The sequence below is a fragment of the Mesorhizobium sp. USDA 3734 genome, assembly GCF_056279665.1.
On record NZ_JBWCCW010000001.1, the window covers coordinates 2945497 to 3057530 of the forward strand.

General features: G+C 62.2%; 108 protein-coding genes and 2 tRNA genes (2 of these 110 only partly in view). 45 read left to right on the top strand and 65 right to left on the bottom strand.

Features of this window, described 5'->3' with window-relative positions:
* A protein-coding gene (locus ACZ89F_RS14130; protein WP_476092476.1) for a rhodanese-like domain-containing protein crosses the window boundary here: on the bottom strand, positions 1 to 24 show its start. Its footprint begins 372 nt before the window's first position; 24 of the gene's 396 nt are visible here — the first part of the coding sequence; the start codon lies at positions 22 to 24; its stop codon lies beyond the left edge, outside the window.
* Positions 25 to 298: 274 nt separating this feature from the next.
* On the opposite strand from ACZ89F_RS14130, the gene ACZ89F_RS14135 reads away from it, so the two are divergent.
* A complete protein-coding gene (locus ACZ89F_RS14135) occupies positions 299 to 2185 on the top strand; it encodes a L,D-transpeptidase family protein (RefSeq protein WP_476092478.1) in 1887 nt (628 codons plus the stop codon).
* Positions 2186 to 2204: 19 nt separating this feature from the next.
* Here ACZ89F_RS14135 and ACZ89F_RS14140 read toward each other — a convergent pair whose 3' ends face one another.
* The 3 genes from ACZ89F_RS14140 to ACZ89F_RS14150 all read right to left on the bottom strand — a co-directional run bounded on the left by ACZ89F_RS14140 (position 2205) and on the right by ACZ89F_RS14150 (position 3886).
* Positions 2205 to 2687: a hypothetical protein gene (locus tag ACZ89F_RS14140; RefSeq protein WP_476092480.1), complete on the bottom strand. Its 483-nt coding sequence runs from the start codon at positions 2685 to 2687 to the stop codon at positions 2205 to 2207.
* 99 nt (positions 2688 to 2786) lie between these two features.
* Positions 2787 to 3527 (bottom strand): lysozyme inhibitor LprI family protein, encoded by a 741-nt coding sequence (locus ACZ89F_RS14145; protein WP_476092481.1) that lies wholly within the window; start codon positions 3525 to 3527, stop codon positions 2787 to 2789.
* Between the two features lie 101 nt (positions 3528 to 3628).
* Entirely contained in the window at positions 3629 to 3886 is a 258-nt protein-coding gene (locus ACZ89F_RS14150) for a PepSY domain-containing protein (RefSeq protein ID WP_476092482.1), read from the bottom strand.
* Between the two features lie 699 nt (positions 3887 to 4585).
* Here ACZ89F_RS14150 and ACZ89F_RS14155 point away from each other — a divergent pair.
* From ACZ89F_RS14155 to ACZ89F_RS14170, 4 genes are all read left to right on the top strand, one after another.
* Positions 4586 to 4939: a hypothetical protein gene (locus ACZ89F_RS14155; protein ID WP_476092483.1), complete on the top strand. Its 354-nt coding sequence runs from the start codon at positions 4586 to 4588 to the stop codon at positions 4937 to 4939.
* 197 nt (positions 4940 to 5136) lie between these two features.
* Positions 5137 to 5907, top strand: a complete 771-nt coding sequence (locus ACZ89F_RS14160) for a DUF5677 domain-containing protein (RefSeq protein ID WP_476092484.1) — start codon at positions 5137 to 5139, stop codon at positions 5905 to 5907.
* 285 nt (positions 5908 to 6192) lie between these two features.
* On the top strand, positions 6193 to 7197 hold the full coding sequence (locus ACZ89F_RS14165; RefSeq protein ID WP_476092485.1) for a DUF262 domain-containing protein: 1005 nt from the start codon (positions 6193 to 6195) through the stop codon (positions 7195 to 7197).
* Positions 7198 to 7200: 3 nt separating this feature from the next.
* On the top strand, positions 7201 to 7806 hold the full coding sequence (locus tag ACZ89F_RS14170; protein ID WP_476092486.1) for a hypothetical protein: 606 nt from the start codon (positions 7201 to 7203) through the stop codon (positions 7804 to 7806).
* Between the two features lie 298 nt (positions 7807 to 8104).
* Here ACZ89F_RS14170 and ACZ89F_RS14175 read toward each other — a convergent pair.
* Positions 8105 to 8179, bottom strand: a tRNA-Val gene (locus ACZ89F_RS14175).
* 140 nt (positions 8180 to 8319) lie between these two features.
* Positions 8320 to 9003: a phosphoglycolate phosphatase gene (locus ACZ89F_RS14180; protein ID WP_476092487.1), complete on the bottom strand. Its 684-nt coding sequence runs from the start codon at positions 9001 to 9003 to the stop codon at positions 8320 to 8322.
* 384 nt (positions 9004 to 9387) lie between these two features.
* Here ACZ89F_RS14180 and rpiA point away from each other — a divergent pair, with 384 nt between their 5' ends.
* From rpiA to ACZ89F_RS14200, 4 genes are all read left to right on the top strand, one after another.
* Entirely contained in the window at positions 9388 to 10119 is a 732-nt protein-coding gene (rpiA, locus tag ACZ89F_RS14185) for a ribose-5-phosphate isomerase RpiA (protein ID WP_476092488.1), read from the top strand.
* Entirely contained in the window at positions 10106 to 10705 is a 600-nt protein-coding gene (locus ACZ89F_RS14190) for a DUF2059 domain-containing protein (RefSeq protein ID WP_476092489.1), read from the top strand. The genes rpiA and ACZ89F_RS14190 overlap by 14 nt, the downstream gene beginning before the upstream one ends.
* 242 nt (positions 10706 to 10947) lie before the next feature.
* Positions 10948 to 12339 (top strand): glutathione-disulfide reductase, encoded by a 1392-nt coding sequence (gene gor, locus ACZ89F_RS14195; protein ID WP_476092491.1) that lies wholly within the window; start codon positions 10948 to 10950, stop codon positions 12337 to 12339.
* 32 nt (positions 12340 to 12371) lie between these two features.
* Complete coding sequence (locus ACZ89F_RS14200; RefSeq protein WP_476092492.1) at positions 12372 to 13520, top strand: serine hydrolase domain-containing protein; 1149 nt, start codon at positions 12372 to 12374, stop codon at positions 13518 to 13520.
* 60 nt (positions 13521 to 13580) lie between these two features.
* Here ACZ89F_RS14200 and mgtE read toward each other — a convergent pair whose 3' ends face one another.
* On the bottom strand, positions 13581 to 14945 hold the full coding sequence (gene mgtE, locus ACZ89F_RS14205) for a magnesium transporter (RefSeq protein WP_476092493.1): 1365 nt from the start codon (positions 14943 to 14945) through the stop codon (positions 13581 to 13583).
* Positions 14946 to 15219: 274 nt separating this feature from the next.
* Complete coding sequence (locus tag ACZ89F_RS14210; protein ID WP_476092494.1) at positions 15220 to 17124, bottom strand: ABC transporter ATP-binding protein/permease; 1905 nt, start codon at positions 17122 to 17124, stop codon at positions 15220 to 15222.
* Positions 17125 to 17727: 603 nt separating this feature from the next.
* Between ACZ89F_RS14210 and ACZ89F_RS14215 the strand changes: the two genes are divergently transcribed.
* Entirely contained in the window at positions 17728 to 18174 is a 447-nt protein-coding gene (locus tag ACZ89F_RS14215; RefSeq protein WP_476092496.1) for a hypothetical protein, read from the top strand.
* Between the two features lie 37 nt (positions 18175 to 18211).
* Here the strand turns inward: ACZ89F_RS14215 and ACZ89F_RS14220 are convergent, their stop codons facing one another.
* Entirely contained in the window at positions 18212 to 18892 is a 681-nt protein-coding gene (locus tag ACZ89F_RS14220) for a DsbA family oxidoreductase (RefSeq protein ID WP_476092498.1), read from the bottom strand.
* Between the two features lie 17 nt (positions 18893 to 18909).
* Complete coding sequence (locus ACZ89F_RS14225; RefSeq protein ID WP_476092500.1) at positions 18910 to 20730, bottom strand: extracellular solute-binding protein; 1821 nt, start codon at positions 20728 to 20730, stop codon at positions 18910 to 18912.
* A 232-nt stretch (positions 20731 to 20962) separates the two neighbouring features.
* Here ACZ89F_RS14225 and ACZ89F_RS14230 point away from each other — a divergent pair, with 232 nt between their 5' ends.
* Entirely contained in the window at positions 20963 to 21592 is a 630-nt protein-coding gene (locus tag ACZ89F_RS14230) for an invasion associated locus B family protein (protein ID WP_109671259.1), read from the top strand.
* Between the two features lie 72 nt (positions 21593 to 21664).
* Here the strand turns inward: ACZ89F_RS14230 and hspQ are convergent, their stop codons facing one another.
* Positions 21665 to 21988: a heat shock protein HspQ gene (gene hspQ, locus ACZ89F_RS14235; RefSeq protein ID WP_056587784.1), complete on the bottom strand. Its 324-nt coding sequence runs from the start codon at positions 21986 to 21988 to the stop codon at positions 21665 to 21667.
* 125 nt (positions 21989 to 22113) lie between these two features.
* Between hspQ and ACZ89F_RS14240 the strand changes: the two genes are divergently transcribed.
* Positions 22114 to 23076 (top strand): AEC family transporter, encoded by a 963-nt coding sequence (locus tag ACZ89F_RS14240; RefSeq protein ID WP_476092502.1) that lies wholly within the window; start codon positions 22114 to 22116, stop codon positions 23074 to 23076.
* Here ACZ89F_RS14240 and ACZ89F_RS14245 read toward each other — a convergent pair.
* The gene (locus tag ACZ89F_RS14245; protein WP_476092504.1) at positions 23053 to 24264 is read right to left on the bottom strand and encodes a UbiH/UbiF family hydroxylase; all 1212 of its coding nucleotides are present in this window, start codon (positions 24262 to 24264) and stop codon (positions 23053 to 23055) included. The genes ACZ89F_RS14240 and ACZ89F_RS14245 overlap by 24 nt on opposite strands.
* 70 nt (positions 24265 to 24334) lie before the next feature.
* Between ACZ89F_RS14245 and ACZ89F_RS14250 the strand changes: the two genes are divergently transcribed.
* The 8 genes from ACZ89F_RS14250 (at position 24335) to ACZ89F_RS14285 (ending at position 32601) form a co-directional block, all read left to right on the top strand.
* Entirely contained in the window at positions 24335 to 25273 is a 939-nt protein-coding gene (locus ACZ89F_RS14250; protein ID WP_476092505.1) for a DUF2182 domain-containing protein, read from the top strand.
* 14 nt (positions 25274 to 25287) lie between these two features.
* A complete protein-coding gene (locus tag ACZ89F_RS14255; protein WP_136620951.1) occupies positions 25288 to 25902 on the top strand; it encodes a DUF1326 domain-containing protein in 615 nt (204 codons plus the stop codon).
* Positions 25899 to 26717 carry a phosphatidylcholine synthase gene (pcsA, locus tag ACZ89F_RS14260; protein ID WP_476092506.1) on the top strand — a complete coding sequence of 273 codons (819 nt, stop codon included), beginning with the start codon at positions 25899 to 25901 and terminating at the stop codon, positions 26715 to 26717. Before ACZ89F_RS14255 ends, pcsA begins: the two co-directional genes overlap by 4 nt.
* Before the next feature lie 29 nt (positions 26718 to 26746).
* Positions 26747 to 27724, top strand: a complete 978-nt coding sequence (locus tag ACZ89F_RS14265) for a quinone oxidoreductase family protein (RefSeq protein WP_476092508.1) — start codon at positions 26747 to 26749, stop codon at positions 27722 to 27724.
* Between the two features lie 133 nt (positions 27725 to 27857).
* Positions 27858 to 29435, top strand: coding sequence for an ABC transporter ATP-binding protein (locus ACZ89F_RS14270; protein WP_476092509.1), 1578 nt, complete (start codon positions 27858 to 27860; stop codon positions 29433 to 29435).
* Entirely contained in the window at positions 29432 to 30562 is a 1131-nt protein-coding gene (locus ACZ89F_RS14275; RefSeq protein ID WP_476092511.1) for an ABC transporter permease, read from the top strand. The genes ACZ89F_RS14270 and ACZ89F_RS14275 overlap by 4 nt, the downstream gene beginning before the upstream one ends.
* Positions 30562 to 31482: an ABC transporter permease gene (locus ACZ89F_RS14280; protein WP_476092513.1), complete on the top strand. Its 921-nt coding sequence runs from the start codon at positions 30562 to 30564 to the stop codon at positions 31480 to 31482. The genes ACZ89F_RS14275 and ACZ89F_RS14280 overlap by 1 nt, the downstream gene beginning before the upstream one ends.
* 51 nt (positions 31483 to 31533) lie before the next feature.
* On the top strand, positions 31534 to 32601 hold the full coding sequence (locus ACZ89F_RS14285) for a BMP family ABC transporter substrate-binding protein (RefSeq protein ID WP_056587804.1): 1068 nt from the start codon (positions 31534 to 31536) through the stop codon (positions 32599 to 32601).
* 47 nt (positions 32602 to 32648) lie between these two features.
* Here the strand turns inward: ACZ89F_RS14285 and ACZ89F_RS14290 are convergent, their stop codons facing one another.
* The 6 genes from ACZ89F_RS14290 to ACZ89F_RS14315 all read right to left on the bottom strand — a co-directional run bounded on the left by ACZ89F_RS14290 (position 32649) and on the right by ACZ89F_RS14315 (position 38162).
* Complete coding sequence (locus ACZ89F_RS14290) at positions 32649 to 33755, bottom strand: acyltransferase family protein (RefSeq protein ID WP_476092515.1); 1107 nt, start codon at positions 33753 to 33755, stop codon at positions 32649 to 32651.
* Between the two features lie 98 nt (positions 33756 to 33853).
* A complete protein-coding gene (rimO, locus tag ACZ89F_RS14295; RefSeq protein ID WP_126069141.1) occupies positions 33854 to 35167 on the bottom strand; it encodes a 30S ribosomal protein S12 methylthiotransferase RimO in 1314 nt (437 codons plus the stop codon).
* 147 nt (positions 35168 to 35314) lie between these two features.
* Positions 35315 to 35974 carry a TerC family protein gene (locus ACZ89F_RS14300; RefSeq protein WP_476092517.1) on the bottom strand — a complete coding sequence of 220 codons (660 nt, stop codon included), beginning with the start codon at positions 35972 to 35974 and terminating at the stop codon, positions 35315 to 35317.
* A 186-nt stretch (positions 35975 to 36160) separates the two neighbouring features.
* Positions 36161 to 36568, bottom strand: a complete 408-nt coding sequence (locus ACZ89F_RS14305) for a DUF930 domain-containing protein (protein WP_476092519.1) — start codon at positions 36566 to 36568, stop codon at positions 36161 to 36163.
* A gap of 56 nt (positions 36569 to 36624) precedes the next feature.
* Entirely contained in the window at positions 36625 to 37323 is a 699-nt protein-coding gene (locus ACZ89F_RS14310; RefSeq protein ID WP_476092521.1) for a DUF2161 domain-containing phosphodiesterase, read from the bottom strand.
* An 11-nt stretch (positions 37324 to 37334) separates the two neighbouring features.
* Positions 37335 to 38162, bottom strand: coding sequence for a sterol desaturase family protein (locus ACZ89F_RS14315; protein ID WP_476092522.1), 828 nt, complete (start codon positions 38160 to 38162; stop codon positions 37335 to 37337).
* A 479-nt stretch (positions 38163 to 38641) separates the two neighbouring features.
* On the opposite strand from ACZ89F_RS14315, the gene ACZ89F_RS14320 reads away from it, so the two are divergent.
* A complete protein-coding gene (locus ACZ89F_RS14320; RefSeq protein ID WP_476092523.1) occupies positions 38642 to 39100 on the top strand; it encodes a hypothetical protein in 459 nt (152 codons plus the stop codon).
* Between the two features lie 77 nt (positions 39101 to 39177).
* Here the strand turns inward: ACZ89F_RS14320 and ACZ89F_RS14325 are convergent.
* Positions 39178 to 39267, bottom strand: a tRNA-Ser gene (locus tag ACZ89F_RS14325).
* 336 nt (positions 39268 to 39603) lie between these two features.
* Here ACZ89F_RS14325 and ACZ89F_RS14330 point away from each other — a divergent pair.
* The 7 genes from ACZ89F_RS14330 to ACZ89F_RS14360 all read left to right on the top strand — a co-directional run bounded on the left by ACZ89F_RS14330 (position 39604) and on the right by ACZ89F_RS14360 (position 47244).
* Positions 39604 to 40836 (top strand): septal ring lytic transglycosylase RlpA family protein, encoded by a 1233-nt coding sequence (locus tag ACZ89F_RS14330; RefSeq protein ID WP_476092525.1) that lies wholly within the window; start codon positions 39604 to 39606, stop codon positions 40834 to 40836.
* A gap of 103 nt (positions 40837 to 40939) precedes the next feature.
* Positions 40940 to 42106 (top strand): D-alanyl-D-alanine carboxypeptidase family protein, encoded by a 1167-nt coding sequence (locus ACZ89F_RS14335; protein ID WP_476097284.1) that lies wholly within the window; start codon positions 40940 to 40942, stop codon positions 42104 to 42106.
* A 143-nt stretch (positions 42107 to 42249) separates the two neighbouring features.
* On the top strand, positions 42250 to 42924 hold the full coding sequence (gene tmk / locus ACZ89F_RS14340) for a dTMP kinase (RefSeq protein WP_476097285.1): 675 nt from the start codon (positions 42250 to 42252) through the stop codon (positions 42922 to 42924).
* Positions 42921 to 43976: a DNA polymerase III subunit delta' gene (locus ACZ89F_RS14345; protein WP_476092527.1), complete on the top strand. Its 1056-nt coding sequence runs from the start codon at positions 42921 to 42923 to the stop codon at positions 43974 to 43976. Before tmk ends, ACZ89F_RS14345 begins: the two co-directional genes overlap by 4 nt.
* Before the next feature lie 83 nt (positions 43977 to 44059).
* The gene (gene metG, locus ACZ89F_RS14350; RefSeq protein ID WP_476092528.1) at positions 44060 to 45610 is read left to right on the top strand and encodes a methionine--tRNA ligase; all 1551 of its coding nucleotides are present in this window, start codon (positions 44060 to 44062) and stop codon (positions 45608 to 45610) included.
* Entirely contained in the window at positions 45610 to 46422 is an 813-nt protein-coding gene (locus ACZ89F_RS14355) for a TatD family hydrolase (protein WP_476092529.1), read from the top strand. The genes metG and ACZ89F_RS14355 overlap by 1 nt, the downstream gene beginning before the upstream one ends.
* Positions 46423 to 46425: 3 nt before the next feature.
* The gene (locus ACZ89F_RS14360) at positions 46426 to 47244 is read left to right on the top strand and encodes an MBL fold metallo-hydrolase (protein WP_476092530.1); all 819 of its coding nucleotides are present in this window, start codon (positions 46426 to 46428) and stop codon (positions 47242 to 47244) included.
* A gap of 13 nt (positions 47245 to 47257) precedes the next feature.
* On the opposite strand, the gene ACZ89F_RS14365 is transcribed toward ACZ89F_RS14360, so the two are convergent.
* On the bottom strand, positions 47258 to 48019 hold the full coding sequence (locus ACZ89F_RS14365) for a GNAT family N-acetyltransferase (RefSeq protein ID WP_476092532.1): 762 nt from the start codon (positions 48017 to 48019) through the stop codon (positions 47258 to 47260).
* A gap of 355 nt (positions 48020 to 48374) precedes the next feature.
* Between ACZ89F_RS14365 and ACZ89F_RS14370 the strand changes: the two genes are divergently transcribed.
* Complete coding sequence (locus ACZ89F_RS14370; protein ID WP_476092533.1) at positions 48375 to 49286, top strand: agmatinase; 912 nt, start codon at positions 48375 to 48377, stop codon at positions 49284 to 49286.
* Positions 49287 to 49374: 88 nt separating this feature from the next.
* Here the strand turns inward: ACZ89F_RS14370 and ACZ89F_RS14375 are convergent, their stop codons facing one another.
* The 5 genes from ACZ89F_RS14375 to ACZ89F_RS14395 all read right to left on the bottom strand — a co-directional run bounded on the left by ACZ89F_RS14375 (position 49375) and on the right by ACZ89F_RS14395 (position 53214).
* Positions 49375 to 50247, bottom strand: coding sequence for an aldose 1-epimerase family protein (locus ACZ89F_RS14375; protein WP_476092534.1), 873 nt, complete (start codon positions 50245 to 50247; stop codon positions 49375 to 49377).
* Positions 50248 to 50453: 206 nt separating this feature from the next.
* Positions 50454 to 51170, bottom strand: coding sequence for a Bax inhibitor-1/YccA family protein (locus ACZ89F_RS14380; protein WP_023812012.1), 717 nt, complete (start codon positions 51168 to 51170; stop codon positions 50454 to 50456).
* 42 nt (positions 51171 to 51212) lie between these two features.
* Complete coding sequence (locus ACZ89F_RS14385; RefSeq protein ID WP_476092535.1) at positions 51213 to 51986, bottom strand: anti-sigma factor family protein; 774 nt, start codon at positions 51984 to 51986, stop codon at positions 51213 to 51215.
* Positions 51983 to 52501: a sigma-70 family RNA polymerase sigma factor gene (locus ACZ89F_RS14390; RefSeq protein ID WP_476092536.1), complete on the bottom strand. Its 519-nt coding sequence runs from the start codon at positions 52499 to 52501 to the stop codon at positions 51983 to 51985. Before ACZ89F_RS14390 ends, ACZ89F_RS14385 begins: the two co-directional genes overlap by 4 nt.
* A 119-nt stretch (positions 52502 to 52620) precedes the next feature.
* Entirely contained in the window at positions 52621 to 53214 is a 594-nt protein-coding gene (locus ACZ89F_RS14395) for a histidine phosphatase family protein (RefSeq protein WP_476092538.1), read from the bottom strand.
* Between the two features lie 120 nt (positions 53215 to 53334).
* On the opposite strand from ACZ89F_RS14395, the gene ACZ89F_RS14400 reads away from it, so the two are divergent.
* Both ACZ89F_RS14400 and mazG read left to right on the top strand, forming a co-directional pair.
* A complete protein-coding gene (locus ACZ89F_RS14400; protein WP_476092539.1) occupies positions 53335 to 54519 on the top strand; it encodes an amino acid aminotransferase in 1185 nt (394 codons plus the stop codon).
* Positions 54520 to 54668: 149 nt separating this feature from the next.
* Entirely contained in the window at positions 54669 to 55493 is an 825-nt protein-coding gene (gene mazG, locus ACZ89F_RS14405) for a nucleoside triphosphate pyrophosphohydrolase (protein WP_476092540.1), read from the top strand.
* 6 nt (positions 55494 to 55499) lie between these two features.
* On the opposite strand, the gene hflX is transcribed toward mazG, so the two are convergent.
* The 8 genes from hflX to dusB all read right to left on the bottom strand — a co-directional run bounded on the left by hflX (position 55500) and on the right by dusB (position 65639).
* Positions 55500 to 56891, bottom strand: a complete 1392-nt coding sequence (gene hflX / locus ACZ89F_RS14410; protein WP_476092541.1) for a GTPase HflX — start codon at positions 56889 to 56891, stop codon at positions 55500 to 55502.
* A complete protein-coding gene (gene hfq / locus ACZ89F_RS14415; protein ID WP_006202172.1) occupies positions 56892 to 57137 on the bottom strand; it encodes an RNA chaperone Hfq in 246 nt (81 codons plus the stop codon).
* A gap of 145 nt (positions 57138 to 57282) precedes the next feature.
* Complete coding sequence (locus ACZ89F_RS14420; RefSeq protein ID WP_476092543.1) at positions 57283 to 58146, bottom strand: D-amino-acid transaminase; 864 nt, start codon at positions 58144 to 58146, stop codon at positions 57283 to 57285.
* Between the two features lie 99 nt (positions 58147 to 58245).
* Positions 58246 to 59607: a nitrogen assimilation response regulator NtrX gene (gene ntrX / locus ACZ89F_RS14425; protein WP_056588733.1), complete on the bottom strand. Its 1362-nt coding sequence runs from the start codon at positions 59605 to 59607 to the stop codon at positions 58246 to 58248.
* Positions 59597 to 61885, bottom strand: coding sequence for a sensor histidine kinase NtrY-like (locus ACZ89F_RS14430; RefSeq protein WP_476092544.1), 2289 nt, complete (start codon positions 61883 to 61885; stop codon positions 59597 to 59599). The genes ntrX and ACZ89F_RS14430 overlap by 11 nt, the downstream gene beginning before the upstream one ends.
* A 129-nt stretch (positions 61886 to 62014) precedes the next feature.
* Positions 62015 to 63475 (bottom strand): nitrogen regulation protein NR(I), encoded by a 1461-nt coding sequence (gene ntrC, locus ACZ89F_RS14435; RefSeq protein WP_476092545.1) that lies wholly within the window; start codon positions 63473 to 63475, stop codon positions 62015 to 62017.
* Positions 63472 to 64614 (bottom strand): two-component system sensor histidine kinase NtrB, encoded by a 1143-nt coding sequence (locus ACZ89F_RS14440; protein WP_476092546.1) that lies wholly within the window; start codon positions 64612 to 64614, stop codon positions 63472 to 63474. The genes ntrC and ACZ89F_RS14440 overlap by 4 nt, the downstream gene beginning before the upstream one ends.
* The gene (gene dusB, locus ACZ89F_RS14445) at positions 64611 to 65639 is read right to left on the bottom strand and encodes a tRNA dihydrouridine synthase DusB (RefSeq protein ID WP_476092547.1); all 1029 of its coding nucleotides are present in this window, start codon (positions 65637 to 65639) and stop codon (positions 64611 to 64613) included. Before dusB ends, ACZ89F_RS14440 begins: the two co-directional genes overlap by 4 nt.
* Positions 65640 to 65885: 246 nt before the next feature.
* Between dusB and ACZ89F_RS14450 the strand changes: the two genes are divergently transcribed.
* Positions 65886 to 67115: a bifunctional 2-C-methyl-D-erythritol 4-phosphate cytidylyltransferase/2-C-methyl-D-erythritol 2,4-cyclodiphosphate synthase gene (locus ACZ89F_RS14450; RefSeq protein WP_476092549.1), complete on the top strand. Its 1230-nt coding sequence runs from the start codon at positions 65886 to 65888 to the stop codon at positions 67113 to 67115.
* Positions 67112 to 67621: a CinA family protein gene (locus ACZ89F_RS14455; RefSeq protein ID WP_476092550.1), complete on the top strand. Its 510-nt coding sequence runs from the start codon at positions 67112 to 67114 to the stop codon at positions 67619 to 67621. The genes ACZ89F_RS14450 and ACZ89F_RS14455 overlap by 4 nt, the downstream gene beginning before the upstream one ends.
* Here the strand turns inward: ACZ89F_RS14455 and ACZ89F_RS14460 are convergent.
* The 17 genes from ACZ89F_RS14460 to ACZ89F_RS14540 all read right to left on the bottom strand — a co-directional run bounded on the left by ACZ89F_RS14460 (position 67597) and on the right by ACZ89F_RS14540 (position 81665).
* A complete protein-coding gene (locus ACZ89F_RS14460) occupies positions 67597 to 68055 on the bottom strand; it encodes a type II toxin-antitoxin system RatA family toxin (RefSeq protein WP_476092551.1) in 459 nt (152 codons plus the stop codon). The two genes, ACZ89F_RS14455 and ACZ89F_RS14460, sit on opposite strands and share 25 nt — an antisense overlap.
* Before the next feature lie 112 nt (positions 68056 to 68167).
* Positions 68168 to 69133, bottom strand: a complete 966-nt coding sequence (gene lipA / locus ACZ89F_RS14465; protein ID WP_476097286.1) for a lipoyl synthase — start codon at positions 69131 to 69133, stop codon at positions 68168 to 68170.
* A 139-nt stretch (positions 69134 to 69272) separates the two neighbouring features.
* Positions 69273 to 69530, bottom strand: a complete 258-nt coding sequence (locus tag ACZ89F_RS14470; RefSeq protein ID WP_476092552.1) for a GlsB/YeaQ/YmgE family stress response membrane protein — start codon at positions 69528 to 69530, stop codon at positions 69273 to 69275.
* An 89-nt stretch (positions 69531 to 69619) separates the two neighbouring features.
* Positions 69620 to 71065, bottom strand: coding sequence for a dihydrolipoyl dehydrogenase (lpdA, locus tag ACZ89F_RS14475; RefSeq protein WP_476092554.1), 1446 nt, complete (start codon positions 71063 to 71065; stop codon positions 69620 to 69622).
* Between the two features lie 12 nt (positions 71066 to 71077).
* Complete coding sequence (locus tag ACZ89F_RS14480; RefSeq protein ID WP_476092556.1) at positions 71078 to 71713, bottom strand: SGNH/GDSL hydrolase family protein; 636 nt, start codon at positions 71711 to 71713, stop codon at positions 71078 to 71080.
* Positions 71710 to 72120, bottom strand: coding sequence for a hypothetical protein (locus ACZ89F_RS14485; protein WP_476092557.1), 411 nt, complete (start codon positions 72118 to 72120; stop codon positions 71710 to 71712). The genes ACZ89F_RS14480 and ACZ89F_RS14485 overlap by 4 nt, the downstream gene beginning before the upstream one ends.
* A 20-nt stretch (positions 72121 to 72140) precedes the next feature.
* Positions 72141 to 73520, bottom strand: coding sequence for a pyruvate dehydrogenase complex dihydrolipoamide acetyltransferase (locus tag ACZ89F_RS14490; RefSeq protein WP_476092559.1), 1380 nt, complete (start codon positions 73518 to 73520; stop codon positions 72141 to 72143).
* Between the two features lie 18 nt (positions 73521 to 73538).
* Entirely contained in the window at positions 73539 to 74942 is a 1404-nt protein-coding gene (locus ACZ89F_RS14495; protein WP_476092560.1) for a pyruvate dehydrogenase complex E1 component subunit beta, read from the bottom strand.
* Between the two features lie 15 nt (positions 74943 to 74957).
* Positions 74958 to 75995 carry a pyruvate dehydrogenase (acetyl-transferring) E1 component subunit alpha gene (gene pdhA / locus ACZ89F_RS14500; protein ID WP_476092561.1) on the bottom strand — a complete coding sequence of 346 codons (1038 nt, stop codon included), beginning with the start codon at positions 75993 to 75995 and terminating at the stop codon, positions 74958 to 74960.
* Positions 75996 to 76189: 194 nt separating this feature from the next.
* Positions 76190 to 76513 (bottom strand): FtsB family cell division protein, encoded by a 324-nt coding sequence (locus tag ACZ89F_RS14505; protein ID WP_476092562.1) that lies wholly within the window; start codon positions 76511 to 76513, stop codon positions 76190 to 76192.
* A 278-nt stretch (positions 76514 to 76791) separates the two neighbouring features.
* Positions 76792 to 78066 carry a phosphopyruvate hydratase gene (gene eno / locus ACZ89F_RS14510; protein ID WP_476092563.1) on the bottom strand — a complete coding sequence of 425 codons (1275 nt, stop codon included), beginning with the start codon at positions 78064 to 78066 and terminating at the stop codon, positions 76792 to 76794.
* Between the two features lie 472 nt (positions 78067 to 78538).
* Positions 78539 to 78904, bottom strand: a complete 366-nt coding sequence (locus ACZ89F_RS14515; protein WP_476092564.1) for a PRC-barrel domain-containing protein — start codon at positions 78902 to 78904, stop codon at positions 78539 to 78541.
* Positions 78905 to 78988: 84 nt separating this feature from the next.
* Entirely contained in the window at positions 78989 to 79192 is a 204-nt protein-coding gene (locus ACZ89F_RS14520; RefSeq protein WP_027045027.1) for a dodecin family protein, read from the bottom strand.
* Between the two features lie 95 nt (positions 79193 to 79287).
* Positions 79288 to 80148, bottom strand: coding sequence for a 3-deoxy-8-phosphooctulonate synthase (gene kdsA / locus ACZ89F_RS14525; RefSeq protein WP_476092566.1), 861 nt, complete (start codon positions 80146 to 80148; stop codon positions 79288 to 79290).
* The gene (locus tag ACZ89F_RS14530) at positions 80145 to 81035 is read right to left on the bottom strand and encodes a VOC family protein (RefSeq protein WP_476092567.1); all 891 of its coding nucleotides are present in this window, start codon (positions 81033 to 81035) and stop codon (positions 80145 to 80147) included. The genes kdsA and ACZ89F_RS14530 overlap by 4 nt, the downstream gene beginning before the upstream one ends.
* Before the next feature lie 113 nt (positions 81036 to 81148).
* Positions 81149 to 81439: a Dabb family protein gene (locus ACZ89F_RS14535; protein WP_476097287.1), complete on the bottom strand. Its 291-nt coding sequence runs from the start codon at positions 81437 to 81439 to the stop codon at positions 81149 to 81151.
* Positions 81440 to 81536: 97 nt separating this feature from the next.
* Positions 81537 to 81665, bottom strand: a complete 129-nt coding sequence (locus ACZ89F_RS14540; protein WP_476092568.1) for a hypothetical protein — start codon at positions 81663 to 81665, stop codon at positions 81537 to 81539.
* 345 nt (positions 81666 to 82010) lie between these two features.
* Here ACZ89F_RS14540 and ACZ89F_RS14545 point away from each other — a divergent pair, with 345 nt between their 5' ends.
* Positions 82011 to 83267, top strand: coding sequence for a class I SAM-dependent methyltransferase (locus ACZ89F_RS14545; protein ID WP_476092569.1), 1257 nt, complete (start codon positions 82011 to 82013; stop codon positions 83265 to 83267).
* A 136-nt stretch (positions 83268 to 83403) separates the two neighbouring features.
* The gene (locus tag ACZ89F_RS14550; protein ID WP_476092571.1) at positions 83404 to 84405 is read left to right on the top strand and encodes a glycerophosphodiester phosphodiesterase family protein; all 1002 of its coding nucleotides are present in this window, start codon (positions 83404 to 83406) and stop codon (positions 84403 to 84405) included.
* A gap of 21 nt (positions 84406 to 84426) precedes the next feature.
* Here ACZ89F_RS14550 and ACZ89F_RS14555 read toward each other — a convergent pair whose 3' ends face one another.
* Positions 84427 to 86403, bottom strand: coding sequence for a bifunctional 2',3'-cyclic-nucleotide 2'-phosphodiesterase/3'-nucleotidase (locus ACZ89F_RS14555; RefSeq protein ID WP_476092572.1), 1977 nt, complete (start codon positions 86401 to 86403; stop codon positions 84427 to 84429).
* Positions 86404 to 86548: 145 nt separating this feature from the next.
* Complete coding sequence (locus ACZ89F_RS14560; protein ID WP_476092574.1) at positions 86549 to 87814, bottom strand: NAD(P)/FAD-dependent oxidoreductase; 1266 nt, start codon at positions 87812 to 87814, stop codon at positions 86549 to 86551.
* Between the two features lie 167 nt (positions 87815 to 87981).
* Between ACZ89F_RS14560 and ACZ89F_RS14565 the strand changes: the two genes are divergently transcribed.
* Positions 87982 to 88632 (top strand): 5-formyltetrahydrofolate cyclo-ligase, encoded by a 651-nt coding sequence (locus ACZ89F_RS14565; RefSeq protein WP_476092576.1) that lies wholly within the window; start codon positions 87982 to 87984, stop codon positions 88630 to 88632.
* 192 nt (positions 88633 to 88824) lie between these two features.
* A complete protein-coding gene (locus tag ACZ89F_RS14570) occupies positions 88825 to 89238 on the top strand; it encodes a hypothetical protein (protein ID WP_476092577.1) in 414 nt (137 codons plus the stop codon).
* Here ACZ89F_RS14570 and ACZ89F_RS14575 read toward each other — a convergent pair.
* The gene (locus ACZ89F_RS14575; RefSeq protein WP_010909317.1) at positions 89235 to 89708 is read right to left on the bottom strand and encodes an Lrp/AsnC family transcriptional regulator; all 474 of its coding nucleotides are present in this window, start codon (positions 89706 to 89708) and stop codon (positions 89235 to 89237) included. The two genes, ACZ89F_RS14570 and ACZ89F_RS14575, sit on opposite strands and share 4 nt — an antisense overlap.
* A 156-nt stretch (positions 89709 to 89864) precedes the next feature.
* On the opposite strand from ACZ89F_RS14575, the gene ald reads away from it, so the two are divergent.
* Both ald and ACZ89F_RS14585 read left to right on the top strand, forming a co-directional pair.
* On the top strand, positions 89865 to 90980 hold the full coding sequence (ald, locus tag ACZ89F_RS14580; RefSeq protein WP_476092578.1) for an alanine dehydrogenase: 1116 nt from the start codon (positions 89865 to 89867) through the stop codon (positions 90978 to 90980).
* 223 nt (positions 90981 to 91203) lie between these two features.
* Positions 91204 to 92496: an outer membrane protein gene (locus ACZ89F_RS14585; protein WP_476092579.1), complete on the top strand. Its 1293-nt coding sequence runs from the start codon at positions 91204 to 91206 to the stop codon at positions 92494 to 92496.
* On the opposite strand, the gene ACZ89F_RS14590 is transcribed toward ACZ89F_RS14585, so the two are convergent.
* From ACZ89F_RS14590 to ACZ89F_RS14620, 7 genes are all read right to left on the bottom strand, one after another.
* Positions 92493 to 92666, bottom strand: a complete 174-nt coding sequence (locus ACZ89F_RS14590; RefSeq protein ID WP_476092580.1) for a hypothetical protein — start codon at positions 92664 to 92666, stop codon at positions 92493 to 92495. The genes ACZ89F_RS14585 and ACZ89F_RS14590 overlap by 4 nt on opposite strands.
* A 63-nt stretch (positions 92667 to 92729) precedes the next feature.
* On the bottom strand, positions 92730 to 93197 hold the full coding sequence (locus tag ACZ89F_RS14595; RefSeq protein ID WP_476092581.1) for a DUF1203 domain-containing protein: 468 nt from the start codon (positions 93195 to 93197) through the stop codon (positions 92730 to 92732).
* Positions 93198 to 93379: 182 nt separating this feature from the next.
* Complete coding sequence (locus tag ACZ89F_RS14600; protein WP_476092582.1) at positions 93380 to 93937, bottom strand: OmpA family protein; 558 nt, start codon at positions 93935 to 93937, stop codon at positions 93380 to 93382.
* A 116-nt stretch (positions 93938 to 94053) separates the two neighbouring features.
* On the bottom strand, positions 94054 to 94617 hold the full coding sequence (locus tag ACZ89F_RS14605; protein ID WP_056588808.1) for a GNAT family N-acetyltransferase: 564 nt from the start codon (positions 94615 to 94617) through the stop codon (positions 94054 to 94056).
* Positions 94618 to 94622: 5 nt separating this feature from the next.
* Positions 94623 to 95474, bottom strand: a complete 852-nt coding sequence (sseA, locus tag ACZ89F_RS14610; RefSeq protein WP_476092583.1) for a 3-mercaptopyruvate sulfurtransferase — start codon at positions 95472 to 95474, stop codon at positions 94623 to 94625.
* Between the two features lie 36 nt (positions 95475 to 95510).
* Complete coding sequence (locus ACZ89F_RS14615; protein WP_476092585.1) at positions 95511 to 96254, bottom strand: alanyl-tRNA editing protein; 744 nt, start codon at positions 96252 to 96254, stop codon at positions 95511 to 95513.
* Entirely contained in the window at positions 96254 to 97288 is a 1035-nt protein-coding gene (locus ACZ89F_RS14620) for a cysteine synthase A (protein ID WP_476092587.1), read from the bottom strand. The genes ACZ89F_RS14615 and ACZ89F_RS14620 overlap by 1 nt, the downstream gene beginning before the upstream one ends.
* A 226-nt stretch (positions 97289 to 97514) precedes the next feature.
* Between ACZ89F_RS14620 and ACZ89F_RS14625 the strand changes: the two genes are divergently transcribed.
* Together ACZ89F_RS14625 and ACZ89F_RS14630 are read left to right on the top strand one after the other, a co-directional pair.
* Complete coding sequence (locus tag ACZ89F_RS14625) at positions 97515 to 98336, top strand: SDR family oxidoreductase (RefSeq protein ID WP_476092588.1); 822 nt, start codon at positions 97515 to 97517, stop codon at positions 98334 to 98336.
* A gap of 75 nt (positions 98337 to 98411) precedes the next feature.
* Positions 98412 to 99386, top strand: a complete 975-nt coding sequence (locus ACZ89F_RS14630) for an alpha/beta hydrolase (RefSeq protein ID WP_476092589.1) — start codon at positions 98412 to 98414, stop codon at positions 99384 to 99386.
* Between the two features lie 104 nt (positions 99387 to 99490).
* On the opposite strand, the gene ACZ89F_RS14635 is transcribed toward ACZ89F_RS14630, so the two are convergent.
* On the bottom strand, positions 99491 to 100915 hold the full coding sequence (locus tag ACZ89F_RS14635) for a DEAD/DEAH box helicase (RefSeq protein WP_476092591.1): 1425 nt from the start codon (positions 100913 to 100915) through the stop codon (positions 99491 to 99493).
* A 408-nt stretch (positions 100916 to 101323) separates the two neighbouring features.
* Between ACZ89F_RS14635 and ACZ89F_RS14640 the strand changes: the two genes are divergently transcribed.
* Positions 101324 to 102856, top strand: coding sequence for an acyl-CoA carboxylase subunit beta (locus tag ACZ89F_RS14640; RefSeq protein ID WP_476097288.1), 1533 nt, complete (start codon positions 101324 to 101326; stop codon positions 102854 to 102856).
* A 12-nt stretch (positions 102857 to 102868) separates the two neighbouring features.
* On the opposite strand, the gene ACZ89F_RS14645 is transcribed toward ACZ89F_RS14640, so the two are convergent.
* Together ACZ89F_RS14645 and ACZ89F_RS14650 are read right to left on the bottom strand one after the other, a co-directional pair.
* A complete protein-coding gene (locus tag ACZ89F_RS14645; RefSeq protein WP_476092592.1) occupies positions 102869 to 104872 on the bottom strand; it encodes a hypothetical protein in 2004 nt (667 codons plus the stop codon).
* Complete coding sequence (locus ACZ89F_RS14650) at positions 104869 to 106401, bottom strand: NAD(P)H-hydrate dehydratase (RefSeq protein ID WP_476092594.1); 1533 nt, start codon at positions 106399 to 106401, stop codon at positions 104869 to 104871. The genes ACZ89F_RS14645 and ACZ89F_RS14650 overlap by 4 nt, the downstream gene beginning before the upstream one ends.
* Before the next feature lie 358 nt (positions 106402 to 106759).
* On the opposite strand from ACZ89F_RS14650, the gene ACZ89F_RS14655 reads away from it, so the two are divergent.
* Both ACZ89F_RS14655 and glnA read left to right on the top strand, forming a co-directional pair.
* Complete coding sequence (locus ACZ89F_RS14655; RefSeq protein ID WP_006205430.1) at positions 106760 to 107098, top strand: P-II family nitrogen regulator; 339 nt, start codon at positions 106760 to 106762, stop codon at positions 107096 to 107098.
* A gap of 65 nt (positions 107099 to 107163) precedes the next feature.
* Entirely contained in the window at positions 107164 to 108573 is a 1410-nt protein-coding gene (gene glnA, locus ACZ89F_RS14660) for a type I glutamate--ammonia ligase (RefSeq protein ID WP_476092596.1), read from the top strand.
* 754 nt (positions 108574 to 109327) lie between these two features.
* On the opposite strand, the gene ACZ89F_RS14665 is transcribed toward glnA, so the two are convergent.
* Positions 109328 to 110368: a glutamine synthetase beta-grasp domain-containing protein gene (locus ACZ89F_RS14665; RefSeq protein ID WP_127260164.1), complete on the bottom strand. Its 1041-nt coding sequence runs from the start codon at positions 110366 to 110368 to the stop codon at positions 109328 to 109330.
* Between the two features lie 317 nt (positions 110369 to 110685).
* Between ACZ89F_RS14665 and ACZ89F_RS14670 the strand changes: the two genes are divergently transcribed.
* The gene (locus tag ACZ89F_RS14670) at positions 110686 to 110883 is read left to right on the top strand and encodes a DUF2735 domain-containing protein (protein ID WP_476092598.1); all 198 of its coding nucleotides are present in this window, start codon (positions 110686 to 110688) and stop codon (positions 110881 to 110883) included.
* A gap of 97 nt (positions 110884 to 110980) precedes the next feature.
* On the opposite strand, the gene ACZ89F_RS14675 is transcribed toward ACZ89F_RS14670, so the two are convergent.
* Positions 110981 to 112034, bottom strand: partial view of an MFS transporter gene (locus tag ACZ89F_RS14675; protein ID WP_476092599.1) — the 3' portion only. It continues 836 nt past the right edge of the window; only the last 1054 of its 1890 coding nucleotides appear in the window; its start codon lies beyond the right edge, outside the window — the gene reads right to left on this strand; its stop codon occupies positions 110981 to 110983.

Genomic DNA, 112034 nt, shown 5'->3' on the forward strand with positions numbered 1-112034 from the left:
CAGTTCGCGATAACCCTTTTTCACGCTCTCGTCCCTCCCGGCCTTGCTGGCCCCAGCGTTGCTGGCCCCATGGCGGCGCCAACGCCTGATCGCAGGCATTTCACGGCTGGAGCGCAAACACCCCCGCTCCCAGCCGTCACGATGTTGTGAAACCGTTCTGCAACAGGCGTTCCAAAATTTATGAAAGCTTAACGAAATCGGTATGAATCAGTATAGTCGCGCCTTACATCCGCCATGCGGTGAGCGGGACGATCTAGCGTGCGGAACGGGAACCGGTTGCGGCCGGAGCGGGTGATCCATGAAATTCCTCGGAAACAAAGCTACCGTGATGCCGCTGATGGCGATCACGGCAACGCTCGCTTTCGGTACGCCTCAGGCAGGCGCGCAGGGGCTCTTCGACATGCTTTTCGGCGGCGGCGTCAAGCGCGCGCCGCAAGGTGAGTTTCCGCCCCCACCACCGAAGCACAAGCCGAAAGCGCCGGCCGGCGGTGGTGGCGGCGGTGTGAAAATCAGCAGCCCGTCCTACTACACCTACAAGGCCGACCGGCTGGTCCGCATCGACTTCTCGGCACTGGCCGCGGCACCGCAGCCGGCGACGCCGCAGGACGCCGCTTTCGTCCCGTCAGCCACCGGCGCTGCTTTTCGTGATGCGGTTGCCGGCTTGAGCGACTACGAACTCTATGCCGAGCCCGACATCGCCAAGGCGCTGATAGCCTATTACTCGGCCAATCCGGATTTCATCTGGGTGACCGGAACCAGCCTCAACAGCCGTGCGCAGGATGCCGTGCGCGTCCTTGGAGAGGCTGCAAGCTATGGCCTCACGCCCGCCGACTATACGGTCGAAGTGCCTTCCGCCGGCACATCGACGGCCGACGCCAATGCGCAACTGAAAGAGCTCGTCCGCTTCGAGATGGCGCTGTCGGCGCGCGTGCTGCGCTATGCCCATGACGCCCAGAACGGCCGCGTCGAGCCCAACCGCATGACCGGCTACTATGATTTCCCGGCCAAGCCGCTCGACTTGCAAGGCGTGCTGAAAACATTGGCGCATACCCAGGAAGTGCGCACCTATCTCGAGTCGCGGCATCCGCAGAATGCGGAATACCAGGCGCTGCGCGTCGAACTGGAATCGCTGCAGGCAAGTGCGGAAAACGAAATCGTCGTCGACCCCAAGCTGTTGCTGAAGCCAGGCGAAACCAGCCCCGAACTGCCGAAGCTGCTGACCTTGATTTCGCGCAATCTCGATGACGAGATGGGCGGCGCCTATGGCGAGATCCTGTCCAGGCTAGCCACAAGCGAAGTCTACGACCCGGAACTGGTTCCGATCATCAAGGCCGTGCAGCAAAAGGCAGGCATGAAGGGCGACGGCGTCATCGGGCCGCGCACCGTCGCGACGCTGGCCGGAACATCCAAGGCCGACAAGCTGCTGAAGGTGGAAGTGGCGCTGGAGGAACTGCGCTGGCTGCCTTCCGATCTCGGCAGCCCGCGTGTCTTCATCAATCAGCCGGCCTTCACCGCGAGCTACATCGACAATGGCGAGGAAAAGCTGAAGACGCGTGTGGTCATCGGCCGGACCACCAACCAGACCGCTTTCTTCTTCAAGGAGATCAAGCAGGTTGATTTCCATCCCTATTGGGGCGTGCCGCAGTCGATCATCGTCAACGAGATGCTGCCCAGACTGCGCAACGATCCGGGCTATCTCGACCGCGCCGGCTATGAGGTGACCGATTCGCGCGGCAAGCGCATTCCTTCGTCGGCGGTCAATTGGGGCGCCTACGGCGCCAACATCCCCTACAGCGTGCGCCAGCAGCCGAGCGAGGCGAACGCGCTGGGCGAGTTGAAGATCCTGTTCCCCAACAAGCACGCGATCTACATGCACGACACGCCGCAGAAATCCTTCTTCCAGCGTGATATGCGCGCGCTCAGCCATGGCTGCGTGCGGCTGCAGGACCCGCGCGGCATGGCGGCCGCGGTGCTTGGCACCTCGGTGGACGACATCGCCGAGAAGCTGAAGCACGGACACTCGACCGAGAATGTGACACGCACGATCCCGGTCTATGTCGCCTATTTCACCGCATGGCCTGATCTGTCGGGCAAGGTCGAATATTTCGACGACGTCTACGACCGCGACTCGCGGCTGAAGCAGGCCCTGGACGCCACCGAGGCGGTGCGTTCGCCTTCGAGTTGAGGCAGAAACCTCTCGGTCTCTAACGCTCCGACAGCGGTCGCCGGAAGCCGGCGTCCCGCCCGGCGATCAGCCAATAGATCAGCCCGGCGACAAGGCCGGCAGCGGCGATGATGCCGATGTCGGCCCAGCGTTCCGGATCCATGTCCTCCGGCGCGCTTGGCCAGATCAGGGCAAAACCGCCGACCGCGGCGGCGGCGCCGAAGACCATGTGCAGCAGGACATTGCGCAACGAGAAGGCCTCGGCGATCAGCGCGAAGATCAGCGTCTGCAGCGCGGTCACAACAATCGTCAGGAAATAGACGAACATGCCAAGCGGCGGCACCACCAGGACCGCGATCGGCGAAACGCCCATGACGTCGAAATAATCGGGCGCGTTGGGCAAGGAACTGAGCGCGGCGTAAATGACCGCGATGGCGATCAGGCCAACCAGCACCGACACAAAGTAGCCGGCTAACATCATCAATATGCGCTTTAGCACGTGCTTCGCCGTCGCCATGCCCATCCCCCAATGCGGCGCCTAGCGCCGCAGTCAGCCATCAAAGCGAGACTGACGCAAGGGGAGGCGCCCTTGGCGGCTGTCGCGAAACACCAAGTGGCCTATTCAGGCGCCGCCGCACAAATGCTGCGAGTCGGGCAGGGCCCATGATCCTTTGATGGCGAGGTCGATGCCGTAGTAAACCCGACCGCGCTCATCGTCCTTCGGACAATCCCTGGGAATCGAGATCAGGCACATCTCGACCGGTTCGCCGACCTTCGAGGCGGCCAGGCCAGGTTCGCGATCATAGGAGACAGCGGTGCCGCCATTGGTGAATGTCGCGGCGCTGCCCGCCTCGGGACCGGCCGTTTCCAGCGGGTCGTCACCAAGACGTGTGGTGAGCGTCTCGATATGGGTGGACGCGCATCGCCCGATTTTCGAGAGCAGGGGCTGGTCGGTCCCTGCCGGATTGCGCGCGGCGGCTTCCAGCGCCTTTTTGCCGATCAGCGCGATGTTGTAATCCTGCACCCATGACTGCGCATTGCCATAGGTTTGCAGCGCGTTGTTCAGCGCGCTGACGATGCAGGCCGTGTCGCTCCCGCAGGCATTGCGGTCGGCGATCAGCCCGCGGGCGATCATGCGCTTGTCGCCGCCGAACGCCGGCTCGAAATCCTTGAACGCCCTGGAGATCAGCAGATCGATGGCCGACAGCTGCGGGTCGGCGCAGATCGCTTTTTCCGCGGACAGACGTGCCTTGCGGCAATCGAAAGATGGCCCGTCGGCCCGCGCCGGAGCGGCGCCGAGGATGCCGCCGGCCAGGATGGTGGCGAGCACGCGCGAAGAAAAGATTCGAACGGAAGATCGCATGCTGCCCCCAAGCCAACAGGATTGCCCCCCAGCGCCTTGACCTGGATATCATACGCCAAGCATGGACAATTTGGGGCGGAACCCCTGCCTGCCGGCAACCCCTATTTTGGCTCGGCGGTCACGGGATCGTAGGTGATCTCGACCTTCGCCTTGTCCGCCGTGTAGTAGGTGACCGTGTAGGCGCCGCTATCCCAATCGACCTCTTTCACATAACGAAAGCCGTCGCGTTGCTCGACCTTGGCGAGGATCTCCGACAATTTCTTGGCATTGGGCGGCGGTAGCGGAGCCTCGTCCGCGGCAAAGGCCGACCCACCGGCGAGAAGAACGGCGACGCTTGTCGCCAGCAGAAATCTGGACATGGCTTTCCCTCAAGTTTCCTCGGACAGAAACTCGCTGGCGTGCCGGTTTGTTCCGCAGCTGGAATGCATGACCCCGACGATGTCCCCAACTGATATGGAGCGCATCACGCTGACCCCTTGCTACCTGTTCGAGGGGCCGCCGCCCGCTTGACTTACGCGGCGCGTCGTTGAGCGGGGTGGAGACCTGAACGGGTTCGACGAGGATCGACGGCGGTCACGATGCCGTGGTGGTGATCGCAATAGACGCGATCCGGCGAAGTTGGCCCGGCACAAAAACGATAACCGCCGGGTACCGACCGGTCTTCGCTCACCGGGAAGCGGCACTGATAGACGCCTAGCTGAATGAGGGGGACGTCTCTCGAAGCTGGTCTGATATTTTCACGCATGGTTTTTCAGGTTCCTGGTTCATAGCCATTGCCGGCTGACGGCCGCGGTGCGACCGCGTCAGGGCGAGCTTCACTCGTTTTGGAGGGCTGTGGATCACCATATGGTGATGGTCGCAGCGTCAATGAAGCCCGAGGTCCTGCTTTCGGAAGCCAATTGTTGCGACTTAAGGCCACACTTGCCGCCAGGAGGGCGAGCCGCGGGAGCGAATACATTTTGTCAGCAGACAGTGTGGTCGCGCCCCAGAGCATCTCTCCGAACCGTCGCGCCGGTGCTATGCTGTGCCTGCATGATCAGGCAGCAGGGATATGAGGCATGCCCGAAATTACCCGCCGTACACTTCTTGCGTTCACCGCCGTGGCCTCGGTCGTTGAACCGACGTTTGCTGAAGGGGAAGGTGCCTCACCCGAATTGCGGGCGCTGATCGGAGCCCATGAAGCCACCTATGTCGAGCTTCACAGGGTTGTTCATCAAGCGGGCAGCAGCAGCCGCGAACGCAAGAGGGCAGACCGGATTGAACAGGAAGCATTGCTGGCGATCTGCTCCTATCCCGCGATCAGCCGAGGTGACCGCCGGGCCAAGGCCGATTACCTGTTGACCGCCGAGGCTCGGGGTGAACTCGACCTGGAAGAGCACATGCAGGCCATCCTGCATTCAATGAAGCGCTGATCGCGGCTCGACCGGCGCATCTCCAGACATCGCCGACTTTACCACCATGGCGACAAGCGGGTCGGGCATGGGCCAAACTTCATGATTTCAGGAAGGTACGCGTCGTTGCACCGCCAGCCGACCCATGCCTAGTAACGGCAACCTATTTCCAGAGGGGTAGCGGCTGATAAGCTCCTGTGTTGGAAGAGGAGTAGGCTATGTATCAGCTGCTAAAAGAACAGCTTGTCGCAACAATTGATGCGCTAAAGGTAACCGAATTCAATCGCGGCAACGCGATTCAGCGGCTGATTATGGCGCTTTACGCCACGATAATCGAGCAGATCGACAGCGCGGTGACGCTGATAGATTCTGGCCGCACCGCAGGCGTTGAAGCCATTCTGCGCTCATGCCTTGAGGCTCATGTCGACCTGCTGAACTTAGCATCCGACCCCGTCTACGCAGATCAGATGCAGGCCCACTATCACCACCAATTCAAGTTGGTCTGCAAGGAAGCCATGAAGGGTACCAATCCCTTCCTGGCGAGCATCGAAAGCGATGCACCCGCTCGATACGAAGAGCACACGAGAGAGCTCGCGCGTCTAGGTAGGCCGCTGACCATCCAAACACGGTTCGAAATGGCTGGTCTGAACGACCTCTATTATTCTATCTACAACAGCCTTTGCTGCGAAGCTCACAACAACATGCGCTCGCTCATGGACCGCCATTTCGTAAATAACGGGACCGAGGACACACCTGTGTTTCAGATCGCAATCTTCAACGACATGGAGAAGGTCGACTTCGATGCCGCTATTGATGGCTTCCTGTCTATCTTGACGGGGTCCAATCGGACAGTTCACCACTACCTCAATTCCGACCAACTTGAACGACTTGAAATATTCGCCGAACGCCGCGCTGCTATGTCACTCGAAGAGGATCCGACAGCAGCGACAGAGACCGCTCCAGAAGGTCAGCCTTCGTCTCATACATAGCCTCAAACGATTTCTACCTCTCGTGGATGGCATGTCCGAAGGGCGCCGAATGGTGAACAACTTGGGAGTGGTCGGCACTCTGCCCCATCCCCCGTCCGGCACGGGGATGATGAATTTCGGCTGGGGAGCAACAGCGTGCACCGGTATCCGGAAACACCACCACGCAGCCTAGGGCGGCTACGCGGGATAGGTGGGCGCGGTCGACGGCATTCGCGCTTCAGAATCGGCAGGTTGGAAAGACTTGTTTATCAAGATACAAAGCATCCAGAAACGGTGGGATGAGCTATGGAACGCGTTGATTACGAGTCGCTGATTATCCAGGAGCTGCTGAATTTCCACCGCGACAAGTCGCTTAACGTCCGGCCGTGGTACCAGCGGCGGTCGGTGTGGAGCACGCCCCAGAAGGCCTATCTCGTCAACACCATCTTCGAGAGCAAGCCCGTACCCACCATCTATATCCGCCACCAGATCGATCTCGATGCCGAAAAGAGCATCAAGGAGGTGGTCGACGGCCAGCAGCGCATCCTGACAATCATCTCCTACAAGGACGACGAATTCGCTGCCAAACACCCGAATCACAAGAAGAAGGTCACATATTCGGAGTTGAGCCGGATCGAGAAGCAGGACTTTGCCCAAACCAAGCTATCGGTGGGCTACCTCATTGGCGCCAACGACAGCGACGTCATCGAAATCTTCGGCCGCATCAATTCCATCGCCAAAAACCTCAATCCGCAGGAAAAACGAAACGCTCAGTATTCTGGCGAGTTTAAGCAGTTTTCCCTGAATGAGGCGGTCGAGCGGCTACCATTCTGGCGTCGGACAGGCATATTTACCGGAAACGACATCGCCCGTATGCAGGAAGTCCAGTTTATATCCGACCTCGCCATCAACTTCATGGAAGGCCTGACCGACTTCAACGCAGACAAAATCACCCGCTACTACAAGGAGTTTGACGAGGATTTTCCACGCGGTCACGAAGTAGCGCAGCGCTTCGAGACAGTCTTTGCCAAACTGGCTGCCATCGACCCGGAGGCTTTCTCAGAAACTGTCTTCAAACAGTACCAGATTGCGCACACTCTCATGGTGGCCGTCGACAAGAGCCCTCATGCCAATCCCGAGAAGATCGAGAAAGCGATGTCAGATATCGACGCGCTGATTAGGTCTGAGGATGACGGGCGGGTGTCAGACGCCGAGGCGGCGAGATATGCGGAAGGCTTCACGGGCGGCAACTTACACCGCATCAAGACGCGCAGCATTCGAAACGAAGTGCTCATGGCGGCGCTTGCGTGAACCATGCCGTCGCTGGTGGGGGACTACGCGGCATTCCAGGCAGAGACGGACCGGCTGAGGGCATTACTGGCCTCAACCGTCGCTTTGGCTCCGGCCCATCGTAAACATATCGCCGAGATAGCGCTGCTCCGGCTGGCCATCCTTGTCGAAAACACCATGCACAGTTTCTGCACCAAGATGGTGTGCGGTGCGCCCTACATTGATGGAACGGTTCCGGCATTGCTCGCACGCCAGAACAACGGCCCCCAAGCCGTGCACGCCATGCGATTCTACAACCGCCCGAACCCGATCAATCTGAAATGGAATGAGGGCAAAGCGCTCCGCGCAAATTTGGAGAAGCTCATCGACGCGGTCGACCCGGTTTACGGGCACCTCATCAATCACGCCAGCTTCCTGACCGACGTTCGCTACATTCGCAACCACATCGCCCACCGGAACGGCGACAGCCGCAGAAACTATGTGAAGGTGGTTCGGAGGTATTACGGCGCGAATGTTCGGGGTGTGACAGTCGGCAACCTATTGATCTCCCCCAGGCTATCGACACCGCCAATTCTGGAGACGCACATCATCAAGTCGCGGGTGATGATGAAGGACCTAATGCGGGGCTGAGCGTCTCTGCGCCAAGTTAACTTTGCCTTCCCGGCGTGGCTGCCGTAGTTGCAACAATGGGGACTAAAGCTCGTCCAGGGGAGCATCCAAAGCCGGGTGACGGGTTAGAGTTAATCCGCGCCGTGCATGTGGCACACCCAACCGCCCGCCAAGTGTGCGATTGGAGAACCTAGTGGCGTCTGTGCTTTCCCGGCCAAGATTCTGCGCTAGGCCGAGGTCTTTTTGGTTTTACGCGCCAGTGCCGATTTTCAGAGATTTCCGTGTGAGCCAATTCATCCAACGCGTTGAACGGGTTGGATGGTGGGCGATGCAGGGATTGAACCTGCGACCCCACCCGTGTGAAGGGTGTGCTCTCCCGCTGAGCTAATCGCCCGCTCGTTGCCCGAAGGCCAAGCGAGCCGCGATATAAGGGAGGCAGGTGCGGGAAGTCAAGGCGGTGTCCGGCGTTCTGACAAGGATCGGATTTGCTGTCCTTTCAGCCCTGTCTCCGACGCGACGCCGACCGCATTCCGGTCAGTTTCCGGCAGCGGCAATCAACCTCTGCGCCAGATCGAGCGTCAGCGCGTCGAAATGCGAGATCACCGCCGAGGGTTCGAATTCGCGTACATGGCGGTCGGTGTAGCCGAAATCGACCGCCACCACCGGAATGCCGGCGGCTTTCGCCGTATCGATGTCGGTTTGCGAATCGCCGACCATCAGCGCGCGATGCGGATCGCCGCCGGCCAGCTTGATGGTCTCGATCAGATGGCGCGGATCGGGCTTGCGGAAGGCGAATGTGTCCTGTCCGGCGATCGCCGCGAAATGCCTGGTCAAGCCGAGCGCCTCGATCAGCGCCAACGAATTGGCTTCGTATTTGTTGGTGCAGATGGCCAGGAGATAGCCGGCTTCCTCGAAGCGCGCGATCGCCTCGACGACACCGGGGTAGGGGCGCGATTTGCCGGGGATGTTGATTGTGTAATGGTCAAGGAAGAGTTTCAGCAGCCGGTCGTGTTCCGCGACATCAAGCGATCGCTGCTGGGCCGCATGCGCCCGCTCAATCATCACCCGGCCGCCGTGACCGACAAAGCGCCTGAAGCCGGCCTCGTCGACCGCCGCGAGCGCGCTGGCGGCAAGGCTGTGGTTCAGGCTGTCGAGCAGGTCAGGCGCTGTGTCGATCAGCGTCCCGTCGAGGTCGAACACGATGATCGGGCGAATCATGGTCTGTCCTGCGCAGGTTTTTACAAAGGGCAGGCGATAAAGGCTGCGGCGCGTCAAGGCAAGCGGACTGGGGCAAGTGCGCCGGGCCAAGCGTTCAAGCAGGCTGGCTCTAGAGCCAGAAATTTCGCGGCGAGTTGCCAGACATAAAAAACCCGCCACGGCGGCGGGTCATTGGCGCAAATCAGCACCATGGGCAAATATGTAGCATAACTGCCATCACCGGATCAAGAAAAAATTCCTATCGGGGCTGTCCGCGCATCGCCTCTGCCGGCGCGCCGCGCGATATGCCACGCGCCAACAGCAGCAGGACGCCGCCCAGGGCTTTGACCGGACCGGCAAAGATGCTAGGAGCCCAAAACGTCAGGTTTCGGGGCAGCAAGCGGCATGGATGCAAGGCAATTGAAGGTCGAAGCCGCACGCGCGGCGCTCGCCCATGTCACGGACGGCATGCGGCTCGGCATCGGCACCGGCACTACCGCCGAAGAGTTCGTGCGGCTGCTTGCCGAAAAGGTCGCCACCGGCATGACCATCGTCGGCGTGCCGACTTCGGAGCGCACCGCTTTGCTCTGCCGTGAGCTCGGCGTGCCGTTGTCGACGCTGGAGGAAACACCCGAGCTCGATCTCACCATCGACGGCGCCGACGAAGTCGACCCGGAACTGACCCTGATCAAGGGCGGCGGCGGCGCCCTGCTGCGCGAGAAGATCGTCGCCGCGGCGTCCCAGCGCATGATCGTCATTGCCGACCGGTCGAAGATGGTCGAGACGCTCGGCCGCTTTCCGCTGCCGATCGAAGTCAACCAGTTCGGCCTGCGCGCGACCGAAATCGCGATTGGCGCCGCGGCTGAAAAGCTCGGTCTTTCCGGTCCGGTCATATTGAGGATGACGGGGGGCCAGGCTTTTGTTACAGACGGCGGCCATTTTATCCTCGATGCATCTTTTGGCCGCATTCCGGATACAAGAGCGCTTTCGAATGCTCTGCACGCCATTCCGGGCGTGGTCGAGCATGGTCTTTTCATCGGGCTGGCTTCAGCGGCCATCATTGCCGGCGGCGACGGTATCCAAACCGTCCATGCCGCCCGAAAACCAGGGAGTTCTACCGATCATGATGTTGCATAACCGGGTTCGCAGCCTTTGCGCCGTTCTGGCGGCTTCAGCCGTTCTTGCCTTCTCGTCGCCGGCGTTTTCACAGGATGTCACGGAATCGCACCTGAAGGCCGCTCGTGCGGCCGTCGCGGCGATCCACGCGACCGACCCGTTCGACAACATCCTGCCGCAGGCGGCCGCCGCGCTCGAGTCGCAGCTCATCCAGAAGAACCCGGACATGCAGGAACTGATCGGCAAGACCATCAGCGAGAAGGCGCTGGCGCTGGCTTCGCGCCGTGCCGACCTCGAGAAGGAAGCAGCACTCGCCTACGCAAAAGTGTTCTCCGAAAAAGAACTGACCGATATCGCCGCGTTCTACAATTCCGACGCGGGCAAGAAGCTGCTCGACAGCGGCCCGGCGGTGACCCGCGACCTGATCAAGGCAGCCGACATCTGGCAGAACGGCGTCGGCCGCGATCTCGCCCAGCAGGTCGGCGAAACGCTGGCCGCCGCCGCCAAGGCAAAGGCCCCGGCAGCACCAGCCGCGCCAGCTGATGGCGCCGCTCCGGCGGATGGCGCGGCACCGGCCGATGGTGCGGCCCCCGCGGACAACAACTGATCCTGCATTTCAAAACGGCCTAGAGCCTGTTCCACCCCGATGGAATCGGGATGGGGCTCTAGCTCTCTATTTGAGCACGATCTCAGGACAAACGGTTTCCGTTTGTCCGAGAAAACCGGATTCCACTTTTCGGGATCATGCATTAGCGGCCATCAGCAAAAGCCCGGCTTGTCCGGGCTTTTCTTTTGATGCCTGGCAGCCTACCTGTCTCTCACATTTCTGAAGCTTGAGGGAGCCGCGTCATGGCCGGTTACGACTACGATCTTTTCGTCATCGGCGGCGGCTCGGGCGGGGTGCGGGCGGCGCGTGTGGCGGCCGCCCTCGGCAAGCGCGTCGGCATCGCCGAGGAATACCGCTATGGCGGCACCTGCGTCATCCGCGGCTGCGTGCCGAAAAAACTCTATGTCTATGCCTCGCAATTTCCCGAGCATTTCGCCGATGCCGCCGGCTATGGCTGGACGGTGCCGGAGGCCAGTTTCGACTGGCAGACGCTGGTTGCCAACAAGGATCGCGAGATCAGCCGGCTGGAGGCGATCTACAAGAGGAACGTCGAGGGCGCCGGCGGGGAGACTTTTCATTCGCGCGCCATGATCGTCGACCCGCATGTGGTGCATCTTCTCAGCGAGGATCGCACCGTCACATCAGACCAGATCCTGATCGCCACCGGCGGCCGCCCGGCGGCGCATCCGGCGCTGCCCGGCCACGAACATTGCATCTTTTCCAACGAGGCTTTCGACCTCAAGGAACTGCCCAAGGCGATCATGATCGAAGGCGGCGGCTACATCGCCGTCGAATTCGCCAACATCTTCCACGGCCTGGGCGTCGACACCACGCTGGTCTACCGAGGCAAGGAGATTCTCAGCCGCTTCGACATGGACCTGCGGCGCATGCTGCACGAGACGATGGAGAAGAAGGGGATAAAGATCCTCTGCCATTCCGTGTCCGAATCGGTGCGCAAGCGGCCGGACGGCCGGCTCGACGCACACGTCACCGGCGGCAAGGTGCTGACGGTCGACCAGGTGATGCTGGCCATCGGCCGCATTCCCAACACCGAGAATATGGGCCTGGAAGCCATCGGCCTGGAGATGACCAAGACCGGCGCGATCGCGGTCGACCAATATTCCCGCACCAACATCGACAACATCTGGGCGATCGGCGACGTCACCAACCGCGTACAGCTGACGCCGGTGGCGATCCACGAGGCGATGTGTTTCATCGAAACCGCCTTCAAGGGCAATCCAACCGCGCCCGATCACGAGACGATCGCGACCGCCGTGTTTTCACAGCCGGAGATCGGCACTGTCGGCCTGTCGGAAGACGATGCCGTCAAACGCTTTCCGGACATCGAAATCTACCGCGCGACATTCCGGCCGATGCGGCACACGCTGTCCGGGCGCGACGAGAAGATGCTGATGAAACTGGTGGTCGATGGCGCGTCGAAGAAAGTGCTTGGCGCCCACATACTGGGGCCGGATGCCGGCGAGATGGCGCAGCTTCTCGCCATTCCGCTGAAAGCCGGCCTGACCAAGGATGATTTCGACCGCACGATGGCGGTGCATCCGACAGCGGCGGAAGAACTGGTCACCATGTACAAGCCGACCTATCGCGTGAAGGACGGCGAGCGCGTCGGCTGATGCCGGTTGGCTCATCGCCAAGGGAGCAATCAATGCCCGCACCGCTCGACCATGATTTTGGCGGACGCGTCGATCAGGTTGTCGACAGGGCGGTCGAGGAGGAGCGCATTGTCGGCGCCGTGATCCTCGTCGCCCGGCGCGGCGAAATCCTTTACAGCCGCGCCGCCGGCCTCGCCGACCGCGAAGGCAAGAAACCGATGACGGCGGACGCGATCTTCCGGCTGGCGTCGGTGACCAAACCCGTCGTGGCGACCGCGGCACTTGCCCTCGTCGAAGCCGGCGTGATCGACCTCGACGATCCCACAGCGAAATTCATCCCGGAGTTCCGGCCGAAGCTGGCGGATGGCAGCGAACCCACCATCACCATCCGACAGTTGCTGACGCACACCGCCGGCCTGACCTACGGCTTCCGCGAGGCGGCCGACGGACCCTATCAGCGCGCCAGGGTCTCCGACGGTCTCGACCAGCCCGGCCTTTCCATGGCCGAGAACCTCAGCCGCATCGCCTCGGTGCCGCTGTCCTATGTGCCGGGAACAGGCTGGGGCTATTCCGTGGCGATGGATGTGCTGGGCGAGGCCATGGCAAGAGCCACTGGCGCCACCTTGCCGGAACTGGTCGATCGCCTGGTCGTCCAGCCGCTCGGCATGCAAGACGCAGCCTTTGTCGTGCGCGATCGATCACGGCTGGTGACGCCCTACGCCGATGGACCCGGCAAGGCCATTGCCATGGGCGAGCAGCATCGCGTGCCCTTCGGCGATGGCGCCATCTCATTCTCGCCTGGGCGCGTCTTCGACCCTGCTTCCTTTGCCTCGGGCGGCACCGGCATGAACGGCACGGCCGGCGATGTCCTGAGGCTCCTCGAGGCGCTGCGTTCCGGGGGTGGATCAGTCATCCGCCCCGAAACGGCAGCGGCGATGACCACGGACGCGATAGCGGGCCTGGAGACCACCATGCCCGGCTGGGGCTGGGGGCTCGGATTTGGTGTGCTGCGCGACCCGCTTGCCGCGTCGACGCCCCAGGCCGCCGGCACCTGGCGCTGGGGCGGTGTCTACGGTCATTCCTGGTTCGTGGATCCGACACTCGACCTGACGGTGGTGGCGCTGACGAACACGGCCATATCAGGCATGACGGGCGCCTTCCCCGATGCACTGCGCAACGCGGTCTATGGCAGGAAGGCCTGAGACGGGCAGGGCTGCCTCCACCGCCGGCAATGGGTCGGCGGCGGAGATAGTTGATGCCGCTCAGAGCAGCGTTCCGCGCAGGATCACCAGCGCCACCGAGAAATAGATCACCAGCCCGGTGACATCGACCAGCGTGGCGACGAACGGGGCCGATGCGCTGGCCGGGTCGAAGCCGATGCGTTTCAAGGCGAACGGCAGCATCGACCCCGACAGCGAGCCGAAGGTGACGATGCCGACCAGTGCCGCGCCGACCGTCGTGGCGATCAGCGGCCAGTGCGGGCCATAATCGTAGAAGCCCATATATTGCCAGAGCGCGATGCGGCAGATGCCGACCACGCCGAGCATGGCACCCAGCACGAGGCCGGTGGGCAGCTCGCGCAGCGCCACCCGCCACCAGTCGCCAAGACCGATCTCGCGCAGCGCCAGCGCCCGGATGACGAGCGACGTCGCCTGCGAGCCGGAATTGCCGCCCGAGCTCATGATCAGCGGGATGAACAGCGTCAGCACGATCGCCTTCTCCAGCTCGCCCTCATAGCTCTGCATGGCGTTGGCCGTCAGCATCTCTGAGATGAACAGCGCGCACAGCCAGCCACCGCGCTTCTTGATCATGGCGAGGAAGCTCATCTTCATATACGGCTCGTCGAGGGCTTCCATGCCGCCGAAACGGTGGACGTCCTCGGTCGTCTCCTCGATCATCGTGTCGATGATGTCGTCGATGGTGACGATGCCGAGGATCTTGCCGTGGTCGACGACCGGGACGGCAAGCAGATCGTATTTGGAGATCGTCTGTGCCAGGGTTTCGCGATCGGTCAGCGGGCTGACCGTCACCGGAACACGATCCGGCGCCACGGTCATGATCGAATCGTCAGGCTCACCGGTGATCAGCCGGCGCAGGCCGGTCGAGCGCACCAGGAGATGCGTTTGCGGATCGACGATGTAGATCGCGTAGACGGTTTCGCGGGTCCGCTCGACCTTGCGTATGTAGTCGAGCGTACGGCCGACGGTCCAGTCCGAGGGCACGCTGACGAACTCCGTCGTCATGATCGAAGCGGCACTACCTTCGGGATAGCCAAGGATGGAAAGCAGTGTTGCGCGCAGCGGCGGCGCAAGCCCGCCGAGCAGCTCGGAACGCGCCGGCTCGTCGAGTTCGCGCAGGATGTCGGCGGCGCGGTCGACCGACATGGCGGTGAGCAGCTTGCCCGCCTTGGCACGCGGCAGCGCCTCCATGAGTTCGGACGCGCCGTCGAGTTCAGGCTGATCGAAGATCTCGACCAGCCGCTCGAACGTCACTTCACAAAGCAGTTCCGTCGCGGTTTCGCGCGGCTCCCTGTTCAGCGCCTCGACAATGTCGGCGACGTGATCGTTGGCTAGGATACGGGCGATCGCGACAGCCTCGTCGCTCGCTACGGCGGTAAATTCGTTCATGGCTCACTCCTTGCCGTCCGGCAGGACATGAACCATTAGAGGTCACGTCTAGGCGGACGGCGGTTGCGTTCGACTGTGACTGTCGCCAGGCATGGCGCGGTGACCTTTCCGCTTGCGGGTTCGTAGTTTGATTGTCTGCAAGCGGGCGCAACATAGGAGCGCGCCTTGCCGTGTCAATCGCGGTGAGGAAGGAAAATGCCGGCGAGCAGCCGAGATCGCGAGACTGTGATCGCAGGCCCGCCGCATGACGCGGCCGGCTCGGGTCAGAGCGTCCTTATTTCTGCTTTAGCCGGCGCGAGAAACGCAGCCACTTGTCCTCGACCGGCCTTGGGACCGGCCTTGGCTGCGCGAGAATGGTGGTGAGTTCGACAGGCAGTGTCGGAACCAGCGGCTTCTTGGTGGCGACGCCGTCGGCGATCGCGACGATGCTGTGATAGAATTCGGTGCCGGTCATCGATCGCGGCGCCACCGCCTCGTGCATGACGCTGATCACCGTGACATCGGGGCAGTTGTCCTTGATGGCCTGGTGGAAAGCAATTTTGCCATCGGGGTCGAGCGCGCCGGTTGCCTCGTCGAGGAACAGCAGCCCCGGCTGCTGCAGCACGATACGAGCCACCACCAGCTTCTGTTTCTGGCCGCCCGACAGGACCTGATCCCAGCTTTTGCCTTCGCGGTTTTCGTCGGCCATGTGCTCGATAAAGTCACCCAGGCCGGCCTTGTGCAGCGCTGATGCGACCTGCGCGTCGCCATGGTCGCGCTCGGAGCCGGGCAGGCAGACCAGCTGTTTCAGCGACACGGGCTGCAGCTTGACCTCCTGGGCGGCATAGAAACTCTTGACGCCTTCAGGGAAGACAATGGTGCCGCGGCCATAGGGCCACAGGCCGTTGATCGCCTTGATCAGCGAGGTCTTGCCGCAACCGGACTCGCCTTTCAGGAAGGTCCATTCGCCGCGCCGGAAGCGCAAATTGGCGGCACTAAGGAACGGCGTGGCATCCTCGCCCTGATGCGCCAGTTCGAGTTTCTGGATGGTCAGGCCGAAAACCGGGTTCTGGCTGGCATAGTGGAAGTCGGAGCGGCCGGTCTGGCTGTAGAATTCCTGCGGATGCTGGACATTCTCGATCGCATTGGCCAACTCGGTGACACGCTGGCTGTTGGCGCGCAGCGTGGCGATGGCGGGCATGACGTGGATGAACCACGAACACTGACCGATCAGAGAATTGACCAGTTCGGAGCCGGTTATGTAGCCCTTGAGATCGAGGCCGTTGTGGATGAACGGCACCAGACCCGGTCCGTAGGCGACAATGCGGGCGCCGATGAAATTGTAGATCAGCTCGAACGACATGTAGACCGTGTTGACGATGTTCAGCCGCGTCCAGGTGCCGTCGATATCGACATAGAGCCGGCCATGCATGGTCTTCTGGACGCCTTCACCCTGAGACGCCGCGACATGGAAGCTGCGGCGCAGAAACGTCGTCAGCTCGCCGCGATAGCTGCCCTCGGCCTGCTGCATCCGGACGTTGAGGCGTTCGAGCAGGCCGCCGAGCTTGACCGCGATCCATGTGTTCAGCGGCACATAAGTGGCGACAGCCAGGAAGGCGAGGATGGCGCTGCCATAGCTGCCGAGGAACTCCAGCCCCTTCACCTCGACGGAGTTTTCGAGCAGCTTCTGGCCGACGAAATAGAGCGAGGTGGCGACGCCCAGCACGCCCATGGCGAGCCCGATGGCGCCGCCGGTCATGTCCTTGATGGATTCCTGGACGCGCTGGTCGATGTTGTCGGGGGCGGGCGCGCCACTGCCGGTCGAAGCATGCTGCGCATGGAAATGCGTATGATTGCCGTCCAGCAACGCTTCATTGAAGCGGCTGTCCAGCCAGCCGCGCCATTTGCGGTGCAATGTCGCCGAGACAAGGTTGCGGATGCCGGTGAAGCCGGCGTCCTTGAGCACGACCAGCAGCACGAGGATGCCGGCATTGACCAGCAGCGAGCGAAGCGGCGTGGTGTTGGCGGCGTCATGGAAGAAGGCGATCGAGTTGACCAGTTCACCGGAGGCTTCGGCGAACCAGACGCCGGCCTTGCTGGACAGCGCCGTGAGCAGCGCGATCACCAGCGTCAGTGTCCAGGCTTCCTTCCAGCGGTCCGAGACCCAGTAGGCCCGCACCAAGCCCCAGAAGCTGCGCATCGACGATACCGGCGTCAGAAGCGATCGCCCTGCGGCATCGCGAGGTGTTTTTTCCGGTACTGACTCTTGCGATGGTCTACCGACCCGAATCACGATCCCGCCCAAACCTTTTTTCTTTTGTTACGGATGGTAACACCAATTGATCACTTTCCATTAATTTTTAAAGTTGGCCGAACTGATTACACCCAACGGCCGTTGCCAAGAGGCAACAGATTGCACGCTGAAATATGGCGACAACAGCCGGCAGAACTAAGGATATCGTTATTGATTTCAATCGCTTGATCTGCGGAGGCAGGCCGTCGAAGAAGCTTCCGTTAGGGAAGGTTAGCGCACGGTTTTGTGAACTCGAAATCGTACTGACCGAGCGATTTTTTCAGTGCGGGCTGATCCGAATATCGGAAAATTTGCCGTTCGTGACCCTGCCGGCTTGCCGCTATCGTCCTTGCCGGAGGCAGGAAGTGACCGGAAATGGCCTCAGCGGCGCGTTCCGTCTTGTCGGGTCAGCTCAGAAACTGCGTTTGACAATTTATCCGTTCGGGATTGAACCTTGCCGGGCATTGTCGACACTTATGAATGTCCGGTTCTTCAACAAGGAAGCTCCCAATGCTTGCACGCGCGGCGGCAATCCTGTTTCTCTTCGACTGGTTGCCCCTTTTTGCAGGGGTATCTTTGGCGCATGCCGCCGAGCAGAGCATCCCGGCCAGCGCCGAAGGCCAGATCGAGTTCAACACGCCGTCCGGCAACATCGGCTGCATCTACACGGCAAAAGGTGGCACCGGCACCTATCAGCCGCAGGATGGCGGCCCGGAGTTGAGCTGCTCGCGCGTCGAGCCGAGCTATGTCACCATCATCCTGGGGCCCAAGGGGCCGGCGACGCTGATCAAAAACCCGGGTGAGCAAGGCTGCTGCAGCGATGTCGACAAGCTTGGCTACGGCAACAGCTGGAGCGCAGGGCCGTTCTCGTGCCAGTCGTCAACCAAGGGACTGACCTGCACAGCCACAAACGGCCATGGATTTTTCATCAGCAAGGCCAAGGTGACGGTGAAGTAAGACTTGCTCATGTCGAGAAGGAGAGGGTGGCCGGCCCTCAGCCGACCTTTTCCAATTCGCCCCGCGCCTTGGCAGCCGCCACCTGACGAATGGCATCCGCCAGCGTATCGGCATCCTGCGCGCCCATGACCGCGTATTTGCCCTCGAGCAGGAAGCACGGCACCCCTGTTATGCCCATGCGCGACGCGGTGGCGATCTCGGTGCGGACCGCCTCGACATCGGCATCAGTCGGCAAAAGCGTGGCGACCACGGCTGCGTCCATGCCGGCCTCGCGCGCGGCTTCGATCAGCACGGCATGGTCGCCGATGTTGGCGCCTTCCTCGAAATTCAGCTGGAATAGCCGGCGCACAAGCCTGTTCTGCACGGCTTCGCCGGCAGCACCCGCCCAGCGGATCAGGCGGTGCGCATCAAGCGTGTTCGGCGCCACCTTGATGGCGTCGAAGGCGAAGGAAATGCCTTCAACGTCGCCGAGCGGCTCGATGCGGGCATGTATCTCGCGGATACGCTCGTCGCTGCCGAACTTGGCCAGCATGTATTCGTGGCGATCCTTGCCCTCAGGCGGAATGGTCGGATCGAGCTGGAATGGCCGCCAACGGATATGAACGTCAACGTCGCCGACAGCGGCGATCGCTCTGTCGAGCCGCTTCTGACCGATGAAGCACCATGGGCAGACCACATCGGACACCACATCGACGGTGATGGCGCTCGGCTCACTCATCTCGATCTCCTGACTTTTCAGTTCGGCTTGCGCCACCAGGTCGGCAGTTGATACCCAAATATGGGCGTCTTTTGCGGATGTTCCAGATAGTTCCAGTAGGCAATCCATTGCTGCGTGTTGTGCTGCATCGGCACCATGTAGTTGCCCGAGATCAGCAGCCGGTCGAGAACGCGGACGGCGGCGACATAATCCTCTTTCGAGCGGGCGCGCAGCATTGCTTCGATTGCCGCGTCCACCGCCGGATCGGCGACGCCGGCAAGATTGAACGAGCCTTCCGTCCTGGCCGCGGCCGAGCTCCAACGCCCGGTCTGCTCGATGCCGGGCGACAGCGAATTGTTGAAGCCGCTCGATCCGACCAGGACCTCGAAATCGAAGCGCTGCTTGCGCGACTGGATCTGATCGCCGTCGAGACTGCGAATGGTGACGTCGATGCCGATCTTCTCCAGCGTGCGCTGGTAGATGCCGGCAAGGCGCTCCTCGTCCTGCGAGGCGGTCAGGATCTCGAAGCCGAAAGGTTTGCCCTCGGCATCGAGCATCGTCCCGTTCTGCACGTGATAGCCGGCGCTTTTCAAGAGATCGAAGGCTGCCTTCAGCACGCGGCGGTCCTGGCCTGATCCGTCGGTCACTGGGGGTCGGTAGGTGCCGTCCATGACATCGGCCGGCACGCGGCCGGGGTAGGGCGCCAGAAGCGCTTTCTCCCTGTCGTCGGCCGGATGGCCAAGCGCGGAAAGCTCCGAATTCTGCCAGTAACTCATCGTGCGTGCGTATTTGCCGCCGAACAGGTTCTTGTTGGCCCATTCGAAGTCGTAGAGCATGCCGAGCGCGCGCCGCACGATCGGATTGGCGAACTTCTGCAGCCTCGTGTTGAACAGGAAGCCGGTCACGACGGGCGGAATGCCGGTGTCGAAGGTTTGCGCGACCACGTCGCCCTTGTGGAAGGCCGGAAAATCGAGATCGCGCTCGCGCTTGACCGGATCGCTGTCGTCATCGATGGCGCAAAGGCCTTTCTTGAACGCTTCGAGCTTGGCATTGGCGTTGAGGAAATACTCGATGGTGATCTGGTCGTAATTGTCGAAACCGCGCTTGGCGGGGACATCCTTGCCCCAGTAATCCGGGTTGCGCTTGAACACGATGCGCTGGCCGGGCTGTACCTGCACGATCGTATAGGGACCACTGCCGATCACCGGCTTCAGCGTCGTCTTGTCGAAGGTCTCCTTGTCGAAGGCGTGCTTCGGGATGATCGGCGTCAGCGCGATGATCAGCGGGAATTCGCGATCGGCCTTGTCGTTGAAGGTGAAGCGCACACTGTGGTCGCCTGTCTTTTCAAGCTTGGCGACCCTGGCCATGCGGTCGCTGTAGGGCGGTCGCCCTTTCTCAGTGTAGACGTCGTAGCTGAACAGCACGTCCTCCGGCGTCACCGGCTGGCCGTCCGACCACTTGGCTTTCGGATTGAGGTGGAATTCGATGCTCTTGCGCTCGGGATCCATGTCGGCTGTGTCGGCCAGCAGCCCGTAGAGCGTGAAGGCTTCATCGGCATTGCGCTGCATCAGCGGTTCGAAAACCAGATTGCCGAAGATCGTGTCCATCATGCCGCGCGCCGTCGTGCGCAGGCTCTTGAGGATGAAAGGGTTGAGATTGTCGAAGCTGCCGACGACGCAATAGGTGATCGAGCCACCCTTCGGCGCATCGGGATTGACGTAGTTGAAATGCGTATATTCGGGCGGCAGCGCCGGTTCGCCCTGCATGGCGATCGCGTGCTTCGGCTCCGATGCGGCCGGCTGATGCGAAAGTGCGAGAAACGATATCGCGGTGATCAGCCAAACAAGAACGCGGCCCATGACCGTCTCCTTAACAGGTCGGCTTGATGATTCGGTGTGCACCCTAGCATGAGGCGGCTGCGCGCCGGGCAACCGCGCGCTCAACAATTGCTGACGTCGGGCTGGATTCGGCCTCGCTTGCAGTGTAACACGCCCTCCGAAGTCATTCTGTTGCCTCATTTCGGCAACAGGTAGCTGGACCACACGGCACGAAGAAGCCGGTCCCGGGATCATTTGAGAGGAAGTGCACGACATGACGAGCCTGAACAGCAACGCGTACCGCCTGTCGGTCATGGCCGCTGGCGTGATCGGCTTTCTGGGCGCAGGACTTCCCGCTGCTTCCGCACAGCAGCAACAGCAGATTCCGCAAGGCTGGTTCAAGGCCTGCACCAAGCAGGAAGACGTCGACATCTGCAACGTCCAGAACATCACCACCGCCGGCAATGGCCAGCTCGTCACCGGCGTCAGCCTGATCGAGCTGAAGGGCAAGGTTAACCGCAAGGTGTTCCAGGTGACGGTCCCGACCGGTCGTCTGGTGCCTCCCGGCATCGGCCTGCAGATCGACACCGGCAAGGCGCAGAAGCTCGACTATGTGATCTGCTTCCCGGATCGTTGCGTGGCGGAAGTGCCGCTGACCGATCAGCTCGTCGCCTCGTTCAAGAAGGGCCAGGCGATCACGCTGACCTCCGTCAATTTCCAGAATCAGCCCAATCCGATCAAGATTGCCCTGCAGGGCTTCAGCGGCGCCTATGACGGCCCGGCGCTGCAGCAGTCGGATATCGAGGACCGGCAGAAGAAGCTTCAGGACTTCGTCGCCAAGAACAACCAGGATTTCGCCAAGAAGCTCAAGGAAGAGCAGGACAAGGCGAAGACCGCCAACTGATCGGCCGACATCGTCGAGCCATTGAAAAAGCGGGGTCATGCCCCGCTTTTTTTGTGCTTGTCTCTCAATAGGTTAGTGCCTGGACTGTCGTTTCGGCTGGTAGCCCCCATCGGGCTTCTTGTCGAACATCTCCTTGATCTGCGGATGCCGGACCGGCTCGCCCGACTGATCCTCGAGCAGATTCTGCTCGGAGACATAGGCGATGTATTCGGTCTCCGAATTCTCGGCGAGCAGATGGTAGAAAGGTTGATCCTTGCGCGGCCTAACGTCGGCGGGGATGGCTTCGTACCATTCGTCGGTGTTGGCGAATTGCGGATCGACGTCGAAAATGATGCCCCGGAATGGAAACAGCCGGTGGCGAACCACCTGTCCGATTGCGAATTTGGCTGTTTTCATCGTACTCACCACTGAATTCCTTGAGCTTATTTGGCGCAGACGGCGCGTCAATTCAATCCCGTGGCGCTTGACGCGCTGTCAAGCAACGGGCTAGCCCGGCTCCGAGGTTTCGGGCCAGCATCAAAATGTCTGACGTCGTCGGTCTTGTTCTTCCATTCTTCGGCTTGATTTTCGTCGGATTTCTGGTGGCGCGCATCACCAGGCAACCGCTGGAGGCGCTCGGCTGGATGAACACGTTCATCGTCTATGTCGCGCTGCCGGCACTTTTCTTCCAACTGCTTGCAAAGACGCCATTCGAAGAGCTGACGGAATGGCGCTTCATCTTCGGCTCGGTCATCTCGACCTACATGATATTTTCGTTGATGTTCATGTGGTCGGTCCTGTCCTCGCGCGGCGAGATAGCGCAGTCGACCATCAAAGCGCTCGCGGCCGCCTATGGAAATATCGGCTATATGGGGCCGGGGCTGGCATTGCTGGCCTTCGGCGAGGACGCCGCAGTGCCGGTCGCCTTGATCTTCTGTTTCGAGAACATCATGCATTTCGCCATCGCGCCGATGATGATGGCACTGTCGGGCGACGAGAAGACCGCTCCGCTCCGGCTTGCGCTGGGCGTCGTGCGCAAGATCGTGCTGCACCCCTTCATCATCGCCACCGCCCTGGGTGTCGGCGCCGCCTATATCGGCTTTCGCCCGCCCGTGCCGGTGGAGCGCTTCCTGGAATATCTGTCCCGGGCGGCAGCCCCTTGCGCGCTGTTCGCCATGGGCGTCACGCTGGCGCTCAGGCCGCTCAATCGCGTTCCACACGAGTTGGTTCCGATTGCAGCGCTGAAACTGATCCTGCATCCATTGCTCTGCTATCTAGTGCTGAGCTGGATTGGCAATTTCTCCGAGACCTGGGTGTTCTCGGCGGTGCTTCTGGCGGCATTGCCGACTGCGACCAACGTCTTCGTCATCGCCCAGCAGTATGGTGTCTGGGTACAGCGCGCCTCGGCCAGTGTGCTGATCACGACCTGCCTGTCGGTCGTGACTGTCACAGGGCTGCTCTACCTGATCCGCCACAATATCCTAGCGCCGGACCTGTTTCCCTAACCCACCCGCGAGCGCCGCAAAGCCGCTGCCGGGACGAAGCCCCTCGCGCATGAAAAAGGCGCGAAGCGGTGCGAAGCTGCCGAGCACGCCGAGTCCGGCGACACGAGCCATCTGGGCCGGCAGCATGTCGGAAAGTAGCGATATGTTGAGCAGGTTAACCGCGCTGCTTCGCGCCAGAATGTCGGGGCGGCGCTTGAAATCGTAGGCCGCCAGCGCCTTGACCGCGCCTGGATCGTTCCGATTTTCACTAGCGATTCCAATCAGATCGTCGACATCCCTGATGCCGAGATTGAGACCCTGCGCGCCGATCGGCGGAAACACGTGGGCGGCCTCGCCGACCAGCGCCACCCGATCTCGGGCGAAACGCAGCGGCGTTACCGCTGAAAGCGGGTAGATCTGCCGGCCCGGCTCGACCGTCACCCGGCCCAGCATCGACTGCATCTGCTGTTCGATCCGCATCGAAAGCGTCACATCGTCCAATGCGGCGAGTTCGATCGCGGTCTCGGGCTTCACCACCCAGACCAGGCTCGAGCGATTGCCAGGCAGGGGAACCTGCGTGAACGGACCGGTCTCTGTGTGAAATTCCGTCGAGGTGAAGGCATGGTCGACGCTGTGGCTGAAATTGAGGACAAAAGCTGCCTGCGGATAGGTACGAGCCGAGGTCGAAATGCCGGCTGCCTGGCGCGCCGGCGACAAGCGTCCGTCCGCGGCGACCGCCAGCGATGCGTCCACCGAGCTGCCGTCAGTCAGGACGGCACGGACGTGCTCGGCATCGAGATGCCACTCCGCCACCATCGACATCAGCCATTCGATGCCGGCATGCGCGGCAACCTTGCTGGCAAGTGCCGGATTGAGCACGCTGTTGGGCAAGTTCAGCCCGAACTGGTCCTCATCGATCTCGCTGGCGCGGAAGGTGACGACGGGGCTGCGGATCAGACGGCTCGTCGCGTCAACGATGCGCATGACTTTCAGGGGCGCGGCCTTGGGCTTGAGGTCTTCGAGCACGCCCAGCCGCTCAAGCACTTTCAAGGCGGGGTTCATCAGGGCCGTGGTGCGGCCGTCGGGGGCAGTGGCCTCCGGTCCGACGAGCGTCACCAGGAAACCGGCGTCGGCAAAACCGAGCGCCGCGATCAGCCCTGCCGGCCCCGTGCCAGCAACCAGTATCCGCGCGGTTTGCTCATGCTCCAAGATCGGCTTCCGGCTTGCAATGCGAGGCGGTCCACCCGACCTGCCAGTAGATGAGCATATAGGTCAGTTCATGCCGCTTGATCAACGCGGCGATTCGGCCCATTCGAATGTCATGACCGGCCAGCAAGACGATTTCAGCCATCTCGACCGCGCCGGCCGCACCATGGCGAACATCGCGCGAAATCCTCGCGTCACGGTAAACGTCGTTGTCGGCGCCTGTATCCTGCTTGCCTGGCTGTCTCTCGCCGCGATAGCAATCCGCGGCGCCGAAGGCGGGATTGCAGGCGTCGGCGCTCCCGGCGACACGATCCTGCGCAACCTGCCGCGACCGCCGCTGCCCGATTTCCTGGAACGATTCTTCGCGCTCTGCCTCTCGCCGGCGCCGCTGAACGCAAGCCTCGGCCTGCAGGCCGGTGCGCTGGTTTTGATGTGGTTCCTGATGGCGATCGCGACGATGCTGCCTTCGGCCGCGCCGATGATCCGCACCTATTGCGAAATCGCCGATACGGCACGCATCAAGGGCGAGCCGGTCGTCCACCCGCTGGTGCTGGTTGCCGGCTACCTCAGTGTCTGGCTCGCCGCCTCCGGGATATTCGCGGCGCTGACCTTGGCCGCCCATGCATTCGCCTCTTCAGGCGAGATGCTCGACCCGGTCGTCGGCGCTGCCGGTGCGCTCGCTCTGCTGATCGCCGGCCTCTATCAGTTCAGTGGCCTGAAGGAAGCCTGCCTGAAGAAATGCAAGAACCCTTTCTCGATCCTGTTTTCGAACTGGAGCGCAAGGCCTCTCAGCATCTTCCGGCTTGGCGTCGCGCAAGGCATATGGTGCCTCGGCTGCTGCTGGGCACTGATGCTGGTGATGTTCGCCGTCGGCGTCATGAACGTCTTCTGGATGGCGTTGATCGGGCTGTTCACCCTGATCGAAAAACAAACAGCCAGCAGGGTTCCAACCCGGCTGGCCGGTGCGATACTGCTTGTCTGGGCAGCCGCGCTGCTAGTAGTCTCGCTGTGAGTGGGGGAAAATCGATGGCAGATCATGGCTGGGCAATGAAGGGAGAGCTCGTACTCTCCTGCAATTGCACGGTTTTTTGCCCTTGCGTGCTGTCCCTCGGTAATCATCCGCCGACCGAAGGCTATTGCCAGACCTGGGCCGGGTTTCGCATCGATGCCGGCCATTTCGGCGACGTCGACCTGTCCAATCTGAATCTCGGGCTGGTCATGGAAATCCCCGGTTACATGAGCCGCGGCAACTGGACCGCCGGCCTGTTCATCGACAAGCGAGCCTCGGTCTACGCGGTCAAGGCGCTGACGAAGATCTTCACCGGCAAGGCAGGCGGAACCACATCGCTGCTCTCCATCCTCGTCGGCAAATTCCTCGGCGTCGAGCAGGTGCCGATCACCTATGAGACGCGTGACAAGACGCGCATCTTCCAGATACCGAAGATCATCGACGGGGCGGTGACACCCATCCCCGGCAAGGATCGCGACAAGGATACGGTGATCAGCAATTCGGAATACTGGATTGCGCCCGAGATCATCGTCGCCAGGTCCGACAAGAGCAAGATGCGGGCTTTCGGCCGCAACTGGAATTTCGCCGGCCGTTCGGCCGAAATCTGCAAGCTGGATTGGCGGGGCCCGTGAGCAAGAACACAACGGCCCGAAAAGCCGCCAAAAAGATCACGGACCGGATTCCGCGACCGAAGAAGAAAGTCACATGGCCGCAGGCGAGGGCGTTCTCCGTCCACCTGCTGACCGCGTCGGGCTCGTTCCTGGCCTTCCTGTCGCTGGTGGCGGCGAGCGAAGAGCGCTGGACGGCTATGTTCTGGTGGCTCGGGCTGGCATTGTTCGTCGACGGCATCGACGGGCCGATCGCCAGAAAGCTCGAGGTCAAGGAGATCCTGCCGACATGGTCGGGCGAACTGCTCGACAACATCATCGACTACGTGACCTACGTGCTGATCCCCGCCTTCGCGCTCTATCAGCGCGGCTTCATGGGGGAAGGCCTGTCGTTCCTGTCGGCGGCGATCATCGTCGTCTCCAGCGCCATCTACTATGCCGATACCGGCATGAAGACGAAGGAGAATTTCTTCAAGGGATTCCCGGTGGTCTGGAACATGGTGGTGTTTACGCTGTTCGTCATCGAGCCCGGACAATGGGTTTCGTTCGCGGTGGTGGTGGTGGCCGGCATTCTGACCTTCGTGCCGATCAACTTCATCCATCCGGTGCGGGTGGTGCGGCTGCGGCGCATCAACCTTGCGATGACCCTGTTGTGGTGCGCTTTCGGCGCCCTTGCCCTGGCGCAGGCGGCACTTGCCGCCTTCTACGATCAGATCGGCGTGCTGGGCGAACAGGTCAGCACCTTCACCAAGATCGGCATCACCATCACCGGGCTCTACCTTGCCTGCATTGGTGGCGTCATGCAGTTCTTTCCCAACCTCGGTGCCAAAAAGGCCTGATCAGCCACTCTCCTCAAGGAAGCCTGACTATGTCCAAAGCGATCCGCATCCACGCCAATGGCGGCCCGGAAGTCCTGACCTATGAGGACGCGGAACCCGGCCAGCCGGGATCGGGACATATCCTGATCCGCCACACGGCGATCGGCCTCAATTTCATCGACGTCTATCATCGCTCTGGCCTTTATCCGCCGCCCGGCGGTTTCCCGCTTGTTCCCGGCAGCGAAGCCGCCGGCGTGGTGCTGGAAGTCGGCCAGGGCGTCGACTGGCTAAAGCCGGGCGATCGCGTCGCCTATGCCGTGACGACGGGGGCTTACGCGCAAGAGCGCGTCATCGATGCCAGCCGCGTCGTCAAGGTTCCGGATGGCATCAGCGACGAACAGGCCGCCGCGATGATGCTGAAGGGCATGACATCAGAATATCTGCTGCGCCGGACATTCAAGGTCAAGGCCGGCGACACGATCCTGTTCCATGCCGCGGCCGGCGGTGTCGGATTGATCCTCGGCCAATGGGCTAAACATCTCGGCGCGACCGTGATCGGCACCGCCAGCTCGTCCGACAAGATCGAGCTCGCCAAGGCGCACGGTTTCGACCATGTCATCAACTACAAGGAACAGGATTTCGTCGCCGGCGTCGCCGCCATGACCGGCGGCAGGAAGTGCGATGTCGTCTATGATTCGGTCGGCAACGACACGTTTCCGGCCTCGCTCGACTGCCTGAGGCCGCTTGGCATGTTCGTCAGCTTCGGCCAGTCCTCGGGGCCGATTCCGCCGTTCAGCATGTCATTGCTGGCACAGAAGGGCTCGTTGTTCGCAACCCGGCCGACGCTGTTCGTCTACAATGCAAAACGCGAGGACCTCGAAGCCTCCGCCGCTGCCCTGTTCGAAGTCGTGCTGAGTGGCGCGGTCAAGATCAAGATCAACCAGCGTTATGCGCTCAAGGACGCGGGCAAGGCGCATTCCGATCTCGAGGGCCGTAGGACCACAGGGACCACCATTCTCATCCCTTAGTCCGTTCTGCCTTGCTATCCCTTGAATTTCCGCTGAAATTCTTGAAGCTCTTTCAAGACGCGTGCCGCTTTCCGATGAGAGCCGGCCGCGCCTACCATGCTTGCGGGAACACAGAACATATCTGGCTAACCAGATGGGAGGCACTGTGAGTGCAAATCAGGACGGCACGAACCTGCTCGAGGTCCGTGGCCTCACCAAGATATTCGGCACGCTGACGGCGTGCGATCATATCGATCTCGACATCGCCAGGGGTGAAATCCACGCCTTGCTCGGCGAAAACGGCGCCGGCAAGTCGACGCTGGTCAAGATGCTGTTCGGCTCACTGGAGCCCAATTCCGGAGAGATCTTCTGGAACGGCCAGGCGGTCCGGATTTCCAGCCCGGGCGTCGCGAAAAAACTCGGCATCGGCATGGTGTTCCAGCATTTTTCGCTGTTCGAAGCGCTGACCGCGGCCGAAAACATCGCGCTGTCGCTGGACGATGGCTCGCCGATCAGCAGCATCGCGGCGAAGGCGAGGGCGCTTTCCTTCAGCTATGGCTTGCCGCTCGATCCTGAATCGCTGGTCGGCGACCTGTCGGTGGGCGAGCGCCAGCGCATCGAGATCATCCGCTGCCTGCTGCAGACGCCACAGCTCATCATCCTGGACGAACCGACCTCGGTGCTGACGCCGCAGGAAGCCGACAAGCTGTTCGAGACGCTGGAGCGTCTGCGCTCGGAAGGCAAATCCATCCTCTACATCTCGCACCGGCTCGAAGAGGTCAAACGCATCTGCGACCGCGCCACCGTGTTGCGGCATGGCAAGGTGGTCGGCCACTGCAATCCGCGCGAGGAAACCGCGTCTTCGCTGGCCCGCATGATGGTCGGCAATGAGGTGCAGGCTGTGGTGCGCGCACCTGTCGAGGGCATCGCGACCGCGCTGCCTCTGCTCGAAATCCGCAACCTCAGCCGCAAGCCGGCAACGCCGTTCTCGATCCCGCTCAAGGGCATCAACCTGAATGTCCGGGCCGGCGAGGTGATCGGCATCGCGGGCGTCGCTGGCAACGGCCAGGGCGAGTTCTTTGAATCCGTCTCCGGCGAGGTGCTGCAGCAGGATGCCGCCTCAGTGCGCATCCGCGGCAAGGACGCAGGTGGTATCACCATCACCGGACGGCGCCTGCTGGGTGCTGCCTTCGTGCCGGAAGAGCGCCTCGGCCACGGTGCCGCGCCACGCATGAAGCTTTCCGAGAACCTGCTGCTGTCGCGCCATGCCACCGACGGCAAGGCCTTTGTCGGCGCAGGCGGAATGGTCAAGAGCGCCGCCATCTACGCCGCCGCCCAACGCATCATCGAGGCGATGGACGTGCGCAAGAGCGCGCCGGATCCGGAGGCTGCGGCACTTTCGGGCGGCAATCTGCAGAAATTCATCGTCGGCCGCGAACTCGACCGCCGGCCAAGTGTCATGGTGGTGAACCAGCCGACCTGGGGCGTCGACGCGGGCGCTGCCGCCCACATCCGCCAGGCGCTGATCGAGTTGTCACGCAGCGGATCGGCGGTGCTGGTGATCAGCCAGGATCTCGACGAGCTGTTCGAGATATCGGATGCGATCGCGGTCATGCACAATGGCGAGCTGTCGAAGCCGATGCCGATCGCCGAGGCGACCTTCGAGAAGGTCGGTTTGCTGATGGGCGGCGCCGAACCCGGTCACGCCGAACACACGCTGGAGACGGCATGATGCGCCTCGAACTCGTCAAACGCCCGCAGCGCTCCGCGCTGTTTTCGGCCCTGTCGCCGTTCATCGCCTTCGCGCTGACGATCGTCGCCGGCGCCATCATGTTCGCGCTGCTCGGCGTCAACCCGTTGACCGCGTTCAATATCTATTTCATCGAGCCGATCAGCCAGGTCTGGCAGTTGCATGAGCTGGCGATCAAGGCAGCGCCGCTGATCCTGATCGCCGTTGGCCTGTCGGTCTGCTACAAGGCCAACATCTGGAACATCGGCGCCGAAGGCCAGTTCATCCTCGGCGGCATTGTCGGTTCGATCATTCCGGTGCTGTTCCCACAGTTCGAAGGCCCGCTGGTGCTGCCGCTGATGCTGTTGCTCGGCATGGTCGGCGGCGCGGCCTATGCGGCGATCCCGGCTCTGCTCAAGACGCGCTTCGGCACCAACGAGATCCTGACCAGCCTGATGCTGGTCTATGTCGCGCAACTCTTCCTCGACTGGCTGGTGCGCGGACCCTGGCGCGATCCGCAAGGCCATGGCTTCCCGCAGACCATCCAGTTCAACGATTCGGCCGTGTTGCCGGAACTGATGCCGGATGCCGGGCGGGCAAACTGGGGTTTTGTCTTCGCGCTGGTCGCCGCGGTTCTGGTCTGGATCCTGATGAGCCGCATGCTGAAAGGTTTTGAGGTGCGTGTGCTGGGCTCGAGCCCGCGGGCAGGGCGCTTCGCCGGCTTCGGCCTCAATCGGATGGTGTTCTTCGCCTTCCTGCTGTCGGGTGCGCTGGCCGGCCTTGCCGGCATCTCGGAAGTCTCCGGCGCCATCGGCCAGCTGCAGCCTGTCATTTCGCCCGGCTACGGCTTCACCGCCATCATCGTGGCGTTCCTCGGCCGCCTTAATCCGCTTGGCATCGTTGCCGCCGGTCTGGTGCTGGCGCTGACCTATCTCGGCGGCGAAGCGGTGCAGAGCGCGCTCAGCATCTCCGACAAGGTGGCGCGGGTGTTCCAGGGCATGCTGCTGTTCTTCGTGCTCGGCTGCGACACGCTCATTCACTACCGCATCCGCCTGGTCGGCCTGGCGCTGACCAAGCCGGAGCCTGCCGCCAAACTCGAAGCCGCGCCAAAGCTGAAGGAAGCCCGTTGATGGACATCACCGTAAACATCCTTCTGACCATCGCCACGGCGGCAACGCCGCTGCTGATCGCGGCAATCGGCGAACTGGTGGTCGAGCGCTCCGGCGTGCTCAATCTCGGCGTCGAAGGCATGATGATCATGGGCGCCGTCGGCGGCTTCGGCGCGACCTATCTCACCGGATCACCCTGGATCGGCCTCCTGGCGGCCATCGCCATGGGCGCGGTGTTCTCGCTGCTGTTTGCCGTCATGACGCTATCGCTGGCCACCAACCAGGTGGCGACCGGACTGTCGCTGACGCTGCTCGGCCTCGGCCTCTCCGGCATGATGGGCACCAGCTTCGTCGGCCAGCCCGGCGAACGGCTGCCCAACCTCGACATTCCCGGCCTGACCTCGATCCCTGTCATCGGCAGATTGCTGTTCGGCCAGGATCCGATCTTCTACATCTCGATTGCGCTCACCGCCGCTGTCATGTGGTTCCTGTTCAGGACCAGGACCGGACTGACGCTGCGCTCGATCGGCGACAGCCACACGTCGGCCCATGCGCTGGGCATCCAGGTGATCCGCTACCGCTATCTCGCGGTGATCTTCGGCGGCGCCTGCGCCGGCCTCGCGGGCGGCCATCTGTCGCTGGTCTACACACCGCAATGGGTGGAGAACATGAGTGCCGGCCGCGGCTGGATCGCGCTGGCGCTGGTGGTGTTCGCCTCTTGGCGGCCATGGCGGGTGCTGGCCGGCGCTTACATCTTCGGCGCGGTGTGGATCGGCCAGCTTCATGCACAGGCTTTTGGCATTCCGGTGCCTTCGCAGTTCCTTTCTTCGCTGCCCTATCTGGCAACCGTCGTGGTTCTCGTTCTAATCTCGCGCAACAAGCGTCTGACGATGATGAACACGCCGGCTTCCTTGGGGCAGCCATTCGTTCCGGATCGTTGACAACAAAAACAAAACGGGAAGCTCCAAGGCTTAACTCAGAGAGGTAACACAATGAAAAAACTGCTTATTGCCCTGATGACCACGACCGCCGCCCTATCGCTGGCGGCGACCGCCGAGGCCGCGGACAAGCTGAAGGCCTGCTGGGTCTACACCGGCCCGATCGGCGACTTCGGCTATTCCTACCAGCACGATCAGGGCCGTCTCGAAGTCGAGAAGGCGCTCGGCGACAAGGTCGAAACCGCCTATCTCGAAAACGTTTCGGAAGGTCCCGACGCCGACCGCGCTTTCGAGCGCCTGGCGCGCGAAGGCTGCAAGATCATCTTCGGCACGTCCTTCGGCTTCATGGACCCGGAGGTGAAGGTCGCCAAGAAATTCCCAAAGGTGATGTTCGAGCATGCAACCGGCTACAAGACCGGTGACAATCTCGGCATCTACAATGCGCGTTTCTATGAAGGCCGCTATGTGCTCGGTCAGATCGCCGCCAAGGAATCGAAGGCCGGCGTTGCCGGCTACATCGTTTCCTTCCCGATCCCCGAAGTGGTGATGGGCATCAACTCCTTCATGCTCGGCGCCCAGTCGATCAACCCGAATTTCAAGGCCAAGATCGTCTGGGTGAACTCGTGGTTCGATCCGGGCAAGGAAGCCGACGCCGCCAAGGCGCTGTTCGACCAGGGCGCCGACATCATCGTCCAGCACACCGATTCGACCGCTGCCCTGCAGGTGGCGGAAGAGCGCAAGCTGCATGGCTTCGGCCAGTCGTCCGACATGATCAAGTTTGCGCCGAACGCGCAGCTGACTTCGCTCACCGACGAATGGGGTCCCTATTACATCAGCCGGGTCCAGGCAGCCCTCGACGGCACGTGGAAGCCGGACAATGTCTGGCTTGGCATCAAGGACGGCGCGGTCAAGCTCGCCCCCTTCACCAACATGCCCGACGACGTGAAGGCGCTGGCCGAGGCCACCGAAAAGAAGATCGCTGGCGGCTGGAACCCCTTCACCGGACCGATCGCCAAGCAGGACGGCACGCCCTGGCTGAAGGATGGGGAAGTCGCCGACGACGGCACGCTGCTCGGCATGAATTTTTATGTGAAGGGCGTCGACGACAAGCTGCCGCAGTAAGCAACGCGAGATATCAAAATGAGAAGGGCGCCGCGAGGCGCCCTTTTTCATTCGGCGGGCTGCGCTCCGGCAGAGGCGCGACGAAATCGCGCCCGTCCAGCATCGACCGCGCGGCCGAGCCAGATCCTGAGCAGTCGCTGCGCGGGTCGTTCGCAGGTGCGCCAGATCGCCCACGAAACAAAGAGCATGAGCGCTATGCAGCCAAAGGCGGCAAACCATTTGCCGACCAGGGGTGCCGCGGCATTGATGGCCAGATAGCCGATCTCCTGATGCAGCAGGTAGAGCGGGTAGGTCAGCCCGCCCAGCGCCAGGGTGAGAGCCGATGGCCTGACACGGTCGCGCAGCAGGACCGCCCCAACCAGCGCGCCATGCATGACGAGATTGGCGACGAGGAGATTGGCCGACGAAACGGCAATGCCGTAGTGGCCAAGCATCCAGTGCTGCGTTACCGATAGCGTTCCGCAGGAGATCAGGAACGCGGCGGCAAGCAGCAGCAGGGCCGGCAGTGACCGGCCACGCGCATGGATGTGGTGGACCAGCACGCCGGCGGCGAAAAACGGCCCAAACTCGGTGATGAACAGCAGCCGGACCGCGCCGCTGCCGATGAAGAATTCGTTCAGGGCCGAGATCGCCAACCAGATGAAGATCAATTCCAGCTTGCGTTTCTGGAAGAGCCCGGTGAAGAGGGCCAGTGTCACCCATCCATAGAACACCAGTTCAAGCACGATCGACCAGTAGACGCCGTCCATGAAGGGTTGGCCGAAGGCTGGTGCAAACATCGACAGATTGGCGGCATACTGGACGAAAGAGACCGGAAGCAACGGTGAGCCGGCAAGGGAGACAATCGCGAAGGTGATCGTCATGCAGAGCAGGAAGCCCGGATAGAGGCGAACGAACCGCGCGATCGCAAACTGGTCCCAGCTGCGGTTTTCCGCCGACCAGGCAATGACGAAGCCGCTGATCAGGAAGAACAGATTGACGCCGAGATAGCCGTAGAGGGCGAACGGGGCCGCAGTCGGGTAGCCCTCGGCAAGGTAGCCTTCGGCCGCCGCGCCACGGAAGAAATAGTGAAAGAGCACAACGGCAAGTGCAGCCGCCAGCCTGAGCAGGTCCAGCGTTGCAATGTAATCCTGCCCAGCAGGTCTGGTGTTCATCCGAGTTCCCGCTTTTACGATCCGGAAACAGTAGAGCGGATCGCGGCTGAGCGGGTTAAGACGGCTGAATTATCGCTAGATGTAGTAAATACGGGCCGTCAGACTGCGGAACCGTAGAGATCATAGGCGTCGGCACGATCGATCTTGACGGTGACGATGTCACCTTGACGCAGCGGGCGCCGCGACTGGATGTGGACCGAGCCGTCGATCTCGGGCGCGTCGTATTTGGTGCGGCCCTTGGCCGATGTGCCATGCGCCTCGTCGATCAGCACCGGCAGGCGCTTGCCGACCTTCTTGGCGAGCTGCGTCGCCGAAATCTTCTGCTGGCGCTGCATGAAGCGGTGCCAGCGCGCTTCCTTGATCTCCTGCGGGACCTGTTCGAGACCGAGATCGTTGGAGCGGGCGCCCCGGACCGGCTCGTATTTGAAGCAGCCGGCGCGGTCGATCTTCGCTTCGTCGAGCCAGTCGAGCAGCATCTCGAAATCGTCGTCCGTTTCGCCGGGAAAGCCGACAATGAAGGTCGAGCGGATGGCGAGATCCGGGCAGACCTCGCGCCAGCCGCGGATGCGCTCGAGCGTCTTTTCGCCATGGGCGGGCCGCCGCATGTTCTTCAACACCTGCGGCGAGGCGTGCTGGAACGGAATGTCGAGATAAGGAAGGATCTTGCCTTCCGCCATCAGCGGGATGACATCGGCGACATGCGGGTAGGGGTAGACATAGTGCATGCGCACCCAGATGCCGAGCTTGCCCAGTTCCTCGGAGAGATCGAGGAATTTCGCGCGGACTTCGCGGTCGCCGAACATGCTGGTCTGGTACTTGATGTCGATGCCGTAGGCGCTGGTGTCCTGCGAGATGACCAGGAGTTCCTTGACGCCGGCCTTGGCCAGTTTCTCGGCTTCGCGCAGCACATCGGCCGCCGGTCGCGAGACAAGGTCGCCACGCAGTGCGGGGATGATGCAGAAGGTGCAGCGGTTGTTGCAGCCTTCGGAAATCTTGAGATAGGCGTAGTGGCGCGGCGTCAGCTTGACGCCCTGCGGCGGCAGCAGATCGATATAGGGGTCGTGAGAGGGCGGTGCGGCCTCGTGCACGGCGGCCATCACGCTCTCATAGGCCTGCGGCCCGGTGATCGCCAGCACGTTGGGGTGCCTCTCGCGAATGACATCCGGCTCGGCGCCGAGGCAACCGGTGACGATAACCCTGCCGTTTTCCGAAAGTGCCGAGCCGATGGCATTGAGCGACTCGTCGCGGGCGGAATCGAGGAAGCCGCAGGTGTTGACGACCACCAGGTCGGCGCCGTCATGCTTGCGGGCGATCTCGTAGCCTTCGGCGCGCAGGCGCGTGATGATGCGTTCCGAATCCACAAGGGCTTTCGGGCATCCAAGACTGACAAAACTCACGCGAGGAGCGGACATAGAGGGTTTCCGGGCTTTTCAGGATTGCCGGCGCAGTACCACACTTATTGCGGCATTGGTATGGGCACGGCTGCGATGCGGCAAAACGCACGGCAATTGCGCTGCGGACCTTGCTTTGCGGATCGAAGACGCGGCTAGCCGGCAGCCTCAGCTGACCGCGCCGTTCAGATGCGGCCAGACTTCCACGGTGCCACGATAGACCATGTCCACCGCGACATAGAAAATGATCAGCAGGCCGACATAGGCGATCCAGCGGTGGCGATGCAGCAGCTTGGCGATGAACGTCGCGGCGAGGCCCATCAGCGCGATCGACAGCACCAGGCCGATGACCAGCACCGGGAAATGATCGCGCGCGGCACCCGCGACCGCCAGCACGTTGTCAAGCGACATCGACACGTCGGCGATGACAATCTGCAAGGCGGCCTGGCCAAGCGTCTTGCGCTTCGCCTTGCCGGCCACCGCATTGTCGCTGTTGAGATCTGAGTTCGACAGCGCCTCGGTCGCCTCCAGCTCATCGGCATGGGACGTGCGCAGCTCGCGGTACATCTTCCAGCAGACCCACAGCAGCAAGATACCGCCGGCCAGCAGCAGGCCGACGATCGCCAGCAGCTTGACGGTTACCGCGGCAAAACCAATGCGCAGCACCGTTGCCGCCAGCACGCCGATGAGGATCGCCTTCTTGCGTTGTTCGGCCGGCAGGCCGGCAGCGGCAAGGCCGATGACGATCGCATTGTCGCCGGCAAGCACAAGGTCGATGGCGATGACCTGGAGCAGGGCGGTCAGGCTGGCAGCGCTGAAAATGTCCATCGACCGGAAGCCCTTGCTGGTTTGCCGAGTGTTCGTCGATTATCCAGACGGCCCTAACTTGGTGGTCCCTTGGCGTCAAGGGATCACTCGTGGTGACCTCACCGAAGCATCTTCACGTCAAAGCCGGATCAAAGGCCGCGTTGCACTCGCCGGCAGCCGGGCAAAACCGCTGCGGCCGATCACAAATCAATCGTAGAGATTGTACTTTGCCCAATCGGCTTCCGGTATCTCGTCGCCTATCCGGTAGCGGAGCTGCAGAACTTCCATATGGTCTGGCGCGGTCTGGCACTTGAATTTCAGCCGGTACCATTGCCCCTTGCTGCGAAACGCAGCGCCCGAGCTTTTAATTGCATCCGCGCCCATCTCGGGTGTCGCAAAGGCATAGGCGACGACGCGATCGGCTTTGAACTTGCGATCGTCGTGGGTGATCCGGTCGAGCACTTCGGCGTCACAACGCTGTTCAAGACGGGTTTGGGGATCGAGTTTCATCAAGCCGGCGCGCAATGCACTGTCCATTGCGTTGGCTGGAAAACTCAGCGTCACTGACGCCAAGGCGGTCATGCAGAGCTTCTTCATGGGCGGGACAAGCAACATATTTTGTCGGAGAAATCAACCAAGGGGACCGCCCCGGACCCCGCAGGCATCATCAATCAAATGGTCGATGCGTTCAAAATTGCGTGTCGGGATTCATCGTGCGACGGCTGTGGCCAACGGACCAACGAGGCGCGGCCGGCGTCAGTGAGATCGTAGAGGCCGCGGTCGACACGCGCGAACCAGCCATAGACATTGTGCTGCAAGATCTTCGGCGCGATCGGCGTCAGCGCCTTCAGATCACGCGGGCGCCTGGGTCCGTTCACCATGGCGGCGGCGCAGGCGAGGGCGCTTTGGCGATAGGCCGTCATGATCGGATTGCGCGATCCTCCTCCCGCAACGGGATCGCCGCGACGGCGCTGGTGCTCGTCGACCAGGCGAGAGCGCCGGCGGGCATTCTTGCGCGGCGCCAGCGCGATCGGGCTGAGAAGCACCTCGACCCGGTCCGTCGCGGTCACGCCAAGCAGACCGAAACCAAGCCGGCGGCAGAGATTGCGGAACCTGGCATCGCTTTCGCGTCCCTTGCCGCGGGCCGATAGGCGCGCGGCCAGCCACACCTCGTCGCAGACGGCCGCCCGATCGACACCTTGCAGCACCAGTTCCAGATTGAACTGCAGCTTCAGTTCGCAGATGACGACGACAGGCGGCTCGCCCTCGCGCAGCGCAACAATATCGCAGCCGCCGATCTCGCCTTTGACGACGAAATCGAGGTTTTCGAGGAACCGCTTAACCGGCGCATAGAGTGAGGTCTCGTTCATGCCTCGAAGGTTTAGCCGATTCGACGCGAAAAGCCTTCCGGCGGCGCTTCGGTGCTCGGCGCGGCTCGATTCAATAGCTTCCTGCGGGGCAGGAGCGGATAGCCGATCTGGCCGAAATAGGTGGGGGGGGTCGGATCGTCGACGCCGTACTTCTCCGGCACCTTGTCACCGGTGGGATTATAGGTCCCGAACAGCATGTCGAGGACAGGCAACTGCCCGGCGAAGTTCTTGTCATAGGCTTCGCGCTGGTTGGCATGGTGCCAATGATGGAACTGCGGGCTGGCGATCAGCCACTTCAAAGGGCCGAACGGAATCCGCACGTTTGAATGAACAAGCAGCGTGTGCCCAAAGTAGATAATCGAAAAGACGGCGATCGAGGCTTCGGAGAAGCCAAGGAAAAAGATCGGCGTCAGCGATATTGCCTTGGTGACGATGGCGTCGACCGGGTGATTGTGGAAAGCCCCGAGCCAGTCCAGTTCCTCAATACCGTGGTGAACTGCATGGAACTTCCAAAGCGCGGGGATTTTGTGGAAGGCCCGATGTGCCCAATAGACGCCGATATCGGTGATCAGGATGATTTCCGCAACCTGCAGCCAGACGGGCTGACCGCTGACGGCTTGCGTTATCGATTGCGGGACGAGCATTGCAGCGGCGCCGAGGACACCGGCCGCCATCATGACGATGGCCACCTTTATGATGAAGCCGTTGAACAGCAGGTAGATCAGATCGACAGCGAAACCCTTGCGGAAAATCTTCTGCGGCCGCTCGGCAAACAGATGTTCGAACGGAATGAAGATCAGCGCGCAGATCAACAGTCCCTTGATGCCAAAGATATCCATTCATTCGCCCCGGCGCGCCGTCTGCGCCTCTGAGAAGAACCACATCTCCCTTTCCAAAGGCTAAAGGCTCTGCCTTTTGCGAAAACGCGGGTGGCAAACGCCAGCGACAACGGAGGTATCAAGGGAAAAATGGGGCCGCCTGTCAGCCCAAGAAATTCGAACACCGAACACGTTTTCGCCGAGAGTTCTGCGCGTGGTCGATGAGTTGGATCCGTATATCGCAGCACTGTTCAAGCGTGTTTGCGCACATCTCTTAGACAATGTGTTTCCGAATTATTGGTAGGCGCTTTGGGCTTTATTGAGTATGCCTTGCTTACCGGCTGAATCCGAACAAGATCAGATAAGGCGCTCCATAGAACTTCAAGATAACGAGGGAACCCCGGACTCCTTGCGACCGCATTTTTCGCAAGCGGACCTTTTGTAGGGCCTGATCTTCGACGTTAGTCTAGTTTCTATTTTCAGGGCCAATCGGGGGACATATGCGCAAAGTTCGGGTGGTGCTGCTTGTTGGTCTGAGCCTGGCTGCATGCACTACCGTCAATCAGCAGATCACATATCTTTCGAAGCCGGGAGTAGATGGTCCCGGAACGCAAGCTGCCATGGACCAGTGTCGGATCGCTTCGTTTAAGGAAATTCCTCAGGCGATGGCAACCGATGTTCAGTCGGGCCTCAACATTCCCGGTACTGTCCATTGCAACACATTTGGAAGCACGACCACATGCAACCAATCGGGCGGTGTCAACATTCCAGCCACAGCTCAGACTTATGACGCTAATGACTCTCTCAGGAATCGATTCCTGGAAAAGTGCATGGGAAACGCCGGCTTCACGGTCACCATGTTGCCGCTCTGCAGGACGGATGCCGAAAGAGCGGCGTCGGACGCGGCGTCAGCCAAATATCAGATACCAAGATGCGCCGCGAAATTACTGGACTATTGAAGCCCTCGCCTTGGGGCGGCATAGCAGAGAGCCGCCAGCCCGACGCGCTTTTCATTCACGCTGGCTGCGTCGACCAATGGCGGAGGAAGTGGGATTCGAACCCACGGTGAGCTTGCACCCACGCCGGTTTTCAAGACCGGTGCCTTAAACCGCTCGGCCATTCCTCCAGCAGTCGCGGTTCACTGCTCTAGTGTGCCCGACAAAGGCCTGTCAACCGGCAGGCATGGCCCGACAGAAGCAGGACCAGCCGCTCTCTGGCAGGGGCCACGACATGGCCTTCGCTCGGGACAACGAAAAAGCGGTGACTTTTCAGAATGCTCGGCCAGTGAGGGCGTCACAATCTTGCCCGGTTCCGGCCACAATCGGTTAATACCGTGATAAACAATTCCTGCGCACAAAGGATCGGGGTTCCAGGCGTCGTTGGTATTTGTCGGGTGAGTGTTTTGGCTCCTCTGATGGTGAACGCGGCGTCCTGAGTTGAGACCGAAGGGGACATCAGGAACATGCAGGCTGTGACGCACCCGCGTCTTCGTCGCGCTGCTACAGTCGCGTTGTTTGCCATGTCGGCCGCCTTGCTGGCGGCTTGCGCGTCGCAGCCTGAGCCGAAAGCGATGGTCTACAAGAAGACCCGCTCCAAGGAATATTTCGCCGAATCCGAATATGGCGTGAAGGCAAGCCCGCGTGTGATCTCCCAGAATGGGCGCATTCAACGTGGCGGTGGCCGGGATCAACTCGGCAAGCCCTATCAGGTCCGCGGCAAGTGGTATTACCCGAAGGAAGACAAGCGCTACGCCAAGGTCGGCCTCGCCTCCTGGTATGGCGATGCCTTCCACGGCCGGCTTACCGCCAACGGCGAAGTCTACGACACGGCCCAGCTGACGGCAGCGCACCCGACCATGCCGCTGCCAAGTTATGCCCGCGTCACCAATCTCAAGACCGGCAGTTCGGTCATCGTTCGCGTCAATGATCGCGGCCCGTATCACGAAGGCCGCATCATCGATGTGTCGGAGCGCGCCGCCCAGATGCTTGACTATGCCAACACCGGCACAGCTCAAGTGAAGGTCGAATATGTCGGCCGTGCACCGCTCGACGGCGATGACGACCAGTATCTGATGGCCTCCTACCACCCCGGCAACAGGGCGCCGGATCCGTCGGACGGGCTGCCGACCGGCGTCATGGTCGCCATGAACGGTCCTTCGCCAAGCCTGCCTGCAGGCACTGCCGCTGTGCCGTTCCCGGGGCAGTTGACCGATTCAGGCTCGGTCCAGCCGGTGATGTCGGCGCAGTCGCCGGCTTACGGCGATCTGGCGCTGCCCGATTTCGGACCGATCGTGCCGGAGCGGCCGGAAATCAGTCTGCCGCCGCAATCGCCGTTTGCCGTGGCCTCGCTGTCCTATGCAGACGAGCGGGTCGAGCGCGCCTCCAATGCCTTTGCCGCGCTGGGTGGCGACGGCATGTCGCCGTCCGACGTGCTTCAATCGTGGAAGCGGCAGCCGCCAACGGCCGGTGCGTCCACCGACTACGTCGCGGCGGGTTCGTTCGAGGATGCAGCGGAGGCCAAGCGCATTGCCGCTCAGCTCGCTGCGTATGGCAAGATCGAGATCCAGCGCTCGGAACTCGATGGCGAGGATTGGTATTCGGTCAATCTCTATCCCGATGGCCACCGCAATCTGGATGATTTGCTGCAGGCAGCATGGTCGCATGGCGCGCCCGATGCACTGGCTGTGCGCAACTGAGCGCAAGCCTGGTCGGATTTCCGCTGCGCGGTTGATCCGCCGCGCAAAAAGCTTGATACTTTTCGCGGGCTTGCCGGCCGTGCCGGCCAATGGGTCGAACATCATGCAATTGCGCTTGCTCCCGCCTCTCGCCGGGCTTCTGGTTTTTGGCCTGCTGCTGTTTTCCCAGGATCCGGCTCGTGCGCAGCTGTTCGAGACCAAGGCCGCGCAGGTCTTCATGATCGATGCCGAGACCGGAACGGTGCTGTTTTCGAAGGATGCCGACAAGCCGATACAGCCGGCCTCGATGGCCAAGCTGATGACCATGGAGTTGGTTTTCAACGCCATCAAGTCCGGCCGCCTGAAGCTCGACGATACGTTCGTGGTCAGTGAAAACGCCTGGCGCAAGGGTGGCGCGCCTTCGGGAACATCGACGATGTTTGCCAAGCTCAAGTCGTCGATCCGGCTCGAGGACTTGATTCAGGGCGTGACCGTGCAGGCGGCCAATGACGGCTGCATCGTCATTGCCGAAGGCATGTCGGGATCCGAAGACAATTTTGCCGCGCAGATGACCGAACGCGCCCGCCAGATCGGCCTCAAGACATCGACTTTCGTCAATTCGACCGGCCTGCCGGCGGATGGCCAGCAGACGACCGTGCACGAGTTGGCACTGCTTGCCGTGCACCTGTGGCGCGATTATCCGGATTTCTATCGCTATTACGGCCAGAAGGATTTTACCTGGAACAAAATCTCGCAGAGGAACCGCAACCCGCTTTTGGCGATGGACATCGGCGCCGACGGCCTGGCGGTCGGCGCGAGCGAGACGTCGGGTTTCGGCATCGTCGGTTCGGTCGGCCACAACGGCACGCGGGTGATCGCGGCGATGAGCGGGCTGGCGAACGACAAGGAGCGTGCCGAGGAGGCGCGCAAGCTGCTCGACTGGGGCGTCCGCTCCTTCGAGAAGACCGAAATCTTCGCCAAGGACGAAGTGGTCGGCGAGGCCCAGGTTTTTGGCGGCGCGAAATCCGGCGTGACGCTGAAGGCGAAGGGCCCGATCGACATTTTCCTGCCGATCACCAACCGCGACAAGCTGACCGCCAGGATCGTCTACAGCGGCCCGGTCGCGGCACCCGTGGAGGAGGGGCAGCCAGTGGGCTCCCTGCGCGTCTGGATCGGCGACACGCTCAGCCAGGAGACGCCGCTTTTCGCTGCCGAATCGATCGGCGTCGGCACGCTGCCGCAGCGCGCGCTCGATGCCGTCAAGGAATTGGCGATCGGTTGGCTGCGCTAATGCATGTCGCTCGAAAGTGGCCCCGGTTTTGGGGGGAACGACATGCATAAGAGCAAAGAAGCGACGGCATGGACGTTTTCCCGAACGCGGACTATCTAGAGCGCTACAATCAATCCACTCATGCAAGGACAAAGGCCTTTCGATTGGCGCGCGGATTTTTCATCACCTTCGAAGGCGGCGAAGGAGCAGGCAAGTCGACGCAGATCGAGCGGCTGGCCAGGAAGATGCGCGCCAAGAAATACGATGTCCTCCTTACCCGTGAACCGGGCGGCTCGCCGGGCGCCGAAGCAGTCAGGCACGTGCTGCTTTCCGGTGCGGCCGAACCATTCGGGCCGAAGATGGAAGCGCTGCTTTTCGCCGCCGCGCGTTCCGACCATGTCGAGCAGGTCATCCGGCCGGCGGTCGAGCGTGGTTCCATCGTGCTTTGTGACCGTTTCCTCGATTCCTCGCGTGTCTACCAGGGTGTCACCGGTGGCATCGACCCGGTGTTCATGGATACGCTGGAGCAGGTTGCCATCAACGGCATGATGCCGGACATGACGCTGATCTTCGATATCGATCCGGCGGAAGGCCTGAGGCGCGCAACGCTGCGGCGCGGCACCGAGGCAGCCGCCGACCGCTTCGAAAAGGAGACGCTGGCAATCCACCAGGCGCGCCGCGAGGCGTTCCTGGCGATCGCCGCGGCCGAGCCGGAACGCTGTATCGTGGTCGACGCAGCCGCCGATCCCGATGCGGTCGAGAATGTCGTCACCGCCGCCGTCTTCGCGGCGCTGGAAGCGAGAACGCCGGCGCGCGACAGGCAGGCGACACCGGCATGATTTTTGAGCGCATCGCACCCGAACAGCACGACACGCTGGACGGGGTGCCAGAGCCATCCGAGACTCCATTGCTGGTCGGGCACAGCCAGGCCGCAGGCATACTCACCGCCGCCTATCGCGCGGGAAAGCTGCCGCACGCGCTGATCTTCTCCGGACCGGTCGGCATCGGCAAGGCGACGCTGGCCTTCCATCTTGCGCATCATCTCCTGAAGCACCCGGATTCCGCGCAAGCGCCGGAAAGCCTTGCCGCTCCCGATCCGGCGTCGTCGCTGTTTCGCCAGATCGCCACCGGGGCGCATCCTTCGGTGCTGCATCTGACCCGGCCGCTGAACGACAAGACCAAGAGTTTCAAGACAGTCGTCACCGTCGATGAAATCCGCAAGGTCAGCCGCTTCCTCTCGTTGACCTCTCATGACGGCAGCTACCGGGTCGTCATCGTCGACCCGGCCGACGACATGAACGCCAATGCCGCCAATGCCTTGCTGAAGAATCTCGAAGAGCCGCCGGCACGAACCCTGTTCATCCTGATCGTCCACGCACCGGGCAGCCTGCTGCCGACGATCCGGTCGCGCTGCCAGGTGGTGCGATTGACGCCGCTTGACGCCGACGAGCTGATGGCGGTGCTGGAAACGGCGGAACCGCCGCCGCCGGACGACCCGGCGGCGCGCGCGGCACTGGTCGAGCGGGCAGGGGGCAGCGCCCGCAACGCCATCCTGTTGACGCAGTATGGCGGGCTCGAGATCGCCTCGACGCTCGACGCCCTGGTGGCGGGAAGAAAGAGCGATGTCGGCGGCGCGTTTCGCCTTGCCGAAGCCGTGGCCGGACGCGACCAGGCGATCCAGTTCGATATCTTCAACCGCCGGGCGCTCGACCTGTTGTCGGACGCGGCAAGCCAGGCAGCGCTGGCGGGCGATCTCGCACGGGCCAAAACGCTGTCGGACACTTGGCATGAGGCGCTTGACGCTATATCTGAGACCGATACCTACAATCTCGACAAGAAGCAGCACGCCTTGACCATGATCGACCGCCTGAATTCTGCAATGCGAATGTGACGGCTCCACCGGGATGGCAATCGCCATTCCGATGCGATATCCACCGCCACGGCTTCCATTCAGACATTCATGACGGTTCATTCATGTCACGCGACACATTCTACATCACCACCCCGATCTTTTATCCGAACGGCAAGCCGCATATCGGCCACGCCTATACGGTCATTGCAACCGACGCGCTGGCTCGCTTCCAGCGCCTGGACGGCAAGGACGTGTTCTTCCTGACCGGCACCGACGAACATGGCCTCAAGATGCAGCAGACGGCCGAGAAGGAAGGCATAACGCCTCTGGCGCTGGCCGACCGCAATTCGGCGATTTTCCGCGCGATGACCGAGGCGATGGGCGGCTCGAATGACGAGTACATTCGCACGACCGAACCGCGCCACTATGAATCCTGCCAGGCAATCTGGAAAGCGATGGCCGCCAATGGCGACATCTATCTCGACCGCTATAGCGGCTGGTACTCGGTTCGCCAGGAAGCCTATTTCGACGAAGGCGAGACGACTGTCGGCGACGACGGCGTGCGTCGCGAGCCGCTTGGCTCGCCCGTCGAATGGAACGAGGAAGAAAGCTACTTCTTCCGGCTTTCGGCCTATCAGGACAAATTGCTGGCACTTTATGAGAGCCAGCCCGACTTCGTCGGTCCGACTGAGCGCCGCAACGAGGTGATGAGCTTCGTCAAGTCCGGGCTGAAGGATCTGTCGATCTCGCGCACGACCTTCAAATGGGGCGTGCCGGTGCCAGGCGACGACAAGCATGTGATGTATGTCTGGGTCGACGCCTTGACCAATTACATCACCGCCGCCGGCTATCCCGACACAAAGGCCGAGCAATGGCGCTATTGGCCGGCCACGCACATCATCGGCAAGGACATTGTCCGCTTCCATGCGGTCTATTGGCCGGCCTTCCTGATGTCGGCCGGTATCGAGTTGCCAAAGCGCGTTTTCGCGCACGGCTTCCTGTTCAACCGCGGCGAGAAAATGTCGAAATCGGTTGGCAACGTTGTCGATCCATTCGCGATGGTCGAGCACTACGGCCTCGATCAGGTGCGCTATTTCTTCCTGCGCGAGGTGCCGTTCGGCAACGACGGCAGCTACAGCCATGAAGCGATCGTCAACCGAACCAATGCCGATCTTGCCAACGGCCTCGGCAATCTGGCGCAGCGCTCGCTGTCGATGATCGCCAAGAACTGCGGCGGCGTGGTGCCGCAGCGCGGCGACCTGACGGATGCCGACAGCGCGATCCTGGACCAGGCCGTCGCTGCTCTCGACACCGCGCGCAAGGCGATGGCCGAGCAGGCTATCCATCTGGCGCTGGCGTCGATCTTCGGTGTGGTGGCGGAGGCCGACCGATACTTCGCCGGCGAGGCACCATGGGCGTTGAAGAAGACCAACCCGGAGCGGATGGAAACCGTGCTTTGGACGACCGCCGAGGTCGTGCGTCGCGTGGCGGTGCTGTGTCAGCCCTTCGTCCCGGGCTCGGCCAACAAGCTGCTCGATCTGCTGGCGGTCCCGGCGGACAGGCGCGATTTCGCGCATGTCCACGCCGACCATGCGCTGGTGCCGGGCATTGCGTTGCCCGTGCCCGAGGGGGTGTTTCCGCGTTACGTCGAACAGCCGGAAGCGAACGTCTGATGCTCGTCGACAGTCACTGCCATCTGGATTTTCCAGATTTCGCCGAGGAGCGAACGGCTATTGTCGCCCGCGCCAAGGCGGCCGGAATCGGCCGCATGGTGACGATCTCAACCCGCGTGAGGCGGTTTCAGCAAATCCTTGAAATCGCAGATACTTTCGATGAGGTATACTGTTCGGTCGGCACCCATCCGCACAATGCCGAAGAAGAGCTGGACGTGACATCGGCTGATCTGGTGCGGCTGGCTGCCCACCCCAAGGTGGTGGCGATCGGCGAGGCCGGTCTCGACTATTTCTACGACAAGGCGCCACGCGATGCACAGGCGCAAGGCTTTCGCAATCACATCGCCGCCGCACGCGAAACGGGGCTGCCGCTGGTCATCCATTCGCGCGATGCCGATGACGATATGGCTGATATTCTCGAGAATGAAACAGGGAAGGGCGCCTTCCCTTTCATCCTGCATTGCTTTTCCTCGGGGCGTCGGCTTGCCGAAGTGGGCGTCGCGCTCGGTGGATACGTGTCCTTTTCGGGCATCCTGACCTTCAAGAATTCAGCTGAGTTGCGCGCCATTGCCGCCGATGTGCCGCATGACCGCCTGCTGGTCGAAACCGACGCGCCCTATCTGGCGCCCATACCGTTTCGCGGCAAGCGCAACGAACCGGCCTATGTCGCCCACACTGCCAAGGTGCTGGCTGAGACAATCGGCGTCAGTGAAGCTGAAATCGCTGATCTGACGACGAACAATTTCTTGCGCCTGTTCGGCAAGATGCCGCGACCTCCCGAGCAAAGTGCTTGGCCCGAGCAAAATGCCTGAACGATGACTGATCGGCTGCGCCTCACCATTCTCGGCTGCGGCTCGTCGCCAGGTACGCCGCGCATCACCGGCGACTGGGGCAAGTGCGACCCGGACAATCCGAAGAACCGGCGCACGCGCGCCGCCGCGCTCGTCGAGCGGATCGCGGCGAACGGCGGCCGCACGACCGTCGTCATCGACACCGGACCGGATTTTCGCCAGCAGATGCTGCTGGCTTGCGTCAAACGCATCGATGCGGTCGTCTATACGCACCCGCACGCCGACCATATACACGGCATCGACGATCTGCGCGGTTTCGTCCTCGATCGGCGCCAGCTGATCGATGTCCATGCCGACAAGGCAACGATGCTTCGGCTGCGGGAAGCGTTCGGATATTGCTTCGAGACACCGCAAGGCAGTTCCTATCCGCCGATCGTCAAGCCGCATCTCATCGACCACGCCAGACCGGTGGTCATCGAAGGAGAGGGGGGTGCCCTCACCCTCGAGCCGTTGCCGCAGATCCATGGCGACATCATATCGCTCGGCTTCCGCATAGGCGGGCTCGCCTATTGCCCCGACATCAGTGGCTTTCCGGAGGCCACCGCCGAACGGCTGCGCGACCTCGATGTGCTGATCATCGACGCACTGCAGTACCGGACGCATCCAAGTCACCTGTCACTTGGCGAGGCGCTTGAATGGATCGAGCGGTTGACGCCAGGAAACGCCGTGCTGACGCATATGCATGTACCGCTCGACTACGCCACGGTAATGGCCGAGACGCCAGCCAACGTCGAACCGGCCTATGATGGCATGGTGATTGAAATCCCTTATGAATCAGTGTGATGCGGATAGACCCTCATGAGGCCTTTCGGCTCCTTGGTGCAAATATCAGCAGCGTTCCGATCCGCTCGTAGCCCATCCGGGGATAAAGCAGCGCCCCGGCGTGGGTTGCAGCCAGCACCGAGCACCTCGACCCACGCGCCCGATCGTCGTGCAGCATTTTCGACATCAAAGCCTGGCCAATGCCGCGACGCCGGTGCGAAGGCTCGACATACATGCTCGAACACCACGTGGCTCCCACGGCATCCAAGCTGCGCACGCGCCCAACGATATCGGCGCCATCGACTGCCACATACTGGCGGAACGGCGCACTGTCGCCGAGCAAATCGTCCGCGATCGGCTGCCTGCGGATGATCTTTCCCAACTGCGCCGCCCGTTCGGCTGTCTGCACGCGTTCGACCGAAGCAACCGCTGGAGGGCTCGGAATCTGGCGCAATCGGTGGACGAAAAAGCCTTCGGTCCGAAGCAGCCGGTAGCCGAGAGCTTTGTAGGCGGTTCGTGTCGGCCCGTCCGGATCCTCGTTCGCGATCACAACGGAAATGGCAAAGCCCGGTCGTGCATGCTGCCGCACGATGGCATCGGCCGCTTGAGCGGCGATGTCATGGACGACCCATTCCTCGCCACGATAGTCGCGGGGATTCTTGCGCTCGGCGTCGCGCATCAGCCACAACGGCCCAACGCGGCTGGCCTCGTAGGGAAAGGTGCGGCTTCTGTCGGCACTGAAGCTATGCACGAACACCTCGATCGCCGCTTCGATCTGGCTGCTTGCTCTCGTCATTTCGACAGCCTAGCGTTGGCTATCTGCTCAAGGCAATACGCCACGATTGGCGCAAGCCCATGAAAATCAGCCGCAATTTCCAGTTCTCGGTCCATGCGTTAGTTCCATAATCTATCTTATGCGACTTTCTGATGCGGCCCGGCGCGCCGCCGTCACCGCTTCACTTGGACGTTGCGTCGCTGTCAGCGATTCAAAGGTCAGGCTTGAACCAGGCCGACAAGCTGAACCCGAGCGGGCGCTCACGGCGGCGACAGGAAGAGGGTCTCGATGATGGCGTCTTGCCGACGAAGCGGCTAGCGTGTCTCAGGCCGCCCTGTCGCGCCTTTCTGGGATTCACAATCAGGATCATCAAGAAATGACCGCCTCGCCTCCCTTTCTCGGCTTACCCGACCGCCTTGCCGATGGCCGGGTGCCCCGTGCGGTGATCTTCGGGGCCGGTCACGGCAGCACCTATCCCGGCCAAGACAGCAGCGGCCATGCCTTGGCCGCCGACGCCATCCGCGCCGCGAGCCAGGACGATGCCGCGCTGGTCGAGCACTGGGATTTCGATCTCGGCGGCCCGCTGTTCGACGGCAAGCCGGTCTCTTGCATCGACGCAGGCAATATCTTGACCACCATGCATGACAATTCCGGCAACCGGGCCCGGATCGAGGCGAAAATGCGCGAAATCCTGGCATTGCCGGCTGTGCCGATCCTGATCGGCGGCGACTGTTCCATGACCATTCCCTTCCTCGCCGGCTTTGCGGACCACGGGCCGGTCTGGGTCCTGCAGATCGACGCCCATATCGACTGGCGCGATGAGGTCCATGGCGAGCACTATGGCTATTCGAGCCCGATGCGCCGAGCGAGCGAGATGCCGCATGTCGCCGGAATCGTGCAGGTCGGTCTGCGCAGCGTCGGTAGCGCAGGCATCGCCGAGATCGAAGCGGCACGGCGCTATGGCAGCCGCTTCGTGACCGCCCGCGAGGTTCACGCCCAGGGTGTCGAAGTCGCGCTCCGGCATATTCCGGAAGGCGCGCGGGTCGTCGTCACCCTCGACTGCGACAGCATCGATCCAAGCATCATGCCGGGCGTGGCGGCGCGTACGCCCGGCGGCCTCACCTACACGCAGGTGATCGACCTGATCGCCGGCCTTGGCACACGGGCCAGGATCGCGGGATTCGACCTGGTGGAGCTCTATCCCCCAGCCGATATTGACGGCCTGTCAGCCCTGACCGCCGCGCGCCTTCTCGTCAATGTGATCGGCACCATCGTGCGGCAGGTGTGAGAACGGCTTCCTGCCTCGCCGGGAGATTCCCAAGAAAATCCACGGTTTGAGACGCGACATCCGATGCGCCGACCGCCGGCTCACGCCATCACAGCAATCGCATCTGATAGCTCAGCACGCGCTTCGCCGCGGGCGCGATCAGCATCAGGCCCGGCTTGTCGACAAAATCGCCGTCGAAATCCACCGGGCTGGCGATGTCGTGCCAGGGCTCAATGCACAGAAACGGAGCGCCGCCCGGCTTCGACCAGACGCCCAATTCGGGAAATCCCTGCCACGACATCTCTAGCGCCGGACCACGCTGGGCGGCATAACGCACGCTGGTGCTGGCAGGCTGGTCCATGATCACCGCGTCCTCGTCAAACAGGCGTTCGGAGAGCGCGAGTATCTTGCCTTCGACGGGCGTCGGCTGTGGCGTTTCCAGCAGCAGGCCGTCCTTCAGGCGGCGGATCGGCGCCTGCTCGGCGGAGGAAAAGGTCAGCCGGTAATCCGTCTTGGCCAGATCCGGAAGCAATGGCCAATTGAACGCCGGGTGCGCCCCGATCGACGCGGGCAGCAGCTCATCGCCGGTGTTGGCGATGTCGAAGCTCACACTAAGTTGCTTGCGGTCCAGCGCGTAGGTCACTTCAAGCCGAAAGGCGAAGGGGTAGTGCGCGCGGGTGTCGGCGTCATCGGTGAGCACCAGCGTGCAGGACCCTGGCCCCGTCTGCGCCCAGGCAAACGGCTTGTCGCGCGCGAAGCCGTGCTGCGTCATCGGACAGGTCTGGCCGCGATGGTGCAATTGATCACCCTTGAGCCGCCCGACGATCGGGAACAGCACCGGCGAATGACGCCGCCATTCCGGGCCGGCCTGCCACAGAAACTCCGTGCCGTCGGCATCGCGCAGGGAGACCAGTTCGGCGCCCTGCCCGACGACGGTCGCCGAGATGCCGTCACCATGAAGCGTCAGACTGTCTTGTTCCATGTGTCCCCGCGGCTGTTTGGCGTGGGCGGCAGGCTAGCAAGGGGCAACGCCTGAACTCAAGAGCGGCAGACTATATCGCACCTCACTCGGCTGTGGTGAACGATCCACCGCACATATGACAAATGCTGCCCTAAAATGAAAAACCGTGGCCGGAGGTTGCCCTCCGGCCACGGCAAGATGCGAAATGTTGCCTGCTACGGTCCGGATTACTCGCGTTCGCCGGTGAAGTTCAGCAGCAGCTGGAAGATGTTGATGAAGTTCAGATAGAGCGAGAAGGCGCCGAAGACGGCGAGCTTCTGGCGCGATTCCGCGTCGAAATTCTCGGCATACTGTTCCTTGATCGTCTGCGTGTCCCAGGCCGTCAGGCCGATGAACACGGCAATGCCGATCACCGAGATGGCGAACTGCAGCGCGGTCGAGCCGAGGAAGATGTTGACGATGCTGGCGATCACCACGCCGATCAGGCCCATGATCAGGAACGACGAGAACTGGGTCAGGTCGCGCTTGGTCGTGTAGCCATAGAGGCTGGTGGCGCCGAACATGGTGGCTGCGATGAAGAAGGTGCGCGCGATGCTGGTTCCGGTGAAGACGAGGAACACGGAAGCGAGCGACAGGCCCATGACCGCGCAGAAGGCCCAGAACATCGCCTGGGCGCTGGCCGCCGACATGGTCTGCATCTTGAACGAGAACAGCATGACGAAGGCGAGCGGCGCCAGCATCACCACCCATTTCAGCGGGCTGGAGAAGATCGGCACGTAGAGCGCCGGCGTCGACGAGATCATGAAGGCGACCAGACCGGTGACCACCAGGCCAACGCCCATGTAGTTGTAGACGCGCAGCATGTGCTGGCGCAGGCCCTCGTCGAAGATGGCTCCGGTTTGGGCGCCGGCGCCGACGCGATATCCCAGATTGGGGGTGTTCATTTGAAGTCTCCTTTGTGGATCGGTCAGTAAAGCGTGGATCGATCAGTAAAGCGTCTTGGCGAGCGTCTCGGCAGCGCGGTCGAGGTCGTGGACCTCGCTTCGTCCGACCACCGCATAGGCAACCTCGCCGATCTGGAAATAAGCCGAGGAAATGTCGCCCGAAGGCGCGATGGTCGGCTTGACGACGTCGAAGGTTCCGGGCCGGATCGCGAACAGCGACACCAGCCCCATGTCTTTCGTCTCGACCGCCATCTCGACGCTCGGGCCAAAGCGCGACGGATAGATCTGCACGTCGCGGACCTTCCAGTCCGTCGGCAGTGACGGCATGACGATGGCGGTCGCGGCGCGGATCTCGCCGGCGTTGTAGTTGGGCGCTTCCGGCTGCGAGGGCATGCTCTCGCGCACCAGCGTCGTCCTATGGGCCCGCACCGCCTCGTCGACATAGGCGGGCGGCTGCGGCGAGGCAACGACCTTTGTCACCGACATCGGCCCGATGATGCCGTTCGCCAGCCAGCCGGCGGCGACGAAGGCGGCGACCGCCGCAGCACGCTGCAACACACCGAAGATGCGGCCGCGGGCAAGTCCCCTCTCCAGCCGCCGCGCGGCATCGGCGGTCGCGGGCCGCGCCATGCCCTTCGAGCCGGCAAGCGCCACGCGCAGTTCATCGCGGGTTCTGAGATCCGACATCACGCGTGCCGCGGCCTCCGGCCGAGCGGACAGGAAAGCCTCGACCTCGATGCGGCGGGTGACGTCGAGCTGGTCGTCGACATAGGCGTCGAGGTCGATATCCGTCACGGGATCGACAGTAGCTGTCATGACGGGCCTCCAACGATCCTGAGGTGGTTTTTCGCCTTTGCGGGAGCCGCCTCCATCTCGCGCAGGGCGGCGCGCGCCCTGCCTATGCGCGACATCAGCGTGCCCAGCGGCACGCCGCTGGCCTCGGCGGCTTGGCTGTAGGAAAGGCCTTCGATGGCGACGAGGTGCAGCGCTGAGCGCTGTTCTTCCGGCAGGCTGAAAAAGGCTTCTCGCACCTGCGCCAGGCGCAACGAATGCTCCTGCGGCGCCGGCGTGCTGCCCTCGGCAAGATATCCGGCCTGTTCGACGCGCGCGGCTTCAGACCTGCGGGACCGCATTTTGTCGATGAAGGCGTTGTGGACGATCGACAGCAGCCAGGCGCGCAGGTTTCTACCGGAGCGGAAGGTGCCACGCCGCTCATAGGCACGCACCAGCGCGTCCTGCACGAGATCCTCGGCGTCCGTGCTGTCGCGCGTCAGCGAGCGCGCGTAGCGGCGCAGCGAACCGAGCTGTCCTATGATGTCAAAGCGTGGCATCGACGGTTTCATGTCCTGTTTACGGAGCATGTGGGGATTTTAATCCCTGCCTTGCCAATTTTCTTAACCGGGTTCGCTGCAGGACATCGTTCGCTTCTGCCCTCGCCTCGTAACCGACTTCACGTCCGACGGAGATTTTCTGGTTTCGGCGCCGTTACACCGCAGGCGCGCAGCACCCATCTGTGGCCGTCACTGCGGAAATCGGTAACGCTCAGCGGCTCGATATCGATCCTCCAACAGGCGGCAGGCGGCGCGCCGAGAACGTGTACGATCGCGGTGCGGATGACGCTGGCATGGGTTATCGCGACGGTGTGGCCGCGCTCGGCGATCAATCCGCCCATCAGGTTCGAGGCCCTGCGCGCGACGTCGACAAGCGACTCGCCACCATGCGGAGTCGCATCCGGATCCGTGAGCCAGGCGGCGATGCCCTCGGGGTGCTCGGCCTGGATCTCGTCAAAACGTTTGCCTGCCCAGCTTCCATGGTCCTGGTCTCTCAGCACCGGTTCAATCGAGGCGTCCAACGCCAGCGCATCGGCAGTCTGGCGCGCGCGAAGTGCTGGACTTGTCCACACGCGGTCGGCGCGACGCAGTGTTGCGCGCATCGCCTTCGCAAGGGTGATCGAGCGCTGCTCGAGCGGTTCATCCAGCGGAAACGACCCTTGCCGGGTTGCCGCCGTGGCGCCATTGCAGATCAACGTCAGACGTACGAGCATCGGGCAGCCATCCCTTGAACGGTAAACCGACATCACATTGCACAGGCTGAGGCGGCAGGAAAAGCGCTGGCGAAACGCGACCGATTTGCGTATCACTCCGCCGCCATTGGAGCCGTATCGATGTTTGAAGCCCTGCAGCCCGCCCCCGCCGACAAGATCCTGGCCCTGATCGGCCTTTATCGCGCCGACCCGCGTCCCGACAAGGTCGACCTCGGCGTCGGCGTCTACAAGGATCGCGACGGCAAGACGCCGGTCATGCGCGCCGTGCGCGAAGCTGAAAAGCGGCTGTTGCAGGGTCAGGACACCAAGACCTATCTCGGCCTTGCCGGCGATACCGGCTTCAACACGGTGATGGCCAAGCTCGCCTTCGGTCCGGGCGCCGACATGACGCGCATCCGCGCCGCACAGGCGCCCGGCGGCTCCGGCGCGCTGCGGCTGGTGGCGGAACTGCTCAAGCGGACACGCGCGGATGCAACCATCTGGCTGTCGGACCCGACCTGGCCGAACCACATGCCGGTAATGCGCGCCGCCGGCCTGCAGATCCGCGAATACCCCTATTTCGATGCCGCCTCGGGCGCTGTGCGCTTCGACGACATGCTGGCAGCGTTGCGGACAGCAAACAGCGGCGACGTCGTGCTGCTGCATGGCTGCTGCCACAACCCGACCGGCGCCAATCTGGATGCCGCCCAGTGGGCAGCCGTTGCCGATCTGGTCGTCGAGCGCGAGCTGCTGCCGTTTGTCGACATCGCCTATCAGGGCTTTGGCGATGGCCTTGAGGCCGACGCCCTCGGCTTGCGCCTGCTGGCGGCAAAAGTTCCGGAAATGGTCGTCGCGTCGAGCTGCTCGAAGAATTTCGCCGTCTACCGCGACCGTGTCGGCGCGGCGATGGTCCTGGCCAGGGACGGCGCACAGGCCGACGTGGCGATGAGCCAGATGCTATCGGCGGCGCGCGCCATGTATTCGATGCCGCCGGACCATGGTGCTGCCGCGGTGCGCATCGTGCTGGAAGATGCAGTCTTGCGTGCGGACTGGGAGGCCGAGCTTGAAGAGATGCGCCTGCGCATGCTCAGGCTCCGGGTCCAGTTCGCCGAGGCGCTGCGCCGGCAGTCCAATTCCGACCGTTTCGATTTCGTCGCCAGCCATCGCGGCATGTTCTCCCGCCTTGGCCTCACGGAAGCGCAGGTCGAGCGGCTGCGTGCCGAGCACGGCATCTACATGGTCGGCGACAGCCGCATCAATGTCGCCGGCCTGCCTGAGGATGGGATGGACGAGCTCGCCAAGGCGATCGTTTCGGTTCTCGATTGACAGGCTGGGTACCCAGCACCTGTGGACAAGGCCACCTTGCCGGCTGACAGCGTTGGCCGCGCGGCCGGCGGCGCGATAGCATCCGATAGACTGTTTTGACGCAATTCCGGACAGAAAACCGTTTCACACTTTTCCTGGAATAGCTCTAGATGACGCCATCAAAAGACATTTCGCGCCTGATCGAGATCATGGCGGCGCTGCGGGCGCCGAAGACCGGCTGTCCCTGGGACATCGAACAGGATTTCTCGACCATTGCGCCCTATACGATCGAGGAAGCCTATGAGGTGGCGGATGCCATTGCGCGCGGCGATCCCGACGATCTGCGCGACGAACTGGGCGACCTTCTGCTGCAGGTCGTCTATCATGCCCAGATGGCCGAGGAAGCCGGCGAGTTTGCCTTCCCTGACGTGGTGCAAGCCATCACGACGAAGATGATCCGTCGCCACCCGCATGTCTTCGGCGACGAAAAGGCCCGCAGCGCCGGCATGGCAAAAGGCATGTGGGAAAAGATCAAGGCCGAAGAGAAGGCGGAGAAGCGAAGCGCCCGCCTCGCCCGCGGTCTCGACCCTGAAGACAACGGCAAGGGGTTTCTGGACAGCGTGCCGCTCGCCCTGCCCGCGCTGACGCGGGCACTAAAACTTCAGGAGAAGGCCGCCCGCGTCGGCTTCGACTGGAGCGAGGCGGCGCCCATTCTCGACAAGATCGAGGAAGAGATCGGCGAGTTGCGCGAGGCGCTGGCCAAGGGGGACACCGCCTCGATCAAGGACGAGTTCGGCGACATGCTGTTTGCGGTCGTCAATCTCGGCCGGCACCTCAAGCTCGATTCGGAAGCCGCTCTGAGCGGCACCAACGAAAAATTCCGCTCACGCTTCCATTATGTCGAGCAGGCCCTGGAAAAATCCGGCAGCACGTTGGAAAAGGCTAATCTGCCCGAGATGGAAGCACTGTGGCAGGAAGCCAAGACCGCGAAATAACCTGCGTTATCCGTTGTTTTTGCGACGCAATCTGCTTTCGATCTCTTCGCGGGCGCTTTGTGTGGCCTTGAGCGAGATGGTGGCGCTGCCGTCATCATTGTCGGTTCGCGAAACGACGTCGCCATTGCGATAAAGCCAGTCGACAAGGCCGAACTGTGCCGGCTCGATCGTCACCGTCAGGTCTTCGAGCTCGCCCGCCATCCGCGTTTCGATGATCGCCTTCAGCGCATCGATGCCCTCACCGGTCACAGCCGACACCGCAATCGGCGGCGCCTTGCTGGCGTCGGCGCCGTCGGCAAGCAGCCGGATGCGGTTGCCTTCGTCCAGCCGGTCGATCTTGTTCCACACTTCGATGACCCTCTTGGCATCACCGGCATCAACGCCAAGATCGGCCAGGATACGCTCGACATCCTCGGCCTGGGCGGCTGTATCGGGGTCGGAAATGTCGCGCAGGTGGATGACGAGATCGGCCTCGACCACCTCTTCCAGGGTGGCGCGGAAAGCGGCGATCAGATGCGTCGGCAGGTCGGAAATGAAGCCGACCGTGTCCGAAAGGATGATCGGCGTGCCATGCGGCAGGCGCACGCGGCGCAGCGTCGGATCGAGCGTGGCGAACAGCATGTCCTGCGCCAGTACATCCGCTCCGGTCAGCCGGTTGAACAGCGTCGATTTGCCGGCGTTGGTGTAACCGACGATCGCCACCACCGGGAACGGCACTTTCCGGCGCTTGGCGCGGTGCAGGTCGCGGGTGCGCCGCACCGTTTCCAGCTCGTGCTTCAGCTTGATGATCTTTTCCTGCAACTGTCGTCGGTCGGATTCGATCTGCGTTTCGCCGGGACCGCCGAGGAAGCCGGCGCCGCCGCGCTGGCGCTCAAGATGGGTCCAGCTGCGTACGAGACGACCCTTCTGGTAGTTGAGATGGGCAAGCTCGACCTGCAGCGTGCCTTCCTTGGTGCGGGCGCGCTCGCCGAAGATCTCGAGGATCAGCCCGGTGCGATCCAGCACCTTGGCGTTCAGCTCTTTTTCGAGATTGCGCTGCTGCACCGGGGTCAGCGGATGGTCGACGACAACCACCTCCGCCTGACCCTCTTTGACGATCTCGGCGAACTCGGCGACCTTGCCGCTGCCGAGCAACGTTGCCGGGCGCGGATCGTTGACGGTCACCACCGCGGTGTGGATCAGGTCAAGGTTGATGGCGCGGGCAAGGCCGACGGCCTCGTCGTGGCGAGCGTCAGCCGAACGCATCAGCCGTGGGCGGTTGGTCTCGTCGTCGTTGCGCTGGTGGCGGGTAAGGACGGGCACGATGACAACGGCCCGGGTCGGGCCCTTGGCTTCCGTCCCAGGATGATGCGCTGGTTTTCCGCGAACGGTAGCGTCCGCGTCTTTCTCACGTGCCAATCAGGCGCCCTGGCTTTCCTCGCCATCGAACATCTGAACCGGCTGGCTCGGCATGATCGTGGAAATGGCGTGCTTGTAGACGAGCTGGGAGTGACCGTCACGGCGCAGCAGCACACAGAAATTGTCGAACGAAGTGACCACGCCGGTCAGCTTGACGCCGTTGATGAGGAAGATGGTGAGTGGGTTCTTGCTCTTGCGAACTGAATTCAGGAACAGGTCCTGAAGGTTTTGCGATCGTTCCGCCATTGTTCTTGTCTTTCGCCGATCCCCTTCGGTTTGCAAGCCAATGCGCCAAATTAACGGGCGCATGTCAAGCTCGCAAACACCGTCTTGTCGTCAGTAACGACAAGCAGAACGAGATATATTGATGTTCATTCCACCTGTGCGGTTATCAGGCTGGACTTTTTTCCGCAATGTCAAAAAAGGCCTGCCGCAACGAAAGTGTTATTGAGCCGGGGTGTCCATTGGCGACGGTATCGCCGTCAATGGCCACGACTGGCATGGCGATTGTCGTTGCGGAACTGATGAACGCCTCACGTGCCGCCTTGGCCTCGGCAACGGAAAAGCCGCGCTCCTCGATCTTCAGGCCGAGCTTGGCCGCCACTTCGAACATGGTCGTGCGGGTGATGCCGCGCAGGATGCCATGCTCGGCCGGCCGGGTCACCAGTACACCGTCCCGGGTGACGATCCAGGCATTCGACGAGCCGCCTTCCTTGACGTTGCCGTCGGTGTCGACGAACCAGGCTTCCTGCGCACCAGCTTCCTTGGCCTTCTGCTTGGCCAAGACATTGGGCAGCAGTCCGACGCTCTTGATGTCGACCCTGTCCCAGCGGTTCTCGGGCACGGTGATGACCGCGATGCCGGTCTCGGCTCGCTTTGCCCCAGCAGCAGGATCGGCCTTCCTGGCGGTCACCACCAGGGACGGCTTGGTGTCGGCGGAAGGGAAGACAAAGTCGCGGCTGGCAACGCCGCGCGTCACCTGGACATAGACCAGGCCGTTGGCGACATGGTTGCGGTTGACCACCTCGCGCAGGATGAGCGGCAGCACGTGAGAGGTGACCGGCCAGGCGATCGACAATTCGGTCAGCGAGCGGTTCAGCCGGGCCAGATGGCGCGGCATGTCGACGATGAAGCCACGCGCCACCTCGCAGACCTCATAGACGCCGTCGGCGAACTGATAGCCGCGATCCTCGATATGCACGGCAGCGTCCCCGTGAGCGACGTAGCGCCCGTTGACATAGGCAATGCGCGGCATTGGCGACCCCTCAGAAATTCTCGGGCTTTCTTATGCGATTCCGCCGCCGCCGTAACCGGCAAATGCTTGGCCCAGGCGCGGCTGGCTGGGCGCTGTGCGTCAGACGCCCAGCGACTTCAGCTTGCGGTGCAGGGCGGAACGCTCCATGCCGATGAACTCGGCGGTTTTCGAGATGTTGCCGCCGAAGCGGTTGATCTGGGCGATCAGATAATCCTTCTCGAACTGTTCGCGCGCCTCGCGCAGCGGCAGCGCCATGATGTGCTGGTCGGATTGATTCGGCGTGCGCGGCATGACATCGCCGATCTCGGCCGGCAACAGGTCGGCGGTGATCGGCGCATCGACGTCGTCGCCGCGGGCCAGGATCATCAGGCGCTCGACATTGTTGCGCAGCTGGCGAACGTTGCCCGGCCAATTGTGCGCCTGCAGCACGGCCAGCGCGTCGTCGCCGATGCGGCGCGGCTTGATGCCGGCCTGGCGGGCGATCTGCTTCATGAAATTGTCGACGAGATAGGGAATGTCCTCGCGCCGCTCGGCCAGTCCCGGCACCATGACCGGCACCACCGCCAGGCGATGATAAAGATCCTCGCGGAAACGGCCGTCGGCGATCATCGCCTCGAGGTTCTGGGAGGTCGAGGAAATGATGCGGACATCGACCTTGACCCGCTTGGTGCCCCCTACCCGCTCGAATTGCTGCTCGACCAACACGCGCAGTATCTTGTTCTGCGTCTCGCGCGGCATGTCGGCCACCTCGTCGATGTAGAGGATGCCGCGATGAGCCTCCTCCAGCGCGCCGACCTTGCGCTCGACGCCGTTGGATTCGGTGCCGAACAGCTCGATCTCCATGCGCTCGGGCGTGATGTTGGCGGCGCTCAGCGTCACGAATGGTGCGGTCTTGCGCGCCGACAGCGTGTGGATGGCGCGTGCGGCCAGTTCCTTGCCCGAGCCTGACGGGCCGATGATCATGACGCGGCTGTTGGTCGGGGCGACGCGTTCGATGGTCTGGCGCAACTGGCTCATCGCCGACGACATGCCGATCAGGTCGAAGGTTTCGCCGCTGCGGAGCTTGAGGTCGGAAACCTCGCGCCGTAATTTCGAGGTCTCGAGCGCACGCTCGGCAATAAGGATCAGCCTGTCGGCCTTGAACGGTTTTTCGATGAAATCATAGGCGCCGCGACGGATGGCGGAGACCGCCGTTTCGATGTTGCCGTGGCCGGAGATCATCACCACGGGCAAGGTCGGGTGCATCGTCTTGATCTCGTCGAGCAAAGCCAGCCCGTCCAGGCGCGAGCCCTGCAGCCAGATGTCGAGGAAAATCAGCCGCGGCGCGCGATCAGCTATAGCAGCGAGCGCGCTGTCGGCATCGAATGCCGTGCGGGTTTCGTGACCTTCGTCGCTCAGGATGCCCGCGACGAGTTCACGGATGTCTTCCTCGTCATCGACGATGAGAATATCAGACGCCATTACCGACCTTTTCAGTTTCTCTTTCGTTTTCCGACCTGCTTTCGCCGCGTGGTGGAGACGCAGCGGCCGCGGGCGGCAGGATGATGCTGATCATCGCGCCGCGCCCATTGTGGAAATCCACAGGGGCATCATGAAGTTCCAGCCTGCCACCATGGTCCTCCACGATCTTCTTGACGATAGCGAGACCGAGCCCGGTGCCCTTCTCGCGTGTGGTCATATAGGGCTCGAGCAGCCGTTGGCGATTCTCGCGCGGCAGGCCTTTGCCATTGTCGATGACGTCGATGCGAATCGCGCCATTCTGGCGCCCGGCTTGAATCCGGATTATGCCGTGCGAACCGTCCTTCTGTTCCAGTCCGTCGATCGCTTCGGCGGCGTTCTTGATCACATTGCCGAAAGCCTGCGCCATCAGGCGGCTGTCGAAGGTGCCCTTGAGCGGCTCGTTGCCGAACACGCGCTCGAAAGCAATGTCGGCGCGGCTGACTTCAACCAGGAACGAGGCCTCGCGCAACGATTCGCGCAGGTCGATGGCTTTCATCTCGGGCTTAGGCATGCGCGCGAAAGCCGAGAATTCGTCGACCATGCGGCCGATGTCCTCGACCTGCCGGATGATGGTGTCGGTGCATTGATCGAAAATCTCGCGATCCTCGGTGATGACCTTGCCGAAGCGTCGCTTGATGCGCTCGGCGGATAGCTGGATCGGCGTCAGCGGATTCTTGATCTCATGGGCGATGCGCCGCGCCACGTCGGCCCAGGCGGAGGAGCGTTGCGCCTGAACCAGATCGGTGATGTCGTCGACCGTCACGACATAGGATTTCTCCTCCGAGCCGTCGTCACCGGCTTCGATGGTGATCTGCACGTTGAAGGTCCGCTCGGCGCCGGCACGGTAGAAGGTCACCTGCTCGCGATAGACAGGCTTGCCGGACTTGCGGCCGATCTCGAAGACGCGGCCGACATGCGGCAGCACGGCGGAGAGATTCTGTCCAAGAGCGGCGCTGGCGGAGATGGCCAGCATCGCCTCGGCCGAGCGGTTGACGATGGTGACGATGCCGTAGGGATCGACGCCGATGACGCCGGCGGTGACGCCGGCGAGCACGGCTTCCGAGAAGCGGCGCCGTTCGTCGATCAGGTCCTTGGCCGACAGGATCTCGTTGCGCTGTGATTTCAGTTCCAGAAGCATCTTGTTGAACGTATCGCCGAGCGAGGCGACATCGCCGTCGGATGGCCTGACGGGAACCGCGACGTCGAGATTGCCGGTCGCCACCTCGTCGGCGGCACCGATGAGCTGGCGAATGGGCCGCACCAGACGGTCGGCAACCGCAATGCCGGTCCAGATCGCGGACAGGATGATGATCAGCGTCAACGACAGATAGGGCAGCGCGAAGGCCACCTGCGAGGTGCGCCTGTTGTCCTCCAGCCCGCGATATTCGTCGGTGTTGGACCTGACGATCTGCCGCGCCTTGATCACTTCGGGATCGACGAGGCGAATGGTGTAGAGATAGAGCCCTTCGATCTCGCGCAGTTTGACGATGGCGCCCATGATGTTGCGCGTTTTCGGTTCGATCAGCACCGGCTTGCCGTCGGCAGCGCTGGCCACCGCGCCTTCTGGCGGCTCGGGCATGGCGAAATCCGTATCGGTCTTGGCGCTCATGACGAAGGAGCCATCCGGCTTGATCAGCGCCGCATGGGCAAGCGAGCGGCCCACGGCTTCCTTGTTCATCAGGTCGAGAAAGCCAGTGCGATCAAGGCCATAGAGTGTGCGCGACGCATCGAGGTCATAGGCCATCGACAGTGTCGTGCCTTGGAGATTGCGGGCATTTTCCTGGACATAGGCGTCGGCGATCGACAGCGACGAATTGACGATCGTCTTGGTGCGGATCTCGAACCAGCGGTCGAGGCCGATGTCGAGCGTGATCGACGCGATGATCGCCACCATGATGGCGGGAATGGCGGCGACCAGAGCGAACATGGCGACGATGCGAACATGCAGCCGCGAGGCGGCTTTGCCGTGCCGGCGCGCCATCAGGATGCGATGCACTTCGCGTCCGACCAGCGCGATGAGGAACAGGACGAAAGCGGCGTTGAGCGCAATCAGCGCCAGCGTCGTCGATTCGTTGGGCGTGATCGGCGTGGCGCCGACAAGGATGGTGAACGAGATCGCCGCCGTCACCAGGGCGCCCACAACCGCGACCACGCCTGGCAGCGCAAGCAGACGGCGCCCGTCACGCGTGCCGGGTTCGCTGAAAAGTGGTTGGTTTGCTGTCGGTGCCTGCGGAGCCATGTCGCCGTCTAGAGCCATGATTGCGTCGGATGTATGCAACGCATTGTGGCGATTATGCAACAAGTGTGACCGAGACGGAAATCTTTCGCCAGCCGTCCCCCGAAAAGAACCAGACGTTCAGATCGGGGCTCAGCCGTGGCGCGATGATTTGTAGACGTTGACGCCGAGTTCACGAATCTTCTTGCGCAGCGTGTTGCGGTTGAGCCCCAACAATTCCGCCGCCTTGATCTGGTTGCCGCGGGTTGCCGTCATCGAGGCCAGGACGAGCGGATACTCGACCTCGGACAGGATGCGCTGATAGAGGCCGGCAGGTGGCAAATCGCCGGCAAACGAGGCGAAATAACGCTGCAGGAAGTGCTCCACCGCCTGGCCGATCGACAGGTCGTCGGGAATGAGGTTGCCACCACCCGGCACCACCGGACGTTCGCCGGTCTTGAGCTCGGCCTCGATGATCTCGGCGGAAATCTCGTCCTGCGAATAGAGCGCGGCGAGCCTGCGAACGAGGTTTTCCAGTTCGCGCACATTGCCCGGCCATGGATAGCGCTTCATCAGTTCGATGCCGCCCGACGAGATGCGCTTGGTCTGCAGGCCTTCCATTTCGCCGAGCTTGAAGAAGTGGCGGACGAGATCGGGCACGTCCTCGGAGCGCTCGCGCAGCGCCGGCAGCCTGAGCGGCACGACGTTGAGGCGATAGAACAGATCCTCGCGGAAGAGCCCCTGGTTGATCAGCGTGCGCAGATCCTTGTTGGTGGCGGCGACGATGCGCACATCGGTCTTGATCGGCGTTCGTCCGCCAACCGTGGTGTATTCGCCCTGCTGCAACACACGTAGCAGGCGCGTCTGCGCCTCCATCGGCATGTCGCCGATCTCGTCGAGGAACAATGTACCGCCTTCGGCCTGTTCGAAGCGCCCGGTCGATCGGTTTTGCGCGCCGGTGAAGGCGCCCTTCTCGTGGCCGAACAGTTCCGATTCGATCAGATCGCGCGGGATCGCCGCCATGTTTATGGCAACGAACGGGCCGCCGCGACGGCGGCCATATTCATGCAGCGCACGCGCCACCAGTTCCTTGCCGGTGCCGGATTCGCCCGAAATCATCACCGTCAGGTCGGTCTGCATCATGCGCGCCAGCATGCGGTAGATGTCCTGCATGGCGGCCGAGCGGCCGACCAGCGGCATCGCGTCGGGCTGTTCTTCCGGCCGCGCATCGATTTTGGGCCGCCGTGGCTCGGAAAGCGCCCGGTTGACGATGCTGAGCAGTTCGGTCAGGTCGAACGGCTTGGGCAGATATTCATAGGCGCCGGTTTCGGATGCGCGGATCGCCGTCATGAAGGTGTTCTGGGCACTCATGACGATGACCGGCAGTTCCGGCCGCGCCTTCTTGATGCGCGGCAGCATGTCGAACGCGTTTTCGTCCGGCATCACCACATCGGTGATGACCAGATCGCCCTCGCCCGCCGCCACCCAGCGCCACAGCGTCGAAGCGTTGGAGGTGACGCGCACCTCGTGGCCGACGCGCGAAAGCGCCTGGTTGAGGACGGTGCGGATCGCCGCATCGTCGTCGGCGACGAGAATATTGCCGCGAACGGTCATTTGCGGTCTCCTTCACCGTCTTCGTCGGCGCCGTATGGCGCTTCTTTCCAGGCCGGCATCAGAATGCGGAATGTGGTCCCGCGCGGCGTCGATTCGCATTCGATGATGCCGCCATGCTCGCCGACGATCTTGGCGACCAGCGCCAGACCCAACCCGGAGCCGTTCGGCTTGGTGGTGATGAACGGGTCGAACAGGATCGGCAAAATATCTTCCGAGACGCCGGAGCCATTGTCGCGCACGCAGAATTCCAGCGGCAGCGATACGCGATCCTGCGTACCCGGAACAGAAACGCGGATGCCGGGCCGGAAGGCGGTCGACAGCACGATCTCGCCCTGTGGGTCGCTGCCGATCGCCTCGGCGGCGTTCTTGACCAGGTTGAGGAACACCTGGATGAGCTGGTCACGGTTGGCAAAAACCGGAGGCAATGAAGGATCATAATCCTCCATTATCTTGATTCTCTTGGCAAAACCGTTCTTGGCAATGGCCTTCACATGGTCGAGCACGACATGGATGTTGACGGGATAGCGGTCGATCGGCCGCTCGTCTGAAAACACCTCCATGCGGTCGACCAGCGATACGATGCGGTCCGTCTCGTCGGTGATCAGCCGCGTCAGCGCGCGGTCCTCGTCGGAAGCCGACAGTTCGAGCAGCTGGGCAGCACCACGGATGCCGGAGAGCGGGTTCTTGATCTCATGGGCAAGCATCGCCGCCAGGCCGGTGACCGAGCGTGCCGCACCGCGATGCGTCATCTGCCGGTCGATCTTGTCGGCCATCGACCGTTCCTGGAACATCACCACGACGGAGCCTGGATATTCCGGCACCGGGGCGACGTAGAGATCGACGACCTTCTCGATGCCGAGGCGCGGCGACGACACGTCGACCCGGTATTCGTTGACCGGGGCCCGACGCTCGCGCACCTGATCGACCAGCGTCAGCAGCGGGCTGCCGAAGGGAATGAGCTTGGACAGCGTGTTGCGCGCCAGCATGGTCGCGCTTGAGCGAAAGAAGTCTTCCGCGTCGGCGTTGGCGTAGGTGATGAACCCTTCCTCGCTGATCATGATCACCGGGCGGCGGATGGTGTTGAGCACGATCTGGGCGGCATCCGCCATTTCAGCGCCTTGGCCAGCGGCGGCGTTCATGCGGCGCTCCGCAGGTTCAGGGGTTGCGGATCGCGCGAAAACACATCGTGCAGCAAGGTGATGACGCGCGCCGGCTCGAATGCGGTCAGTATGGCCTTTCGGCCGTCGTCAGCGACGCCGCCGGCATGGCGATCGAGATACCAGCCGAGATGCTTGCGCGCCTGACGCAGGCCGCTCTCGACGCCGTAGAGCGCCAGCATGTCTTCGTAATGGGAGACTACATACTCGGCCAGTGCCGTCGAGCTCTGCGGGACGTTGGTCGCCGTCTCACCTGCCGCTGCCGCCGCGATGCCGCCAGCGATCCAGGGTGCGCCGTAGTGGGCGCGGCCGATCATCACGGCATCGGCACCCGACTGGTCGAGAATGTCAGCCGCTTCCGCTGGCGAAGAAACATCGCCATTGGCGACGACCGGGATGGACACGGCTTCCTTGACCCGGGCGATGGCGCGCCAGTCGGCCTTGCCTTGATAGAACTGGCAGCGCGTGCGGCCGTGCACGGTCACCATGCTGACGCCGGCCTGTTCGGCGCGGCGCGCCAGCATCGGCGCATTGAGCGCGCCTTCGTCCCAGCCCAGCCGCATCTTGACCGTCACCGGCACCTCGACCGCGCCGACAACGGCGTCGATCAGCGACAGTGCATGGTCGAGATCCAGCATCAGTGCCGAGCCGGCATAGCCACCGGTGACCTTCTTGGCCGGGCAGCCCATGTTGATGTCGATGATGTCGGCGCCCTCGCCGGCGGCGATTCGCGCGCCTTCAGCCATGTGCGCCGCCTCGCGTCCGGCAAGCTGGACCATATGGACCGGCAGGCCGGAGTGGCGTATGCGCAGGTTGAAACCGGCCCTGCCCTTGGCAAGCTCGCCGCTGGCCACCATTTCGGACACGACCAGGCCCGCGCCATGCGCATGGGCGCGCTGCCGGAACGGCTCGTCGGTAATGCCCGACATCGGCGCGAGGAACACGCGATTGCGGATTCTCACACCACCGACATCGAGCGGCGCGGCCAATTTGGTCAAGTTAACCATGCATAAAAACCAAGCATGTTCATTCGTTGCACATTCTCTAGCCAGAACCGCCGCAATGTGCAACGCGGAATGACGCCACATTAAGGCGCAATTGGGAAAATGCTGGCCTTCGGGATTGGCTGTGACCAAAGCGCCCGCGCGTCCCTCGGGGCGCGTAAAGGACGCTTTGGAACTTCATCTTTGGCGCACGATCTTTTCCGAAAACCGATTACACTTTTCGGGATCGTGCGCTAGGACCAATCTGCAATGACTGACGCAAGTGAAAATCACGTTTCGAGTGCGGATGGCAAGGTCGCGGTGGTGATCGTTGCGGCCGGCCGTGGCGCGCGCGCCGGACAGGCCAATGGGCCGAAGCAATATCAACACATTGGCGGCTATGCCGTCATCGCGCACACGCTGGAGATTTTTCTGGCTCACCCGCGAACCAGCGAGATTGTCGTCGCCATCCATGCCGACGACCACGAACTGTTCCGGCAGGCGGCGGGCGCCAACGCCGAGCGGGTCACCGCCGTCATGGGTGGGGCGACCAGGCAGGAGTCCGTCCGGCTCGGATTGCTTGCGCTGAGAGGCCACGCGCCGGCGCAGGTTCTGATCCACGACGCCGTGCGTCCGTTTGTCGATGCGGAATTGATTGACCGCACCATCGCCGCCATCGGCGAGCGCGAGGGCGCGTTGCCCGCTTTGCCCGTCGCCGACACGCTGAAGCGCGAGTCGGCCTCCGGCGTGGTTGGCGAAACCGTTTCGCGCAGCGGGCTTCACGCGGCGCAAACGCCACAGGGCTTTCCATTCTGGCCCATCCTCGCCGCGCATGAGAAAGCCCATCATCTGGGAAAAATGGATTTTACCGACGACGCCGCGATCGCCGAATGGGCGCATATTCCGGTCAATATCGTTCCGGGCTCGCCGGACAATGTCAAACTCACCTGGGCACGGGATATTGCGATGGCGGACCAGCGGCTTTCCGGCGAACGCGTGCGCTTTCCCGACATCAGAACCGGCAATGGCTACGACGTCCACGCCTTCGAGCCCGGCGACCATGTCACCCTGTGTGGCGTCGCCATTCCTCATGACAAGAAACTGTCCGGCCACTCAGACGCCGATGTCGGCCTGCACGCCCTGACCGATGCGCTGCTGGCGACTTGCGGCGCCGGGGACATCGGCACGCATTTCCCGCCGTCCGATCCGCAGTGGAAGGGCGCGGCGTCCCGGATCTTCGTCGAGCATGCCGCAAGACTGGTGCGCGAGCGCGGCGGACGCATCGCCAATGCCGATATCACGCTGATCTGCGAGGCGCCGCGCGTCGGCCCGCATCGCGAGGCCATGACCGCAGCCCTTTCGCGGATGCTGGCAATTTCGCCGGACCGCATCTCGATCAAGGCGACAACCAATGAGAAGCTCGGCTTTATCGGGCGCGAGGAAGGCATAGCGGCGATCGCCACCGCCAGCGTGGTGTTTCCAGGCGAGGTGCCGGAGTGAGCAACAATGAGCTGGCAAATGCCCTGCTGCAAGCCTGCCAGAAGCGCGGCATCATGCTGGCAACGGCGGAAAGCTGCACCGGCGGCATGATCATTGCCGCGCTCACCGACATCGCCGGTTCCTCCGCCGTGGTCGATCGCGGCTTCATCACCTATTCCAACGAAGCCAAGATGGACATGCTCGGCGTTTCCACCGCCACGCTTGACGCGCATGGCGCGGTTTCGCGCGAGACGGCGACCGAAATGGCAACAGGCGCGCTGGCCCGTTCGCGCGCCGGGCTGACCCTGGCGGTCACCGGCATTGCCGGCCCCGGCGGCGGTTCCACGGAAAAACCGGTCGGCTTGGTCTGGTTCGGCGTCGGCCTGGACGGCCAGCGCGTGACCGCCGAGCACAGACTGTTTGCCGACAAGGGCCGCGATTTCATCCGCAGGGAAACGGTCCGGCACGCGTTGGAGTTGGGTCTGCGCGCGCTTGGCCAGCTTCAGGCCGAGGGTGCCGCGCCGTAAATGACATCCGCACGCTTCTCGAAAGCCTCGGCGAACATGCGAAAGGCACGGTCGAACATGGTTCCCATCACCGCGCCCAGAATGCGGCTTTTGAATTCATAGTCGATGAAGAAGCGGACGGCGCAGCCGGCGCCGTCCGCTTCGAAACGCCAGACATTGCTCAGATATTTGAACGGGCCGTCGATGTATTTCACGTCGATGGTGTTCTCGTCGGGCTTCAGCAGCACCTGCGTCGTGAAGGTTTCGCGGATCGCCTTGTAGCCGATGCTCATGTCGGCGAGGAGAACGGTGCGTCCGTCACGCTCCTTGCGCGAGCGAACCGTCAGCGCTTCGCAAAGCGGCAGGAATTGCGGATAAGATTCGACATCGGCGACCAGCGCGAACATCTGCTCCGGCGTGTGGGATACGCGGCGGGTGGCTTCGAATTTCGGCATGAACCTGCTCTAAGGCGCGTCGCGGCGAAGCGGTTTCATGCAACGCGCTTCAGGTTCTTTGTCTTCATGCATGTCGTTCTCCCAAAACCGAGGTCACTTTGGGTGACATGCATCAGAGCGATTTCTTGAGAAGCGATTCCCGTGCCGCGCGCAGCCGGGCGAAATCGTCGCCGGCATGATGCGACGAGCGCGTCAGCGGGCTCGATGCCACCAGCAGGAAACCCTTGGTCCGGCCAATCGTCTCGAAGGATTTGAACTCCTCCGGCGTGACGAAACGGATCACCGGATGGTGCTTCTTCGACGGCTGCAGGTACTGGCCAATGGTCATGAAGTCGACATTGGCCGAACGCAGATCGTCCATCAGCTGCAGGATTTCGTTCCGCTCCTCGCCCAAACCCACCATGATGCCGGACTTGGTGAAGATCGACGGGTCGAGTTCCTTGACCCGCTGCAACAGCCGGATCGAGTGGAAATAGCGAGCGCCCGGACGAACCGTCAGATAGTTCGACGGCACGGTCTCCAGATTGTGGTTGAAGACGTCGGGCTTGGCCGCCACGACGATCTCCAGCGCGCCTTCCTTGCGCAGGAAGTCGGGCGTCAGGATTTCGATCGTCGTCAACGGCGTCGCCGCCCGGATGGCGCGGATGACCTCGGCAAAATGCTGCGCACCGCCGTCGGCGAGATCGTCGCGGTCGACCGAGGTGATGACGACGTGGGTCAGGCCCATCTGCTTGACGGCATGCGCGACGCGGGCCGGTTCATCGGCATCGAGTGCTGTTGGAATGCCGGTGGCGACGTTGCAGAAGGCGCAGGCGCGCGTGCAGATCTCGCCCATGATCATGAAGGTGGCGTGCTTCTTTTCCCAGCATTCGCCAATGTTGGGGCAGCCGGCCTCTTCGCAGACCGTCACCAGCTTATGCGATTTGACGATTTCGCGCGTTTCGGCATAGCCCTTCGACATCGGCGCCTTGACGCGTATCCAGTCGGGCTTGCGCAACACATCCTGATCAGGCTTGTGCGCCTTTTCCGGATGCCGCAAGCGCGGGGCGTTGGCGATCGTATCGAGGACAGTGACCATCGGGAAACCTGGTTTCATTCGCGACCGCCAGTCAGGCGTTCGCTGTGATAAGTTCATCTAAGACTTTTCAACGCAAAGAAAAAGGCCGCCGCGGCGCATGCCGCAACAGCCTTTTTCGCATAGCAGCTCTTCAGTGATGTTAACGGCGCACCAGACGCCCCGCCCAGATCAGCAGGCAGGCGCCGATAAAGCCGGTGATCAGATAGGCAGTCCAGCCGACGCCGAACGGGCCGAAATTGAGCGCCTGCAGAATGGCGTTCAGCACGACCGCGCCAACGATGCCCATAACAATGTTCATGAAGATGCCGGTGTTGCTCTTCATCACCATTTCGGCGAACCAGCCTGCCAGGCCGCCGATGATGATGGCTGCAATCCAGCCGACGCCGTTCAAATGCATATGCCTTCTCCTTGTGTGATGGATGAAAACGCATCCGCAAACGAACTGCCTTGCCGCCGGGTTCCATCTGGGCCAGCGCTTTCAATTTATCACGCGTTGAGCGCGCGGCCATAGGCGTCGAGCACGCTTTCCTTCATCATCTCCGACAGCGTCGGGTGCGGGAAAATGGTGTGCATCAGCTCTTCCTCGGTCGTCTCCAGATTCATCGCCACGACAAAGCCCTGGATCAGTTCGGTCACTTCGGCGCCGACCATGTGGGCGCCGAGCAGCTGGCCGGTCTTCTTGTCGAAGATGGTCTTGATGAAGCCCTGGTCTTCGCCGAGCGCAATTGCCTTGCCATTGGCGGCGAACTGGAAGCGCCCGACCCGGATGTCCTTGCCCCCTGCCTTGGCCTTCGCTTCCGTCAGGCCGACGGACGCGACTTGCGGGTTGCAGTAGGTGCAGCCGGGGATCTTGAGCTTGTCGGTGGCATGCACGCCGGGGAAGTTGGCGATCTTCTCAACGCACACCACGCCCTCATGCTCGGCCTTGTGGGCAAGCATTGGCGGGCCGGCGACATCGCCGATGGCGTAGATGCCCGGCACGTTGGTCTTGCCGTAACCGTCAACGACGACGCAGCCGCGTTCGGTCTTCACGCCGAGCGCCTCAAGCCCGAGATTCTCGATATTGCCCTGCACGCCAATCGCCGAAATCATGCGGTCGGCAGTGATCTTCTCAACCTTGCCGTCCTTCATCTCGACATGCGCGGTGACCGAGTTGGCACCCTTCTCGACCTTGGTCACCTTCGCTTCGAGGATGATCTTCATGCCTTGCTTCTCGAACTGCTTTTGCGCGAATTTCGAGACTTCGGCATCCTCGACCGGCATCACCGCTGGCAGCAGTTCGACCACCGTCACGTCAGCACCCATGGTGCGGTAGAAGGAGGCGAATTCGATGCCGATGGCGCCTGATCCCATGACCAGCAGCGACTTCGGCATCTCTTTCGGCACCATGGCCTCGAAATACGTCCAGATCAGCTTGCCGTCCGGCTCGATGCCGGGCAGCGCGCGCGGCCGGGCGCCGGTCGCCAGGATGATGTGCTTGGCGGTGTAGGTGCCCTCGCCCTTGACGCCTTTCGGCACCGGCGGCTGCGGTTCCATCGGCTTCTTAACCGTCTTGGACACGACAATCTCACCCGGCTTCGAAAGCTTGGCTTCGCCCCAGATGACGTCGACCTTGTTCTTTTTCATCAGGAAGGCCACGCCACCGTTGAGGCGCAGCGAGACTTTCCGCGAGCGGTCGACGACGGCTGATGTGTCGACGCTGACCTTGCCGTCAAGTTTCAGCCCGTAATCCTTCAGGTGATCCGAATAATGCATGATCTCGGCCGAGCGCAGCAGCGCCTTGGTCGGGATGCAGCCCCAGTTGAGGCATATGCCGCCGAGATGCTCGCGCTCGACGATCGCCGTCTTGAAGCCAAGCTGGGCGGAACGCACCGCCGTGACATAGCCGCCGGGGCCGGAGCCGATGATGATGACGTCGTAGGATTCAGCCACGGTTTTTCTCCTTCACAATTCCAGCATGACGCGCACAACCGATGTCAGCGCCTTGCCGATGTTTCGCGTGTTTTCGGCGTCGAGATGGACGCCATCAAGCGGTGTGGTCTGCGCCACGCTGCCGGCATCGAAGAAGCCACAGCCGGCTTCGTCGGCGAGCGCCGCATATTGCGGTGCGAGCTGCCGCGATGCCTCATCGCCGCCGGCAAACATTTCCTTGAAGTCGGCGTTTTCAGTGCGGCTGACCACAGGCGGCGCAACGATCAGCACCTGCGGCGCCGGCCAATCGAACGGATAGTCATGACCGCGCACGATGTCGATCAGCCGCTCGATGCCTTGCTTGGCCGCGACCGGATTGCCGTGGATCCACGGCTTCATGTCGTTGGCGCCGAGCATGATGACAATCAGGTCGATCGGCGCATGCGTCGTCAGGACCGTCGGCAACAGTCTGGCACCATTGCGATCGGCACCAGCCAGATGATCGTCGAAGGCTGTGGTGCGGCCATTGAGACCGTCGGCGATGACCTGAACGCCGCCACCGAGGCCAGCCTGCAGCACGCTCGGCCAGCGGTCTTCCAGCGCATGGCGACCGCCCTCGGCATCGTAGCCCCAGGTCAGCGAGTCGCCGTAGCAAAGAACCGTCTTCATGCGCCCACCTGTGCCCTGATCAAACCACGTCTCATCCGCCAGCGCACGAACAGCCAATGAACCAGCACAGTGGCCAGGCTTGGCAAAACCAGGCCGGCGACGATCGCCAGGTCGCCTCCCCACTGGCGGTTACCGATCGGCTGCGAGAACGTCCAGCCGATCAGGCCGAGTCCGATCAGCACGGACAGGACAATCGCGCAAAGGGCCAGCCAGTTGATGATCGTCGGTGCATTCGAAAAAAGCTGCGCAATGAAAAACACGATCGTCACGACAATGGTGACAAGCGCGGACGCCATGAACACGAGAATGTACTCCTCCTGCGCATGGGTTGCGACCGCCAGCAGTTGAGCGACCAGGCCACCGGCGAATCCGGAAATGATGAAAGCGAAGAGGCTGGTGAAGACCATCCGCACCGCCCTCTCCCTTCCTAGACCAGCATGCCCATCGGGTTCTCGATCAGCCGCTTGAAGGCAACCAGCAGTTCCGCTCCCAGCGCACCGTCGACGGCGCGATGGTCGGTCGACAGCGTCACCGACATCACGGTGGCTATTCTGATCTCGCCGTTCTTGACCACTGCCCGCTCCTCGCCGGCGCCGACCGCCAGGATCGTCGCATGCGGCGGGTTGATGACGGCGGCAAAATCCTTGATGCCGAACATGCCAAGGTTGGACACCGCCGTGGTGCCGCCCTGATACTCTTCCGGCTTCAGCTTGCGGCTGCGCGCGCGGCTGGCCAGGTCCTTCATCTCGTTGGAGATGGTGGACAGCGTCTTTTCGTCGGCCTTGCGGATGATCGGCGTGATCAGTCCACCCGGGATCGACACCGCAACGCCGACATCGGCATGCTTGTGCTTGACCATGGCGGTTTCGGTCCATGAGGCATTGGCATCGGGCACCGCCTTCAGCGCCATGGCCATCGCCTTGATGACCATGTCGTTGACCGACAGCTTGTAGGCGGGCGCGTCGCCCTTGTCGGTCTTCTTCACCGGGGCAGCAGCATTGATCTGCGTGCGCAGCGCCAGGAGTGCGTCGAGTTCACAGTCGAGCGTCAGGTAGAAATGCGGAATGGTGGTCTTGGCCTCGACCAGCCGGCGCGCGATGGTCTTGCGCATATTGTCATGCGGGACGAGGTCGTAGGAGCCGTCCTCGAACAGTTTCAGCACCTGCTCGTCCGACATCGCCTTCACCGCGGGGGCAGCAGCAGACGGAGCCACTGGCGCGCCGGCGGGCGCGGCCTTGGCGGCAGGCTTGGCGCCGCCACCGGCAATCGCCGCGTCGACATCGGCCTTCACCACGCGGCCATGCGGACCGGTGCCGGTCACGGCAGAGACATCGACGCCGGCTTCCCTGGCGATGCGACGCGCGAGCGGCGAGGCGAAGGTGCGCTCGCCAGCCGCATGGCCGTTGGCAACCGGCGCCGCCTCTGCCTTGGGTGCGGCTGCGGCAGGCTCGGCCTTTGGTGCCTCAGCCTTTGGCGCTTCCGCCTTGGGAGCATCCCCTTTCGGCGCCTCGGCTTTCGCCGGTGCGGCAGCACCGCCGCTTTTCGCGGCAGCGCCTGCATCCTCGCCTTCGGCGGCGAGCACGGCGATCAGCGCGTTGACCTTGACGCCTTCGGTTCCGGCAGGAACCACGAGCCTTGCAACCGTGCCCTCATCGACAGCTTCGACTTCCATCGTCGCCTTGTCGGTCTCGATCTCGGCGATGACATCGCCCGGCGAAACCTTGTCGCCCTCCTTAACGAGCCACTTGGACAGATTGCCCTCTTCCATCGTGGGCGACAGGGCCGGCATGGTGATGTTGATTGGCATTTTGTCCTCCCGCCCGGTTCAGCGATACGTGACGGCTTTGACCGCCTCGATGACCTCGCCGACATTCGGCAACGCCAGTTTCTCGAGGTTGGCCGCATAGGGCATCGGCACGTCCTTGCCGGCAATGGTGATGACCGGCGCGTCGAGGAAATCGAAGGCGCGCTGCGACACCTGGTTGGCGATATGGTCGCCGACCGAGCTCTGCGGATATCCCTCCTCGACAACGATCAGGCGGTTCGTCTTCTTGACCGAGGCGATGATGGTATCGAGGTCAAGCGGGCGGATGGTCCTGAGATCGATGATCTCGACATCGATGCCCATGCCGCGCAGCTCGGCTTCCGCCTTGACCGCATAGGTCATGCCGATGCCGAACGAGACGATGGTGACGTCCTTGCCGGATTTGTGGATGCGCGCCTTGCCGATCGGCAGCACGAAATCATCGAGCTTCGGCACGTCGAAGGACTGGCCGTAGAGGATTTCGTTCTCCAGGAAGATGACCGGATTGGGATCGCGGATCGCTGCCTTCAGCAAGCCCTTGGCATCGGCGGCGGTGTAAGGCATCACCACTTTCAGGCCCGGAATGTGGCTATACCAGGCGGCATAGCACTGCGAGTGCTGGGCGGCGACCCGGGCGGCGGCGCCGTTCGGTCCACGGAACACGATCGGCGCGCCCATCTGGCCGCCGGACATATAGAGCGTCTTGGCGGCGGAGTTGATGATCTGGTCGATCGCCTGCATGGCGAAGTTGAAGGTCATGAACTCGACGATCGGCTTCAGGCCGGCCATCGCGGCACCAACGCCGACGCCGGCAAAGCCATGCTCGGTGATCGGCGTGTCGACAACGCGGCGCGGCCCGAACTCCTGCAGCAGCCCTTGCGTGATCTTGTAGGCGCCCTGGTATTCGGCGACCTCCTCGCCCATGACGAAGACGTCACCGTCGCGGCGCATTTCCTCGGCCATCGCGTCACGCAGCGCTTCGCGCACCGTGGTCGAGACCATCTCGGTGCCGGCCGGAATGTCCGGATCGGCGGCGATTTCCGTCTTTGGAGCGGCAGCGACCGGCGTCGCAGCCGGCTTGGTGGCCTCCGCCTTGTCCTCGGCGGCGGCCAGAACCTCAGCCTTTGCAGGTGCTTCCGCCTTGGCGGGCGCGGCGGCCTTGCCGATATCCCCGGCGCTTTCGCCGTCCTGCAGCAGCACGGCGATGGGGGTGTTGACCTTGACGCCTTCGGTGCCGGCGGCGATCAGGATCTTGCCCAGCGTGCCCTCGTCAACGGCTTCGACTTCCATCGTCGCCTTGTCGGTTTCGATCTCGGCGATGACGTCGCCGGCGACGACCTTGTCGCCCTCGCTCTTCAACCACTTGGAAAGATTGCCCTCTTCCATGGTCGGCGAGAGAGCGGGCATGAGAATTTCGATCGGCATGTCCTTGCCCTCCCGTTACAATACGATATCGGTCCAGAGCTCGGACGGATCCGGCTCCGCGTCGTTCTGGGCAAATTCGGCGGCGTCGGCGACGATGTCGCGGACCTCCTTGTCGATGGTCTTGAGCTCGTCTTCGGTCGCCCACTTCTTCTCGGTCAGCCGCGCCTTGACCTGTTCGATCGGGTCATGCTCGGAGCGCATCTTCTGCACTTCTTCCTTTGAGCGATACTTCGCCGGATCGGACATCGAGTGGCCGCGATAACGATAGGTCTGCATTTCGAGGATCAGCGGCCCGTTGCCGGCGCGGCACCATTCGGTGGCCAGATCGCCCGCCGCCTTGACGGCGCGGACATCCATGCCGTCGACCTGGATGCCGGGAATCTTGAACGAGGCGCCGCGATGCGAAAAGTCCGTTTCCGCCGACGAGCGCGAGACCGAGGTGCCCATGGCATAACGGTTGTTCTCGATGATGTAGATCACCGGCAGCTTCCACAGCGAGGCCATGTTGAAGCTTTCATAGACCTGGCCCTGGTTGGCCGCACCGTCGCCGAAATAGGTCAGCGAGACATTGTTGTTGTCCCGGTAGCGGTTGGCGAAGGCCAAGCCCGTGCCGAGCGACACCTGCGCGCCGACAATGCCGTGGCCGCCGTAAAAGTGCTTTTCCTTGGAGAACATGTGCATGGAGCCGCCCTTGCCCCGTGACAGACCGCCACGACGCCCGGTCAGCTCGGCCATGACGCCACGCGGCGACAGCTCCATCGCCAGCATGTGGCCGTGGTCGCGATAGGCGGTGATCATCTGATCGCCGTCGATCAGCGCCATCTTCATGCCGGTGACGACCGCTTCCTGGCCGATATAGAGGTGGCAGAAGCCGCCGATGAAACCCATGCCGTAAAGCTGGCCGGCCTTTTCCTCGAAGCGGCGGATGAGCAGCATATGCCGGTAGGCGGCAAGCTCTTCGTCCTTGGTGAAGTCGGCGGGCTTGGGGGCCGAAAGCCCCGATTTGCCGTCGGATTTGGATTTGGCAGGCGCTTTTCTGGCGGCGGTGGCCATGCATCACTCCCTGTTGGCGTCTCTTTGTGGACATTAGAGCAGGATGAAATCTGCTCTGGGGAGATCAGCTGCTCCCCACCGATTTTAGGGAGGCTAACACGCGTCAAAGCGTTGCGCCATGCCGAATTTGCATAGCTGGCATGCGCCTAAGCAATTAAAATCATTGAAAATATTGGCGATTAACTCGATATCGGTTATTTTGTCGAGGCCGGCAACATGATGGTGATTTCATCAGCCTGGGACAGATTGAGCGCCTTGCGCGCCTGCTCGTCGAGCATGTCCTTCTCAAGCGTGCCTTCATGCATTAGCCGAACGCGGCGCTCGAGTTCCATGCGGCGCGCCTTGATCGCATCGAGCTGGCTCTGCAGCGCAACCGTCTGGGCTTCCAGCTGATATTTCGAATAGATGCCGAATTCACCGTGATAGGCATGAAAGCCGAAATAGGCCAGGAACGCCACGCAGAGCGAGGGAATGATCAGCCGGCCGGTGTTTCTCTGCTTGTGCTGACGCGTCCACATCGCCCGATTCCTCTAGAGCATGATGCCGAAAAGTGTGAAGCGGTTTTCGGACGACATCATGCTCTATCTCTTTGATTTAGAGTCGGATTCAGATTTCAGGTCGAACAGACCTGAAATCATCCGGCTCTAGGCCGCGAACTCAGGCGGCTGACGATCTTTTTCGCCCGATTGTGCTTAACGGACGGTTACGGGCGATCGGTTTGGCGAGCCGAAATGAAAAAGGGCGGGAATGCTCCCGCCCTTTCATCCGATATCCGGGGATCCCGAATGTTTCCGGATCAACCCTTGACCACCGACTTGCCGGCATAGCTTGCCTGCTTGCCGAGTTCTTCCTCGATGCGGATCAGCTGATTGTACTTGGCCATGCGGTCCGAGCGCGACAGCGAGCCGGTCTTGATCTGTCCGCAATTGGTGGCAACCGCGAGATCGGCAATGGTCGAATCCTCGGTTTCGCCCGAGCGATGCGACATCACGGCGGTGTAGCCGGCCTTGTGTGCGGTCTCTACGGCGTCGAGCGTTTCCGTCAGCGAGCCGATCTGGTTAACCTTGACCAGGATCGAATTGGCAACGCCCATGCGGATGCCGTCGCGCAGCCGTGCGGTGTTGGTGACGAACAAATCGTCGCCGACCAGCTGGGTCTTCTTGCCGATCAGGTCGGTGAGGTACTTCCAGCCTTCCCAGTCGTCCTCGGCCAAGCCGTCCTCGATCGAGATGATCGGATAGTCGGCAGCGAGCTTGGCCAGGTATTTGGCCTGCGCCTTGGGGTCACGCGTCTTCTTCTCGCCCTCATAGACGTAGTTGCCGTCCTTGAAGAACTCGGTCGCCGCGCAATCAAGGCCGAGCGCGATCTCCTCGCCCGGCTTGAAGCCGGCCTGCTCGATCGATTCCATGATGAAGTCGAGCGCCACGGGCGCGCTTTTCAGGTTCGGGGCGAAGCCGCCCTCGTCGCCGACATTGGTGTTGTGACCGGCATCCTTCAGCTTCTTGCGCAGCGTGTGGAAGATTTCCGAACCCCAGCGCACCCCTTCGCGCAGCGTCGGCGCGCCGATCGGCATGATCATGAATTCCTGGAAGTCGATCGGGTTGTCGGCATGCGCGCCGCCATTGATGATGTTCATCATCGGCACCGGCAGGACATGCGCCTTGGTGCCACCGACATAACGGTAGAGCGGCAGGCCGGCGGCATCGGCCGCGGCCTTCGCCACCGCCAGCGAAACGCCGAGAATGGCGTTGGCGCCGAGGCGGCTCTTGTTGGGTGTGCCGTCAAGCTCGATCATGGTCTGGTCGATATGGATCTGGTTTTCGGCTTCCATGCCGCCGATGGCCTCGAATAGCTCACCGTTCACCGCCTCGACGGCCTTGAGCACGCCCTTGCCGAGATAGCGGGCACCGCCGTCGCGCAGTTCGACGGCCTCATGGGCACCGGTCGAGGCGCCCGACGGCACCGCCGCGCGGCCCATCGAGCCGTCTTCGAGAATGACATCGACCTCGACGGTCGGATTTCCACGGCTGTCCAGGATTTCACGCCCGACAATGTCGATGATGGCGGTCATTGCGATGTCCTCGATTGATCTGAAGAATGTCGCACGTCTTAGCCAAAGTGCCGCAAAAGGCAATCGGCCGGCTCGCAATTATTGCCGTGGCGTCAGCCGTCGCGTTTGAACGGATTCAGTCGCCGCGCTTTAGGTCTTTGTTTTCAAGCATGTCGTTCTGCCAAAACCGGGACCACTTTTGGGCGACATGCATCAGGCGATTCACGAAGCGCAAAACGCTGTCATCATAAGTCATGTACGGCAGACCGGCTTGCGACTATGGTGTGGGTGCGCGGGGCGAAACAGGAGGAGTTTCGCCATGTCCCAGTTGAGTGGTATCGTGAGTCTGTTCCTGATCGCGGCGGCGTTCCTGACGTCGTGCGACAATCAGCAGTCGCCGTCCAAGGCGATGGCCCCCTTACACATCAGCGAATAGCTGCCGCATCAAAACAAAATGGCCCCGTCGAGACGGGGCCATTTTGGTTTTGAGCCGTCAGTGCCAGTAAGGCGTGACCTTGTAGTAGTCGTAGGATGCGTCTCGCGCGGTCTCGCCATCGGCGTCGGTCAGTTCGTTGATCGAATAGGCGGGTGCCGCCTTCAGCTGCTCCTTGGAGAACGGCACGACATAGCCGCCCTTGTCCTCGTCATAGTCGAGGCTTGCCCACGGAATGGCGTGATATTTTTCGCCGATGCCGAGGAAGCCGCCGAAACCGATCACCGCGAACATGATGCCGTTTGACGTCTTGTCGAGCATGACGTCCTGGATGCTGCCGATGCTCGTGCCTTCGGTGTTGTAGACCGAAGTGCCGATGACTCGCGAAGCGGCAATGGCTTGGGTATGGCCTGTCTGGGTTGTCATGATGTGCTCCTCATTGTCGTTGAACCATGCTTTGACAATGAGGGGCGCGAGCGAAAGTTCCCGACTTTTTTCCGCGACAGCCGATCACTCCGCGAGGATGAAGGTGACCTTCATGTTGACGCGATAGGCAGCAATCTTGCCGTCCTCGACGACGATCTTCTGGTCCTGGATCCAGGCGCCTTCGACGTTCTTCAGGGTTTTGGATGCGCGCGCAATTCCCTTTTCGATGGCGTCCTGAAAGCTCTTCTTCGACGACGATGTGATTTCGGTGACGCGGGCGACGGACATGGCTTCCTCCTGCCAAAACGCTCATTTGCCGGGCGAGCGTACAGCCGGCCTGTGCCTTCCACAAGCGCCGGGCGGCGGCAGAGGATATGTCTGGCCTAGTGACCCTTCGCAATCCGATCAAATGCCATCAGCCGCTCGAGCAGGGCCGGCATGTCCTTCAACGGCAGCATGTTCGGGCCGTCGGAAGAGGTCGAGTTGTCAGGATCCTGATGGGTCTCGATGAACACGCCGGCAACGCCGACAGCGACGGCCGCGCGGGCCAGCGTCTCGACAAAGCGGCGCTCACCGCCCGAGGAGCCCCCCTGCCCGCCCGGTTGCTGCACCGAATGGGTGGCATCGAAGATCACCGGCGCGCCGATCTCGGCCATGATGGGCAGAGCGCGCATGTCGGACACCAGCGTGTTGTAGCCGAAGGAGGCGCCGCGCTCGGTGGTCAGCACATTGGCGTTGCCGGATCCGGTGATCTTGGCGACGACGTTCTTCATGTCCCAGGGGGCGAGGAACTGCCCCTTCTTCACGTTGATGACCTTGCCGGTTTTGGCGGCAGCGACCAGCATGTCGGTCTGGCGCGACAGGAAAGCCGGGATCTGCAGGACATCGACATGCGGCGCGACGATAGCGCACTGCTCCTCGGTGTGGACATCGGTCAGCACGGGGAGTGAAAATTCCGTGCGCAATTCGTCGAAGACCGGAAGGGCTGCGTCCATGCCGGCACCCCGGGTCGCGGAAAGCGAGGTGCGGTTGGCCTTGTCGTAGCTGGTCTTGTAGACGAGGCCTATGCCAAGCTTGCCAGTCAGCTCCTTCAGCGCGCCGGCCATGTCGAAGGCATGCTGGCGCGATTCAAACTGGCATGGGCCAGCGATCAGCGCCAAGGCTGCATTGTTGTCGAAGACGACATTGCCGACGGTTACCGACGAATTGGGCGCCATCGAATTAGGCGCTTGCGGCTTGCTCATGGGATCTCCCGGAAAATGAAAGCCGCGCCCTGTCCGGGTGCAGGCTGCACGACAATATCATTGCCCGCTATATCGTGTTGGATGGAATTGGCTGCAAGCAGCCTCGATGTCACATCGGCGCGCCGGACCGAAAAGACCACCGCGGCGAAGCGAAGGTTTGTTGGCGCGCCAGCCGGCAGGCCAAAGCGTGCGGTGAAAGACGCCGGGCCAAGCACGCTCAAATCTGCATTCGGCAAGTGAAACGTGCCGCTCTGCCGATTAGCGGTCGGATCGTCCACCGCCACGGAAATCAGCCGATGCTGTTCTCCAGGCGCATTGCTGACCGCAACGATCTCAACAATTCCGGTGGCGCCGTTGGCGTGGGCCTGCAAAGCCGCGCGGTCCACATCAGGCGCGTTGACCCGCTCGCAGGCAAACAGGAAGGCGTCCGTGGCCTCGGCTCCGGCCGCAAAGGCGAGCTTGAACGATGCGATGTCGCTTTTGCCCGCCGTGTCCGTGAAGGCGCGCGAGAAACTCAGCATGTCGCCCGCCGAAATGCCGGCTTCGAGGTAGCACGCATGGTCGGCGTCGACGTTGCCGGTCGCAAGGACCATCGCCGAAAAGCCCTCATCGCCGTTGCTCTCGCGATAGATGCGGTCGCGCGCGACGAAGACATTGCCATCGGCAATGGCTTGCATGGCGGCCTGTTCATCACCGATCGCCAGCGGCTCCAGATAGACGCCGTCGGCGAGGAACACACAGCAGTTTTCGGTTCCGAAGGGATGGATGCCGGTCGGGGCAACGACGAAGCCAAGTGCGTTGAGCCGGGCTCGCGCCACCTCAAGGCTGCGCGTCGGCAGCACCAGGTGATCGAGCGGATGAGTGCCAGTGGCAGTGGTTTGGGTCATGCAGGCGCGATGTGCATCATTCCGCAAATCGGTTCAAGACTTGATCGCGATCCCGGCCAGTTCGCCCCATCGGTTCACGACGTCGAAAAGGCACGAGTTGGAGCAAGGCTTGATCAGCCGCCGGCCACGACGTCGGCCGAATAACGCAGCTCGCGCATCGGTTTGACCTTGCTGGTGGTCTGCGCGTAGAGCGGGTGCGCCTTGTAGGCGGCCAGCGCGGCGTCATCGGCGAACTCCGCATAGACGACCACGTCGACCTCATCCGACAGCGGATCGACCTTGGTGTTCAAGGTGACCTCGAAAAGGCTGGAATGGGGGATGTTGCCGAGCGCCAACAGACCGGTGCGCACAGCTTCGACATCCCCTTTGCGCCGCGCGCTGAAGAAAACGATATGTCGGATCAACCCCGCCTCCTCGATCAAATGCTGGGGTCTTTTGTGACGGCAGGACGGTGGCGTCAATCGACAAGGATGTCGCGGCTGCCAGTTGTTCGAATGGACGCTACCCGGTGACGGATCGCACGACGCGGCTAACTTCTCTCACTGTGGTGTCGAGATACCGGCCCTGATTGTAAAGGCCGTCCCAGATCAGGAAAAACGCGACGGCGGCAATGGCGACTACATAACGCATGGCTAAATCTATCGCACAAGCGATGCCGCAGCCATAGGCGTTTTTGGCGCGTTCGGCCCTTGCTGTGCAAAAGGCGGATCCACGCCGGCCAGAGCAACCCGCTTGGCACAGCCCCGCTTGCAGCCTGCCCCTTGAAGTCCCCCCTCATGAGTGGAAGATTGTGGCAGGGATTCACTGGGAAGTGCTGAAGCTCTGTTTAAGGGGCGCGCGCTTTCGTTCGAGCCCGCCCATCACTGAGCCGGTCGGCACCCGGGATGAGGCAAAGGCGTTCGAACCCGGCGAATGATCCAAGAGAACCGCGGCCCGGCAATTTGCGCCGACACCGCGGAAATCCAGGGGCGTGAGATGGCACACAAGGAACATTTTGGCGTAGCGTTGAGCGACGCGGTCAGGCTCGACGAATTCAATTTTGCCGAGATCGTCAAGGGCCTGCCGGCGAAGGCCCGGATGGTGCTGTCGGCGGCGATGAACCTGCCGCGCGGCTCGCTCAAGGTCAGGATGCCGGACGGCCGCGCCGTCCTCGTCGGCGGCAAAGGACCCGGCCCGGACGCCGAACTGGTGCTCAAGAACTGGCGCTTGCCCGGCCGCGCCTTTTCTGGCGGCACGATCGGCGTTGCCGAATCCTACATGGACGGCGATTGGGACAGCCCCGACGTGACCAGCTTCCTGGAGCTGTTCGTGGTCAATTCGGTCGTCGGCGAGCGTATCGCGGGCGGCACCAGCTGGCTCATCAACACCGTCCAGCGCATTCGCCATTGGTTCAACCAGAACACGCGTACCGGCTCGAAGCGCAACATCTCGGCGCATTACGACCTCGGCAACGCCTTCTACAAGGAATGGCTCGATCCGAGCATGACCTATTCCTCGGCGCTCTACACGACAGGTGCCAACGACCTGGAAAGCGCGCAGGCCGCCAAATATCGCGCGCTGGCGAAGGACACAGGGATCGGCCCGAAGGACCATGTGCTGGAAATCGGCTGCGGCTGGGGCGGCTTCGCCGAATTCGCAGCACGCGAGATCGGCTGCCGGGTGACCGGGCTGACGATCAGCCGCGAGCAGCACGACTTCGCCAAGGCGCGCATCGCCAAGGCTGGACTTGCCGACAAGGTCGACATCAAGCTGCAGGATTACCGCGACGAAACCGGCACCTATGACCGCATCGCCTCGATCGAGATGTTCGAGGCGGTCGGCGAGAAATACTGGCCGGTGTTTTTCGGCAAGATGAAGGCTTGCCTGAGGCCCGGCGGCACCGCGGGCCTGCAGATCATCACCATCAACGAAGCCGCCTACGACACCTATCGCGCCAGGCCGGATTTCATCCAGCGCTACGTCTTCCCGGGCGGCATGCTGCCGACGCCGTCGATCCTGAAAGCACTCGGCAAGGATCACGGCCTTGCCCATCTGCGCGAGCGCGTGTTTCCGGACGACTATGCGCGCACTCTCGCCGAATGGCGCCACCGGTTCTGGGCGTCATGGGAGAAGATCGTCCCGCTCGGCTTCGACGACCGCTTCAAGAAGCTCTGGGAGTTCTACCTGCACTATTGCGAGGCCGGATTCCGCGCCAGCTACATCGACGTGCGCCAGGTGGTCTACAAGGCGTAGGTCGACACGCTCTCGATTTCATTGATGCTGACAAGGCGATGTCGAGCATGATCTCGACATCGCCGCTCGGTCGCCGTCAAAAAGTCCGATCGCGAGGCAGGATGCCGCGCAGGGCGGACGAATCGGAAATCACCGGATGCGCAAACGGACGATCTTCTTCGGTGTGATTGTTGTCGCTGCGGCGGGCATCTGGCTCAACAACACCTCGCTGTTGTCGAGCCGCCCCGCCGGCAAGCCGGAGGTGCTTGCCCATCGCGGCCTTGCCCAGGACTACGCACGTGAAGGCATGACGGGTGAGACTTGCACGGCCAGTCGGATGTTGCCGCCGCGCCATGCCTACCTCGAAAACACTGTTCCCTCGATGGAGGCCGCCTTCGCGCTGGGCGCTGACGCGCTCGAACTGGATGTCCACCCGACGACAGACGGCAAGTTCGCCGTCTTCCACGATTGGACGCTGGATTGCCGCACGGAAGGCAAGGGAGAAACACGCAGCCATTCCATGGCTGAGTTGAAGACCCTCGATGTCGGCTACGGCTATACGGCGGATGGCGGCAAGACCTTTCCATTTCGCGGCAAGGGTATCGGCATGATGCCATCGCTGGATGAGGTTCTGGCGCACTTCCCGGCCCGCCGCTTCAACATCAACGTCAAGAGCAACGATCCGGGCGAAGGCGAAAAGCTGGCCGCCTGGCTTGCTACGCTGGCGCCTGCCGAACGCCTCTATCTCTCGGTCTATGGCGGCGACAAGCCGATCGCCGCGGTCAAGGCAGCACTCCCGGACATGCATACGCTAAGCCGCGCCTCGCTGACGCAGTGCATCCTGCGCTATGCCGCGATTGGCTGGAGCGGCTACATTCCAGATGCCTGCCGCAAAGGCATCTTGCTCATCCCCGTCAACATCGCGAAATGGATGTGGGGTTGGCCGAACCGGTTTCTCGATCGCATGCAAGGCGTCGATAGCCGCGTCTACCTGCTCGGCCCTTATTCCGGCGGCGACTTTTCGCAAGGGCTCGACGATCCCGAACTGATCAAACAGCTGCCGGACGGCTATTCCGGCGGCATTTCCACGGATGCGCTGGATCTTGTCATGCCTGACATCAAGAAGCGGTTCGCGCCGCCGGCTCAATCCACGCCATAAGGCCTGGACCCGAACCACCCTTCAAAGAAGGATTCGGTATTTCGCGAATCCTGCCTCGCCCTCGCCCGCCGGTTCGATCCTAGGCGATTTCACCTGCGCAATGAAATCCTTGGCCTTGGCGCCGGTTTCGAACACGGCGCTGGTTCCAGGCAATGGCGCGAACGACCAGTTGTCGTCCGCCGATGGGTTGATCGTGCCCTCGCTGACGATGTAGCGAACGATGACGTCGCGATTGGTGTCCGGCGCCTCGTAGATGATCTTCGAGGCATTGATGTCGGGGAAATTGCCGCCGCCACCGGCCCGGTAATTGTTGGTCGCAACGACGAATTTCTGTTTGGGATCAATTGGTTTTCCATCGAAACTCAGGTCGACGATACGGTTGGCGCCGGCGTTCACCAGCCCGCCCTTGGCATCGTATTTCGGCGGCTGCGACAGGTCTATCCTGTAGGTGACGCCGTCGATGACGTCGAAATTGTAGGATGGGAAGTCGGTGTTGATCAGGGCCTGGTCGGCCTTCCCTGGTTCCATCCGGTTGAAGATGCCGGCCGACATTTCCAGCCATTCCTTGACCTGCGCACCGGTGATGTCCACCGCCCGCACGGTGTTGGGATAGAGGTAAAGATCGGCAATGTTCTTGATGGCGATGTCGCCGGCCGGCACGTCGGTATAGTAATCGGCGCCGTTGCGCCCGCCGGCCTTGAACGGAGCGGCCGCCGACAGCAGCGGCACATCCTTCCATTGCGTGTTCTTCAGGATATCCCTGAGGTACCAGGTCTGCGCCTGGCTAACGACCTGCACCGACGGATCGTCCGCGACCAGCGCGAAATAGGAATAGAGCGGCGCGGAGGTCTTGCCGACGGGACGCCGCACATACGCCAGTGTCGCCTGGTGGTCCTGCTCGAGGGCCGCGATGACGCGCTTGTCGTCAGGGACAGTCGGCTTGTTCTTGTTGTCGACGCGTTCGAAGATCGGCCGTGCCTCGGAGGTTGCCGAAACGACCTTCCATTTCGACCCGTCGCGCTCCAGCATCAGGTCGATCAGCCCCATATGCGAGCCCCAGAAGCCACCCATGACGGCGGGCTTGCCCTGCAGCGTGCCTTTCTGCGTGTCGACACCTTCTAGTGACTGGAAGTCCTTTTTGCCGGGGAAAACCAGATGCTGGTGACCGGTGAACACCGCATCGATGCCGTCGACGCCGGCGACGAAGAACGAGGCGTTCTCCATCATGTCGCCCTGCTTCACGTCGATGCCGGAATGCGAGAGCGCAATGACGATGTCGGCGCCCTCCTCCTTCATCTGCGGCACCCAGGCCTTGGCCGCCTCGACGATGTCGCGCGTCTTGACGTTGCCTTCGAGGTTCTTGAGATCCCAGACCATGATCTGCGGCGGCACGAAGCCGATGATGCCGATCTTGATCGGCTGCTCGGCGCCCGAACCGTCCTTGATCTTCTTGTCGAGGATTACATAGGGCTTGAGATAGAGCTTGTCGTCGCGCGGGTTCGAGGCCAACTCGGTGCCGCGGATCAGATTGGCGCAGACGAATGGGAAATTGGCGCCGGCCAGCACCTTGTCCAGGAATGACAGGCCGTAGTTGAATTCGTGGTTGCCCAGCGTAGAGCACTCGTAGCCGAGCAGGTTCATGCCCTTCATGATCGGATGCAGGTCGCCATCCTTCAGGCCCTTCTCATAGGCGATATAGTCGCCCATCGGATTGCCCTGCAGCAGGTCGCCATTGTCGATCAGCATCGAATTCACGGCTTCCTTGCGCACCGCGTCGATCAGGGACGCCGTGCGCGACAGGCCCATCGTGTCGTTCGCTTTGTCGGCGTAGTAGTCGTAAGGCAGCACATTCACATGGATGTCGGTGGTTTCCATGATCCGGAGATGCGCCTGGTTGGCCTGCGCACGGGCCGAGAACGGATGCAGCATGATCAGTGCCCCTGCGGCGGCGCCCGCAAGGAGATCACGGCGGGAGACGGGATGGAGCAGTTGCGACATGTTTTCTCCTTCGACGACGTGACAAGCCCTGCCCCAAAGCGAACTTCGCTCTGAAACTCATCCAAGTCCATTCAAGAAGTTGCGCGTTAAACTCAGTCGATCAGCAACAGATGACGCGTGGATGAACATACGCAGCCGGAGAAGATCAGCCCTTGTCGTCGTCGCCCTGGGTGATCAATCGCGCGCTTCGCTGGCCCGTCGCGTAGATCCATAGCCAGCTCAACGAAACCGCAAGCCGGTTGCGGAAGCCGATCAGGAAATAGATGTGAGCAATCCCCCACAGCCACCAGGCGGCCCAGCCGGTCAGCTTGATCCAGCCGAAATCGATCACCGCGGCGCGCTTGCCGATCGTGGCGAGATCACCGTCATGCCGGTAGCGGAACGGCCGCGAGCTGGTGTCGCCGGCAAGCCGCGCCTTCAAGGTGGCGGCAACATGCCGGCCCTGCTGCTTGGCGGCGGGCGCCACACCGGGAACGGGCCGCCCGTCCGGCCGCAGGACATGCGCGGCATCGCCGATGACGAAAATCTCCGGGCTGCCCGGCACACTCAGATCGGGCTCCACCAACACTCTGCCCGCCCGGTCTGCGGCCGCGCCGAGCCATTCGGCGGCCGGTGAAGCAGCCACGCCCGCCGCCCACAGGATCGTCTTCGCCGCCAGATGCTTGTCGCCGAAGACGACGCCCTCGGCGTCGCAACGCGTAACAGCCCGGCCGAGCTCGACCGTCACGCCGAGCCGCTCGAGCGCCTTCGAGGCATAGTCGGAAAGTTTCGCTGCGAAATTGGCCAGAATACGGTCACCGGCCTCGATCAGCACCACGCGGGTTTGCCGTGTGTCGATGTTGCGGAACTCGCCGTACAGCGTGTCATGCGCGAGCTCGACGATGGTGCCGGCCAGCTCAACGCCGGTTGGCCCGCCGCCGACGATCGCAATGGTCAGCTGCGCCTGGCGTTTGGCGGGATCGGTCTCCCGCTCTGCCTGCTCGAAGGCCAGAAGAATGCGCCGACGAACCGTGGTGGCGTCCTCCAGCGTCTTCAGGCCGGGCGCGAAAGGCTCCCACTCGTCATGGCCGAAATAGGCGTGACGGGCACCGGTGGCGAGCAGCAGCGTGTCATAGGCGACCGAACTGCCATCATCGAGCAACACACGCTTGCCGGCGCGATCGATACCGACGACATTGGCGAGCAGCGTCGTCACATCCTTGCGCTTGCGCAGGAGATGGCGGACCGGCCAGGCGATCTCGGATGTCGCCAGCGCGGTGGTCGCCACCTGGTAGAGCAATGGCTGGAACAGGTGATGGTTGCGCTTGTCGATCATGGTGATGCGCACCGGGGCGCCACCAAGTGCACGGGTGAATTCGAGACCGCCGAAACCCGCGCCGACGACGACCACATGATGGCTGGCTTGGTTCATCTCAATTCACCCTGGCGAGCAAAATTGCCTGCCCCAGATGTAGGTACTTTTGTGCATTGCAGCAACAGACCGCCGGTGCCTGAGACTCGTCGTTCCATGTCGTGAATGCACATGTTGTATCGTATCGCGAGGTATAGCGTTCTCGAAACCGCACGACGAGGTGAGGCATGGCCAACGATCATGACGATGAGGCTCCGGCGCAGTATTCTTCGCCGCCCTGTTTCATGCATGAACTCGATCCGGAATTCCGTGCGCCTCTGAGCGACTGGACCGATGTGCGACGCTGGCGCAGGACCGAGCGCGAACGCCTGATCGCGGCGCGTCTTGCTGTTTCCGCCGACGCGCGAGCGGTGATGTCACAGCGCATTGCGGACGGCCTTGATGCGATCATCGGCGAGATCGCCGGCCGCATGGTCAGCCTCTACTGGCCGTTTCGCGGCGAGCCGGACCTGCGGCCATGGATGGCGTCCATCAATGAACGCGGCGGCCGCACCGCCCTGCCCATCGTTGTCGAGAAAGACCAGCCGCTGATCTTCCGCGCCTATGCGCCGGGCGACCGGCTGGAGAAAGGCGTCTGGAACATCCCGATCCCGGCCGAGGGCGATCCGGTGCTGCCGGATATCGTCATCTCGCCGATCGTCGGCATCGATCCCGGGAACTACCGCCTGGGTTATGGTGGCGGTTTCTTCGACCGCACGCTGGCGGCGATGCCGTTCAAGCCGCTGGTCATCGGCGTCGGCTACCAGTTGCAGCGTATCGCCACCATCTACCCGCAGCCGCACGACATTCCGATGGATCGGGTCGTCATCGAGGCCTGAGAGCTTGTTTGGAAAATTATCCATACTTCCGCCGCGCGCAGCACAAATGTCACGTGACAAAAATCCGACTTGGTCGATAATAGTATGACCTTAAGCGGACCATGCTGCGCGGGCTGTTTCGACATGCGCTCTGGGCGGATTCAACAGTGTCCGGTCGCCCTTTAGGTTGGCTGCTTCACGGCGGATGACAAGATGATCGGACGAACAATAGCGGCTGCCCTTGCTATCGCGTTTTCCTTTTCGCCTTCGCATGCGCAACCACAGCATCGTTTGCCGAGCGGTTACAAATGGGGCCGTTGCCTGCTTGTTGTTGACGGTCAGACCCGCATATCCGGAAAATGCTCCTATCAAATCGAGAAGGGTGGCGATTTCAATATCCAGGGGCCTCGGCAAGTTTTTGCAGGTATCGACTATCCCGATACGCATAGTGGGGCTGATGAACTGTCCAAGGATTACTGGGCAGATGTCTACAAAGACGGAGATGTTTGGGCCGGCTACGCGAACTCGGACATTAGCGAAACTCACGGTGATGAACGTTGGGCAGAACTTCACCGCGACGGCGCATGCTATGTTGGGAAGGACGTCCGGGTGTGCCTTTGGCGTTAAGCCATCTCCGGCTTCATGCCCATGGCCGTGCGGTCGACGATCTCGCGCAAGGCGAATGACGAGTTGATCTTCGTCACATGTGGCATCGCCGACAGCCATTCCTTGTGGATGCGCTCGTAGTCGACCAGGTCTTTTGCCGCGATCCTCAGGATGTAGTCGTATTCGCCCGACATCAGATGGCAGGACAGCACGTTCGGGCAGCGCTTGATCGCCGCCTCGAAATCCGACAGCGTCTTCTCGAACTGCCCCGACAGCGATATGTGCACGATTGCCGTCATCTGGTGGCCAAGCGCTGCGTTGGAAAGCCGGGCATGGTAGCCGCGAATGGTTCCGGATTTCTCCAGATTGTCGAGCCGGCGCGAACAGGCCGACTGCGACAGGCCAACCTTCTCGGCAAGTGCCGCATTGGGTATCCTGCCATCCTTCTGCAAAGTCTCGAGAATGGCGATATCAATCCTGTCGAGCGGCATTCTTCGTGAATCCTGCGAAAATATGGTTATTTTGCGCAACGATTATCGAAACTCACCTGTTGGCGCAAGCGCATTCGCAAACACCTGCGCACCGATTCGTGGTTCACTCCACCCATACAGGGAACGAGCCCAAAAGGGCCGGATCAGGAGAAGAAAATGCGCGTTGGCTGCCCCAAGGAAATCAAGAACCACGAATATCGCGTCGGCCTCACCCCCGGCTCGGTCCGCGAATATGTCGCCCATGGCCACGAAGTGCTGGTCGAGACCGGCGCCGGGGCTGGCATCGGCGCAGATGACAACGCCTATCGCGCCGCCGGCGCCACCATCGCCAAGACTGCTGCCGACGTGTTCGCCAAGTCGGACATGATCGTCAAGGTCAAGGAGCCGCAGCCCAACGAATGGGCGCAGCTTCGCGAAGGCCAGATCCTGTACACCTATCTTCATCTTGCTCCGGATCCGGAGCAGACCAAGGGCCTCCTCGCTTCCGGCGTGACCGCAATCGCCTACGAGACCGTGACAGACGATCGCGGCGGCCTGCCGCTGCTGGCGCCGATGTCGGAAGTTGCCGGACGCCTGTCGATCCAGGCCGGCGCCACGGCGCTGCAGAAGGCCAATGGCGGCCGCGGCGTGCTGCTGGGTGGCGTGCCCGGCGTGCTGCCCGGCAAGGTCACCGTGCTCGGCGGCGGCGTCGTCGGCCTGCACGCTGCCAGGATGGCAGTGGGCCTTGGCGCCGATGTCACCATCATCGACCGCTCGATCCCACGCCTGCGCCAGTTGGATGATCTCTTCGCCGGCCGCGTCCACACCCGTTACTCGACTGTCGAAGCGCTGGAAGAAGAGTGCTTTTCAGCCGACATCGTCGTCGGCGCGGTGCTGATCCCTGGTGCGGCGGCGCCCAAGCTGGTTTCGCGCGAAATGCTCTCGGGCATGAAGAAGGGCTCGGTGCTGGTCGACGTCGCCATCGACCAGGGCGGCTGCTTCGAGACCTCGCACGCCACCACCCACGCCGAGCCGACCTACGAGGTCGACGGCGTCATCCACTATTGCGTCGCCAACATGCCCGGCGCGGTGCCGGTCACCTCGGCCCATGCGCTCAACAACGCGACGCTTCACTATGGCCTGCAGCTTGCCGACAAGGGCTTGAAGGCGCTGGTCGACGACCACCATTTGCGCAACGGCCTCAATGTCCACAAGGGCAAGATCACCAACCGGGCTGTCGCCGAGGCACTCGGCTACGAACTGGTCGAGCCGAAAGCGGTTCTCGCGGCCTGAAATCTCACCTAGGAAAACTCTCTCCTGTCAGCCCGCCGGTTTACGCCGGCGGGTTTTTTCTTTGAGAAATCAAGGATATCGGCGCCTGTTTTTCAGGCAATTCAGGATCAAAAACATGTGCCGTTACGGCACTTTGCCTAACAATGTTGCATTTTTGCCATACCTAAATTAGCCGACTCCCTGCTAGGAAGATTCCGGGCTTTATTAATTAGGGGTTTGGGCTATGTTTGTTCGCGTTTCTGCGAAGTCTTTTCTGTTTTCCGCTGTGTCACTCGTAGCTTTGATGTCTGCCGCTCACGCGGCCGACGTTGTGCAGCCGGTCGAAGCATCCGGCTTCAACTGGAGCGGCGTTTATGTCGGCTTTGGCGTGGGCGCCGGGGCCAATGTGCACGAGTTGGGCACTGATTTTGCACCTATCTCGCTGAACGGCATCGGAGGCGAAGGCGTCTACGGTGAATTGACGGTTGGCTACGACTACATGGTTTCGCCCCGCTTCCTGCTTGGCGGCATCCTTGACGCTCACGTCGGCAATATAGAAACCTCGCTGGATGCTGGCGGATTGAGCGCTTCGATTCAGGAGACCTATGGTTTCGACGCCGGTTTGCGAGTCGGCTACCTCTTCACGCCGAACACTCTGGGCTACGTGCTCGGCGGCTATTCCTGGCAGAAGTACAAGCTCGACACGAATGCCGGTTTCGGCCTCGACTGGGATCAGAGCGGATATTTCGTTGGCGGCGGTGTTGAAACGGCCATCAACAGCAATTGGACGATCAAGACCGAATATCGCTATACCCGCTTTGGTACCGCGAACATTCTTTCCGATCTCGGCGTTCCAGACGGCGTCCTCAACACGGATACCTCGCGGCATACCTTCCAGGTAGCTGCCAACTATCGCTTCAATGCGCAAAATGGCGGCGGCGCAACCTTCGAGACTCCTGCCTACAACTGGACTGGCTTCTACGTTGGCGGCGGTCTTGGCGCGGGCGCTTCCGTGCACCAGATCGAAATCCCACCGCTTGGTGGCGCCAAGTTCAACGGTCTCGGCGGCGAGGGCGTCTTTGGTGAACTGAACGTTGGCTACGATCATGACTTCGGCAGCTGGGTCGCAGGCGTCATGGTCGATGCCCGCTACTCCGGCATGACCTCGAAGCTGGATCTTGGCGGCGGGTCGATCAATGTCGATACCGACTATGGTTTCGATGTGCTGGGCCGCGTCGGTATGAAAGTCAACGAATCGACCCTCGCCTATGCGCTGGCGGGCTACAGCTGGCAGCATTTCGATCTGAACGCTTCCGACCCGATCGGCGACATCCTCGACTGGGGTTCCAGCGGTTTCTCGGTTGGTGGTGGTCTGGAAACAGCCCTGTCCAGCAACGTCACCGTCGGTCTGGAATATCGCTACTCACAGTTCGCCAAGAAGGATTTCTCGTCGGAGCTTTCTCTGCCTGACGACTCAATCACCTCCACTTCTTCATTCCATACCGTGCGTCTCGGCGCGAAGTACAAGTTCAACTAAAAGGCCCTCCAGCCAAACAGTTGCAGCCCGTCGGCCTCGCCGGCGGGCTTTTTCGTTGCGCGGACAATTCTTGCGAAAACGCAGGCAACAAAAAAGCGGAGCCAAAGCCCCGCTTCCTCGATATCGAGATTTGCCGCCGGTTCATCCGCGGTCGGCAAATCGATCGACAATGGCTTTCTATCGCGATTGTGCGACAGGAGTACGACAGCGTCACCAGTCGGCAATCCCGCGCCTCAAGCGCGCTCGATGCGGCATTGGTAGCAATTGTTGCGCGCCGAGCGGACATGGACGTAGGCGATATCGTCGCGTTCCAGCAAGGTCGCGGCCCACGCGGTGATGTCGCCAGTCGGGATGACACCGCCACTGCCGTAGACGATACGATCATCCCTGCCATAGCCGCGCACGATATAGTCGGGGCTTTCAAGAATCTCGGGAAGTGCTTCGCTCCCGACGGCACGGTCGCATTCCTCGGCATGCAGGAAGATCGGCCCGGTTTCGGCATAGGGCTGAAGCTCCGGGAATGGCCGGTAGGCTAGAATGAGGTAAGCGTCCCCCGCGGCGATATTCTTCAGGCAATGCCGGCAAGGCATGCCGTCACCGTCGGAAATCTTGCGCCCGGGCGTTTGGCCATAGGCATCGGCGCCGCCGCGCTGCAGCGCCCTGACATCTTCGGTCGGCAAGGCTTTGAACTGGATTGTCATGTGAAATCTCCGGTGCGTTGGCCGGAAATTATGCCCTCGGCTCGACGCTTCCCACCCGATTCCTGCCAACTGTCCAGGACCGATCGGCTGCAGCGATCGGTCCCGGACCAACTTGCCGGATCAGCGGTCTCTTCAATCCAGCATGATAAGCCAGCTAAACAACGTATGCCGTGCCTTGTGAATCAGCGGACGAAATCGTCGAAGCGTCGCAGCGTCACGCGGCGATTCTGCCAGTTTTCGTTCTGCGTCCGCACGAGCAGGAACTCTTCGCCGTAGCCGACGGTCTCGAGTGCATAGCCGGGCACGCCGAATTCGCGCACCAGCGTGCGCTTCAGCGAGGCAGCGCGCTGTTCGGACAGAGCCTGGTTCGACTGGAAGGAGCCGACAGCATCGGTATGGCCCTCGATCAGCACGCGGGCGCCGGGGTCGCGGCGCAGGATGCGCCGCAGCGCATCGGCGATGTTCTCGATCTTGTCGTATTGCGAGTTGGAAATGGCAGCCGAACCGAAGGCGAAGTTGATCGACTGGATATCGATCGAGCGGGCCATGCGGCGCAGATCCGGGCGCCGCTTGAATTCGCGGATGGTGACGCGCTCGTTCGGCCGCAACTTCACGCGCGGTGCCGCCTCAAGCTTCCGCTCAATCGTCGCGGCCGAAGGCGTTGTCGCCTGGGCGGCGGCAAGGCTCGGCATGGCAATGGCCGCGATCAGCGCGGCAGCGAGTGTACGGCGGGTCAGCATGTCTTGTCTCCTTCGGCCTTGGCCGCTTTGATGGTGCGGTCAACATGCCAAAGGCAGCCTGAAGCGCCGATGAACGGCGAGTTCAGATTCCTGCTGATGTCAGATTCCGGCTGGTGTCACGGCCGCATGACGCTGGCCGAGCGCTCGGTGAACGGCAGCGGATGCACGATTTCCTTCTTTTGCGCCACCGGTGCAAAGCCGAGCTTCTGGTAGAGCGGCAGGGCGGCCGGATGATCGAGCGTGCAGGTTTGCACCGTCACCCGCTTCGGTCCGTACGACCATGCGGCGGCGATTGCCGAACCCAGGAACCAGCGGCCGATGCCTTGCCCGGTCGCGTGTTCCATCATGCCGAAATAGGCAAGTTCGACTTCTTCCGGCAGATGCGGCTTTAGGTCGAAGAAGCCGGCCGGCGCACCGTCGAGATAGAGCACCCTGATATCACGGTCCTCGCGGTGGATGCCGGCAGAAAGCTCGTCATCATCCAGCCGCAGCACATTGACCCAGTGCCATTTGCGCCCCACCCGGTCCATCAGATAGCGGTAGAAATGCAGGGGAATGTCCTTGGTCTTCAGCAGCGCGACCTGACGGTTATAGGGCACGGGCGGCGAATAGGCCGGCGGCACATGCATCTCGAGGAATGTCACCGTGACTTCGATGTCTTCCAGCGCACCGTTTTCCATCGTTTTCATTCCTTGCCGGTCACGACCGGCGTGTCGGAAAGCCCACCCCATTCCGTCCATGAGCCGTCGTAAAGCCTGTTGTTCGTATGGCCAAGCGTTTCCAGCGCAAGGGTCACCACCGCCGCGGTAACACCGGAACCACATGAAGTGATGATGGGTTTCGACAGATCGATGCCGGCCTCCTCGATCACCTTGCGCAGGCGGTCCTTCGACAACAGCTCGCCATTTTCCGACAGCGCCGAATAGGGCAGATTGCGCGCGCCAGGCATATGGCCGGAGCGGACGCCAGCACGAGGCTCCGGTTCCGCACCGGTAAACCGGCCCGGTCCACGCGCGTCAGCGATCTGGCTTTCCCTGGTGTCGACCACCCGGCGCATGTCAGCGAGGCTGGCGACGCGACCGGCGTCGAAATCGACATGAAACACGCTTGGCGCGATCTTAGTCGGTTCGGCCGTTACCGGCCTGCCGGCGGCTTTCCAGCCATCGAAACCGCCGTCCAGAATATAAGTCTGGAACACGCCCATCACCCGGAACATCCACCACGCCCGAGGTGCGGAGAAGAAACCCGGACCGTCATAGACGACGATGGTGTCATCGGCCGACACGCCCATGGCGCCCACATACTGGGCGAAATGCTGCGGCGACGGCAACGTATGCGGCAGCGGCGAATCGGGATCCGAAACCGCATCCTGATCCAGGAACCGGGCACCCGGAATGTGCGCCGCCTCGTACTCCTGGCGCGCATCGCGCTTCTGCGCCGGAAGGTACCAGGACGCGTCGACAACCACCAAGCCCGGCTCGCTAAGGCGCTCCTGCAGCCAGTCCGCATCAACGGTGAAAGGGCTATCTTCAGCCATTCTTTGTTCCCTCTATCCTAGGCAAAGCGTTGTGTATCAGGCCGCCGGCATCGGGCCGAAGCGGATGCGGAAGCGCCGGTTCTCGCGGCCCTTCTTCTCGATCTTGCCGATGTGGATTTCACCGACTTCGCCGGTGCTTTTGACATGGGTGCCGCCGCAGGGCTGGCTGTCCACCGAAGCATTGTCGCCGATGCAGACCAGGCGGATCTTGCCGGTGCCGACAGGTGGCCGGACGTTCTTGGACTTCACCAGGCCGGGGTTGGCGGCCAGTTCCTCGTCGCTGATCAGCCTGACAAAGATCGGGTGGTCGGCCCGCACCAGTTCCATCAGCCCTGCGGTGACGTCCTCCTTGGTGAAGCCGGCATCCGGAGCGTCGAAGTCGACACGGCTGTCGTCTTCTGAAACCGAAGCACCCGTGATCGGGAATGGGCAGACGACGGTGAGCAGATGGCAGGCAGCATGCATGCGCATCAAAAGGTGCCGCCGCTCCCAGTCGATGGCGAGTTTCATCCGCTCACCGACCTGTGGCACCGCTTGCTCCGGCGCCGGCACATGGATGATCTCGTCCTTGGTCTCGCCGGTAATGGTGGCGGCGATGGCGATGCGGCTGCCGTCGCCGCGCTCCAAGGCGCCCGTATCGCCCGGCTGGCCGCCTGACGTGGCGTAGAAGATCGTCTGGTCGAGAATGATGCCGCCACGATCGTTGACGGCAACAACCGTCGCATCCGCCGTGCGCAGATACGCATCGTCGCGAAACAGGGCATCCGTCCTGTACGCCATCAGGCGACTTTCTCGAACGGCACCGAAATTGTGCTGCGCTGCTCCATCCAGCCGGGCACCGGCAGCTGCTTCTCGCGCAGGAATTCCGGATTGAACAGCTTCGACTGATAGCGCGTGCCGTAATCACAAAGAATGGTCACGATGGTGTGGCCGGGGCCCAATTCCCTGGCCAGGCGGATCGCGCCGGCAATGTTGATGCCGGTCGAGCCGCCGACGCAAAGGCCTTCTTCCTGGATCAGGTCGAAGACGATCGGCAGCGCATCCTCGTCGGGGATCTGGAACGAAAAGTCCGGCGTGAACCCTTCGAGATTGGCGGTGATGCGCCCCTGTCCGATGCCTTCCGTGATCGAGCTGCCTTCGGACTTCAGCTCGCCGCTGGTGTAGAAGGAGTAAAGCGCGGCCCCCAGGGGATCGGCGAGCGCGATCTTCACATCCTTGCTTTTCGCCTTCAGCCCGAAGGCGACGCCGGCCAGCGTTCCGCCCGAACCGACCGCCGAGACAAAGCCATCGACCTTGCCGCCGGTCTGGTTCCAGATTTCCTCCGCCGTGGTTCGAATATGGCCGTCACGGTTGGCGACATTGTCGAACTGGTTGGCCCAGATGGCGCCGTTCGGCTCGGACCTTGCCAACTGCGCGGCCAGCCGCCCCGACAGTTTCACGTAATTGTTGGGATTCTTGTAGGGCACGGCAGGCACTTCAATCAGCTCGGCGCCGAGCAGTTTGATCGTGTCCTTCTTTTCCTGGCTCTGTGTGTCGGGAATGACGATGACGGTGCGGTATCCAAGCGCCTTGGCGACCAGCGTCAGCCCGATGCCCGTGTTGCCGGCCGTCCCTTCGACGATGACGCCGCCCGGCTTCAGCAGCCCGCGCTGCTCGGCGTCGCGGATGATGAACAGACCGGCGCGATCCTTGACCGACTGGCCCGGATTCATGAATTCGGCCTTGCCCAGGATCTCGCAACCGGTTTGTTCAGAAGCTTTGTTGAGGCGGATCAGAGGCGTGTTGCCGATCGCGTCGATCACAGAACGGGGCATTCAGGATTCCTTGTGTGCGTGCGCCGAAACCCTAGAAACCCGAAGCTTCGGTTTCAAGGCAAGAATTTGTCTGGTCCAGTCGCATTTGCGGCACTGTAGTTGCGTCAACGCTTCCCGAGACAGACCTCTTGCGCCACTGTTCATTTCCAGCTGACGTTGAAAAGCGGCTTTTCATTCGATTTCTTCCTCGCTAGAGCAAATCACCAACAAGTCGACAGGGCGCAGCATGACACTCTATCGGGCCAACCCGAAGCACGGCGTCGCCTGGATCACAGGCGGCTCAAGCGGCATCGGCCGAGCGCTGGCCAGGGATCTAGCGTCCCAGGGCTATGCCGTGGCGGTGACAGCGCTCGACGACGATCCGATCGACACGCTTGTCGTCGAGACCGCGCAGATGCCGGGCAGTGTCACGGCCTTTCCCTGCGACGTCACCGACGAGCCGCGAATGGCAAGAACCGTCGCCGCGATCGAGAAGGAGCTCGGTCCCATCGTGCTCGCCGTCTTCAATGCCGGGAACTACATATCGACGCCGGGCGAAAATCTGGTCGTCAACGATTTTCGCCGGACCTTCGAGGTCAACTATTTCGGCATTATCAATGGCCTGGTGCCCGTCATCGAACGCATGCGTGTGCGGGCGCGCGGCCATGTCGTGCTGGTCGGCTCCGTCACGTCCTATTTCGGCTGGCCGACAACGGCCGCCTATGGCGGCACCAAGGCGGCAATCAACATCCTGGCCGAGTCGCTGAAGTATGATTTCGACAAGATGAACGTGCGCATCCAGGTGTTCAATCCTGGCTTCATCGACACCCCGCTGACCGAGAAGAACATGCTGCCGATGCCGGGACTGATGCCGGTCAGCCGCGCGTCGCGCCGCATGGCGCGAGGCATCAAGTCCGGCGGCTTCGAAGTCACCTTCCCGCGCCGGACAAGCTGGCCCCTGAAACTGCTCAGCCTGCTGCCGAGGCCGCTGTGCAGAGGGGTGATCAGCCTGACGACCAGCTGGAAGGCGCGGCCGCTGCACTACGACCGCAAGCCACCAATCGAATAGATACCCCTTTTCAGGCCGGCGTTGCCTGTTGGTGGCCGCCGCCATAGGTTGAGATAGTGTTGCGTGGAGTCTGCGATGGGGCGACGGATCGTGCTTGCTGTGCTGGGCCTTGTCGCCATCCTCGCACTGGCCTTCGTGTTCGGCCCACGCGTTCCCGTCGACACAACGATCCGTTTCGATCCCTCGGTCATCGGCGACGATCCGCAGGCCTATGTGGCAAAGGTGGAAACCGCTGTACCCGGAATCCGCGACGGGCTGGAGAAGGAGATCGTCTGGGCCAATCCGATGGTGCATGCCAGGACGCCGCTGTCGATCGTCTACATCCACGGCTTTTCCGCATCGAAGGGTGAGGTCCGCCCGCTGCCCGACGACGTGGCCGACCAGCTCGACGCCAATCTCTTCTATACCCGCCTTACCGGTCATGGGCAGGACGGCGCGGCGATGACGCAAGGCAGCATCAATGCCTGGATCAACGACTATGAGGAAGCGATCGCCGTCGGCCGGGCGATCGGCGACAAGGTGATCGTCATCTGCACCTCGACCGGCGGCTCACTGGCGGTATGGGCGGCAACGCAGCCGGGTGCATCGGACGGGGTGGCGGCGATCGCGTTCATCTCGCCGAATTTCGGCGTGAAGGCGTCCGGCGCCGAGATCCTGACCATGCCATGGGGCAAACAGATCGCCAGGCTGGTGGCCGGCAAGGAACACAGCTTCGTGCCACGCAACGCGCTGCATGAAAAATTCTGGACCACCCGCTACCCGATCGAGGCGACCTTGCCGATGCAGGCGCTGACCGAGCTTGCCTATGGCGCACCGGTTGAGAAGGCGACCATCCCTGCCCTGTTCATCTTTTCGGATTCGGACAAAGTGGTGCGGCCCGACCGCACCCGCGAGATTGCCGGACGCTGGGGCGCGCCGCATGAACTGGTTCCGGTCGACGACACGGGCGACCCGGACAATCACGTCATCGCCGGCGACGCGCTGTCGCCATCGACCACGGAATTTCTGGCGCAAAGGATTGCCGTCTGGGTCGAGGCGGTGGTCAAGTAAGCAGACGAAAAAAGGGCGACCGAAGCATCGCTTCGGCCGCCCTTTCCTTGGTCTGTCTCGGCAATCAGCCAGGCTGAGCCTGACTGATTACAACGCGGTCTGGCTTACGCCGCCCGCGCCGCCGGACGCTTGCCGCCGAAGCGGCGCTTGTTGTTGCCTTTGAAGGCAGGCTTGGCGCCTTCCGGCTTGCGTTCGCCAGCGAAGGCCGGCTTGTCGCCGAAGCGTTTCTTGGCAAAGCCGTTGCCTTTGTTCTCGCCGCCGGGCCGCCTGCCGTCGCGACGACCATTGCGGTCGTTGCGATCATTGGCCGGCTCGAAGCGCTCGTTCTTTTCAGCCGGATTGCGCTGCGGATCGGGGCTGCCGAGATGGTCGGCAACGATCGGCAGCTTGGTGCGGATGATGCGCTCGACCTGGCGCAGCTTGCTGTTCTCGGAAGGATCGCAAAGCGTGATCGCGATGCCGTCCATGCCGTTGCGGCCGGTGCGGCCGATGCGGTGAACGTAGCTTTCCGCTTCGTCCGGCAGGTCGAAATTCACGACATGGCTGATGCCGGGCACGTCGATGCCACGCGCCGCAATGTCGGTCGCCACCAGAATGCGCACCGAACCCTCGCGGAAATCGTTGAGCGCCTTCTGGCGGGCATTCTGCGACTTGTTGCCATGGATGACGGCGGCCTTGAAGCCGTCGCGCTCGAGGTCCTTGGTCACCCTATCGGCACCATGCTTGGTGCGCGAAAAGATGATGACGGACTTCATCGCCTCATCGGCAAGCATTGTCGACAGCACCTGGCGCTTCTGCTTGGTGCGGGCAAAGACGACGCCCTGCACGATCTCGGCCGCCGCCGTGCTTTGCGGCGCAACTTCGACACGGATCGGGTTCTTCAAGAGGCCCTTGGCCAGTTCGGCTATTTCATTGGGCATGGTCGCCGAGAACAGCACCGTCTGACGATCGGGCGCGGTCGCCTTGGCGATGCGCTTGACGTCGTTGATGAAGCCCATGTCGAGCATGCGGTCGCCTTCGTCGAGCACCAGCCATTTGGTGTCGGCAAGCACGAGGTCGCCCTCGCGCACCAGGTCGGTCAACCGACCGGGCGTGGCGATCAGGATGTCGACGCCGGGAGCAACCTTCTTCACCTGGCTGAAGCGGGAGACGCCGCCGAGCACGAGCGCAGTCGAGACATGAGCGCCCTTGGCGAGGATCTTGATCGTGTCTTCGATCTGCACGGCGAGTTCGCGCGTCGGCGCCAGAATCAGCGCACGCGCCGTCTTCGGCCGGCGCTTGGTGCCGAGTGCAATGATCTTCGACAGGATCGGCAGCGCGAAGGCCGCGGTCTTGCCCGAGCCGGTCTGGGCGATGCCGAAAATGTCACGGCCTTCCATCTGCGGCGGGATCGCCTGCGCCTGGATAGGCTTCGGTTCGGTGAAACCGGCGGCATGGGTGGCCTTGAGCAGCGCACCCGTAATACCCAGTGCCGCGAAACCGGTGAGTTCCGCAGTGTTGCTACCGGGTAAAGTGTTTTCGTTGGTCAAAATAATCTTCTTTCACGCGGCTTCTGGCCGCAAACATCGATGGCGACAGGGCGCAACCTGCCGTCGAAAATTTGATATGGAACGACAAGGCGGGCGGACGGTAACGTCCACTCGGCTGCGCTGTCGTGCCCGCAGGCATCATGCCACGGGGCTTTTTCGCCGCTTTGTGATGTACCGGAAAGAGGGCCGATATACCGGAAAGAGGGAAAACAGACGCAACCAGTCTCATTCGTCGAGAAGGCCGGATTCGTTCCCGGCCCAAGCGCCTATGGGCTGCATATGGCTGAGTTCGCCTCGGAATGCAAGGGGCTTCATGTTGCAGCGCAGCAAAAACCCCTGGCGCAAGCGGCGCTTGCGCTCGCTTGCCGGCGCGATTACCACGAAATGCCGCTGGCCTGGGAGGTATCGATGAAAGACGTGCTGAAGGAACTCGAGCGCCGCCGCGACATCGCCCGCATGGGCGGCGGCCAGGCGCGCATCGACGCCCAGCACAAGAAGGGCAAGCTTACCGCGCGCGAACGCATCGAGGTGTTTCTCGACGAGGGCTCGTTCGAGGAATTCGACATGTATGTCGAGCACCGCTCGACCGATTTCGGCATGGAGAAGACGAAGATCGCCGGCGACGGCGTGGTCACCGGCTGGGGCACAGTCAACGGCCGCCCGGTCTATCTCTTCGCCAAGGATTTCACCGTGTTCGGTGGCTCGCTGTCGGAAGCGCATGCCGAGAAGGTCATCAAGGTGCAGGAGATGGCGCTGCGCAACCGCGCGCCGATCATCGGCCTCTATGACGCCGGCGGCGCGCGCATCCAGGAAGGCGTGGCGGCACTCGGCGGCTACGCCGAGATCTTTCAGCGCAACGTGCTTGCCTCCGGCGTCATTCCGCAGATTTCCGTCATCATGGGGCCTTGCGCCGGCGGCGACGTCTATTCGCCTGCCATGACCGACTTCATCTTCATGGTGCGCGACACCTCCTACATGTTCGTCACCGGGCCCGATGTGGTGAAGACCGTGACCAACGAGACGGTGACCGCCGAGAGCCTTGGCGGTGCCTCCGTCCACACGACGAAATCCTCGATTGCCGACGGCGCCTATGACAATGACGTCGAGGCGCTGCTGCAGATGCGCCGGCTGGTCGACCTGCTGCCGGCTTCCAACACATCGGAGCTTCCCGAGATCGAATGCTACCAGTCGGTCACCGACCATGATCTGTCGCTCGACCGGCTGATTCCCGACAACGCCAACAAGCCCTACGACATCAAGGAACTGATCATGAAGGTCGCCGACGAAGGCGACTTCTTCGAGATCCAGCAGAATTTCGCCAAAAACATCGTCACCGGCTTCGGACGCGTCGAGGGCCGCACGGTCGGCTTCGTCGCCAACCAGCCGATGATGCTGGCCGGCGTGCTCGATTCGGACGCCAGCCGCAAGGCGGCGCGGTTCGTGCGCTTCTGCGACTGTTTTTCTATTCCCATCGTCACCTTCGTCGACGTTCCCGGCTTCCTGCCCGGCACCGCGCAGGAATATGGCGGGCTGATCAAGCACGGCGCGAAACTCCTGTTCGCCTATGCCGAGGCCACCGTGCCGAAGATCACCGTCATCACCAGAAAAGCCTATGGCGGCGCCTATGACGTGATGGCCTCAAAACATCTGCGTGGCGACATGAACTATGCCTGGCCAACGGCGCAGATCGCGGTAATGGGCGCCAGGGGGGCGGTCGAGATCATCTATCGCAAGGACATCGGTGACGCCGAAAAGATCGCAGCCCATACAAAGGCCTACGAGGATCGCTTCCTGTCGCCCTTCGTCGCCGCCGAACGCGGTTATGTCGATGAGGTGATCATGCCGCACTCGACCCGCCGCCGTATTGCGCGAGCGCTGCGCATGCTGCGCAACAAGGATATGCAGAACCCCTGGAAGAAGCACGACAACATCCCGCTGTGAGACGTCGGCAGCTCATTCCTCTTCCGCCGCGCCGAACCCCGCCCCCATGGTGGCGCGGACAGGGCTGCCCCATGGCGTTGCGTGGTTGTCGATGCGCATCTGGAAGATGAAGTAGGTCGGCGAGCAGAAGCCGATGCCTCTGACCTTGCCGATGCCCGGCGTGTCCGGCGGCAGCGACTGGCACATATAGTCCTCGCGGCAGAAATGATCGGCCGAGCAGGCCGGCCGGTTGCCGCGATTGACGGCGCCGCCAAGGCATTGATCGAAGTTGTTGGTGGCCACGCAGATGTCGAATTTCTTGCCGCCGACCAGGCCGCAGATCTCGTTCGGCATCGGCTTGCCGGCCTTGAAGGCGGCAAATGTACGGTCCTTGTCGTCGCAGCCGCGATAGGCGATTCCGCCGGGCACGCCGATCTTCGGCGGGCGGCAGGTGTAAGCGGTGCGCGAGACCTCCGGTGCGAAGGCCGCGAACTGGCCCGATATGCTGTAGCGGTCGTTGAAAGGCTGCGCCGCGTTGCTGGCGATCGAGCCGGTCAGGCATGGATGCCCGGAAAACATCTTTTCGCTGTCCTTCGGAAGCAGGCACTGCGCCAGTTTGGTGTGCACGCCTGAAGCGGTGGCCAGTGGCGTGCAGACGGTGTCGCCGCCGCATTGCCAGGTCGCGCCGAAGCGGGCGGCGTCTTCCGGCATCAGGCAGGGCATCGCCATCTCGGCCGGTGCGTAGTCGACCGCGCCAGCGTCCGTCCAGGCCGCCGGCGGCGCAAAGGAGAGCGGACGGAAGCGATTCGGCTGCTTGCCTTCGGTCGTGGCGCGAAGCCAGGCCTGGCGGCGCGGAATCTCGGCATGAAGATGCGGCGAAATACCCACCTCGATGCGATTGAGCGGCGACGTCGTCTTGTCGTCGAGCCCGATGAAATGGAAACCGGCGGTGGAACCGGCCTGATGGCAGCCCTGGCAGGCGCCGTTGTCCAGCCGCTCGATCAGCGCTTCCGGCGTGCGCACGAGTTTCAGCGTGGAATAATCGAGCGGTGCGAATTCCTTGGATTGGAATAGTTGCGTAAACGGATGATTGGCCCGCCTTGCACTGCCGAAAGTCGACCATGAGATGATTTTCCTGGCCAGGAACTCGTCGGGGATTTCATAGACGCCTTCGTCGACCGCCGGCAGGTTGGTGCCGACATAGGCGGCGAGCCGTGCCTTCAGCGCCGCGTCCTGCGAGAGCCGTTCGGTATCGGGCGTGTTCTCCAGCGGCTTCTCGCTGATATCAGCACCATCGATGCCGAATATCCGCATGAGATAGGCAGCCTGCCCGCCGAACTCGGTTTCCTGGCCGGAGGGAAAGCGCACCACCTGCGCGTTGAGCTCCAGCTGCTTGAAGGTCAGCCCGGCCTTCTCCAGCGGCCCGCCCGTCAGCCAGCCGGCATCGACGTTCTCGTCAAGCTGGGGCGTCCAGCGCCCGGCAACCCCGACGCAGCCGCCATCGGCATCGGGTGCGGCGCTGTAGACGGCATTGAAATTGAACGGCAGGCGCGATGCCAGCAGCTTGCCGTTTTTGCGAAAACTGTAGGCCAGGCGGTAGATGAAGCGCACCTCGCCGCAGCTCTTGTCGTCCTGCAGCATAGCGAAGTCGCGACGGTCGAGCCGGTTGACGACGCCGACCAGCCGGAAACGCGCGGCATCGGTCTTCAGCCAGCGCATGTCCATGATGCGGCCGACATTGCCGTCGGTGACCTCGTAGAGCGGCCGCCCGCCGGCCTTCATGTCGGCCCGCAGCGCCGCAACATCAGAGGCTACCGTTTCGACGATGGCGTGATAGGCCGGCGTCTCGTCGTAGAGCGTCTTCAGATCGTCCTCGCCGTCGACCCCGAAAACGTCGGCGAAGGCGAAACCCTTGGCATCGAGCGCGGCGAGCACCGCCGGATTATCGACGACGGTCACAGGACCTTCGGCGCGCGCCGTCGATGCCATGAAGGCGCCAAAGAGAGCGGCGAGCAACAGAATCAGGGCGCGGCTCATTGAGCAGCCGTGCGCGCGTCGAAGAGTTCGCGCAACACCGACACCAGCGCCAGCGGCAGATCCTCGGCGATCAGGCCGGGGCCGAACCGGCTGCCGGCTTCGGCATGCAACCACACCGCCGCACAGGTGCCCTCGAAGGGCGGCATGCCTTGCGCCAGCAGACCGGCAATGATGCCCGACAGCACATCGCCTGACCCGGCTGTGGCCAGCCACGGCGCGCCGTTGGAATTGATCGCCGCCATGCCATCAGGCGCAGCAATCACCGTGTCGGCGCCCTTATAGACGATGACCGCATTGGCCCGTGCTGCGGCGGCACGCGCCTTGGCCAGCTTGGACAGGGTCTTGTCCCCGGCGATATCGGGGAACAGTCGGCCGAACTCACCGTCATGCGGTGTCATCACCAGAGTCGGTGCGTTGGGCTGACGGGCGGCTTGGAACAAGACGTCGGGAGCCTCGCGAAACGAAGTGATCGCGTCGGCGTCGAACACAAGGCCTTCGACCCCTGCGGAGGCGTCCTGCGGTCGGCGAGAGCCGAGAAGCGCAAGCGCGAAGGCCCGAGTTCCTTCACCAACACCAAAGCCGGGTCCGAGAACAAAAGCCGACGGCCGACGTTCGCCGACAAACGCCTTGATGTCCTCGACGTCGTCAGTCCTGCGCAGCATGATCGAGGTCAGGTGTGTCGCGTTCACCTGCATGGCATTGGCTGGCGACAGCACGGTGACGGCCCCTGCCCCGCTTCTGGCGGCAGCGAGCGCCGACAGCCGGGCCGCGCCGGTCGCGCTCGGTCCGCCGGAAAAGACGCCGACATGGCCACGCTTGTATTTGTGCGCGTCCACCGCCGGCATGGGAAATTCCTGCAACCACAGGTCCGGCACATTTTCGAAGGTCGACACAGCGAGCTGGGCGATGATGCCGTCGCCGATGCCGATATCGGCGAGCACGATTTCACCGCATTGCCCGCGTCCCGGCAGCAGCAGGTGGCCAGGCTTTTTCCGTGCGAAGGTGACGGTGACCTCGGCGCGAAACGCCCTGCCCAATATTTCGCCGCTGGTTCCTGAAACGCCCGACGGCAGGTCGACCGCGACCACGGGCAGGCGCAGGGCTGTTACGGTATCGACGGCTTTCGCGGCATCGCCGGACAGCGGCTTGGACAGCCCTGCCCCATAGAGCGCGTCGACCACGATCGAGCCAGACCCGGCGTCGAAACCAGACAGCGGCCGGGGCTTGATCGGGCATTCCGCGGCGGCGAGCGCCGCATCGCTTTCCGACCCCGGCGCTCCGGATGCCCAGATCGTTGTGCCGACGCCGCTGGCGGCCAGGATGCGGGCGACGACATAGCCATCGCCGCCATTGTTGCCGGGGCCGCACAGCACATGGACGTGCGTGGCCGAGGGATAACGCTTGAGAACCTCGGCCGCAACCGCCTCACCCGCGCGCCGCATCAGGCCGATGCCGTCGGCTGGACCGGCGACGATCGTCAGCCGATCCGCCTCGCTCATTTCGGCGGGGACAAGAAGTTCGTTGCTCATGGATTGCCGATCCGCATTCGATCAAGCATTGTCCAATTTTCGATCCGAAGCAAACAAAGGGGAGTTGCCGAGATTCGCAGCCATATCGTCGGCATGAGGGCATCGCAGACACAAATTGCCTGAGGGATAGGCAATATGCCTAATTTTTGCGCAGACGTGGGTGCTAGCGCTGTGTAGGCTCCGGCAGCCCATGCCGCTTCCGGTGCAGCGAATGACGCGAATTTGCATCCCGGCGCGGCGCGGCTTTGAAATCGTATGAGACCGCTTCGAATCCGTCCAATTGGCACAGTTCGTGCTAGATGGAGGCGCAAGCGGGGGCTCACAACCCGTTTTTTTGGCAGTGGAGGCCACTTTTTACATGAAAAAGATCGAAGCGATCATCAAGCCATTCAAGCTGGACGAAGTGAAGGAAGCGCTTCAGGAGGCCGGACTGCAGGGCATCACAGTCACCGAAGCAAAAGGCTTCGGTCGCCAGAAGGGTCATACCGAACTCTACCGCGGCGCCGAATATGTCGTCGACTTCCTGCCCAAGGTGAAGATCGAGGTCGTGCTCGGCGATGACGCGGTCGAAGGTGCGATCGAGGCCATCCGCAAGGCGGCCCAGACCGGCCGTATCGGCGACGGCAAGATCTTCGTTTCCAATATCGAGGAAGTTGTGCGAATCCGCACCGGCGAAACGGGCATGGACGCGGTCTGACCTGACCCGGCCATCCTCCTGAAAACGTCATCATCAAAAAACGTCATCAAACAGGGATACATGACATGACGACAGCCAAAGACATCATGAAGCAGATCAAGGACAACGACGTGAAATTCGTCGACCTGCGCTTCACAGACCCGAAGGGCAAGCTGCAGCACGTGACGATGGATGTCATCGAGGTCGAGGAAGACATGTTCGCCGATGGCGTGATGTTCGACGGCTCGTCGATTGCCGGCTGGAAGGCCATCAATGAGTCCGACATGGTGCTGATGCCCGATCCGGAGACGGTCCATATGGACCCGTTCTTCGCGCAGTCGACCATGGTCATCCTGTGCGACATCCTCGATCCGGTTTCGGGTGAATCCTACAACCGCGATCCGCGCGGTACGGCCAAGAAGGCCGAGGCCTACATGAAGGCGGAAGGCATCGGCGACACCATCTATGTCGGCCCGGAAGCCGAGTTCTTCGTTTTCGACGACGTGAAGTACAAGGCCGACCCCTACAACACCGGCTTCAAGCTCGACTCGACCGAACTGCCGTCGAATGACGACACCGACTATGAGACCGGCAATCTCGGCCACCGTCCGCGTGTCAAGGGCGGCTACTTCCCGGTGCCGCCGATCGACAGCGCGCAGGACATGCGCTCCGAAATGCTGACCGTGCTCGCCGAAATGGGCGTGCGTGTGGAAAAGCACCATCACGAGGTGGCGGCTGCCCAGCACGAACTCGGCATCAAGTTCGACGCGCTGGTGCGCAACGCCGACAAGATGCTGATCTACAAATACGTCGTGCACCAGGTCGCCAATGCCTACGGCAAGACGGCGACCTTCATGCCGAAGCCGATCTTCGGCGACAACGGCTCGGGCATGCACGTCCACATGTCGATCTGGAAGAACGGCAAGCCGACCTTCGCCGGCAATGAATATGCCGGCCTGTCGGAAAGCTGCCTGTTCTACATTGGCGGCATCATCAAGCACGCCAAGGCGATCAACGCCTTCACCAATCCGCTGACCAACTCCTACAAGCGTCTGGTGCCGGGTTACGAAGCGCCGGTGCTGCTCGCCTATTCGGCGCGCAACCGCTCGGCGTCCTGCCGCATCCCGTTCGGCTCGTCGCCGAAGGCCAAGCGCGTCGAGGTCCGCTTCCCCGATCCGGGCGCGAACCCCTATCTCGGCTTCGCTGCGCTGCTCATGGCCGGCCTCGACGGCATCAAGAACAAGATCCATCCCGGCCAGCCGATGGACAAGGATCTTTACGACCTTCCGCCGAAGGAACTGAAGAAGATCCCGACCGTCTGCGGTTCGCTGCGTGAGGCGCTGCAGAGCCTCGACAAGGATCGCGGCTTCCTGAAAGCCGGCGGCGTCTTCGACGACGACCAGATCGACAGCTATATCGAGCTGAAGATGGCCGAAGTGATGCGCTTCGAAATGACCCCGCATCCGGTCGAGTACGACATGTACTACTCCGTCTGAGATTCATCTCCGACTAAGATTCAATCCAATATTCAAGCCCTTGAAAGATTTCCCTCTTTCAAGGGCTTTTTGCTGCGCTCAGATGGTCGTGTCTACCGATCGGCCCGCTCGCACGCGCCGGCTGGACATGAGCGTATCTGCGTTGAGTTTTCGACGATCGTGCGGATGCCTCGGTTCGTGAGCGCGCGATCCAATCCGGTGACGTCAGTCCCGGGCTCAGCAAAGTCCGATGGATGGAAAGTGATCATTGTTGGATCACGAACAATGAAGCCAGGAGCGAGCGGAGCACTGTCTCAGGCTACAGTGACCGCTCGTCCGGCGCCCCCGCCAATGCCGCCGTTCAAGAAAACCCCGCCCGTCCGAACAGCATTGCGTGACGTAACCCCAAGGCCTGCGAATACGCATGCTGCACTGCGACCTGTCAACGCCGCCAACCTGGCTGTGGATGGCCGATTTCGTTGCATGAACAGGTGCTTATGGAAGGGTCCTGACCGCAGATAAGCGCTGGAAAAGGCGGTTTTCCGGGCTTTCTGACACGTGATCGCCGGAAACGCACGTGGCGGCGGCCGGACTCCGGCGCGATTTGCGGCCGCCAGAATTGCCTGACTTTTTCTGGGTGCTTTTGGCCCCAGATGCGATCTGTCGGGTGGCGGCAAAAAAGAACCCCGACCTGTGAACTGGCCCCCGAAGGTTGCGTCCAACTTTCGGGGGTCAGTTCAATGCCGGGGCTTTCTTGTCATCTATACCGAAATGCTTACGCGGCGGCCGAAACCTGGGCGCTTGCCGGCACCGACGCGATCGTCTTCAGTATCTGGGAGGCGATCTGGTAGGGGTCGCCCTGTGAGTTCGGACGGCGGTCTTCCAGATAGCCCTTGTAGTCGCTCTTGATGAAGGAATGCGGCACGCGGATCGAGGCGCCACGGTCGGCGATGCCATAGGAGAACCTGTTCCACGGCGCGGTCTCGTGCTTGCCGGTCAAGCGCTTGTCGTTGTCGGGACCGTAGACGGCGATGTGATCCATCAGGTTCTTGTCGAAGGCCGCCATCAGCGCTTCGAAATAGGCTTTGCCGCCGACTTCGCGCATATAAGCGGTCGAGAAGTTGGCGTGCATGCCCGAACCGTTCCAGTCGGTGTCGCCGAGCGGCTTGCAGTGATATTCGATGTCGATGCCGTATTTCTCGGTCAGGCGCTGCATCAAATAGCGGGCCATCCACATCTGGTCGGCAGCCTTCTTGGAGCCCTTGCCGAAAATCTGGAATTCCCACTGGCCCTTGGCCACTTCGGCGTTGATGCCTTCGTGGTTGATGCCGGCGGCGAGACAGAGATCGAGATGCTCCTCGACGATCTGGCGTGCGACGGAGCCGACATTGGAATAGCCGACGCCGGTGTAGTACGGGCCCTGCGGTGCGGGATAGCCGCTCTCGGGGAAGCCGAGCGGGCGGCCGTCCTTATAGAAGAAGTATTCCTGCTCGAAGCCGAACCAGGCGCCCTCGTCATCGAGGATGGTGGCGCGCTTGTTGGAGGCATGCGGCGTGACACCATCGGGCATCATGACTTCGCACATGACGAGCACGCCGTTGGTGCGGGCGGGATCCGGATAGACCGCGACCGGCTTCAGCACGCAGTCGGAGCTGTGGCCTTCGGCCTGCTGGGTCGAGGAACCATCGAAGCCCCACAGCGGCAGCTGCTCGAGATCAGGGAATTCGGCGAATTCCTTGATCTGCGTCTTGCCGCGAAGGTTGGGGACCGGGGTGTATCCATCGAGCCAAATGTACTCGAGCTTGTATTTCGTCATTCTAGCCTCTCGTTGCTTGATCACCGAACACTGAACGGCGTCGACATGCGTCTGCCATCAGCAGCCGGCCCTGCCGGATCCTTAAAATGCAATTCGCGTGCCACTCTTGGCCTGGAGGGTGCGGCAAAATTGACGTGGCACTCGCTTGAAGTTGGCAAGCCGCCTAAACAATGCGTTCGGATCGATCACAGCCGCAATACGCACAAATATTAGGCAAATACTGATCTTTTCGTGGGCATATTGCCTAACTTGATTGCAGACCTTATCTTCGGATCAAGTTGAATCGACAAGCTTCGGCAGAAGAAAGGAGCCCGACAATGGAAATCATTTCCACGCGACCGTCGGCCAAAATTCTGATGTTCCCGGCAGCAGCGCGCGTCGCTGCCTCAAATTTGAGCGGCAAGGCTAAGTTTGCGGCAGAGCTTGCCTCGCTGCGCGGTGTGCGGACGGATTTCGGCGACGGCTGGTATCACGATGCGGCCATCGAGGAAGAGACCCAGGGCCACAAGAGCTGACAACAGGGGCAATCGGCCCTCATCAACGAATTGGCCTGAAAAGAAAAAGCCCGGCGCGATTGCTCGCGCCGGGCTTTCTTTTGAACGCCGGGGCTGCCTATTCCTTGGCGTGCAGGTCAGTGCCAAGCGTGTCCTTGACGAAGATCATGCCGATGACCAGCGTTATCGCCGCGATCACCACCGGATACCAAAGGCCGTAGTAGATGTCGCCTTTGTAGGCACTGAGCGCGAACACCGTGGCCGGCAGCAGGCCGCCGAACCAACCATTGCCGATGTGATAGGGCAGCGACATGCCGGTGTAGCGAATGCGGGTCGGGAACATCTCGACCAGGATCGCCGCGATCGGCCCGTACACCATGGTCACGAACAGGATCAAGATGAACAGGATGCCGATCGTCATTGGCCAGTTCACGGCCGCCGGATCGGCGAACATGGCGAACGCGCCGCCGCCCGGAATATTGTAGACGGTCACTTCGGGTGCGCCCGCTGCCTCGTCGGTGGTCAGCAGCTTGTCCTTGACCGCCTGGTCGATCGGCACCGTCGCCTTCTCACCGGCGCGGATGGCGGCGGCGTCCAGCTTCAGTTCCGGGTTGGCGGCGACAAACGCGTCGAGCTTCTGGTCCGCAACCTTGATTGCCGCGCGCTTCAGCGGATAGCCGCCGTCCCGCAACGATATGTTGACGGCTTTCACGAAGGCTGCGTCCTTGGCCTTGGCCTGATCGCCAGCGGCGACAGCGTCGTAAGAGTCCACCGACTCGTTGCCGATCTTGACCGATGCGGGTGTTCCGGCCACGGCCGTCGACACCACATCATAGGGAACCGAGTTCTTGGTCAGGAACGAAGTCGCGATATCGCAGGATGTCGTGAACTTCGCCGTGCCGACCGGATTGAACTGGAACTTGCAGTCGCCAGGTGCAGCCGTCACCGTCGCCCGCGTGTTCTGCTGGGCCGTGGCAAGCGCCGGATTGGCAGCCCAGGTCAGCGCCTTGAACAGCGGGAAGGTGCAGACAATCGCCAAGGCAAGGCCCGCCATGATGATTGGCTTGCGGCCGATCTTGTCGGAGAGCCAACCGAAGACGACAAAGAAGATCGAACCGATCGCCAGTGCGATGGCGATCATGATGTTGACCGACTGCGCATCGACCTTGAGC

What these genes read in the sequence shown, in the direction of transcription:
- ACZ89F_RS14135 (WP_476092478.1), top strand. Translation starts at nt 299, where the DNA reads ATGAAATTCCTCGGAAACAAAGCTACCGTGATGCCGCTGATGGCGATC.
- ACZ89F_RS14140 (WP_476092480.1), bottom strand. Translation starts at nt 2,687, where the DNA reads ATGGGCATGGCGACGGCGAAGCACGTGCTAAAGCGCATATTGATGATG.
- ACZ89F_RS14145 (WP_476092481.1), bottom strand. Translation starts at nt 3,527, where the DNA reads ATGCGATCTTCCGTTCGAATCTTTTCTTCGCGCGTGCTCGCCACCATC.
- ACZ89F_RS14150 (WP_476092482.1), bottom strand. Translation starts at nt 3,886, where the DNA reads ATGTCCAGATTTCTGCTGGCGACAAGCGTCGCCGTTCTTCTCGCCGGT.
- ACZ89F_RS14155 (WP_476092483.1), top strand. Translation starts at nt 4,586, where the DNA reads ATGCCCGAAATTACCCGCCGTACACTTCTTGCGTTCACCGCCGTGGCC.
- ACZ89F_RS14160 (WP_476092484.1), top strand. Translation starts at nt 5,137, where the DNA reads ATGTATCAGCTGCTAAAAGAACAGCTTGTCGCAACAATTGATGCGCTA.
- ACZ89F_RS14165 (WP_476092485.1), top strand. Translation starts at nt 6,193, where the DNA reads ATGGAACGCGTTGATTACGAGTCGCTGATTATCCAGGAGCTGCTGAAT.
- ACZ89F_RS14170 (WP_476092486.1), top strand. Translation starts at nt 7,201, where the DNA reads ATGCCGTCGCTGGTGGGGGACTACGCGGCATTCCAGGCAGAGACGGAC.
- ACZ89F_RS14180 (WP_476092487.1), bottom strand. Translation starts at nt 9,003, where the DNA reads ATGATTCGCCCGATCATCGTGTTCGACCTCGACGGGACGCTGATCGAC.
- rpiA (WP_476092488.1), top strand. Translation starts at nt 9,388, where the DNA reads ATGGATGCAAGGCAATTGAAGGTCGAAGCCGCACGCGCGGCGCTCGCC.
- ACZ89F_RS14190 (WP_476092489.1), top strand. Translation starts at nt 10,106, where the DNA reads ATGATGTTGCATAACCGGGTTCGCAGCCTTTGCGCCGTTCTGGCGGCT.
- gor (WP_476092491.1), top strand. Translation starts at nt 10,948, where the DNA reads ATGGCCGGTTACGACTACGATCTTTTCGTCATCGGCGGCGGCTCGGGC.
- ACZ89F_RS14200 (WP_476092492.1), top strand. Translation starts at nt 12,372, where the DNA reads ATGCCCGCACCGCTCGACCATGATTTTGGCGGACGCGTCGATCAGGTT.
- mgtE (WP_476092493.1), bottom strand. Translation starts at nt 14,945, where the DNA reads ATGAACGAATTTACCGCCGTAGCGAGCGACGAGGCTGTCGCGATCGCC.
- ACZ89F_RS14210 (WP_476092494.1), bottom strand. Translation starts at nt 17,124, where the DNA reads ATGCGCAGCTTCTGGGGCTTGGTGCGGGCCTACTGGGTCTCGGACCGC.
- ACZ89F_RS14215 (WP_476092496.1), top strand. Translation starts at nt 17,728, where the DNA reads ATGCTTGCACGCGCGGCGGCAATCCTGTTTCTCTTCGACTGGTTGCCC.
- ACZ89F_RS14220 (WP_476092498.1), bottom strand. Translation starts at nt 18,892, where the DNA reads ATGAGTGAGCCGAGCGCCATCACCGTCGATGTGGTGTCCGATGTGGTC.
- ACZ89F_RS14225 (WP_476092500.1), bottom strand. Translation starts at nt 20,730, where the DNA reads ATGGGCCGCGTTCTTGTTTGGCTGATCACCGCGATATCGTTTCTCGCA.
- ACZ89F_RS14230 (WP_109671259.1), top strand. Translation starts at nt 20,963, where the DNA reads ATGACGAGCCTGAACAGCAACGCGTACCGCCTGTCGGTCATGGCCGCT.
- hspQ (WP_056587784.1), bottom strand. Translation starts at nt 21,988, where the DNA reads ATGAAAACAGCCAAATTCGCAATCGGACAGGTGGTTCGCCACCGGCTG.
- ACZ89F_RS14240 (WP_476092502.1), top strand. Translation starts at nt 22,114, where the DNA reads ATGTCTGACGTCGTCGGTCTTGTTCTTCCATTCTTCGGCTTGATTTTC.
- ACZ89F_RS14250 (WP_476092505.1), top strand. Translation starts at nt 24,335, where the DNA reads ATGCCGCTTGATCAACGCGGCGATTCGGCCCATTCGAATGTCATGACC.
- ACZ89F_RS14255 (WP_136620951.1), top strand. Translation starts at nt 25,288, where the DNA reads ATGGCAGATCATGGCTGGGCAATGAAGGGAGAGCTCGTACTCTCCTGC.
- ACZ89F_RS14265 (WP_476092508.1), top strand. Translation starts at nt 26,747, where the DNA reads ATGTCCAAAGCGATCCGCATCCACGCCAATGGCGGCCCGGAAGTCCTG.
- ACZ89F_RS14270 (WP_476092509.1), top strand. Translation starts at nt 27,858, where the DNA reads ATGGGAGGCACTGTGAGTGCAAATCAGGACGGCACGAACCTGCTCGAG.
- ACZ89F_RS14275 (WP_476092511.1), top strand. Translation starts at nt 29,432, where the DNA reads ATGATGCGCCTCGAACTCGTCAAACGCCCGCAGCGCTCCGCGCTGTTT.
- ACZ89F_RS14280 (WP_476092513.1), top strand. Translation starts at nt 30,562, where the DNA reads ATGGACATCACCGTAAACATCCTTCTGACCATCGCCACGGCGGCAACG.
- ACZ89F_RS14285 (WP_056587804.1), top strand. Translation starts at nt 31,534, where the DNA reads ATGAAAAAACTGCTTATTGCCCTGATGACCACGACCGCCGCCCTATCG.
- ACZ89F_RS14290 (WP_476092515.1), bottom strand. Translation starts at nt 33,755, where the DNA reads ATGAACACCAGACCTGCTGGGCAGGATTACATTGCAACGCTGGACCTG.
- rimO (WP_126069141.1), bottom strand. Translation starts at nt 35,167, where the DNA reads ATGTCCGCTCCTCGCGTGAGTTTTGTCAGTCTTGGATGCCCGAAAGCC.
- ACZ89F_RS14300 (WP_476092517.1), bottom strand. Translation starts at nt 35,974, where the DNA reads ATGGACATTTTCAGCGCTGCCAGCCTGACCGCCCTGCTCCAGGTCATC.
- ACZ89F_RS14305 (WP_476092519.1), bottom strand. Translation starts at nt 36,568, where the DNA reads ATGTTGCTTGTCCCGCCCATGAAGAAGCTCTGCATGACCGCCTTGGCG.
- ACZ89F_RS14310 (WP_476092521.1), bottom strand. Translation starts at nt 37,323, where the DNA reads ATGAACGAGACCTCACTCTATGCGCCGGTTAAGCGGTTCCTCGAAAAC.
- ACZ89F_RS14315 (WP_476092522.1), bottom strand. Translation starts at nt 38,162, where the DNA reads ATGGATATCTTTGGCATCAAGGGACTGTTGATCTGCGCGCTGATCTTC.
- ACZ89F_RS14320 (WP_476092523.1), top strand. Translation starts at nt 38,642, where the DNA reads ATGCGCAAAGTTCGGGTGGTGCTGCTTGTTGGTCTGAGCCTGGCTGCA.
- ACZ89F_RS14330 (WP_476092525.1), top strand. Translation starts at nt 39,604, where the DNA reads ATGCAGGCTGTGACGCACCCGCGTCTTCGTCGCGCTGCTACAGTCGCG.
- ACZ89F_RS14335 (WP_476097284.1), top strand. Translation starts at nt 40,940, where the DNA reads ATGCAATTGCGCTTGCTCCCGCCTCTCGCCGGGCTTCTGGTTTTTGGC.
- ACZ89F_RS14345 (WP_476092527.1), top strand. Translation starts at nt 42,921, where the DNA reads ATGATTTTTGAGCGCATCGCACCCGAACAGCACGACACGCTGGACGGG.
- metG (WP_476092528.1), top strand. Translation starts at nt 44,060, where the DNA reads ATGTCACGCGACACATTCTACATCACCACCCCGATCTTTTATCCGAAC.
- ACZ89F_RS14355 (WP_476092529.1), top strand. Translation starts at nt 45,610, where the DNA reads ATGCTCGTCGACAGTCACTGCCATCTGGATTTTCCAGATTTCGCCGAG.
- ACZ89F_RS14360 (WP_476092530.1), top strand. Translation starts at nt 46,426, where the DNA reads ATGACTGATCGGCTGCGCCTCACCATTCTCGGCTGCGGCTCGTCGCCA.
- ACZ89F_RS14365 (WP_476092532.1), bottom strand. Translation starts at nt 48,019, where the DNA reads ATGACGAGAGCAAGCAGCCAGATCGAAGCGGCGATCGAGGTGTTCGTG.
- ACZ89F_RS14370 (WP_476092533.1), top strand. Translation starts at nt 48,375, where the DNA reads ATGACCGCCTCGCCTCCCTTTCTCGGCTTACCCGACCGCCTTGCCGAT.
- ACZ89F_RS14375 (WP_476092534.1), bottom strand. Translation starts at nt 50,247, where the DNA reads ATGGAACAAGACAGTCTGACGCTTCATGGTGACGGCATCTCGGCGACC.
- ACZ89F_RS14380 (WP_023812012.1), bottom strand. Translation starts at nt 51,170, where the DNA reads ATGAACACCCCCAATCTGGGATATCGCGTCGGCGCCGGCGCCCAAACC.
- ACZ89F_RS14385 (WP_476092535.1), bottom strand. Translation starts at nt 51,986, where the DNA reads ATGACAGCTACTGTCGATCCCGTGACGGATATCGACCTCGACGCCTAT.
- ACZ89F_RS14390 (WP_476092536.1), bottom strand. Translation starts at nt 52,501, where the DNA reads ATGCCACGCTTTGACATCATAGGACAGCTCGGTTCGCTGCGCCGCTAC.
- ACZ89F_RS14395 (WP_476092538.1), bottom strand. Translation starts at nt 53,214, where the DNA reads ATGCTCGTACGTCTGACGTTGATCTGCAATGGCGCCACGGCGGCAACC.
- ACZ89F_RS14400 (WP_476092539.1), top strand. Translation starts at nt 53,335, where the DNA reads ATGTTTGAAGCCCTGCAGCCCGCCCCCGCCGACAAGATCCTGGCCCTG.
- mazG (WP_476092540.1), top strand. Translation starts at nt 54,669, where the DNA reads ATGACGCCATCAAAAGACATTTCGCGCCTGATCGAGATCATGGCGGCG.
- hfq (WP_006202172.1), bottom strand. Translation starts at nt 57,137, where the DNA reads ATGGCGGAACGATCGCAAAACCTTCAGGACCTGTTCCTGAATTCAGTT.
- ACZ89F_RS14420 (WP_476092543.1), bottom strand. Translation starts at nt 58,146, where the DNA reads ATGCCGCGCATTGCCTATGTCAACGGGCGCTACGTCGCTCACGGGGAC.
- ntrX (WP_056588733.1), bottom strand. Translation starts at nt 59,607, where the DNA reads ATGGCGTCTGATATTCTCATCGTCGATGACGAGGAAGACATCCGTGAA.
- ACZ89F_RS14430 (WP_476092544.1), bottom strand. Translation starts at nt 61,885, where the DNA reads ATGGCTCCGCAGGCACCGACAGCAAACCAACCACTTTTCAGCGAACCC.
- ntrC (WP_476092545.1), bottom strand. Translation starts at nt 63,475, where the DNA reads ATGACCGTTCGCGGCAATATTCTCGTCGCCGACGACGATGCGGCGATC.
- ACZ89F_RS14440 (WP_476092546.1), bottom strand. Translation starts at nt 64,614, where the DNA reads ATGAACGCCGCCGCTGGCCAAGGCGCTGAAATGGCGGATGCCGCCCAG.
- dusB (WP_476092547.1), bottom strand. Translation starts at nt 65,639, where the DNA reads ATGGTTAACTTGACCAAATTGGCCGCGCCGCTCGATGTCGGTGGTGTG.
- ACZ89F_RS14450 (WP_476092549.1), top strand. Translation starts at nt 65,886, where the DNA reads ATGACTGACGCAAGTGAAAATCACGTTTCGAGTGCGGATGGCAAGGTC.
- ACZ89F_RS14460 (WP_476092551.1), bottom strand. Translation starts at nt 68,055, where the DNA reads ATGCCGAAATTCGAAGCCACCCGCCGCGTATCCCACACGCCGGAGCAG.
- lipA (WP_476097286.1), bottom strand. Translation starts at nt 69,133, where the DNA reads ATGGTCACTGTCCTCGATACGATCGCCAACGCCCCGCGCTTGCGGCAT.
- ACZ89F_RS14470 (WP_476092552.1), bottom strand. Translation starts at nt 69,530, where the DNA reads ATGCATTTGAACGGCGTCGGCTGGATTGCAGCCATCATCATCGGCGGC.
- ACZ89F_RS14480 (WP_476092556.1), bottom strand. Translation starts at nt 71,713, where the DNA reads ATGAAGACGGTTCTTTGCTACGGCGACTCGCTGACCTGGGGCTACGAT.
- ACZ89F_RS14485 (WP_476092557.1), bottom strand. Translation starts at nt 72,120, where the DNA reads ATGGTCTTCACCAGCCTCTTCGCTTTCATCATTTCCGGATTCGCCGGT.
- ACZ89F_RS14490 (WP_476092559.1), bottom strand. Translation starts at nt 73,520, where the DNA reads ATGCCAATCAACATCACCATGCCGGCCCTGTCGCCCACGATGGAAGAG.
- ACZ89F_RS14495 (WP_476092560.1), bottom strand. Translation starts at nt 74,942, where the DNA reads ATGCCGATCGAAATTCTCATGCCCGCTCTCTCGCCGACCATGGAAGAG.
- pdhA (WP_476092561.1), bottom strand. Translation starts at nt 75,995, where the DNA reads ATGGCCACCGCCGCCAGAAAAGCGCCTGCCAAATCCAAATCCGACGGC.
- ACZ89F_RS14505 (WP_476092562.1), bottom strand. Translation starts at nt 76,513, where the DNA reads ATGTGGACGCGTCAGCACAAGCAGAGAAACACCGGCCGGCTGATCATT.
- eno (WP_476092563.1), bottom strand. Translation starts at nt 78,066, where the DNA reads ATGACCGCCATCATCGACATTGTCGGGCGTGAAATCCTGGACAGCCGT.
- ACZ89F_RS14515 (WP_476092564.1), bottom strand. Translation starts at nt 78,904, where the DNA reads ATGACAACCCAGACAGGCCATACCCAAGCCATTGCCGCTTCGCGAGTC.
- ACZ89F_RS14520 (WP_027045027.1), bottom strand. Translation starts at nt 79,192, where the DNA reads ATGTCCGTCGCCCGCGTCACCGAAATCACATCGTCGTCGAAGAAGAGC.
- kdsA (WP_476092566.1), bottom strand. Translation starts at nt 80,148, where the DNA reads ATGAGCAAGCCGCAAGCGCCTAATTCGATGGCGCCCAATTCGTCGGTA.
- ACZ89F_RS14530 (WP_476092567.1), bottom strand. Translation starts at nt 81,035, where the DNA reads ATGACCCAAACCACTGCCACTGGCACTCATCCGCTCGATCACCTGGTG.
- ACZ89F_RS14540 (WP_476092568.1), bottom strand. Translation starts at nt 81,665, where the DNA reads ATGCGTTATGTAGTCGCCATTGCCGCCGTCGCGTTTTTCCTGATCTGG.
- ACZ89F_RS14545 (WP_476092569.1), top strand. Translation starts at nt 82,011, where the DNA reads ATGGCACACAAGGAACATTTTGGCGTAGCGTTGAGCGACGCGGTCAGG.
- ACZ89F_RS14550 (WP_476092571.1), top strand. Translation starts at nt 83,404, where the DNA reads ATGCGCAAACGGACGATCTTCTTCGGTGTGATTGTTGTCGCTGCGGCG.
- ACZ89F_RS14555 (WP_476092572.1), bottom strand. Translation starts at nt 86,403, where the DNA reads ATGTCGCAACTGCTCCATCCCGTCTCCCGCCGTGATCTCCTTGCGGGC.
- ACZ89F_RS14560 (WP_476092574.1), bottom strand. Translation starts at nt 87,814, where the DNA reads ATGAACCAAGCCAGCCATCATGTGGTCGTCGTCGGCGCGGGTTTCGGC.
- ACZ89F_RS14565 (WP_476092576.1), top strand. Translation starts at nt 87,982, where the DNA reads ATGGCCAACGATCATGACGATGAGGCTCCGGCGCAGTATTCTTCGCCG.
- ACZ89F_RS14570 (WP_476092577.1), top strand. Translation starts at nt 88,825, where the DNA reads ATGATCGGACGAACAATAGCGGCTGCCCTTGCTATCGCGTTTTCCTTT.
- ACZ89F_RS14575 (WP_010909317.1), bottom strand. Translation starts at nt 89,708, where the DNA reads ATGCCGCTCGACAGGATTGATATCGCCATTCTCGAGACTTTGCAGAAG.
- ald (WP_476092578.1), top strand. Translation starts at nt 89,865, where the DNA reads ATGCGCGTTGGCTGCCCCAAGGAAATCAAGAACCACGAATATCGCGTC.
- ACZ89F_RS14585 (WP_476092579.1), top strand. Translation starts at nt 91,204, where the DNA reads ATGTTTGTTCGCGTTTCTGCGAAGTCTTTTCTGTTTTCCGCTGTGTCA.
- ACZ89F_RS14595 (WP_476092581.1), bottom strand. Translation starts at nt 93,197, where the DNA reads ATGACAATCCAGTTCAAAGCCTTGCCGACCGAAGATGTCAGGGCGCTG.
- ACZ89F_RS14600 (WP_476092582.1), bottom strand. Translation starts at nt 93,937, where the DNA reads ATGCTGACCCGCCGTACACTCGCTGCCGCGCTGATCGCGGCCATTGCC.
- ACZ89F_RS14605 (WP_056588808.1), bottom strand. Translation starts at nt 94,617, where the DNA reads ATGGAAAACGGTGCGCTGGAAGACATCGAAGTCACGGTGACATTCCTC.
- sseA (WP_476092583.1), bottom strand. Translation starts at nt 95,474, where the DNA reads ATGGCTGAAGATAGCCCTTTCACCGTTGATGCGGACTGGCTGCAGGAG.
- ACZ89F_RS14615 (WP_476092585.1), bottom strand. Translation starts at nt 96,254, where the DNA reads ATGGCGTACAGGACGGATGCCCTGTTTCGCGACGATGCGTATCTGCGC.
- ACZ89F_RS14620 (WP_476092587.1), bottom strand. Translation starts at nt 97,288, where the DNA reads ATGCCCCGTTCTGTGATCGACGCGATCGGCAACACGCCTCTGATCCGC.
- ACZ89F_RS14625 (WP_476092588.1), top strand. Translation starts at nt 97,515, where the DNA reads ATGACACTCTATCGGGCCAACCCGAAGCACGGCGTCGCCTGGATCACA.
- ACZ89F_RS14630 (WP_476092589.1), top strand. Translation starts at nt 98,412, where the DNA reads ATGGGGCGACGGATCGTGCTTGCTGTGCTGGGCCTTGTCGCCATCCTC.
- ACZ89F_RS14640 (WP_476097288.1), top strand. Translation starts at nt 101,324, where the DNA reads ATGAAAGACGTGCTGAAGGAACTCGAGCGCCGCCGCGACATCGCCCGC.
- ACZ89F_RS14645 (WP_476092592.1), bottom strand. Translation starts at nt 104,872, where the DNA reads ATGAGCCGCGCCCTGATTCTGTTGCTCGCCGCTCTCTTTGGCGCCTTC.
- ACZ89F_RS14650 (WP_476092594.1), bottom strand. Translation starts at nt 106,401, where the DNA reads ATGAGCAACGAACTTCTTGTCCCCGCCGAAATGAGCGAGGCGGATCGG.
- ACZ89F_RS14655 (WP_006205430.1), top strand. Translation starts at nt 106,760, where the DNA reads ATGAAAAAGATCGAAGCGATCATCAAGCCATTCAAGCTGGACGAAGTG.
- glnA (WP_476092596.1), top strand. Translation starts at nt 107,164, where the DNA reads ATGACGACAGCCAAAGACATCATGAAGCAGATCAAGGACAACGACGTG.
- ACZ89F_RS14665 (WP_127260164.1), bottom strand. Translation starts at nt 110,368, where the DNA reads ATGACGAAATACAAGCTCGAGTACATTTGGCTCGATGGATACACCCCG.
- ACZ89F_RS14670 (WP_476092598.1), top strand. Translation starts at nt 110,686, where the DNA reads ATGGAAATCATTTCCACGCGACCGTCGGCCAAAATTCTGATGTTCCCG.